90 protein-coding genes and 1 pseudogene (1 of these 91 running past the window's edge) are annotated in these 105,289 nt (G+C 64.3%); 42 read left to right on the forward strand and 49 right to left on the reverse strand.

The window, feature by feature from the left end; genetic code table 11:
- The 7 genes from A39O_RS0100710 to A39O_RS0100740 form a co-directional block, all read right to left on the reverse strand.
- Positions 1 to 827, reverse strand: partial view of an oligosaccharide flippase family protein gene (locus A39O_RS0100710; protein ID WP_083924379.1) — the 5' portion only. Its footprint begins 553 nt before the window's first position; only the first 827 of its 1,380 coding nucleotides appear in the window; it begins with the start codon at positions 825 to 827; its stop codon lies beyond the left edge, outside the window.
- Positions 828 to 839: 12 nt separating this feature from the next.
- Complete coding sequence (locus A39O_RS37390; protein ID WP_083924381.1) at positions 840 to 1,997, reverse strand: glycosyltransferase; 1,158 nt, start codon at positions 1,995 to 1,997, stop codon at positions 840 to 842.
- Between the two features lie 8 nt (positions 1,998 to 2,005).
- Complete coding sequence (locus A39O_RS0100720; protein WP_020502795.1) at positions 2,006 to 2,956, reverse strand: glycosyltransferase; 951 nt, start codon at positions 2,954 to 2,956, stop codon at positions 2,006 to 2,008.
- Positions 2,957 to 3,005: 49 nt separating this feature from the next.
- Entirely contained in the window at positions 3,006 to 4,022 is a 1,017-nt protein-coding gene (locus A39O_RS0100725) for a glycosyltransferase family 4 protein (RefSeq protein WP_020502796.1), read from the reverse strand.
- A gap of 229 nt (positions 4,023 to 4,251) precedes the next feature.
- Positions 4,252 to 5,019, reverse strand: coding sequence for a class I SAM-dependent methyltransferase (locus A39O_RS36055; protein ID WP_157639538.1), 768 nt, complete (start codon positions 5,017 to 5,019; stop codon positions 4,252 to 4,254).
- Positions 5,016 to 6,299: a glycosyltransferase family 4 protein gene (locus tag A39O_RS0100735; RefSeq protein WP_020502798.1), complete on the reverse strand. Its 1,284-nt coding sequence runs from the start codon at positions 6,297 to 6,299 to the stop codon at positions 5,016 to 5,018. Before A39O_RS0100735 ends, A39O_RS36055 begins: the two co-directional genes overlap by 4 nt.
- Positions 6,296 to 7,666 carry a glycosyltransferase family 2 protein gene (locus A39O_RS0100740; protein WP_245561678.1) on the reverse strand — a complete coding sequence of 457 codons (1,371 nt, stop codon included), beginning with the start codon at positions 7,664 to 7,666 and terminating at the stop codon, positions 6,296 to 6,298. Before A39O_RS0100740 ends, A39O_RS0100735 begins: the two co-directional genes overlap by 4 nt.
- A gap of 17 nt (positions 7,667 to 7,683) precedes the next feature.
- On the opposite strand from A39O_RS0100740, the gene A39O_RS0100745 reads away from it, so the two are divergent.
- Positions 7,684 to 10,974, forward strand: coding sequence for a DEAD/DEAH box helicase (locus A39O_RS0100745; protein WP_020502800.1), 3,291 nt, complete (start codon positions 7,684 to 7,686; stop codon positions 10,972 to 10,974).
- Positions 10,975 to 11,079: 105 nt separating this feature from the next.
- Positions 11,080 to 13,755, forward strand: a complete 2,676-nt coding sequence (locus A39O_RS0100750; RefSeq protein ID WP_026199065.1) for a cation-translocating P-type ATPase — start codon at positions 11,080 to 11,082, stop codon at positions 13,753 to 13,755.
- Here the strand turns inward: A39O_RS0100750 and A39O_RS0100755 are convergent.
- The 5 genes from A39O_RS0100755 to A39O_RS0100775 form a co-directional block, all read right to left on the reverse strand.
- Positions 13,708 to 15,330, reverse strand: a complete 1,623-nt coding sequence (locus tag A39O_RS0100755; protein ID WP_020502802.1) for a glycosyltransferase family 39 protein — start codon at positions 15,328 to 15,330, stop codon at positions 13,708 to 13,710. The genes A39O_RS0100750 and A39O_RS0100755 overlap by 48 nt on opposite strands.
- 73 nt (positions 15,331 to 15,403) lie before the next feature.
- The gene (locus A39O_RS36060) at positions 15,404 to 16,972 is read right to left on the reverse strand and encodes an OmpA family protein (RefSeq protein ID WP_020502803.1); all 1,569 of its coding nucleotides are present in this window, start codon (positions 16,970 to 16,972) and stop codon (positions 15,404 to 15,406) included.
- A gap of 104 nt (positions 16,973 to 17,076) precedes the next feature.
- Positions 17,077 to 18,453 carry an amino-acid N-acetyltransferase gene (gene argA / locus A39O_RS0100765; RefSeq protein WP_020502804.1) on the reverse strand — a complete coding sequence of 459 codons (1,377 nt, stop codon included), beginning with the start codon at positions 18,451 to 18,453 and terminating at the stop codon, positions 17,077 to 17,079.
- Positions 18,454 to 18,462: 9 nt separating this feature from the next.
- On the reverse strand, positions 18,463 to 19,809 hold the full coding sequence (locus tag A39O_RS0100770) for a sigma-54-dependent transcriptional regulator (protein ID WP_020502805.1): 1,347 nt from the start codon (positions 19,807 to 19,809) through the stop codon (positions 18,463 to 18,465).
- Positions 19,810 to 19,981: 172 nt separating this feature from the next.
- The gene (locus A39O_RS0100775; protein WP_083924386.1) at positions 19,982 to 21,622 is read right to left on the reverse strand and encodes a sensor histidine kinase; all 1,641 of its coding nucleotides are present in this window, start codon (positions 21,620 to 21,622) and stop codon (positions 19,982 to 19,984) included.
- A gap of 235 nt (positions 21,623 to 21,857) precedes the next feature.
- Between A39O_RS0100775 and sucC the strand changes: the two genes are divergently transcribed.
- From sucC to A39O_RS0100790, 3 genes are read left to right on the forward strand one after another with little or no spacing between them, the layout of a single operon-like run.
- Positions 21,858 to 23,027 carry an ADP-forming succinate--CoA ligase subunit beta gene (gene sucC / locus A39O_RS0100780; RefSeq protein ID WP_020502807.1) on the forward strand — a complete coding sequence of 390 codons (1,170 nt, stop codon included), beginning with the start codon at positions 21,858 to 21,860 and terminating at the stop codon, positions 23,025 to 23,027.
- Positions 23,028 to 23,039: 12 nt separating this feature from the next.
- Complete coding sequence (sucD, locus tag A39O_RS0100785; RefSeq protein ID WP_020502808.1) at positions 23,040 to 23,915, forward strand: succinate--CoA ligase subunit alpha; 876 nt, start codon at positions 23,040 to 23,042, stop codon at positions 23,913 to 23,915.
- 40 nt (positions 23,916 to 23,955) lie between these two features.
- The gene (locus A39O_RS0100790; protein WP_026199066.1) at positions 23,956 to 25,578 is read left to right on the forward strand and encodes an NAD+ synthase; all 1,623 of its coding nucleotides are present in this window, start codon (positions 23,956 to 23,958) and stop codon (positions 25,576 to 25,578) included.
- 2 nt (positions 25,579 to 25,580) lie between these two features.
- Here the strand turns inward: A39O_RS0100790 and A39O_RS0100795 are convergent, their stop codons facing one another.
- A complete protein-coding gene (locus tag A39O_RS0100795; RefSeq protein WP_020502810.1) occupies positions 25,581 to 26,891 on the reverse strand; it encodes a cytochrome c family protein in 1,311 nt (436 codons plus the stop codon).
- 297 nt (positions 26,892 to 27,188) lie between these two features.
- Between A39O_RS0100795 and A39O_RS31375 the strand changes: the two genes are divergently transcribed.
- A complete protein-coding gene (locus A39O_RS31375; protein WP_245561680.1) occupies positions 27,189 to 28,595 on the forward strand; it encodes a multiheme c-type cytochrome in 1,407 nt (468 codons plus the stop codon).
- A complete protein-coding gene (locus tag A39O_RS0100805) occupies positions 28,592 to 29,221 on the forward strand; it encodes a cytochrome c3 family protein (protein ID WP_020502812.1) in 630 nt (209 codons plus the stop codon). Before A39O_RS31375 ends, A39O_RS0100805 begins: the two co-directional genes overlap by 4 nt.
- A gap of 16 nt (positions 29,222 to 29,237) precedes the next feature.
- Here A39O_RS0100805 and A39O_RS0100810 read toward each other — a convergent pair whose 3' ends face one another.
- The 3 genes from A39O_RS0100810 to A39O_RS0100820 all read right to left on the reverse strand — a co-directional run bounded on the left by A39O_RS0100810 (position 29,238) and on the right by A39O_RS0100820 (position 31,599).
- Positions 29,238 to 29,459, reverse strand: coding sequence for a hypothetical protein (locus A39O_RS0100810; protein WP_026199067.1), 222 nt, complete (start codon positions 29,457 to 29,459; stop codon positions 29,238 to 29,240).
- A gap of 151 nt (positions 29,460 to 29,610) precedes the next feature.
- Positions 29,611 to 30,189, reverse strand: coding sequence for a DUF3501 family protein (locus A39O_RS0100815; RefSeq protein ID WP_020502814.1), 579 nt, complete (start codon positions 30,187 to 30,189; stop codon positions 29,611 to 29,613).
- Positions 30,190 to 30,258: 69 nt separating this feature from the next.
- Complete coding sequence (locus tag A39O_RS0100820; protein ID WP_020502815.1) at positions 30,259 to 31,599, reverse strand: (Fe-S)-binding protein; 1,341 nt, start codon at positions 31,597 to 31,599, stop codon at positions 30,259 to 30,261.
- Between the two features lie 345 nt (positions 31,600 to 31,944).
- Between A39O_RS0100820 and A39O_RS0100825 the strand changes: the two genes are divergently transcribed.
- From A39O_RS0100825 to A39O_RS40120, 4 genes are all read left to right on the forward strand, one after another.
- A complete protein-coding gene (locus tag A39O_RS0100825) occupies positions 31,945 to 32,721 on the forward strand; it encodes a hypothetical protein (protein ID WP_157639539.1) in 777 nt (258 codons plus the stop codon).
- Between the two features lie 199 nt (positions 32,722 to 32,920).
- A complete protein-coding gene (locus A39O_RS0100835; protein WP_083924388.1) occupies positions 32,921 to 34,807 on the forward strand; it encodes an asparagine synthetase B family protein in 1,887 nt (628 codons plus the stop codon).
- A gap of 76 nt (positions 34,808 to 34,883) precedes the next feature.
- Positions 34,884 to 35,066, forward strand: a complete 183-nt coding sequence (locus A39O_RS42000) for a hypothetical protein (protein WP_211211520.1) — start codon at positions 34,884 to 34,886, stop codon at positions 35,064 to 35,066.
- Positions 35,067 to 35,404: 338 nt separating this feature from the next.
- Entirely contained in the window at positions 35,405 to 36,034 is a 630-nt protein-coding gene (locus A39O_RS40120; RefSeq protein ID WP_169338389.1) for a phosphoenolpyruvate carboxykinase (ATP), read from the forward strand.
- A gap of 88 nt (positions 36,035 to 36,122) precedes the next feature.
- On the opposite strand, the gene A39O_RS36065 is transcribed toward A39O_RS40120, so the two are convergent.
- Positions 36,123 to 36,542: a lasso peptide biosynthesis B2 protein gene (locus A39O_RS36065; protein ID WP_020502820.1), complete on the reverse strand. Its 420-nt coding sequence runs from the start codon at positions 36,540 to 36,542 to the stop codon at positions 36,123 to 36,125.
- A gap of 4 nt (positions 36,543 to 36,546) precedes the next feature.
- The gene (locus tag A39O_RS0100850; protein ID WP_020502821.1) at positions 36,547 to 36,846 is read right to left on the reverse strand and encodes a PqqD family protein; all 300 of its coding nucleotides are present in this window, start codon (positions 36,844 to 36,846) and stop codon (positions 36,547 to 36,549) included.
- Between the two features lie 60 nt (positions 36,847 to 36,906).
- On the opposite strand from A39O_RS0100850, the gene A39O_RS0100855 reads away from it, so the two are divergent.
- Positions 36,907 to 37,986, forward strand: coding sequence for a nucleotidyltransferase family protein (locus A39O_RS0100855; protein WP_083924389.1), 1,080 nt, complete (start codon positions 36,907 to 36,909; stop codon positions 37,984 to 37,986).
- Here the strand turns inward: A39O_RS0100855 and A39O_RS0100860 are convergent.
- From A39O_RS0100860 to pap, 3 genes are all read right to left on the reverse strand, one after another.
- Positions 37,983 to 39,332 (reverse strand): paraquat-inducible protein A, encoded by a 1,350-nt coding sequence (locus A39O_RS0100860; protein ID WP_020502823.1) that lies wholly within the window; start codon positions 39,330 to 39,332, stop codon positions 37,983 to 37,985. The genes A39O_RS0100855 and A39O_RS0100860 overlap by 4 nt on opposite strands.
- Positions 39,333 to 39,406: 74 nt before the next feature.
- A complete protein-coding gene (locus tag A39O_RS0100865) occupies positions 39,407 to 39,949 on the reverse strand; it encodes a hypothetical protein (RefSeq protein ID WP_020502824.1) in 543 nt (180 codons plus the stop codon).
- 75 nt (positions 39,950 to 40,024) lie between these two features.
- Positions 40,025 to 41,734, reverse strand: coding sequence for a polyphosphate:AMP phosphotransferase (gene pap, locus A39O_RS0100870; protein WP_020502825.1), 1,710 nt, complete (start codon positions 41,732 to 41,734; stop codon positions 40,025 to 40,027).
- Positions 41,735 to 41,912: 178 nt separating this feature from the next.
- Between pap and queF the strand changes: the two genes are divergently transcribed.
- The 5 genes from queF (at position 41,913) to A39O_RS31385 (ending at position 45,282) form a co-directional block, all read left to right on the forward strand.
- Positions 41,913 to 42,305 (forward strand): preQ(1) synthase, encoded by a 393-nt coding sequence (queF, locus tag A39O_RS0100875; RefSeq protein WP_020502826.1) that lies wholly within the window; start codon positions 41,913 to 41,915, stop codon positions 42,303 to 42,305.
- A gap of 94 nt (positions 42,306 to 42,399) precedes the next feature.
- Entirely contained in the window at positions 42,400 to 43,107 is a 708-nt protein-coding gene (gene trmB / locus A39O_RS0100880) for a tRNA (guanosine(46)-N7)-methyltransferase TrmB (RefSeq protein WP_020502827.1), read from the forward strand.
- Entirely contained in the window at positions 43,107 to 43,745 is a 639-nt protein-coding gene (locus A39O_RS0100885) for an ABC transporter ATP-binding protein (RefSeq protein ID WP_020502828.1), read from the forward strand. The genes trmB and A39O_RS0100885 overlap by 1 nt, the downstream gene beginning before the upstream one ends.
- A 7-nt stretch (positions 43,746 to 43,752) precedes the next feature.
- Entirely contained in the window at positions 43,753 to 44,562 is an 810-nt protein-coding gene (locus A39O_RS0100890; protein ID WP_020502829.1) for an ABC transporter permease, read from the forward strand.
- A gap of 111 nt (positions 44,563 to 44,673) precedes the next feature.
- A complete protein-coding gene (locus A39O_RS31385; protein WP_020502830.1) occupies positions 44,674 to 45,282 on the forward strand; it encodes a hypothetical protein in 609 nt (202 codons plus the stop codon).
- A 153-nt stretch (positions 45,283 to 45,435) separates the two neighbouring features.
- Here A39O_RS31385 and A39O_RS43345 read toward each other — a convergent pair whose 3' ends face one another.
- Positions 45,436 to 45,633: a Sec-independent protein translocase subunit TatA/TatB gene (locus A39O_RS43345; RefSeq protein ID WP_040526788.1), complete on the reverse strand. Its 198-nt coding sequence runs from the start codon at positions 45,631 to 45,633 to the stop codon at positions 45,436 to 45,438.
- 169 nt (positions 45,634 to 45,802) lie between these two features.
- Here A39O_RS43345 and trkA point away from each other — a divergent pair, with 169 nt between their 5' ends.
- The 5 genes from trkA to rpmE all read left to right on the forward strand — a co-directional run bounded on the left by trkA (position 45,803) and on the right by rpmE (position 51,309).
- Positions 45,803 to 47,206 carry a Trk system potassium transporter TrkA gene (gene trkA / locus A39O_RS0100905; RefSeq protein WP_020502832.1) on the forward strand — a complete coding sequence of 468 codons (1,404 nt, stop codon included), beginning with the start codon at positions 45,803 to 45,805 and terminating at the stop codon, positions 47,204 to 47,206.
- The gene (locus A39O_RS0100910) at positions 47,206 to 48,660 is read left to right on the forward strand and encodes a TrkH family potassium uptake protein (RefSeq protein WP_020502833.1); all 1,455 of its coding nucleotides are present in this window, start codon (positions 47,206 to 47,208) and stop codon (positions 48,658 to 48,660) included. Before trkA ends, A39O_RS0100910 begins: the two co-directional genes overlap by 1 nt.
- Positions 48,661 to 48,673: 13 nt before the next feature.
- Positions 48,674 to 49,759 carry a TRAP transporter substrate-binding protein gene (locus tag A39O_RS0100915; protein WP_020502834.1) on the forward strand — a complete coding sequence of 362 codons (1,086 nt, stop codon included), beginning with the start codon at positions 48,674 to 48,676 and terminating at the stop codon, positions 49,757 to 49,759.
- The gene (gene hemW / locus A39O_RS0100920) at positions 49,756 to 50,946 is read left to right on the forward strand and encodes a radical SAM family heme chaperone HemW (RefSeq protein ID WP_020502835.1); all 1,191 of its coding nucleotides are present in this window, start codon (positions 49,756 to 49,758) and stop codon (positions 50,944 to 50,946) included. The genes A39O_RS0100915 and hemW overlap by 4 nt, the downstream gene beginning before the upstream one ends.
- A gap of 162 nt (positions 50,947 to 51,108) precedes the next feature.
- Positions 51,109 to 51,309: a 50S ribosomal protein L31 gene (gene rpmE / locus A39O_RS0100925; protein WP_020502836.1), complete on the forward strand. Its 201-nt coding sequence runs from the start codon at positions 51,109 to 51,111 to the stop codon at positions 51,307 to 51,309.
- 217 nt (positions 51,310 to 51,526) lie between these two features.
- On the opposite strand, the gene A39O_RS0100930 is transcribed toward rpmE, so the two are convergent.
- Complete coding sequence (locus A39O_RS0100930) at positions 51,527 to 52,513, reverse strand: malate dehydrogenase (RefSeq protein WP_026199071.1); 987 nt, start codon at positions 52,511 to 52,513, stop codon at positions 51,527 to 51,529.
- Positions 52,514 to 52,585: 72 nt separating this feature from the next.
- Complete coding sequence (locus A39O_RS31395; RefSeq protein ID WP_020502838.1) at positions 52,586 to 53,200, reverse strand: hypothetical protein; 615 nt, start codon at positions 53,198 to 53,200, stop codon at positions 52,586 to 52,588.
- Positions 53,201 to 53,412: 212 nt separating this feature from the next.
- Between A39O_RS31395 and A39O_RS0100940 the strand changes: the two genes are divergently transcribed.
- The 7 genes from A39O_RS0100940 (at position 53,413) to aroB (ending at position 60,706) form a co-directional block, all read left to right on the forward strand.
- Positions 53,413 to 54,486, forward strand: coding sequence for a pilus assembly protein PilM (locus tag A39O_RS0100940; RefSeq protein WP_020502839.1), 1,074 nt, complete (start codon positions 53,413 to 53,415; stop codon positions 54,484 to 54,486).
- Entirely contained in the window at positions 54,486 to 55,061 is a 576-nt protein-coding gene (locus tag A39O_RS31400) for a PilN domain-containing protein (protein ID WP_020502840.1), read from the forward strand. The genes A39O_RS0100940 and A39O_RS31400 overlap by 1 nt, the downstream gene beginning before the upstream one ends.
- 81 nt (positions 55,062 to 55,142) lie before the next feature.
- Positions 55,143 to 55,748, forward strand: coding sequence for a type IV pilus inner membrane component PilO (locus A39O_RS0100950; protein WP_020502841.1), 606 nt, complete (start codon positions 55,143 to 55,145; stop codon positions 55,746 to 55,748).
- Positions 55,749 to 55,783: 35 nt separating this feature from the next.
- Complete coding sequence (locus A39O_RS0100955; protein WP_040526739.1) at positions 55,784 to 56,350, forward strand: pilus assembly protein PilP; 567 nt, start codon at positions 55,784 to 55,786, stop codon at positions 56,348 to 56,350.
- Between the two features lie 20 nt (positions 56,351 to 56,370).
- On the forward strand, positions 56,371 to 58,638 hold the full coding sequence (gene pilQ / locus A39O_RS0100960; protein WP_026199073.1) for a type IV pilus secretin PilQ: 2,268 nt from the start codon (positions 56,371 to 56,373) through the stop codon (positions 58,636 to 58,638).
- A 246-nt stretch (positions 58,639 to 58,884) separates the two neighbouring features.
- A complete protein-coding gene (aroK, locus tag A39O_RS0100965; RefSeq protein WP_026199074.1) occupies positions 58,885 to 59,409 on the forward strand; it encodes a shikimate kinase AroK in 525 nt (174 codons plus the stop codon).
- A 193-nt stretch (positions 59,410 to 59,602) separates the two neighbouring features.
- Positions 59,603 to 60,706 carry a 3-dehydroquinate synthase gene (gene aroB, locus A39O_RS0100970; protein ID WP_020502845.1) on the forward strand — a complete coding sequence of 368 codons (1,104 nt, stop codon included), beginning with the start codon at positions 59,603 to 59,605 and terminating at the stop codon, positions 60,704 to 60,706.
- Positions 60,707 to 60,781: 75 nt separating this feature from the next.
- Here the strand turns inward: aroB and A39O_RS0100975 are convergent, their stop codons facing one another.
- The 6 genes from A39O_RS0100975 to A39O_RS0101000 form a co-directional block, all read right to left on the reverse strand.
- Entirely contained in the window at positions 60,782 to 62,662 is a 1,881-nt protein-coding gene (locus tag A39O_RS0100975) for a polysaccharide biosynthesis protein (protein ID WP_040526799.1), read from the reverse strand.
- Between the two features lie 52 nt (positions 62,663 to 62,714).
- On the reverse strand, positions 62,715 to 63,668 hold the full coding sequence (locus A39O_RS31405) for an NAD-dependent epimerase/dehydratase family protein (RefSeq protein ID WP_245561688.1): 954 nt from the start codon (positions 63,666 to 63,668) through the stop codon (positions 62,715 to 62,717).
- Positions 63,669 to 63,729: 61 nt separating this feature from the next.
- The gene (locus tag A39O_RS31410; RefSeq protein ID WP_211211522.1) at positions 63,730 to 64,164 is read right to left on the reverse strand and encodes a GtrA family protein; all 435 of its coding nucleotides are present in this window, start codon (positions 64,162 to 64,164) and stop codon (positions 63,730 to 63,732) included.
- Positions 64,151 to 65,146, reverse strand: a complete 996-nt coding sequence (locus A39O_RS0100990; RefSeq protein WP_020502849.1) for a glycosyltransferase family 2 protein — start codon at positions 65,144 to 65,146, stop codon at positions 64,151 to 64,153. The genes A39O_RS31410 and A39O_RS0100990 overlap by 14 nt, the downstream gene beginning before the upstream one ends.
- A gap of 180 nt (positions 65,147 to 65,326) precedes the next feature.
- Positions 65,327 to 67,513 (reverse strand): hypothetical protein, encoded by a 2,187-nt coding sequence (locus A39O_RS0100995; protein WP_157639543.1) that lies wholly within the window; start codon positions 67,511 to 67,513, stop codon positions 65,327 to 65,329.
- Between the two features lie 108 nt (positions 67,514 to 67,621).
- Positions 67,622 to 68,437 (reverse strand): class I SAM-dependent methyltransferase, encoded by an 816-nt coding sequence (locus A39O_RS0101000; protein WP_157639544.1) that lies wholly within the window; start codon positions 68,435 to 68,437, stop codon positions 67,622 to 67,624.
- Positions 68,438 to 68,956: 519 nt separating this feature from the next.
- Here A39O_RS0101000 and A39O_RS0101005 point away from each other — a divergent pair.
- Both A39O_RS0101005 and asnB (A39O_RS31415) read left to right on the forward strand, forming a co-directional pair.
- Entirely contained in the window at positions 68,957 to 70,786 is a 1,830-nt protein-coding gene (locus tag A39O_RS0101005) for a glycosyltransferase (RefSeq protein WP_020502852.1), read from the forward strand.
- 116 nt (positions 70,787 to 70,902) lie between these two features.
- Positions 70,903 to 72,744: an asparagine synthase (glutamine-hydrolyzing) gene (gene asnB / locus A39O_RS31415; protein ID WP_083924396.1), complete on the forward strand. Its 1,842-nt coding sequence runs from the start codon at positions 70,903 to 70,905 to the stop codon at positions 72,742 to 72,744.
- Between the two features lie 139 nt (positions 72,745 to 72,883).
- On the opposite strand, the gene A39O_RS0101015 is transcribed toward asnB (A39O_RS31415), so the two are convergent.
- From A39O_RS0101015 to A39O_RS0101095, 17 genes and pseudogenes are all read right to left on the reverse strand, one after another.
- Complete coding sequence (locus A39O_RS0101015) at positions 72,884 to 73,612, reverse strand: M48 family metallopeptidase (protein ID WP_020502854.1); 729 nt, start codon at positions 73,610 to 73,612, stop codon at positions 72,884 to 72,886.
- Positions 73,602 to 74,627: a hypothetical protein gene (locus A39O_RS31420; RefSeq protein WP_020502855.1), complete on the reverse strand. Its 1,026-nt coding sequence runs from the start codon at positions 74,625 to 74,627 to the stop codon at positions 73,602 to 73,604. The genes A39O_RS0101015 and A39O_RS31420 overlap by 11 nt, the downstream gene beginning before the upstream one ends.
- Before the next feature lie 150 nt (positions 74,628 to 74,777).
- Positions 74,778 to 75,125 carry a nucleotidyltransferase domain-containing protein gene (locus A39O_RS0101025; RefSeq protein ID WP_020502856.1) on the reverse strand — a complete coding sequence of 116 codons (348 nt, stop codon included), beginning with the start codon at positions 75,123 to 75,125 and terminating at the stop codon, positions 74,778 to 74,780.
- Between the two features lie 134 nt (positions 75,126 to 75,259).
- Entirely contained in the window at positions 75,260 to 75,421 is a 162-nt protein-coding gene (locus tag A39O_RS31425) for a hypothetical protein (RefSeq protein ID WP_020502857.1), read from the reverse strand.
- Between the two features lie 89 nt (positions 75,422 to 75,510).
- Positions 75,511 to 75,885 (reverse strand): hypothetical protein, encoded by a 375-nt coding sequence (locus A39O_RS0101035; RefSeq protein WP_020502858.1) that lies wholly within the window; start codon positions 75,883 to 75,885, stop codon positions 75,511 to 75,513.
- A 162-nt stretch (positions 75,886 to 76,047) separates the two neighbouring features.
- Positions 76,048 to 76,281 carry a hypothetical protein gene (locus tag A39O_RS31430; RefSeq protein ID WP_020502859.1) on the reverse strand — a complete coding sequence of 78 codons (234 nt, stop codon included), beginning with the start codon at positions 76,279 to 76,281 and terminating at the stop codon, positions 76,048 to 76,050.
- Positions 76,278 to 76,865, reverse strand: coding sequence for a zeta toxin family protein (locus tag A39O_RS0101045; RefSeq protein ID WP_020502860.1), 588 nt, complete (start codon positions 76,863 to 76,865; stop codon positions 76,278 to 76,280). The genes A39O_RS31430 and A39O_RS0101045 overlap by 4 nt, the downstream gene beginning before the upstream one ends.
- Positions 76,862 to 77,281: pseudogene (locus A39O_RS40125) on the reverse strand (hypothetical protein); the annotation flags it as partial. The pseudogene A39O_RS40125 and the gene A39O_RS0101045, both read right to left, overlap by 4 nt.
- A 144-nt stretch (positions 77,282 to 77,425) precedes the next feature.
- Positions 77,426 to 77,761, reverse strand: a complete 336-nt coding sequence (locus tag A39O_RS42005; protein ID WP_020502862.1) for a hypothetical protein — start codon at positions 77,759 to 77,761, stop codon at positions 77,426 to 77,428.
- A gap of 530 nt (positions 77,762 to 78,291) precedes the next feature.
- Complete coding sequence (locus tag A39O_RS0101060) at positions 78,292 to 79,455, reverse strand: Fic family protein (protein WP_020502863.1); 1,164 nt, start codon at positions 79,453 to 79,455, stop codon at positions 78,292 to 78,294.
- A 75-nt stretch (positions 79,456 to 79,530) separates the two neighbouring features.
- Entirely contained in the window at positions 79,531 to 81,918 is a 2,388-nt protein-coding gene (locus A39O_RS0101065; protein WP_020502864.1) for a type I restriction-modification system subunit M, read from the reverse strand.
- 81 nt (positions 81,919 to 81,999) lie between these two features.
- A complete protein-coding gene (locus tag A39O_RS0101070; RefSeq protein ID WP_020502865.1) occupies positions 82,000 to 82,812 on the reverse strand; it encodes a class I SAM-dependent methyltransferase in 813 nt (270 codons plus the stop codon).
- A 65-nt stretch (positions 82,813 to 82,877) separates the two neighbouring features.
- Positions 82,878 to 83,876, reverse strand: coding sequence for a lysylphosphatidylglycerol synthase domain-containing protein (locus A39O_RS0101075; RefSeq protein ID WP_020502866.1), 999 nt, complete (start codon positions 83,874 to 83,876; stop codon positions 82,878 to 82,880).
- Positions 83,873 to 84,745 (reverse strand): glycosyltransferase family 2 protein, encoded by an 873-nt coding sequence (locus tag A39O_RS0101080; RefSeq protein ID WP_020502867.1) that lies wholly within the window; start codon positions 84,743 to 84,745, stop codon positions 83,873 to 83,875. The genes A39O_RS0101075 and A39O_RS0101080 overlap by 4 nt, the downstream gene beginning before the upstream one ends.
- Before the next feature lie 53 nt (positions 84,746 to 84,798).
- A complete protein-coding gene (gene asnB, locus A39O_RS0101085) occupies positions 84,799 to 86,691 on the reverse strand; it encodes an asparagine synthase (glutamine-hydrolyzing) (RefSeq protein WP_020502868.1) in 1,893 nt (630 codons plus the stop codon).
- A 6-nt stretch (positions 86,692 to 86,697) separates the two neighbouring features.
- A complete protein-coding gene (locus A39O_RS0101090; RefSeq protein WP_157639546.1) occupies positions 86,698 to 88,710 on the reverse strand; it encodes a hypothetical protein in 2,013 nt (670 codons plus the stop codon).
- A 14-nt stretch (positions 88,711 to 88,724) separates the two neighbouring features.
- On the reverse strand, positions 88,725 to 90,731 hold the full coding sequence (locus tag A39O_RS0101095; RefSeq protein WP_020502870.1) for a hypothetical protein: 2,007 nt from the start codon (positions 90,729 to 90,731) through the stop codon (positions 88,725 to 88,727).
- Positions 90,732 to 91,476: 745 nt separating this feature from the next.
- Between A39O_RS0101095 and A39O_RS0101105 the strand changes: the two genes are divergently transcribed.
- The 7 genes from A39O_RS0101105 to A39O_RS0101135 all read left to right on the forward strand — a co-directional run bounded on the left by A39O_RS0101105 (position 91,477) and on the right by A39O_RS0101135 (position 95,607).
- Positions 91,477 to 91,749: a hypothetical protein gene (locus tag A39O_RS0101105; protein ID WP_083924399.1), complete on the forward strand. Its 273-nt coding sequence runs from the start codon at positions 91,477 to 91,479 to the stop codon at positions 91,747 to 91,749.
- A 162-nt stretch (positions 91,750 to 91,911) separates the two neighbouring features.
- Entirely contained in the window at positions 91,912 to 92,310 is a 399-nt protein-coding gene (locus A39O_RS0101110; RefSeq protein WP_020502873.1) for a hypothetical protein, read from the forward strand.
- Positions 92,307 to 92,987: an SH3 domain-containing protein gene (locus A39O_RS40135; protein WP_020502874.1), complete on the forward strand. Its 681-nt coding sequence runs from the start codon at positions 92,307 to 92,309 to the stop codon at positions 92,985 to 92,987. Before A39O_RS0101110 ends, A39O_RS40135 begins: the two co-directional genes overlap by 4 nt.
- Positions 92,988 to 93,171: 184 nt before the next feature.
- Positions 93,172 to 93,846, forward strand: a complete 675-nt coding sequence (locus A39O_RS40140) for a hypothetical protein (RefSeq protein WP_020502875.1) — start codon at positions 93,172 to 93,174, stop codon at positions 93,844 to 93,846.
- Between the two features lie 86 nt (positions 93,847 to 93,932).
- On the forward strand, positions 93,933 to 94,490 hold the full coding sequence (locus tag A39O_RS40145; protein WP_157639547.1) for a histidine phosphatase family protein: 558 nt from the start codon (positions 93,933 to 93,935) through the stop codon (positions 94,488 to 94,490).
- A gap of 9 nt (positions 94,491 to 94,499) precedes the next feature.
- Positions 94,500 to 94,907 carry a hypothetical protein gene (locus tag A39O_RS0101130; RefSeq protein WP_020502877.1) on the forward strand — a complete coding sequence of 136 codons (408 nt, stop codon included), beginning with the start codon at positions 94,500 to 94,502 and terminating at the stop codon, positions 94,905 to 94,907.
- Positions 94,908 to 95,079: 172 nt separating this feature from the next.
- The gene (locus A39O_RS0101135) at positions 95,080 to 95,607 is read left to right on the forward strand and encodes a reverse transcriptase family protein (RefSeq protein WP_020502878.1); all 528 of its coding nucleotides are present in this window, start codon (positions 95,080 to 95,082) and stop codon (positions 95,605 to 95,607) included.
- Between the two features lie 121 nt (positions 95,608 to 95,728).
- Here the strand turns inward: A39O_RS0101135 and A39O_RS36070 are convergent, their stop codons facing one another.
- The gene (locus A39O_RS36070) at positions 95,729 to 97,915 is read right to left on the reverse strand and encodes an SUMF1/EgtB/PvdO family nonheme iron enzyme (protein ID WP_020502879.1); all 2,187 of its coding nucleotides are present in this window, start codon (positions 97,913 to 97,915) and stop codon (positions 95,729 to 95,731) included.
- A gap of 860 nt (positions 97,916 to 98,775) precedes the next feature.
- On the opposite strand from A39O_RS36070, the gene A39O_RS43075 reads away from it, so the two are divergent.
- Together A39O_RS43075 and A39O_RS0101155 are read left to right on the forward strand one after the other, a co-directional pair.
- The gene (locus A39O_RS43075; RefSeq protein ID WP_020502881.1) at positions 98,776 to 99,720 is read left to right on the forward strand and encodes a Uma2 family endonuclease; all 945 of its coding nucleotides are present in this window, start codon (positions 98,776 to 98,778) and stop codon (positions 99,718 to 99,720) included.
- 256 nt (positions 99,721 to 99,976) lie between these two features.
- Complete coding sequence (locus A39O_RS0101155) at positions 99,977 to 100,924, forward strand: Uma2 family endonuclease (protein ID WP_020502882.1); 948 nt, start codon at positions 99,977 to 99,979, stop codon at positions 100,922 to 100,924.
- Between the two features lie 486 nt (positions 100,925 to 101,410).
- On the opposite strand, the gene A39O_RS31460 is transcribed toward A39O_RS0101155, so the two are convergent.
- Positions 101,411 to 103,444, reverse strand: a complete 2,034-nt coding sequence (locus A39O_RS31460; protein ID WP_020502883.1) for a sigma-54-dependent Fis family transcriptional regulator — start codon at positions 103,442 to 103,444, stop codon at positions 101,411 to 101,413.
- 296 nt (positions 103,445 to 103,740) lie between these two features.
- Here A39O_RS31460 and A39O_RS31465 point away from each other — a divergent pair, with 296 nt between their 5' ends.
- Positions 103,741 to 103,962: a hypothetical protein gene (locus A39O_RS31465; RefSeq protein ID WP_020502884.1), complete on the forward strand. Its 222-nt coding sequence runs from the start codon at positions 103,741 to 103,743 to the stop codon at positions 103,960 to 103,962.
- Positions 103,952 to 104,134 (forward strand): PIN domain-containing protein, encoded by a 183-nt coding sequence (locus A39O_RS0101170; RefSeq protein WP_020502885.1) that lies wholly within the window; start codon positions 103,952 to 103,954, stop codon positions 104,132 to 104,134. Before A39O_RS31465 ends, A39O_RS0101170 begins: the two co-directional genes overlap by 11 nt.
- Positions 104,135 to 105,289: the final 1,155 nt, after the last annotated feature.

Below are 105,289 nucleotides of genomic sequence, written 5' to 3' on the forward strand. Positions count from 1 at the left end.
GCATTGGCAAGCCAGGTTACCGGCGCAACCATGGCTGCCGCCAGGCAGGCGGGAAGTGCAAAACGCCACAGAATATCCGCCTCTGCCGCAAGGGACGTGAAACTGCGGCGGATACCAAACCGCCGACATTCCCTTACCACTGCAACTTCCATCATAACGCAACTCATCCCCGCGGCAAGCCCCGCACCCGCCACCGCCCCCGCGACCCCGTGAAGCCACGCACCAAGCAGCGTGAGCGTCGCACTGAACGCGCCGCAGGCGATGTTCAGAGAAGCGGCTGTCCGGAAGGCTTCAAGCCCTGCGAGCGCGCCTGATTGGACGCCGATAAGGCTGTTGAAGAAAAGCAATACGGTGCCAATCTGAAGGGTTCTTGCCAACGCCGGGGCAGCGAGTACCTGTTCGGCCAGAGCCGGCGCGGCAGCCAAGGTGCCGGCCGTGACGAGCGTCGCCAGCGCAAGGGATGCGGCATAGGCCAGTCCAAGTACGCTTCCGGCGCGGGCCGGGTCGGACTGACGCAGATCCGCGAGGTACTTGGTGACTGTTGTGCCGAGGCCGAGGCCGGCCAGGACCCCGAGCATGCCAAGGGTGCTGTTGACAACGCCAAGCGCGCCATATCCGTCAGCACCAAGGCAACGTGCCGCCAGAATTCCTCCAATTAGCATAAGACCTTGGACGCCTGCGGTCCCCGCGGCCGACCAGCAGGCTCCAGTCAGCAGACGCCGACGAAGAGAGCCAACAGATCCGAACTGCAGGAAAGGGCCACGGGGTACCAGTCGCGCCCATGCGTGGACGGGAGATTCCGCTTCGCAACGATTAATAGCAATCACCGTTTAGGCCGATCACGCGTGCAAGCCCTTGACCAACGGTGAGCAGGTTTGGCTTCCTTCCTCATCATGAGAAACGGAGATCGGTCGCAGGCGGCGGTAGGCAGCCAGCGTTTCGGCCGCGGCATGGTCCCAGGTGAATTCGCTTTTCAAACGTGCGCCAAGGTCGGAACGCGGCGGCGCATCCCACGCGGATAGTACAGAAGACCGAATCGAATCAGCGTCTCCAGGGTCACAGCACCAGACTGCGCTGCCGAAATACTCACCAATAGGGCCATGGCAGCTAACAACACAGTTCGCGCCACAGACTGCAGCTTCCATTGTCGCGAGTCCAGGGCTTTCACGAAAACTGGGGAGTACGTGAACCTTCGCGTTGCGATAGATCGCGGGAAGCTCATCGTGCGGTCTGTGTTCTACAAACCAGGTATTCCCTCTTATCCTGGCAGCGCGGCGGCACGCATCGAGATACCTTGCGCAAGTCGGCTGGCCGACCAGCACAAGCGGAATCTCGGGGTGATTGGTCAGTGCCTGGATCAAACGCAACTGATTCTTGACCGGCTCTACTCGTCCAACCTGCAACACGTACGGCTCGGCAGGTATGCCTGCCGGTCGTATGGCACTATGCTGATGACGTTCCGTTGCAGACCTTTCAATACCGTTACGCACGACAGTCGCCTTACAGCGAATGCTCGGAACATTGAAAAAATTAACGATGCTCTCAAGCTCCGCGTACGAATTTGGAAGCAGAGCATCCGCTAGCGTCAGCATCTCACGGGCCGCGGAGTTACGGCGTCGCGCCCGTGAAGTATGAGGCGCAATCAGGCCGGCGAGCCTGGGGAACACGGACGCCAAGATACGGCCGGGCCAATGTGCACCGTACCGAATGACATGAGGGTCGCATTGCGCCGGACGTGAATCCCAGAATATGGGTGACAAGACCAGCGGGAGGCCGGCTGAGACGGCGTTTGCGCATTGTCTTACGCTATAGACGCTGGTCTGAATGTTAAAAACGTGAATAATGTCGTAGCCACTGATGTCAGGGGCAAGTTCGAGAGATACATCCACAGCTAATTCGCGACGGAGCAGGGCCGCCCGCGTATGCTCCATCTGGATGGTATCGCCGCCTGGGCGGAGAAAGGTATCCGGACGGTTTTGGAAGAGCACTTTCAACATGCGGGATTTCACCGGTTGGTTGGGCTCGCTGATGAAAGCGATGCAGTGGACCTGTTATCATGCGGCGCGGCACTTTCAAGGGGCGTGTTGACGGCCCGTCCGGTCCATGCCAACAGCAGCGCCCGTATCGGTGTGCGGCGACGATACCGCAGGCTGCGCACCATCGCCCGAGCCGTCAGATAGAGCGCACGACCGGCCGTGAACAAGATTCTGGTCACGCGATGGTCGGCCAGTTTTCCCGCCAGGAGCACATGTCCGCGCGCCACCTGGTATTCGTAGAACAGGCCGCCGTGGCGCGATGAACCTGATCCCTCGTGGATGACGAGCAAATGTTCCACGCAGACAATGGCGCGGCCGGTGCGGACCGCTCGGGCGGTCAGGTCGATATCCTCACCGTACATGAAAAAATCCTCGTCGAAGAGCGCTCCGTTGTGAGCGAGTGCGGCATCGACAAGGAGGCAGCAGCCGCTCAGATAAGAAAACGAGCCGGGCCACGGCACGCGGGATACATGGCCAAGGAAAGGCTGGTACCAGTAGTAGCCGACGTCGTCATCGCCCCACCGGATGCGTGGGGAAACAAGTGCGGCGTCCGGATGAGTGGCAGCCGCAAGCAGGAGTCCGGCAACCAGTCCGGGCGTTGCCTCGGCGTCATTGTTGATCAACAGATAGTAATCGTGGCCTCCGGTGCTCTCCTGGTCATCCCGGATGACTTGATTGATGGCTTTGCCGAAACCGAGATTAGTGTCGTTGAACCGGGTTCTAATGATGAAGCGGCAGCGTCTGTCGTTCAAGGACGAGAGGATTGCTTCGAGTCTGTGCCGTTCATCCTGGTCGGCGGAGTTATCGACCAGGACGAGGGTATCGATGGCCTGGCCGGATAAGGACGCCAGACAGCGCTCGGTCTTATCGGCGCCGAAATAGTTGATGACGATCGCACATAAAAGACCGGACGCCCCCATGATGAGAGGCTGATGCCGCGGGTCGTATGGAGTGCATGGGCTCAAGGCGTTAACCGGCGGCCCCATGGGCGAAGCGTAAGAGGGTGACATATTCGTCCACCATGCGGCGGATGCTAAAACGTGCCACCGCCGCTTGTCGGGCCGCGTGGCCCATACGAACGAGAGCATCGGGTTGCGCCGCTAACTCACGGATGGCGGACGCAAAGGCCGCCGGATCGTCTTGTGAGCAAAGCCGGCCGGTCACGCCATCGTCGATGACCTCGGGTAGTGCTGAGGTTCGGGTTGCAACGACGGGGGTGGCGCAAGCCATCGCTTCAATCGCCACTAAACCTAACCCTTCAAGCCGGGTGGGGAACAGCAGCAGATCTGCCCGACGATAAGCCTCCCTGATTGACAACTGGTCCAGACGCCCGAGAACGCGGGCATTCGGGATAGCTGCCAGGCCGGCGGTGGTGCGCAGACCGACAGTATAATCGAGATCAAAACCGGCACCAAGTTCCCGCATAATGGGTGCAATAAGGTCAACCCCTTTTCGTCGGGTGAGATTCCCGACAAAGAGCAGTCGCACTGGCCGGTTGCCAAGCCGGTCGTGACCTGCGGGGGGCGGGGTAAAAAAGTCCGTGTCGATACCGTTAATAATGACCTGTGGCCTGGACCCATGCAAGACACGATGATGCGCGTTTGCCGTATACTCACTGACTGCGACCTGTACGTCGGAAGCACGCATGCTTGCCTTCTCGAAATGGCGCACCAGTGTCTCGTGGAAGATCGCCTGCGCGAAGCTGCGATAAGATCGCAATGCCGGGTCTAAGACGAACAGGTGCTCGACGGTGATCAGGGGCACTGGCGGGCGATGAAAAGCAAAGCCATTCCAGGTGTTGGCAATAATGCAATCGGTTCGGGACGGTGGCGTGACGCTTTTCAGTGCCCAGGGAACATACTGCCAGTGGTGTTTGAAGGCTTGCTCGATCGCTTCATGTCCGGCGGTTGTTAACCCGTCGGCGAGGGTGTGGGTAAAGACGTCGCTTCCACTTCCGCCCTGAGTATAAGGAAGCCACACTTTCATGGTGTGACTCGGATTTCCGGTCCGTTTGGTGATCCAGAAGATGGACGACACCGAGGGCTCATACCACGAAGGTTCGTGTTGACCGGGGTGGCCTTGATCATCGTTCCGGCCGTAGGGTGGACAAGCGCTAGCGCAGTCCACCGAATCCCGTGCCGCCGCTGGTGGACTGCGCTGCGCTTGTCCACCCTACGATGTCCGGTGGCCGGAACCGTGATCAAGGCCACCGGGGTCATGAGGCGCTCGTGCGAGCAGATGGCGCTCGCGGTTCAGGATGCGTCATCAGAAAGGTCATGGTGGGATAGGTTGGACTGCAGGTCTTGAGGACGACGTCGGGCAGACGCCGGACCACGTCGGACACCAACCAAGGTTTTTCGATTTGTACCATCAGTCGCAATGCCGGCGCGGCAACATCCTGAAAGCGAAGACCAGCACGACGAATCAACGAACGAATACGACGCGGCCCCGGCGGGTCGCAGTCATAGCAGGGTCCGCGACGGCGGGCACGAAGATAGGGGCTGCGCAGAAAGTGCGGCAACCAACTCAGAAACCAGAGGCCGAAATGCGGCTCGCGCAGTGCCCAGCGATTCGGAACCGCAAGGTAAGCAAGGCCGTCCGGGCGCAAGACGCGTGCGATTTCCGTGAGATGCGCGAGTTGTTCGGTGAGGCCGCCGACATGCTCCAGCACGTGGTTGGATACCACGACGTCGAATGATCGGGCCGCAAACGGGAGCTGCACTCCGGTGACCGGGATGAATTGGTATCCATCACACATGACGCGTTGGTCGACGCGGTCCACGGCGATCACCTGGCCTTGACTCCCGACCCGTTCGGCAAGCGCCGTCGTGATAACGGCCGAACCGGCGCCAACTTCAAGTACGGTCAGACCACGTAACGACCGATTCAGCTCCAGAATGCGGACGATCTTCTCAGCCTTGCGACGGCGATGCGCAATATCCAGATAGGCATGGGTTTGCCGTGAAGGCGCTGCGTTGATCATGACGGCCGGCACTGCGTAACAGCCGTGAGCGACGCAAACAGATCGGAGAAAGCCGCAGCGCTGGTTTTTCGGGAGAAATTGCGGATGACATGCGCGCGGGCGCGACTGGTCAGGGCCGGTGCCAGTGCAGCGTCGGACTGCAAGCGGCAAATGGCGTCGGCGATTTGCTCGGGTGAACGCTCATCGACCAACAGCCCCGTCTGCTCATGGATCACCGCGTCCGGAACCCCGCCAAGGCGCGTGGCAATGACGGGCACACCTGTGCTCATCGCCTCGATCAGCGTCAACCCCTGGGCCTCGACCCAGCCGTTGGCAGCGCGCCGTGATGGCCCGATGAACGCGTCGGCAGCCGCGAGATAGGCCGGGACCGTGTCGGATGCGATCCAGCCGGTGAAGGTCAGACGGTCACGGATGCCGAGTGCGGCGGCACAGTGCTCCAGGTCGCCTCGATCCTGGCCGTCGCCGACGATGAGCGCGGTGGTATCAGGTAACCGATTGTGCAGAAGTGCGACGGCGCGCAGCAGATCCTCAACGCCCTTCTCATTGACGAGACGCCCTAAGAACACCAGCAGAGGTCCCTGCCCACGGCGATGACGTTGGCGGATCTCGACCGCGGCCTGATGCTGCGACTCATTCAATGGGTCCGTGGCGACTCCCATCGGGATGCGGTGGGGCCGTTTGAGTGCGGGCACGAGATCCAGCACGGCACGTTCAGTGCAGGAGCTATTGACGGTCACCGCTGATGCGTTCTTGAGAGCGGCGCGCTTGGCCGCGGCCATCAAGTGTCCCCGCAACCCGAAGATGTCGCCTCCATGTACCGTGACGACCCATGGCGTCCGCCTCACCCGCTGTGCCAGCATTGCGGTGAACCCCTGAGGTAAGATCCAATGGGCATGGATGACGTCATAGCGCTGTGCCAGCAAGCGCCTCGCGACGGCGACTGTTTCAGCACCCACGAGGGCCGGAAGCTTGAGTCTGTTCAGCGGATGCTTGCGAAGATTGATCAGCGCACCCCCTTGGTAGCAGACGGTCTGCGCAGACTCGGGTAGCAGATAACGGAAACGGATGACCGGCAGACCGCCAAGCAACTCACGCCGCGCGGCCCCTGGCGCGTGGGGCGCCAGGACGTCGACGTCCCACCCGAGTGTCTGAAGGTCCTGGGCGAGATGCAATACGAAGGGCGTCGTACTGTCGCCCTCCCATCGCGGGAAATTCGAGGTGATGCAAAGAATACGGCCAAGCCGTGTCCCCGGCGCTTGCATCATGCGGTCGCCGGTCACGCGCGTCCGCCACGGGGATGCGGCCCCGGCGGGTGAGGCGTCTCGGATCGCTCCGGCCGCTGCTCGATCGCACCAGGTGGCGCGAGCGACGCTGCTGACTGATGGCCCCGGCCATGGCAGGCCTCGGTGCCGCGACCTGCGGCAAGCTCCATCCGCCTGACGCGCTCCAGTGTCATTTCCAGCAATTGCCGGTTGAATCCGATGAGATCGGCAACCAGACCGATCAGATAGGCGATGAATCCCATCATCAGAAAGACGGCACCGAAGATCAGGGATTGAATATGTCCGTCGCCGACCCCGGTCATGTAGTAATAAAAGAACCGCAGAACCGGGAGCAGTCCGAGCACGGTCAGGAGGGTCCCGATCATGAAAAAGACCCACAACGGTTGATACATCGCGTACATCCGCACCATGGTCCCCAGTGAACATTGCACGAAGTGTCGAATGTTCTTGAAGAGACGCGAGTCGCGGGTTTTCGGGTTCGTGCGGACCGGCACCGAGGTGACTGCCAGGTGGCGCTTACCGGCCTGAATCACCGTCTCGATCGTATAGCTGAAGGACGACACGACGTTGAGGCGGATGGCCGCCTCGCGGGAGAATGCACGAAAACCACTGACGGTATCGGGGACCCAAATCCCGGCGAGTTTCCGCACCACGCCGCTGCCGAACCACTGAAGGAACTTCTTGGCGGCCGAAAAATGGGCGATTTTGTCGGTCTCGCGGTCACCGATCACGATATCCGCCTCGCCATCGAGGATCGGTCGCACGAGCTTCGGGATGTCGCGACCGTCGTACTGGTTATCGCCGTCGGTGTTGACGATGATATCGGCGCCAAGTTCCAGGCAGGCTTCCAGACCATTGCGAAAACTACGCGCAAGCCCCTGGTTGCGCTTGTTGCGTACGATGTGGTGGACGCCGAGCGCCCGCGCGACCGCGAGCGTCTGGTCCGAACTGCCGTCGTCAATGATCAGGATCTCGATGACGTCGATGCCGGAAATCGCACCTGGGATCGCCCCGATCGTTTTCGCAAGAGTCAATTCTTCATTGTAGCAAGGAATCTGGACGATCAGCTTCACAGAGTCGCTCCCGCGGAACGGGGTCCGCCGTGATCGGATTATACAGAAGCTTGCCGACAGCGGTTTGGCGACGGAGCTGGTGCGGGGGTGGCGGGTCCGGGCGGTCCGGCGGAAACCTGGCTTGCGACAGCCAAATCGAGCGGCTGGAGGCGTCGGCGAACGCAAGTCCGATCGGCCGCCGCGGACTTTCAGGCCACGAGCCAGGCCATCGACCCGATCATTTCGTGCCATTGCTCCCATAACCATGGGCAACGGCCCCCATACCGGCGACAATAGACGGCTGTTCCGCAACTGCCTGGTCCAACACCATGCCACGCCCCCTGAGTCGTGACGACATCCGCCACGCGATCGACCTGAGTTCCTTCAACCGGGGCCTCGCCTACTATCAGCAAGGAATGGTGATCGAACTGGAGGAGGAGCGGCGGGACGACTCCGGGATCAGCCTGCGGGCACGGGTCCGCGGCAGTGCCGGCCGTATCTACCGGCAGTCCATTTTTATCCCGGCGGACCCCGCCAAGCGCGACATCACCGGTTCCTGCGGCTGCCCGATCGGCTACAACTGTAAGCATGTGGCGGCGGCCTGTCTGGCCTTCGAGGAACGGGAGCGCCAATCGCAGCCGAGCGACGGTTCGGCCGGCACCGAGTTCATGAAACGCTGGCTGAACCGCGTGGTGTTGGCCGGCCAGGATAAAGCAGCCGACACGGCGGGGGAGCGGCTGGTCTATGTGCTCCAGCAAAACCCGGCCGACGTCCACGCCGCCGCGGCGGAGCTGCGGGTCGCCAAGCCCCTGCTGCGCGGCACCGGGCTCTCCAAAGGGCGACAGGTCAATCCGTTCAACCTGCTGCACGGCTACTCCGCACCCACCTATCTGCTCAGCGCGGACCAAGACATTCTGGCGATCCTGCGCGCGCTGGCCGGCGGTCAATGGGTCACCAGCGTAGCGCTCGCCGGCCAGACCGGCTATTTGGCACTGTTGCGCATGATCGGAACCGGGCGCTGCTACTGGCAGGGCATCGAGGCGGCGCCCTTGAGTCTGGGTGAGACACGCTCCCTGGATCTCAGTTGGCGGGAAAACAAGGACGGATCACTCGACCTGAAGGTCGAGGTGACCCCGTCGGCCCGCCTGCTGCTGGTCGATCCTCCCATGTACCTGGACCCCGCCAAGCACCAGGCCGGCCCGCTGGACACCCAGGGGCTGCGCACGGCCCAAGTGCGCGAACTGCTGGCCGCGCCGCGGCTGCGCGCCAACGAGGCCGAGACGCTGTCACGGACGCTGGTGCTGGAATTCCCCCAGTTACCGCTGCCGGTCCCCCGCCCGGTGCCGGTCAAGGAGGTCACCGCGGCTGTCGTCGTTCCCTGGCTGACGCTGCGCTGTGAATCCTTGTCCGGAACCGACACTCATCTGCTGAGCCTGGATTTCGACTACGACGGTTACCAGGTCCCTGGTCTTCCCGCGCTGCCGTACACCGTCCTGCCCGACGGCTCCGGGACCGTCCGCATCCACCGCGACCTGGTGGCTGAACAGTGGGCCTTGGACACCCTGGCGGCGCACGGCTTTATCCCGATCGCCGTCACCGGCACCGCCGCGGGCAGCCATCGGGTCGTCCCGGCGACCGCCAATCCGCTGGAACGGGCAGGGCGCTGGTCGGCCCTGCTGCGCGACGGTATCCCCGCACTGGAAGCGGCCGGCTGGCGGGTGGAACGCGAGGACGCCTTCCGGCTGCAATTCGAGTCCGCGGACTGGGATCTGGAACTCGAAGACCCGGCGGAAGGGGGCGGCAACGACTGGTTCGGCCTGCGCTTCGACCTGGATCTCGGCGGGCGCCGCTTGCCCCTGCTGCCCATCATCGCGCCCTTGCTGGAGTTGGGGATGGGCAGTGAAATCCCCGCCATCATCACCCTGCCGCTCGACCCGACGGGCACCGACCCGGACGCCGCGCATCGCTATATCGATCTGCCGGGAGCGCGGCTCTTGCCGTTCATCGAGATCCTGCGCGATCTGTTCGACCGGGCCGCGCCCGGGGCGGACGGCCGGCTGCGGGTATCGCGCTTCGATGCTGCCGCCCTGGCCGACCTTGAAGCCCAGGGTTATGCGATCCGCGGGGCCGAGCGGCTGCGTGAACTGGCGCGGCGACTGACGGCATTCGCCGGGATCGAGCCGGTCGAACCGCCGACCGGGCTCACGGTCGAATTGCGCGGGTATCAACGACGCGGGCTCGATTGGCTCCAGTTCCTGCGCGCCTGGGGCCTGGCCGGCATCCTGGCCGACGACATGGGTCTCGGCAAGACCGTCCAGGCCCTTGCCCACCTGCTGCTGGAGAAGGAGTCCGGACGGCTGGAGCGCCCCGCCCTGGTGGTCGCCCCCACCAGCCTGATGGGCAACTGGCGGCGCGAGGCGGCGCGTTTTACCCCGGGCCTGCGCACTTTGGTTCTGCACGGGGCCGACCGTCACGTCCATTTCGATGCCATCCCGGATCACGATCTGATCCTGACGACTTACCCGCTGTTGTCCCGTGACCAGGAGCGGCTCCAGGAGCAGTCATTCCACTCACTGATCCTGGACGAGGCCCAGTCGGTCAAGAACCCCAAATCGCAGGCTGCGGCCGTGGTCCGGGCACTCAATGCCGATCACCGGTTGTGCCTCACCGGCACCCCGATGGAAAACCATTTGGGCGAACTCTGGACTCAATTCGACTTTCTCATGCCCGGGTTCCTCGGTGACCAAGCCAATTTCAAGCGTCACTGGCGCACGCCGATCGAGCAGCATCGGGACCGGGACCGCCAGGACCGTCTCGCGCGCCGCGTCGCCCCCTTCATGCTGCGCCGCCGCAAGCAGGATGTCGCGGCCGAGTTGCCGCCCAAGACTGAGATCATCAAGAGTGTGACCCTGGGCGAAGCGCAGGCCGCGCTCTACGAGAGCATCCGGCTGTCGATGGAAAAACGGGTGCGCGACGCCATCGCCGCCCAGGGCCTGGCGCGCAGCCATATCACCATTCTCGATGCCTTGCTGAAACTGCGTCAGACCTGCTGCGACCCGCGCCTGCTCAAGCTCCCGGCCGCCGCTCGGGTCAAGGAATCGGCCAAACTGGAGCTGCTGATGGATCTGGTACCGGAGCAACTGGATGAGGGCCGGCGCATCCTGCTGTTTTCCCAGTTCACGTCCATGCTCGCACTGATCGAGGCCGAACTGGATCAGCGCGGCATCACCAGCGCCAAGCTCACCGGTCAGACCCGCAAGCGCGACGAGGCCATCGACACCTTCCGTTCGGGTGAGGCCAACCTGTTTCTCATCAGCCTCAAGGCCGGCGGGGTCGGCTTGAACCTCACGGAAGCCGATACCGTGATCCTCTACGACCCCTGGTGGAATCCGGCGGTCGAGGCGCAGGCGGCGGACCGCGCCCACCGCATCGGTCAGGACAAGCCGGTCTTCGTTTACAAGCTGGTGACCGAGCAGACGGTCGAGGAGCGCATCCTGACCATGCAGGAGCGCAAGCGGGCGCTGGCCGCCGGGGTCTATCAGGAGAGCGAGGGCGAACCGGAGCCGCGCCTGAGCGGGCAGGACTTGCAGGAACTATTCGCGCCGTTCGGCGAGCGCTGAGCCGATCAGCGGCCTGGTACAGGTCGCGCTCAGGGAACCACCGCCCCGAGTCCGGGTTCCAATGGAGTCGCTCGCCCTCGCCGGCCGACTCAATAAGGACTCACAGTGAACACGCTCCCCGCCACAGTTCCCCCACGCGTCTGGTATGCCGAAACGCCTGAACGCGTCGCGGCTGATCTACAGGTTGACATGAGCGTCGGCCTGTCCACTGCCGCCGCCGAAGCCGGGCTCGGGGTCCATGGCCCCAACCGCATCAGCGGTCGGCCGCCGCGCCCGGCATGGAAGAAGTTTCTCGACCAGTTCCGTAACGTGCTGGTCCTGGTGCTGATCGGCGCCGCACTGCTGGCGGGCGTCGTGGGTGACCTCAAAGATGCGATCGTCATTGCCGTGGTGGTGCTGTTGAACGCCACACTGGGGTTTTTTCAGGAGCACCGCGCCGAGGCGGCCTTGTCCGCCTTGAAAAAGATGCTCGCTCCCGTTGCCCGGGTGCGGCGCGACGGGCATCCGGCGGAGATTCCCGCGGAAGCGCTGGTGCCGGGAGACATCCTGCTGCTCGAAGCGGGTGATCGCATCCCGGCCGATGCGCGGGTGATGCGTGCCCATGCGGCCGAGGTTGCGGAAGCGGCGCTCACGGGAGAGTCACAGGCCGTTGCAAAAACCCCCGCGGCGATTCCCGGTACACCCCCGCTGGCCGAGCAGCACAACATGGTCTTCATGAACACCGTGGTCACCCGCGGCCGCATTGAGGCCATCGTCTGCGCCACCGGGATGCGCACCGAAATGGGCAAGCTCGCGAGCTTGCTGGCCGAGACCCCCGAGTCGGCCACCCCCTTGCAGGTGCAGTTGGATGCGCTCGGCACCCGGTTGGCCGCCATCGCCGGGTTGGTCGTGTGCTTGATCTTCGCCATTGGCATCCTGCGCGGCGATGCGCTGATCGACACCGTGCTGACCGCCATTGCGCTGGCCGTGGCGGCGATCCCCGAAGGTCTGCCGGCAGTCGTCACGGTGACGCTGGCGCTGGGCATGCACCGCATGGCCAAACGTCATGCCATCGTCAAGAAACTGGCGGCGGTGGAAACCCTTGGCTGTACCACGGTCATCTGCTCGGACAAGACCGGGACTCTCACCCTGAATCAGATGACCGCGCGTCGCGCCTGGTTTCTCGGCCGCCGCTTTGCCGTCACGGGCGACGGCTACGCGGGTGCCGGCACCATCATGCCGGAGGATGATGCGCCGCCGCCGGACTGGCTGCCCTTGCTGGCCTGCGCCGCACTGTGCACGGATGCCCGGATCCGTGACGGCGAACTGATCGGCGACCCGACTGAAGGCGCCCTGTTGGCCTTGGCCGCGCGCGGCGGGGTGGACGCGCCGACCCTGGCCGGGCAGCAACCGCGGATTGCCGAAATCCCGTTCGACTCCACGCATAAATTCATGGCGACCTTCCATCATGACGGCGCCCTGGTGCGGATGTGGGTCAAGGGCGCGCCTGATGTCTTGCTGACGCGCGCGTGTGCTCACTTGACGGCTGCCGGCGAAGTCGCACTCGACACGGCCGCCCGGGAGGACTTCGCCGCGCACAATACGGCCTTCGCGCAGGACGCGCTGCGCGTGCTCATGCTGGCCGGCCGCACCATCCCGGCGGAGGATTTCGACCCGGCGGGCGATTTGATGGTCTGGGCCGACGGGCTGACCCTCCTCGGTCTGGTCGGCATCATCGATCCGCCGCGTCCGGAGGCGCGCGACGCCATCCGCATCTGCCAACACGCCGGCGTGGCGGTGAAAATGATCACCGGTGATCACCGGGCGACGGCAGCCGCCATCGCCCGTGACCTCGGGTTGACGGGCGAGGTCCGCGAAGGCCGCGAAATCGAGGGTCTGACCCAGCCGGCGCTCGCCACCTTGGTGGAAGGCAGCGCGGTCTTCGCGCGTGTCTCGCCCGAGCACAAACTGCATATCGTCGAGGCGCTGAAGGCGCGGGGCCATGTCGTCGCGATGACCGGCGACGGCGTGAATGACGCCCCGGCGCTCAAGACCGCCGACATCGGTGTGGCGATGGGCATCACCGGTACCGAAGTGTCCAAAGAAGCGGCAACACTGGTCCTCACCGACGACAACTTCGCGACCATCGTGGGCGCCGTCAAGGAGGGGCGCACCATCTACGACAACATCGTCAAGTTCGTGCGGTTCCAGTTGTCCACCAATATCGGGGCCATCCTGACCGTCGTCGGTGCGCCGCTCTTCGGGATGCCGACCCCCTTTACCGCGATCCAGATTCTGTGGGTGAACATCATCATGGATGGTCCGCCCGCCATGACGTTGGGCGTGGAACCGCCGCGGCCCGGCATCATGGACGCGCCGCCCCGACCTGCGGACGGCCCCATCCTGACGCGGGATCGCCTCTGGCGTCTTGGCCTGTATGGCCTGACGATGGCGGCCGGAACACTGGCCGCCTACGCCTGGGGCGAGCATCACGGCGGTCACGACTATGCGGTCACGCTGGCCTTCACCACCTTTGTGCTATTCCAATTCTTCAATATTTTCAACGCGCGTGCCGAGCATGAAAGCGCCTTTAACCGGCACTTCCTGAGCAACGGCAAACTGTGGTCGGCACTGTTCTGCGTGGTTGCTTTGCAGATCCTGGTGGTGCACTGGGGCCCGGCGCAGGCCATTTTTGACACGGTGGATTTGAGCCTCGCCGATTGGGGTCTCGCGACCCTGGTGGCCGCCGGCGTCTTAGTGCTGGAAGAAATTCGAAAGCTGTTCAGTCGGTGGGGGCGCTGAACCGTCCGGTCGATCCGGTCGATCCGGTCGATAGTGATGCAGGAACCAGGTATGCAGCGGGCGCGCGCAAGGGGGCGCGGCGGTCTCGACCAGACCCTGGTCGGCGCAGTCGAAGAAGGTGCGCATGGTGTCGCTGGTGAAGTTCCCGACCGCCGGCGGCTGCGGGTGCTGGGTGATGATCCAGAAGGCCTCACGCTGGGCGTTTGGCTCGACGCGGGGCGCGATCTGCCCCACCAGGTATTCGGACGGGCGCGTAAGTCCCGGCCATTGGCCGGCGGCGAGTTCGGGTTGGTAGAAACGCAGCATGGCCGTGAGCTGGTAACGGTCGGCATAGACCGGCCCGGGCAGCCCGGCGGCCACGGCGGCCAATGCCGCAAACCCGTGGGTCTCGCGCAGGATGCGGTTCTGGCTGTCCGGCAGCGGCAGGGCGGCGGTGGCGGCATGATAGACGTAGAGGGTCACCAGCAGCAGGTTGGCCGCGGCAGCGCCCAGTACCCAACGGCGCAGACCGCGCAACGGCCGCGCCAGCAGGGCCGGGGCCGCGAGCAGGTACATGGCCGGCCAGTTCGCCTCCACCTCGCTGCCGAGGGAGACCAAGGCGAAGAACCCGAGCGGAAACCAGGCGGCGGTCTGCAGCAAAGGCCTGGCATGGGTCGCCGGGACGGGGCCGGGATCGGCGGTCGCAGAGCGGCGAAAGAAGCGGGGGATTGCGGCCAGCAGCGGCAGCGCGATCAGTCCCCAGAGTGCCAGTTGTCCGGCGACGAACGCACCGAGATTGGCGGCACGCTCCGCCAGTGTCACCGGCCCCGAGTGCGTAATGGCCTTCGCCGCGGCTCCGTTGGCCGGGGTGAGTGCACCGGCATCCAGAGCGAATCCATGGCCGAACTGGAAGCGCAAGGCCAGCCAGTCGTGACCGGCGTTCCACCATAGATTGGGGCTGAACACCAGCACGGCGAGCAGCGCTCCGAGATAGGGCCAGGGCGTGCGCAGGGCGCGCGGGTCGGTGCGCAGGATGGCCCAGAGTAAGATGGGCCCGATCAGCATCATGGTGTACTTGCCGAGCAAACCCAGACCGACGGCGATGCCGACCGTGAGCCAACGGCGCCGATCGCCGGCCAGCGCCCGCTCGGCCTCGTGCAGGGCCAGCGCCCAGGCGAGCATGAGCGCGGCATCCGGCGTCGTGAGGATGCCGCCCGCCAGCGCGGGCAGGCTGGCGAACAGGAGCGCCAGGGCGAGCGTGAGATCGTCGCGTCGCAGCAACCCGCTGTTGGCATAGAGCCGGGCCAGCACGATCAGGCTCAGGGTGCCGGCCGCCAATCCCCCGAGCCGGGCGGCCAGGGCGGAACCCGGCACGAACCAGGTGCCGATCCCCAGCAGGGCCACCCCGGGCGGATGATCGAAATAGCCCCAGGAAAGGGTGCGGGCCCAATCGAAATAGTAGGCCTCGTCCTGGGTCACCGGCAGCAGGGCCGCCGCGCCAAACCGCCAGGCCGTCATCGCGATGATCAGCCCCAGGATCAGCAGCCAGGGTGACTGGACGGGTTCAGCGCGGCTGGGTGGGTGTTGCGTGGTCATCCTGAGGAGCGGTTCGCTAACAATTTAGATCAGTCCGTTAGGGAGTGCCTGTAGCATCGTTGTCGTTGTCGCTTTAGGGCTCGATCACCAGCACCTCGACCCGGCGGTTCTTGAGGCGGCCGGCCGGGGTCGCGTTGTCACCTACCGGCCGCGCCTCGCCCAGCCCCTCGGCCGTCAACCGCTCCGGGGCCACCCCACGCTCGATCAGACCCTGCTTGACTGCCTCGGCCCGTGCCTTGGACAGCGCCAGGTTGATCGCCTCGGATCCCGAGGAGTCCGTATGCCCATCGATGATGACCGTCAACTGGGGGTATTGCTGGAGCAGTGCGGCGATCTGATCCAGGCTGGGGATGGCACCTTTGGGCAGCGTCGAGGCCCCGCTGGCGAAAAGCAGTTCCTGTTCCGCAAGGCTGATCAGCATGCCGCGCTCGGTCTTCTGGGCATGCAGCTCGGCATAGCGCTCGAACAGGCCGCGGGTGTGGGTCAGCGCCTGATCTTTCGCTTGCAGTTGGGCGGCCTGTGCCTCCTCGAACTCTTTGCGCAAGGCCGCCAGGGACTGCTCGGCGCGGGCGCGTTCAGTTTTCAGTTCCTCTTCCAGTGCGTGCTTCTCCTGCGTCGCCGCCGCCACCGCGGCACTGCATTGCGCACGCACATCCTCCAGGGTGCGGTTCACCTCGGCGAGCTCGGCGACGCGTTGCGCCTGCGTCTGTTCGAGCGCCGCGCGCGTGCCGCGTTCGCTCTGCACTTCCTCGGTGAGGGCGAAGACCTTGCCGCGTAACTCGCTCGCCGCCGCCTCGTGTGACGTCGTGGTCGTCGTCAGCGTCTGGGCGTGCTCCTCGGCGCGACCCTCGGCTGCCGCCAGCCGCGTGGTGAGGTCTTCGACGTTGCGCTCGGCGTTGGCCAACTGGTCGGCCAGTGCCGTGCGCGCTGCCGCGGCCTCTTGCCCGGCCTGCTCCAGGGTGGCGCGCAGTTCGGTCAGTTGTTGCTCCAGCCCGGCGATCAGGGCGGCGCGGTCGGGGTCGCTGCCCTCGAGCGCCGAGCGGTAGAATCGCACCCGTTCATTGACCTTGGACTCCAGTGCCGTGCATTGCGCGGTATTTTTCGCTTCGGCCGCGGCACCCATTTGACGCAGGCGGGTGACCTCGGCCTCCAACTCCTTGACGCGCGCCTTGGCCGCCTGGTCTTCGCTTTCCAGAGAGGCCCAGGCCGCGTGGGCCGCATCCAGTTTGTTGACCACCGCTTTGCTGGCCTGTGTGTACTGGACGCTGAGATCCCGAATCTGATCGTTCAGTTCCTGCTCACGGGCGGCTGCTTGCGCAATTTCCTGCCGATGCCGCTCGACCTGCGCGGTGACCGTCTCGTGCTGCGCCACCAGTGCCTGGTGCTCACCCTGGACCGCCTCGAGACGGGCCTTGAGGTCATCATTCTGCGCCTTCAGCGTCTGTTCGGTCACCGCGGCGGCCTGGAGTTGCTGCTCCGCGGCGGACTGGCGCTGCGACGCTTGGGCGAGCTCCGCGCGCTGTGCGGCGATGTTCTGGCGTAACCCGCCGGTGTACCAGTGGTAAAGCCCGTAGACCCCGATCAGGGCCGCAAGCAAGACCCAGGTCAACAGCTTGTAGAGCGAGGAACGGGACTCGGACATCAGGGACTCCGGGAGGTGATGGGGTCAGGCCGCTTCTTAGCGGTGCGGCGCACAGGATACCTGAACCGCGGCCGGGATCGGCAGCGGGATCATTGCCGATACGCTCAAACCGTCAGGTCTTTGATGAACACCTGAGAGTTACGCCGCAGGTTGTAGAGCGCCTGTTTTTCAGTCGGCAGAGCTTCCAGGGACGCCGGGACGAAGCCGCGCTCCTGGAACCAATGCGCCGTCTGGGTGGTGAGGACGAAGAGCCGGGTGAACCCACGGGTCCGGGCGATGGCTTCCATGTGCTCCAGCAGTTTGTCGCCGCGTCCGTGGTTGCGATAGTCCTGATGGACAGCCACGCTGGCGAGTTCGGCCATGCGCTGCGCCGGATAGGGGTGCAGCGCCGCGCAGGCAATGACCAGACCGTCGCGCTCCATCAGGTAAAACCGGTCGATCTCGGTTTCCAGACGCTCCCGCGAGCGGGGAACCAGCACGCCGCGCTCCTCCAGCGGCCGCAAGAGTTCGAGGACCCCGGTCACATCCTCGCTGCGCGCTGGCCGCAGCCCCTCGTAAGGTTGTCCGGTGATCAGGGTGCCGCTGCCGTCGCGGGTATAGAGCTCGCGCAGCAGGGCGTCGTCGCGGCGCCGGTCGATCAGATGCGCGCGGGCGACCCCATGGATACAGGCGTCCGCCCCGGCCCGCAATGCCTGGGCCAAGTCCTCGGGAAGTTCGGGGGCCGCGGCGAGCAAGGTTTCCACCTCGCCGCTCAAAACGTTGGAGAGGAGGGCGCCGGTGGCGTCACAAACCCCCGGTTCCTCGATCAAGAAGATCAGCTTATCGGCCTTCAGCGCAATTGCGGCCGAGCGCGCGACATCGGCGGCACTGAGGTTGAAGACCTCGCCGGTCGGCGAGTAGCCCAGCGGCGGCATCAGCACCACCGCCCCGGCATCCAAGCGCTGGATCAGTGACTGGCGGTCCACCCGCCGTACCACACCGGTGTGTTCGTAGTCGATGCCGTCCAGGACACCGATCGGCTTGGCGGTCACAAAGTTGCCGGAGGCTACCGGGATGCGCACCCCGGCCATGGGCGAGTTGGCGAGTCCCATGGAGAGCAGGGCCTCGACCTCCACGCGCGCCACCCCGGCCGCTTCCTTGACGCAGGCCAGCGCGGTATCGTCGGTGATGCGCAGTCCGTTGACATAGCGCAATTCAATCTGCTGCTCCCGCAGCCGTTCCTCGATCTGCGGACGCGCACCATGAACCAGCACCAGGCGCACCCCCAAACCGTGGAGCAGCGCGATGTCATGGACCAGGTCGGGGAAGCGCGGGTCGGCGACCGCCTCCCCGCCGAAGGCGATCACGAAGGTACGCCCACGGTGGGCATGGATATAGGGCGTGGCCTGGCGCACCCAGGCGACGAAAGGGTCGCGCTCGGGGTGCGGCCCGCCGGCCGTGGCAGGTGGCGGCGTCGCGCGCCGCCGGGTGCGATCGGTCACGACGGCTCCTTACTCGATGCCGAGTTTGGCGAGGCGGTAGCGCAGTGAGCGCAGGGTCATGCCAAGCTTCTTGGCGGCGGCGGTGCGGTTCCAGCGTGTTTCATCGAGTGCCTTGAGGATCGCCTGGCGCTCGATCTCGCCCAGGTAATTTTCGAGGGGGACGGCGGAGTCCGGACCCGTGTCGCCCGCGGCTGCCGCCTCGGTCTGCGGCAAATAGAGATCATGAGCACCAATGATGGCACCGTCACAGAGCGCGGTGGCACGCTCAAGCACATTCTCCAGTTCGCGCACATTCCCCGGGAAGGGGTGCTGCGCGAGTGCCTCCAGCGCCTCGTCCGCGAGCTTCATCGGGCCGCGCTCGGTATGTTCCCGGGCGATCCGGTCGAAAATGCGCGCGGCCAGCAGTGGGATATCCTGGGGGTGCTCACGCAACGACGGCATCCGCAACTCGATGACGTTGATACGGTAGAACAGGTCCTGGCGGAACCGCCCATGCTCGACCTCTTCCGTGAGGTCGCGGTGGCTGGCGCTGATGATCCGCGCGTCCACCGGCACCTCCTGTTGGGCGCCGACCGGCCGGACGCGCTTTTCCTGAATCGCCCGCAACAACTTGACTTGGGCAGGCAGCGGCAGGTCGGCGACTTCATCGAGGAACAGGGTGCCGCCCTCGGCCGCCTGGAACAGGCCCTCCTTATCCGCCACGGCGCCGGTGAAACTGCCCTTCTTGTGGCCGAAGAGCTCGCTCTCCACCAGTTCTTGGGGAATGGCACCGCAGTTGACCGCGACGAAATCCCCCTCGCAGCGCGGCCCCTGGGCATGAATCAGCCGGGCCGCCAACTCCTTGCCGGTACCGCTTTCACCGGTGATGAACACCGGCGCCTGGTTGCGGGCGAGCTTGGCGATCAGTCGGCGGATCTCCTCGATCTTCGCCGAGTCCCCGAGCAGGCGCCCCCCGGCGACGTTGACTTCGCCACCGGCTCCACTCTGCGAGCGCAGCTTCAGCGCCGAGCCGACCAGGCGGCGCAACAGTTGAAGATCGACCGGTTTGGGCACGAAGTCGAAGGCTCCAGCCTTCATCGCGGCCACCGCGGACTCCATGTTTCCATGCGCGGTGATCATTGCAACCGGCAGGTCGGGACAGTGCTCGACGATGTAGCGGACCAAATCGATCCCGCTCCCGTCAGGCAGGTTCATGTCCGTGAGGCACAGGTCGAAACGCCCCATGTCGAGGTGGCGCCTGGCCTCGTCGACCGTCATCGCGGTGGTCGCCTGCACATCCATGCGCCCGAGCGTGATCTTGAGCAGATCGAGGATATCGGCTTCGTCATCGACGACGAGTGCGTGCGCCTTGTTCATACCGGCTCGCTTCCAGTTCTGGTGTGGTTCTGATCATCCGCCGATCGATCCGCGAGGCGTTTCCGCGGTTGATAGCGGGCCGCGCCGCGGGTGTGCAGACCCCGACAATGTTACACCGCCGCGCCGAGCACCGCGTCGCGTCCCGGCTGGAAGCAACGCATGGCTCATAAACTCAGGCGAACACGAGCCGGAAGCAACTGCCCCTGGGGTGCCGGCGTTCATACTGAAGCCGGATGCCGTTGGTTTCCGCCAGTTCGCGGGCAATGTAGAGTCCGAGACCGGTGCCGCTGGCCTTGGTGGTGAAAAATGGGTTGAAGATATCGCGGGCGGACGCCTCGTCGATGCCGGGGCCATCGTCGGTCACCTCCACCAGGGCGCGCACTGACGCCTGGCCACGCCCGACCCGTACGAGAATCTGCGCGGGCTGATCCGGTTGCCCGCCGTGCAGCAGGGCGTTCTCGCACAGGTTCGCGATGATCTGATGCAGATGCCGCGGATCGACCTCGACCGCAATGGGCGGTGACTCGAACTCCAGCAGGAAACGGGCCTCAGGTAGACCGTGGGATTCCCGGAATTCGTCGCAGAAGGCTTCAAGCCAGGCGACCAGTTCGGTCACCTGCAATTCCACCTGATTGCGGCGCGACAGTTGCAGCACGCTACGGATAATCTCATCGATCCGCCCGCTGTTGCGACGGATGATATCGAGCAGGTGGTGGTCGTCCGGCGACAGACCTCGGGCCTCCGCCAGCAGTTGACCGGCGTGGGAGATCGCGCTCAGGGGGTTGCGAATATTGTGCGCGATGCTGGCGGTCAGGGTTCCCAGCGATGCCAGCTTGATCTGCTGGGCCTCCTTTACCAATTCCTGCTGGTCTCGCAGATAGAGCAGCACGCCGGCGGCGCGGTAGTCGCCGAGCAGTTGGCGCGTGGGCTTGATGTCCCGATCGCCGACCCGAATGAGCCCACCCTGGGGCGCGGTCGGACGCACCCGCTCCGCCAGCCAGACATCCAGCTCCGGGCAGACCGCCTTCAGCGTGGTCCCGGCCTGCTCTCCAGCGACATTGATCAGATCGCGGGCCGACTGGTTCATCAGCCGCACCCGCCGCTCCCCGTCCACCACCATCACCCCGGTGCCCATATCCTGGATGATGAAGGCGTTGAGTTTGGAGAGGTCATCGATGTCGACTTTGCGGCGGGCGACCAGCTCCTCCATCGTACGGACGCGGCGATAGAGCACATGGGCCAGCAAGGCCAAGGCAAAGAACACGACGCCGAGCAGCCCGGCCTGGGTGAAGTCCGCGGCTACCGCATCGCCCTGCAGTGACACGTAAGTCTGTTCGGTGATGACCGCCAGCGTTGCAAAGGCGGCGTACAGGAGTGCCAGCCGACCCTCCATCATCAGCGCGGCGGCGGCCACGGCCACCGCCAGCAGAACGCCGAGACCGCTGCCGACGCCGCCGCCCGCGTGCATCACCAGGGTGAACACGACGAGGTCGACAAAGATCGCCACATAGACCTGATTTTCACGGCTGGGCCACCGGGCGTAGAGGGAAAGCCCGCTGGCGAGGACCAGGAGAGCGTAGACGACCAGCACCCGCCACGCCAAGGCCGCATCGACCCGCGTGATCAGCGGATCATCCACCGCGGGGGAGAACACCAGGACCAGCCCCACCACCATCAGCAGACGGAACAGAAACAGCCAGCGCAGCGACTCCCAGGTGGGGAAGCGCGCGAGCACCTTGCCACCAGGCCGCGGAGCGGGAAGTGCCGTCTCGACGCTCGGTGTGCCTGAAACCGGACTCTTATCACTGGGCATGGCATCTACTCTCGCAGCAATGGACGACCCGTGTCGGGGCTTGGCGAGTCCCATGCAACGGGACAACGCAACGCGGAACCTGCGTCGATCGCCGTGCGTCTCATCAGCGCATCCGACCCGTAACGCGCGGGGCCGGATCTGCGCGGAAGCTGCTTCTTTGGCAGCTTGTCGGGAATTCGATCAGAATAGGGCGAATCCGACCATCAGGTCGCCAGGATTGCCCGCTCGAGTCTCCATGAACCTGCACGAATACCAATCCAAACACCTGTTCCATAAATACCACATTCCAGTCCCGCGTGGTGTGACCGTGTCGACGTCGGCGGACGCCGCGGCGGCGTGCCGTACGCTGGGCGGCACGCGCTGGGTGATCAAAGCCCAGATCCATGCCGGTGGACGCGGCAAGGCCGGCGGGGTCGTGCTGGTGGACAGCCCCGAACAGGCCGCGGTCGAGGCGCAGCGGTTGCTCGGCAGCCGCCTGGTCACCCGCCAGAGCGGCCCCGCGGGGCTGCCCATCGGCAGCCTGCTGATCGAAGAACCCACGGTCATCGCACGCGAGATCTACCTGAGCGCACTGATGGATCGCGCCTCCGCGGCGGTCCTGTTCATAGCATCCCAGGCGGGCGGCATGGATATCGAGGCCGTGGCGGCGCAGACCCCCGAGCGGATTCTGTCGATTCGCATCCATCCGGCCGCCGGTCTGCAACCCTTCCAGGTGCGCCGGCTCGGCTTCGGACTGGGCCTGAACAGCGCGCAACTCCAGGCGCTGAGCGGCCTGATGGGCGGTCTGTACCGATTGTTCATGGACTGTGATGCGGGTTTGGTGGAGATCAATCCACTGGTGATCACGGCCGCCGGCGACCTGATCGCGCTGGACGCCAAGATCAACCTGGACGACAACGCCCTGGCCCGCCAGCCGAACCTGGAAGCCTTGCGTGATCATAGCCAGGAGGATCCCCGCGAAGCCCAGGCGAAGGCGCACGAACTGAGCTACATCAGCCTCGACGGCAACATCGGCTGCATGGTCAACGGCGCCGGTCTGGCGATGGCAACCATGGATTTAGTGCAGTTGCACGGCGGGGCACCGGCCAATTTCCTGGATGTCGGCGGCGGGGCCACGGCGGCGCGGGTCGCGGAGGCCTTCAAACTCATCCTGTCCGACCCCAGGGTAAAGGCGGTGCTGGTGAATATCTTCGGCGGGATCGTCCGCTGCGATCTGATCGCCGAAGGTATCATCCAGGCGGTGCGCGAGGTCGGGGTCGGGGTCCCGGTGGTGGTGCGTCTCGAGGGGACCAATGCGCCCCAGGGCCTGGCACTGCTGGCGCAGAGCGGGCTGGCGGTGATCACCGCGGCCAACCTGAGTGAGGCGGCGGACAAGGTGGTCGCGGCCGCGGCCCCGGCTGGTTGAGAGACTGAAACTATGAGCGTTCTGATCGACAAAGAGACCCGGGTCATCTGCCAGGGTTTCACCGGCCAGCAGGGCACCTTCCATAGCGCCCAGGCGATCGCCTACGGCACCAACCTGGTCGGGGGCGTGACTCCCGGCAAAGGCGGGCAGCGTCACCTGGACCGGCCGGTCTTCGATACCGTCCACGATGCGGTCAGCGCGACCGGGGCGGACGCCACCATGATCTATGTCCCGGCTGCCTATGCGGCGGACGCCATCCTGGAGGCCGCGGATGCCGGGATCAGGGTCATCGTCTGTATCACCGAGGGCATCCCGGTCTTGGATATGCTGCGGGTCAAGGCCGCGCTGGCGGGCCACCCGGCGATCCTGATCGGCCCCAATTGTCCGGGCGTCATCACCCCGGGCGAGTGCAAGATCGGCATCATGCCGGGCCATATCCACACTCCCGGCCGGGTCGGCATCATTTCGCGTTCGGGTACCCTGACCTACGAGGCCGTGTTCCAGGTCACCAATGCCGGTTTAGGCCAAAGCACCTGTATCGGCATCGGCGGCGATCCCATCCAGGGACTGGACTTCGTCGCCTGCCTGTCCTTGTTCGAGGCCGATCCCGGCACCGACGGCGTCATCCTGGTCGGCGAGATCGGCGGCGGGGCAGAGGAGGCAGCGGCCCGGTATATCCAGGCGCACATGACCAAGCCGGTGGTCGCCTATATTGCCGGAGTCACGGCCCCGGCCGGGAAACGGATGGGGCACGCGGGTGCCATCGTGACCGGCGGCAAAGGGACCGCGGAAGACAAGTTCACCGCCCTGGAAGCGGCCGGGGTGACGACCGTGCGTTCACCCGCCCAAATGGGCGTGCGCATGTCGCAACTGCTCGGGAGTGCATAGGGTGGATCAGCGTAGCGCGGCCGCGAACCGGGGGTCCAAGGTGGCTTGTCGTCTCCAGATCGCACAATTGAACCTCCTGGTTGGTGACGTGCCGGGCAATGCGCAGCGCGTCATCACCACCGCGCGGGAGGCGCTGGCCGCCGGCGCGGATTTGGTGGTCTTTCCGGAGCTGACGCTGACCGGCTACCCGCCGGAGGACTTACTGCTGCGCCCGGAACTGCTCGAGCGGGTCGATGCCGCCCTGGTTCAAGTCTGTGCCGAGACCCGCGGCATCACCCTGGTGCTGGGTTATCCGCGTGCCGCGCCCGACGGCTTGCTCAACGCCGCCGGAGTGATCCGTGACGGCGCTCTGGTGACCGAGTATGCCAAACAGGAATTGCCCAATTACAGCGTCTTCGACGAGAAGCGCTATTTCCAGCCCGGCGCGTCGGCGGTGGTCTTTGAGCACCGCGGGTTGCGCATGGGCCTGAGCGTCTGCGAGGACATCTGGCGCAAGGCACCGACGGCGGCGGCCGCCGCGGCCGGGGCCCAGGTGCTGATCAACATCAATGCCTCACCCTTCCATGCGGGCAAGCAGGCCGAGCGCGAGGCCCTGGTCGCCCGCCGCGCCGGCACCCACGGATTGACCATCCTCTACGCCAATCTGGTCGGCGGCCAGGATGAGCTGGTGTTCGACGGGGGCTCATTTGTGGTCGATCGGGAGGGTCGGGTCCAGGCCCGGTCACCCCAGTTTCAGGAGCATGCACTCCTGGTCGACCTGGCCGCGGACGGCACGCCCTGTGAGAGTGGCGCACCCCGGCATGGCGCGGTCGCTGCTGGGTCGGCGCAAGACGAGGCGGCGATCTACAGTGCCCTGGTGCTCGGCGTGCGCGACTATGTGCGAAAGAACGGTTTCAGCGGCGCTGTACTCGGCCTCTCCGGCGGGGTCGACTCGGCCCTGACCCTGGCCATCGCGGTCGACGCCCTGGGGGCCGATCAGGTGGAAGCGGTGCTGATGCCGTCGCGCTACACCGCGGACATGAGCAATGAGGACGCGCTGGAGCAGGCCCGCCGGCTGGGAGTCCGAACCCATACGATCCCCATCGAGCCGGCCTTTGACAGCTTTCTCGCCATGCTCAAACCCGCCTTCGGTGATCGCGCGCCCGACGTCACGGAAGAGAATATCCAGGCCCGCTGTCGCGGTGTCATCCTCATGGCGCTCAGCAACAAACACGGCCGCATCCTGCTCACCACCGGCAACAAGAGCGAAATGTCGGTCGGCTATGCCACCCTCTATGGCGACATGGCCGGCGGTTTCGCACCCATCAAGGACGTGCCCAAGATCCTGGTCTATCGTCTCGCCCACTACCGCAACGGGCTGGCCCCGATCATCCCGGAGCGGGTGCTGACCCGCGCGCCATCGGCCGAATTGCGCCCGGATCAGACCGATCAGGACAGCCTGCCGCCCTACGAAATCCTGGACCCGATTCTGCGGCTCTATATCGAGGAAGACCAAAGCGTGGATGCCATCGTCGCCCAAGGCTTCGCCGCGTCTGAAGTGCGCCGGGTCGTACGCCTGGTGGACCGCAATGAATACAAGCGCCGTCAGGCCCCGCCGGGGGTGCGGATTTCCCGACGGGCCTTTGGCCGCGATCGGCGTTACCCGATCACCAGCGGGTTCTGATCTCAGCGGGCGGCCACCGCGCTCTCGGCGACGCCGATCAAGACCGGGGACCGCACCTCGTCCGGCAGATTGGTGAACTTCTCGGCCAGGGCCGGCCACAGCAGATTGTAGTAAAGCTCGCCGCGCACCAACACCACGCCCTTGGCCGGAATCTGATAGCTCAGCTCACGTACCTCATGCGGCTTGAGGCGGGTGTCGTCACCGGCCTTGGTCGCGGTCGGGGGCGGCGCCGGCATGCCCTTGTCGTCGACCATGTTATAAGAGAAATAGGCTTTTGGATCATCCTTGGATGGATGGCCCTCGGCGTTCTGCCAGACCAGTTCCCCGGCCGCATCATAGGCGGCAAGCTTCAGGTACAGATTGCGAAACGGCGCGCCGGTGGGCATGGAATGCGGCTGCAGGTTCTGCAACCGGACCTTGGTCTTGACCTTGCCGTCCGCCGCGTCGGTGGTGAGGGTGAACACGACACTGCGCTTGAGCATGCCGCCATTGTGACCGCCGCCCATGGTGTGGTCCGAGATGCCGCCCGCGACCGGCATATGGCAGGATTGGCATACGGCCTTCGAGGCACCCTCCAGATACTCGTTGCCGGTCTGACAGAGCGGGACGCCCTGAGGATTGTTGCGCTGGTCGTGGCAGCCCATGCAGGCATCGGAGGTCTTGAATTGAATCGCGTTGGCCTCGAGCGGCAGGGCCGGCACCGGTTGACCGCGGAACTCGACCGGCTCGCCCAGGTGTGGGTTGGGTTTCTGATCGGTACCGTCGCCCACGGCTCCGCCGAACAGGTCGCCGGCGGCGCTGAGTTTTTGCAGCCCGCGCGGGAAGCCGGCGGGGCCTTGGAGCGTATCGCTCAGCGTGTAGGCGGCAAGCCCCAGACGCAGCTTGCCGTCCTCGCCTTTGACGCCCTTGAAGCCCGCGATGGTGTGGCAGGCCACACAGTTCACCCCCTCGCTATAGGCCGGCATGGCATCGAGCTTGGTGGTCTTGTCGCGGGCGGCATTGGGGGCATGACAGGAGAGACAAACCGGAAACGTCTTCGTCTTCTGGTGAACCTGCCCCTCGGCCTGGGGATCGCCGACCTCTTGGCGGTAAAAAGTCCCGTGGATCGGGTCGCTGAGGGCCGTACTCTTGGCATGCATCGATCCCTGCCATTGACGGTAGATCTCCTGATGGCAATCCTTGCAGATTTCCGCCGAGACCTGGTGCATCGGGGGTTGCGGGTCGGCCGCGGAGAGTGCGGCAGGGCCGCCGATGCAGGCCAGGGCCAGCAGCAGCGTCCGGGACAAGTCGCGATTGGCGCCGAAAATACGCATCGGGTGTCACTCCTCTGGGTCGTTAGGTCTGCATCAGCCCCTTGTCACCAGCGGGGTGCTGCGGGGATGATTCAGCGCGGTTCTTGTTGGCCGCGGATGTTGGCAATGGAAAAGCCCCTGGTCAACAGAAAAAATGCGCCGGGCCGCAGGATCGGCGACGCACCGGCGGGATCTGTTCAGCGAGGCCTGACGGCAAAAAGAGTAACTAAGAAAATAATGAATCTACGAATTGTTTATCGATTGATTCACTCTGTTCCACACTACGGCATTGCATTTTCAGTACTGATGGCGTTGTCGTTGAGTCCCGCAGACGCGGCTAAGGTCGCCCTCGATCCAGGGCAATGGGGACATCCGGCGGGTGAGGCCTGTGTGAGTTGTCATCTCAAGGCGTCGAGCGGCCTGGCGGCGCAGTGGCAAGCGAGCGCCCATCAGCGGGCCGGCGTGAATTGCATGGATTGCCATCAGGCGACCGCGGCGGATGCGGACGCCCGCGAGCACGAGGGTCAAGTGATCGCCACCATCGTCTCACCCAAGGACTGCGGGCGCTGCCATACCCAGGAATTCGTGGAACAACAAGGCTCGGTCCACGCGGAAGCCTATGCCATCATCAAGGATCGGGTGCCCGCCCTGGCGCAGAACCTGACCGGCGCGGCGGTCCAGGCGGCGGGCTGCGATCAGTGCCACGGCTCGTTGGTCAAGGTGCGCGGCGACGGTAGCCTGGATCCGGCGACCTGGCCCAACTCGGGGATCGGACGTGTCAACCCCGATGGATCCAAGGGCTCCTGCTCGGCCTGTCACGGCCGGCACCTGTTCTCCAAGGCTCAGGCGCGCGAACCGGAGGCCTGCGTACGCTGCCACGCGGGTCCGGATTCGCCGGACAAAGAGATCTTCGAAGCCTCGAAGCACGGGATGCTCTATGCATCCCAACGCGACCGCATGAATCTGGACGCAGCGCAGTGGGTCGCCGGCCGCGACTATACGGCCGCCCCCACCTGCGTCACCTGCCACATGGGCGCCGCCGGCAAGCTCCCCGCCACCCATGACGTCGGTCTGCGCAATGCCTGGAGCCTCAACAGCCCGGTTTCGCAACGGCAACTGCTCGTCGTGCTGGAGGATGGCGGCAAGCTCGAGTTACCGGCGAGCGCACCGGTCCCTAAGCGCGGGGCCGAGATCACCAAGGCCGACGGCACGCTCGGCAAGGTCAAGTCGGTGGGGACGCCGGAGCGCCGCCGTCAGGCGATGTCCATGGTCTGCCAGGAATGCCATGGCAAACCCTTCACCGACGCCTTCATGAAGCAGTTCGACGCCGTGGTGGACCTGTTCAACGGCAAGTTCGCGGAGCCCGCGCGGGCGATCATGGCCGGACTCTACGCCCAGGGTCGGCTGACCCCGCTGCCCTTCGACGAGCCGATCGAATTCACCTATTGGGAACTCTGGCACGACGAGGGCGCCCGCGCCCGTCACGGCGCGGCCATGGCCAGCCCGAACCATACCTGGTGGGAGGGGATGTATCTGGTCGGACGCAACTTCTACAGTCGGTTCCTGCCGCAGGCGCGGGCCGCGGCCGGTGACCGGTCAGCCGCGTTGGTGGATGCGCAACTGACCGGCGACCATCATCAGTGGCTGACCGATCCAGCCGCAGGCAATCCCATCCTCGGGATCGACATCCCCCTTGGGACCGACGCAGTGGAGGCGCCGCGATGAGCCGGCTGGGTGTACCGCTCTTCATCACCCGACACGTTCTGATCGCCCTGGTGGTGGGTGGCATCGGCGGTCTGACCTTTGCGGGATTTCTGCTCGAGTTCGATCGCTTCACCAGCCGCAATGCCTTTTGTACCGCGTGCCACTCCATGACCTACGCCGAGACCGCCTACCAGCGCTCGTCACACTACAACTCGGCCTCTGGGGTTCGTGCCACCTGTGGCGATTGCCATGTCTCACCCGGCATGTTGGCAGCCACCTGGGATCACCTGATCGGCGGTAAGGATTTACTCAAACAGTGGTTTGGGCCAGACTATGACGATCCGGTAGTCAACGCCCTGCTGTTACCGGAGGCTGCCTTCGCCGCGCGCGCCTGGTTCCGCGACCGTGACTCGGCCACCTGCAAGCGCTGTCATACCATGGAGGCAATCCAAGGCAAACGCGCCGATACCGCGGCGATCCATCGGGAAGAGACCGCGGGCAAGACCTGCATCGACTGCCACTACAACCTGGTTCACCGACCGGTCCCCGACCAAAGCACCTTCAAGCGTGACGCCTGGAATCGCATGATCGAGGAGGAGTTTGGTCTGGCTCCCGGCATGGCCGGCCAGATGATGGCGGACGACTGATCGGTGGAGGCGCGGTTTAATGCAGACACTCGGTCAGGCGTCGGGCGTTGCCCGGCCAGAGTGCGATCAGCACGGCAACCACCAGGGTGACGGCCGCCCCCAGCACCAGCAGCAGCGCGAGTTGGCTGGCGGGCACGGCCCACCCGGTGAACTCGGCGAAGGCGAGCATCAGAGAACCCGCCAGAAACAGGCCGGCGGACAGCATCACGGCCGACCGCATCGTCGTACAAGTCGTCACGTTACATCTCCGTGTGAAGGTATTTTAGCTAATACTAATACAATTACGGAAAAATGGAAGGCACGAAGCGACGAAAGGGCCTTTTGGCGGTACCGGACGTTGGTGCTGCGTTGCTGGGCAACACCGCGGAAGTCGGCGGCTGACCCCGCAGTCAGGCCAAATCCGCGGCCAACGCCTGCCGCACGGCCGCAACCGCCTGAACTTGGAAGCTGTAATCCGGATGGTCGATCCCGAGGGCCAGTTCCGCTCCGGCCTTCATGGCCGCCGCCATCGGCGCCGTGAGTTCGAAACGCAGGAAATGGACAGCGGAGGTCTTGGTCGCGTCGTCCCGCTCCAAGTCCTCATCGGCAATGCCGTGGACGCGTTCGCCGCCGTTCACCTTGACCCAGACCCGATTCTCGATTCCGCGCAGACGGGCCAGCGCCGTGTGTCGCTCGCTCGCGTCCTCATACTCGATCATGAAGGTCGCCTTCCAGTTGCTCCCGTCCGGAATCAGCGGGTTGTAGGCGTCCAACTCGTCCTGGATGCCGGCGGCCTCAAAGATGCGCTCGGCTCGCAACATCTCCTGGATCTGGTACTGGACGGTCAGCCGATCTTCGAAATACAAGGTCGCGTGGGCGCCGATCGCCACTTGACGATGCTTCTTATGGGCCATCACCCGGGTGCGGAAGTCCGGACGGATGCGGGCGTAGTGTTCGAGGCTGTAGAGGTCGTCGCGCTGAAGCGGCATGTGCGTCTCCGATTGCGGTGACGGCGGTCCCGGCCCGGCGCAGGCGCGGCCGGCTGACCGCCGCTGATTTCAGATACCGTAGGCCAGGCGCAGCAGGCGCAGCGGATGCTGCTGCTGCCCGTCGCGGCCGAGCGCATGGGCGATGTGTGCGCCAGCCATCGGGCAGTCGCTGCCGAAATGATCGGGAGCCGCCTTGTCCACGCGGTTCGCCACGGGTTTCACGATCTTCATCGCGGCCGCGTAGCTCTCCTTCTTCACTGCATAGGTCCCGTCGTGCCCGGAACAGCGCTCGATGATCTCCACGGTTGTCTCCGGTATCAGGGCCAGCACCTCGCGGGTTTTCTGTCCGATGTTCTGCACCCGTTGATGGCAGGACGCCTGATAGACGACGCTCCCCAAGGGGTGCGTGAAATCCAGATTCATCTTGCCGTGCTTATGCCGGAGCATCAGATACTCGAAGGGGTCATACATGGCCTCCTTGACCGCTTGGATATCCGGGTCGTCCGGGAACATCAGCGGGAGTTCCTGTTTGAACATGAGCACACAGGATGGCACCATCGCCACGATGTCCCAACCCGCATCCACCAGCCCTTTGAGCACCGGGATGTTGAACTCCTTGGCGGTCTTGACCGCTTCCAGATCGCCTAATTCCAGCTTGGGCATGCCGCAGCAGCGCTCCTGCCGTGCCAAGGTGACCGGGATGCCGTTGTGCTCGAAGACCGCGATCAGATCCTCGTTCACCTCGGGCTCGTTATAGTTGCCGTAACAGGTCACGAACAGCGCCACCTTGCCGGTGGTCGCGCCCACCGGTTCGCCCGCCGCGTCGCGCCCGATCCGCGACCGTTCCGCTTTCCGTAGCGTCTCGCTATGGTACTCCGGCACCCGCGCATCTTGGTGGACCTCCAGTACCGCCTCCAGCGCCTTGCGGGCCAGTTGGTTCCTGTTGGCGGCATTCACCATCCCGCTGATCACCGGAATGCCGGCGAGCGTCCCCACGCGGTCCGTACCGGTCAGCACACGGTCGCGGAATTTCACGTTACCGTGTTTGAACTTGAAGGCCTTGGCTCGTAACATCAAGTGAGGGAAATCCAGGTTCCACGCGTGCGGCGGCACGTACGGACACTTGGTCATATAGCAGAGATCGCAGAGATAGCAGTGGTCCACCACCTTCCAGTAATCCTGCTTGGCGACTCCGTCGACCTCCAGCGACGCCGAGGAGTCGACCAGATCGAAGAGTGTAGGAAATGACTGACAGAGACTCACGCAGCGTCGACAGCCGTGGCAAATATCGAACACGCGCTCCAGTTCCCCGAATAAAGGCGAAGGATCGTAGAACATGGGATGCTGCCAGTCGAGGGGCTGCCGTGTCGGAGCCTCAAGACTGCCTTCGCGGGGGATCTGGGCGGACATGGTTGCGGTCTCCTCATCGCTGCCGGGTGTTCACTGCCCGAGGTTCGAGCCTTGACAGAGTGCGCGAGATGCATCGACTTTCACAATGGATTGTGCGGATCGAATCGATTGAGACAACCCATCGCGATGCGTGTCGGCACGCCGATCCTTTGACACGGCTAGCCCATGAGTCCAACCGTCAGTTTTTTTTACACATCCATCATGGCAGCGTCCGATGTTTTTGAAAATTTTATTATAAAACAATAGAGTATGAGAAGATATAGATAGGGCTCGATTTTTGCTTATAACCTGGGGGACGCCTCGGTGAGGCTCGTTCGACCGTCGGCATTGTTTGGATATCAAGAAATGCGTACGTTGAAAAAGTTCGTAGTACTACTAATCCTGGCTGCCTTCGCGCTGCCGGCGTCTGCTGTCATTGTGCTGAACCCCACCGCGCCGCCTTTGGCGATCACGCCCTTTACACCGAACTTCTATCCAAATCCTCCCAGCAACGACCCCCTCCCGATCGGCAATAGTGCCTTCGCGTCCTCGTTGTTCGCCGGACAGGGCTGGCGCTACACCACCGAGAAGGATCCCCAAACACTCGCCCCTTGGGAGTTACCCGATGGCACCCCAACCGCGCTGACCGATCTCGCCCTTCTAGGTCAGTTTGGTGTGACGCCGCCGGGATCCCCCGCCGTGGATGAAACGAAGCTCCAAAATGTGGTCTCATTCGATCCGGGGGCGGGTTTTTTGGACCGGTTTGGCGGTATGGTTGACAACAGTTACCAAGGTGTGACTTCGATCCTCTTTCTGGAGAACCTCAACGCGTTCTCCCTTCAGGTGCTGGACGCTGGAATCAATGAGTCACAAGTCGATGCCGGCCCGCTTCATTTTGCTTTTTACGGGCGACAGGGGAACTTGCTTCAAGAGTTCGATATGACGGCAAGCAATGGCACGCTCAATTTCCTGTCAACCGATATCGACATCGCGGGCGTACAGATCTGGCATCAGGATCCGCGCGGGCTGGAATTCCGTACACTGCAGTTCGGCGTCGTAGCGACTCCAGAAACACTGGGCTTGATCTTGCTGGGCTTGGCCGCTTTAAGGCTGGCATCGCGAGCGTCACCCACCGAACCGTAACGCGGCGCAAGGGTTTCAGTTGTTGGTACCGTTCATCGCGTCAAGCCTTGGCCTTGATTATCGCTTATCCGCCCCTGACGGCCCCCCGGTCTAGGTTTCTTGATCAAGGGTCCGGTCGCCCCCGCAGGGCAACCTGCGCGGATTCTGATTGTGCCGGGCCGTTTCATTTCGTGTTCGCGCCCCGCCCTGAGAAGCGGCCGTGACCGGACTGGCGGGAGTCTTTTTCCGCGATGGCCGCTGTGCCAGCCCGGCGGAACTAAAAGGGCCACTCGCGGCCGTTGTTGCACGCGGCCTTGATCCCCCGACGATTCAGGTCGACGGTCCATGCGGAGTCGGTATTGCCAGTCGGCCGACCACTCCAGAGGAAGCCCAGTTTCCTCAGCCGGCAATCGACCGCCAATCGGGCGTTCTCGTCGTGCTGGACGGGCGACTGGATGATCCAGAGCGACTCACCGGATACCACTGCGAGGCACCCGGCAATAAGATCGACCATTCGGATGCACAGCGCGTACTCCGCGCGTATCTTCATTTGGGAGCAGCATTCGCGGCTAGGCTGATCGGTGATTACGCGCTGGCCATCTGGGACCCACGCTGCCAGCAACTTATCTGCGTGCGGGACGCGTTGGGCATCCGGCCGCTCTACTACGCAATCAGTCGTGATCGTTTTGTCTTCGGGTCCAATGTGCGGTCGGTCCTGTCGTGGCCAGGCGTTCCCAATACCCCTAATCTAGGGATGTTGGGAGAATACCTGGCGTTCGCTTTTTGTAGTCGTGACGAAACCCTTTACACGGCGGTGCGTCGTCTGCCGCCCGCACATTTGCTCATCATAACTCGATCGCAGGTTTCGATTACGCGTTACTGGGATATCGATCCTCACTACCGGATTCGTTACCGCGATCCCGACGATTACACGCAACACTTCCAAACGTTGTTCCGGCAGGCCGTGTCGGATCGGCTGCGCGGAGTCGGTCCGGTTGGTGTCTCCCTCAGCGGCGGATTGGATTCATCAGCCGTTGCTGGTGTGGCTCAACAGGTCTTGGATGCCGATGAGCCGGGCACGCGGTTGCGCGCTTACTCGATGACCTATCCCGGTGAGGATTGTGATGAAACCCCGTTCATTGCGGCCGTCGCGGAGCGTTGGCGTCTGTCCTCAAGATGCTTCCCTTGGACGTGTTTCGCATCGTATCCGTGGGCTGACCAGGCCGCCGCCTACCGTGACATTCCCGAGTATCCGTCGGACACGCGAACGACTCCCCTATATCAGGGGGCGAGCGCCGATGGGGTAAGCGTACTACTGACTGGAGAAGGCGGAGATTACTGGCAAAGCGGTAGCAGCTTACCCCACAGCCACCTGTTGGAAGCGCTGGACTTGACCGGACTGATCCGCGAGTTGCGATGCGAGGCCGGGTACACGGGGTATTTGAACGCCCTGCGTTTGCTCGCCGGCGGTTTCCTGTGGAGGGTGACCCCCGGTCAGCTAAGGCAATGGCTCGAATCCAGGCGTCGTCGTACCCCATCGACATCCGTCCTGTCGCCAAGATTCATTGAGGACATCGGCCTGGAGCACAGGCTCCATTGCGGTGACTGCGCCGGGCGGTTCTCGGACGCATCCCAGTGGCAGATCGCGAAGTTCGGGCTCAGCGGTATCGTCTCGCACTTCTACGAGATGATTGAACGGAGTGCCGCGTATCATGGCATGGAGCTTCGACACCCGTTCCTGGACCGGCGGCTGATCGAATTTTCTGTTGCGATCCCCGACCACATCCGCCGTCGTGGCTGCATCAACCGCCACCTGCTGCGTCAAGCGATGGCTGATGTGTATCCGGCGGCAGTGCGTGAGCGGCGGGACAAGGCCAGCTTCGGTATTGTATCGGCGCGGGCGCTGATGATGAAACAAGTACAGCAGGTGTTGCAGTCACCCAGCCTCCTCGAACGGCCCTGGATCGCGCCAGACCGCTATCGCAGACTCCTGCGCGAAACGTTCTCTGAAGGGGCGCCCGCCACGCTCTTACCGCCGCGATTGAGGCACTCTTTGTGGATACTGTTCGCAGTCGAAATCTGGTATCGGGAGGTCTTCGGGACTTGAGCGAATCGCCGCGAGCCCGTCGAACAACGCTGTGGTAAACTTGAGGGTATGGGAAATGTCGTCAAGAGGCAGCTGCATGACCAGCGATCCTGAAACCCCGGCCGAGCAACGTCCGCTCCGCGCAGATCGCCCCGAGGCCGCTCGTCTACCCTACGACCCGGCGCGTCTTGTCCATCTGGGCTCATTCAGAGAACTGACCAAGGGGGGTGGACTGACTGGTGACGACATTGGCGCACCCTTCGGGACCCGGCCCGGATAGCAGCCGAGATCTCGCAGTTCTTGTACTTCGGAATCTTCGATTCGATCATCCGGTGTAATCGGGCACTCCCGGAGCTTGCCCAAGCGCCGCCGGACAGTTCACCCAGCCAGCCGCTGAACATCTGGTTTCGTACCCCCAGATTACTGCCCGCGGCCACTCCCGGCATCAGACTTCAAGCGTGGCTGGATGGCACGGATCGCGTCGCTCAAGGTCAGCGTGGTGACCTCACCCTGATCCGGGTGCGGGGCTTGGCTGATTTCCTGGTGCGGCCGGCCGCGTGCTCGGTTGAATGTCGGTCGTGCCCGCAAGCGCCAGCGTCTTCCGTCAGGCACTTTCTCTTGAACCAGGTACTACCGCGCATGATCAGCGTGCGTGATCCGCTGGTCATTCACGCCAGTGCCGTGGCGACGGATCACGGGGCGCTCGCCCTCATCGGTCCGGCCGGGTGCGGGAAATCCACCCTTGCCGCAAGCTTCGTGCTGAGCGGCGCTGATACACTCATCGCTGATGACAGCATCCTCGTGCGTCTTGCCGGACCTTCCCCCTGTCTGGTCGGCGCTTACACCCGCTCCCGGCTGCGGCCTGATTCATTCGGCGCCCTGGGGTTCGATGCACAATCCATTCACGGCGGTATACCTGTCGGGGGAAAGCACGTCCTGGAGTTCGCGCCCGGCCAACGCGTGCCAAGCGCACCGATGGCGATTCGTGGGCTCTTTCTGCTGCATCAGGCGCCGTCGGACCAGCAGTCCATTGAGGTGTGGCACTTGACGGGGACTGCCGCTGTCATCGCGCTGATTAAGAATAGTTTCCTCTTAGCGCCCAGCGATCATGACCTACTGCGGCGCCAGTTCGAAGCGGCCACTGCACTGATTCGAACCGGATGCCCCTGCTACGCTTTGACTTATCCAAAACGTTTTGCTGACCTGCCGCACGTGCGCGATCGAATACTCACCGTACTCGGGCATTAGGCGATTTGCGGAAGAGAACAGCCATCGAGGACTTTAGGCGATTTCCGTCAATCGCCTTAGGTCCAGCAGGATCTGTGGTCTTGATTCGTCAAGGATCCGCACCTGTCGATGGCCCAAGTGGCGGGAATCGGCGCGCGATGTCGAGGTCGTCGTTCAGCACTTGGCCGTCATACTCCACCCAGGCGTGGGCCGACAGTCTGGAGCGCACCTGGCGCGCACCCACGCGAACCTGGCTCACGATCGCCTCATCGCGTAGCAGGGACCACAGCGTCAGGGAGCGCGTCAGGCAGGCCGGCTTTCGAGGGCTCAAGCGGGAGGCACCTGCTACGGCCCAGACCCAGTCTGCGACCCGCGCCGTGTCGGCAGCAGAATTGGAATCCGCCGACGCGAGCAGGCTGCGTTCAATGAGCCAGTGCTCCGTGGCGCTGAAGCCGCACCAGCGCAGACGCAGCCCCACCATAGTCAGCCGCAGCATGGCGCGAGGCAGCATCCAAAGGCGCAGACGCATCGCGTTAATCCGCGTCATCCCCATCGGGAGACAGCACCTGGATTAGCCCGGAAGAATGCAAGGCATCGACCAGGTTGAGGAGGTCTCGTTCGAGCGGCTCCGGCTCCACGGCGTACTCGCCGAGGATCAAAGCGTGAATGCCGCGTAGCGTCAGGCCCGCCTGGAGACGCTGCCAGACGAGCGTGCCCAGCGGGTTGAGCCCAAAGTAGGATTCGGTACCAAGATGCAGTAGAACGCTCTCACCTTGCACCTGTTGGTCGAGGACATCGGGGGCGATACGAATCGGTGAATCCAGCGTCGTCATCAACTGACTCCGGAACTGAACATTAGACCAAGCGGCAACCTGGCCGCGGATAGATTACGCATGACAGTCAACTCGGTTTCACCTCACCCATCTAGTCAATACCAGAAGTCGTTGCTCGCACCCTGTCGCGGTGCTGTCGATTTGCCGCAACTCAGGAGCGCGGTGCACGATAACTCGGAACGCTTGCATAAGCAGTTGAGCCTGGATGGGCTTACTCCACTTTGGTCAGCATGGATCGAGCAAAATGACCTGAGCGGCAGTTTACCCTCGGCATTTCGCTCCCGGCTGAGGCGTGACCGGCAGGATGCCGCAGGACGCTATCTGCTACAACGTCAAATGGCGGCTAAAGTCTGCAAGTGTCTCACCGCACACGGTATTCCACACGCAGTCTTCAAGGGGGTGGCGGTGCGCGAACGCCTCTATGCCGACCCTTGTCTGCGACCAGCCGACGATGTGGATCTGCTGATTCCATCGATATGCCGCGATGCCGCGATCAGCGCCCTGATCGAGGATGGCTTCAGGCTCGTCAGCGATCGGCGTACCGTCAGTCACCAAGTCAGCCTGAAAAGCGCCCTTGGGGTGGTGGACTTGCATTGGGCCTTATTTCGCCCCGGACGCAGTCGCCTCGAGCTGGCGCCCTTGTTGCTGCAAACAGCCCATCCACGCGGGATGTTCTCCGTCCTCAGCAGCGATGCCGACCTGTTGGTGATGCTCGTCCATCCCGCCTTTACCAAGTACGTCAACGGCCGCACATCCAGGTTAATCCGCGTGGTCGATCTTGACCGTACGCTACGCATGACCCGGCCAGATTGGAATTGGATCCTACCGCTGATCGGTGCCGCGGGTCTGCGCACCGCTGCCTGGGCGGTGCTCCACTGGCAGCGCTCGTTGATGGACACACCCGTTGATCCGACCGTGCTGCGCTTCTTGGAGCCGGGCAGGCGTCAGCGCCGCTACCTGGCATCCTGGATCGATCACCGCCTGACCGCCCGGCTCGACATGGTTCCCGGCCTGGTCCAGTGGGCCTTTACCCTGGCACTGCACGAGCGACCCGCCGATGTACTGCGCGTCGTCATCCAGCTCGGCAAGGCCCGCCTGGAGGCCGGCAGTATTCTGAAACATCTGCAGCAGATCGCCTAAGTCGAATGCCCTTCGCCGATCCGGTTCTCGATCATGGTCGACAGCAGCAGGCTGGCCAACACGAAGCCCAGAAACAGGAAGAAACCGGGGGCCAGGGCGGTGCCGTTGGTGGTCAGCACCTCCAGCGCCGCGTTGGCCCGACGCAAACTGCCGAGCTGACTGTCCGCCAGACCATTGAAACCGATATAGGCCATGAAAATGGCGATCACCATGACGTCGGCCATCGACCATTTTCCCGACTTGAGCGCAAAAAAGCGCACTGGTCCGGACTGTCGCAGGCCCCGATAATCATAATAATACAGGTAGGTCGCGAGCACCTTGAGGGCCGGAAAGATGACGCTGAACGCGACCAGCAGCACCGCCACCAGAATCATGTCCGCGGCCTCGGTGCGCATCAGGATCGAGACCACATCGAAGACGCTCTTGGTCTGAAAATACAGCACCTGGTTGGTAAAGATCACCGGTTCCCCCAGCACCTGGAGGCTGAGCTGCGCAATGCGCGCCTCGATCTCGATCATGGGCGTCAGGATGCCCCCGGCGAGCAGGATCAGGGTCGCTCCAGTGAGCAGAAAGAGCCGGAATTGATCGAAGCGCGGCGGCGCCGCAACCGCACCGGCCTCGTTCGTCCCTCCCTCCCGATGTCCTCCCGAGCTCAAGCAGACCGCGAACAGCAGGCCAACCAGGGCGAAGACCCCGAGCAGTTGTTGCAGGACCGGTAGTCGGGCCGACTCGATTCGAGCGCCGAGTTCCCGGTCGCAAGCCGGGACATCCATGCACCCGTGGGCCGTCAACAGCGCCTGGAGTCGGGACCGGTCGGTCTTGGCGAAGGTGGTATCTGCCGCGTTCTGCAGGAAGGCCACGAGTTGGGCCTTGATCTCCCGTTTTGCCTCGGGCTTGGAGAGTTCCTCCACCACCAGATCCGCGTACTGCGGCACCTTGCGGCGCAGGTCGTCGAAATCGATCAGCAAGTCCTGCACGCCCTGCTGCAAGACCCCCTTGAGCTGATCGACCCAGGAGCCGCCGGTCGCCTGGAGATTGCGTCGCCGCAGATAACGTTCCACTTCAACCAGCAAGGTGCTCAGCACCTGCTCCACTGCCCGCTTGACCTGCGGCCGGTTCTCGTCGGTCAGCTCGAAGGCATTGATCCGGTTTTCCACCACCGTGGACAAGCGGATCACCCATTGATCCGCATCCAGCAGACCGTAGCGCACATTGTTGATCTCACCCAGGTCGCTCTTGAGCGCCTTGACCCGGTTCAGATCGGCGATCAGGTGCACCGCAAGCGCGAGCGCCCCGAAAAACACCAGCAGAGCGAGGGCGCGGCGGACGATGAGGGCAGTGGACATCCTGATGCTCCAACGGGACAAGACAGTGCATTGTAGCCCCGAAGCGTGTGGGAATTCATAGGCCGCGACGCGTCTCAAGCCGTCTGCGGGGGCCGCGGTCCGCTGAAGAGCAGCAGCCCGCAAGCGACCAGCACCAGGCCGAAACGCACCGTCTCGGCAATGAAATAGGCGCCGTGAACCCGCGCAAAGGTGTCAAGCATCGGCGGCGGCGGGTCGCGGGGGAGAAAGTCCAGTGCACGGCCGAGGTCGACGACCCGCGGTTCCAAGGCCAGATGAATGATGATCCCCAAGCCCAATCCGAGCGCGAGCAGGGCGAGGGGGAGCCGGCGGGCGCGACCGGCCAGCGCGAGCGCCAGGGCGATGACGCCGAGGACGATCTGCGTGCGATTCCAGGCGTGAAAAAAGACCCGGTTGAGTTCGGAGGCCTGGACCCACTGCACACTGGCCTTCTTGGCGACCGCATCCCGCGGGTCGAAGCCCGCCGCCTGGGCGAGCTTGGGGTTACGGTCGAACAGGTCCGTCAATCCTGCGAAGTTGTAGTAAACCACTGCGGTCATGAGCACGGAACCACCGAGCCAGCAGCCGAGGACGAAGGCGAGTAGTGAGTGCAGTTTCATGGGCTTGGGTTTTCGTCATGGGTCAGCGTTCACTCCGGCATCCGGCCGAGATAACGGCGCAACTTCCGCGAGCAATCAGCCGCTACTTTTCGGCTCTTTCGGCTCCTTCGCCGCTTTCACCGCCTTGTCCGCCTTCGCGTCCTTATCCGTCTTCGCGTCCTTATCCGTCTTCGCAACCTTATCCGCCTTCGCAGCCTTCTCCCCTCCGTTCGGCTTCGCGGTCGGCGCCGCACTGTCGATCGGCTCACGCGGTTGCTTGTCGCCGCACGGCACATAGCGGGTGGTCGCGCCGGCTCCGGCGGCGAGCGCCTCCTTCAGGGCCGCACAGATGGTGCGCATCACCTTGACCCGCGCATAATGTTTGTCGTTCCCCTCGACCAGGGTCCAGTGCGCATGCTCGGTGCTGGTGCGCGCGACCATCTCGTTGACCGCATCCTTGTAGAGTGGCCATTTTTCCCGGTTGCGCCAGTCCTCGGCCGTAATCTTGTAGCGCTTGTAGGCGACCTGTTCACGGTCCTGGAAGCGCCGCAGTTGCTCGTCCTGGTCGATGTGCACCCAGAATTTGAGCAGGATGATGCCGCTGCCGACCAGTTGTTCCTCGAACCCGTTGATTTCCGAATAGGCGCGCCGCCACTCCGCGTCGCTCGCGAAGCCCTCCACCCGCTCTACCAGAACGCGTCCGTACCAGGAACGGTCATAGAGCGTGATATATCCGGCGCGCGGCACATGACGCCAGAAGCGCCACAGATAGTGGTGCGCCTTTTCCTCATCGGTCGGGGCCGCGACCGGGATGGTCCGGTAGAGCCGGGCGTCGATCGTGCTGGTGATACGCCGGATGGTCCCGCCCTTGCCGCCTGCGTCGACGCCTTCGAACACCAGCACAGTGGAGCGTTTAGCATTGTAGGCGTGCCAGGCGAGTTCGTTGATCTCCACCTGGAGATCCTTCATCTGCGCCTTGTACTTCTCATCGGACAGCGACTTGGTGAGATCCAGTTGATCCAGCACGGTGGTGCGGGCGTGCGGACCGCTCGGGAGTTCCGGACCGCCCGCGTTGGGGGTCAGATCCTCCGGACCCGGGTCGCTCAGGCGGGTACGGATCGCGTGCAGCAGGGTCTTGCCGACCGTGAGATCGCGGTAGCGCGGATCCTCGGCCTCCACCAGATACCAGGGCGAGATCCCCCGGTCGGTATGCAGGATGACCCGCTCGGCGACCTGCTCGAAGGCCTGGTAATGTTCGGAGAACTTCGCCTTTTGAGGCATCATCTTCCAACGGCTGCGATCGTCGCGCGACAGCGCCTGCAGACGCACTTTCTGGTCCTGCTCGGACATGTGGAACCAGAACTTGACGATCAGCGCCCCGTCCTGGATCAGCATCCGCTCGTAGTCGACGATGCGGTTCAGCTCCGCGTCCAGCTCCGCGTCGGTGCAGTGCCCCTGGAAGTGATACTCGATGGGGGTCATGTACCAGCCGCCGAACAGGATGGTGATCTCGCCGCGCGGCGGCAGGGTGCGCCAGAAGCGCCAGTAGCGGGGGCGGGCGCGTTCCTCGTCGGTCTCGTCCCAGAAGGCATGCGTGCGGACGCCGCGGGTGTCCAGCCATTCGTTGAGCCGGTTGACCACCTCGCCCTTGCCCGCCGCTTCCACGCCGGAGATGAGGATGATCACCGGGATGTCGGTCTGGCGCAGCTCGCGCTGGACCGCCAGCAGTTGGGTGCGCAACGCCTCCTGCTGCTCCTTGAAGTCGTCTTTGCTGACGGAACGTCCGACCTTGGTGGCTTCGAACATAGCTTTGCTCTCTTCAGGCTATCGGCAGAGGCCGTGGATCAGGGATTGAATCGGCGGCGGCCGGGATGGTTGCGACCGCACCGCGATGATAGCCGGGTACACTACCCTATTGCGTGCCGTTCGTGGTGAACCGCGCGTCTTTTTCCCGGCCACACCCTGGCAACCCGGAGACCGCCCAATGCCCAGTGCCCCGAGTAAATCCCTGGAGACCTTCGAAAACCCGCAGCCGGAGCGCGATTATACAATTCGCATCCGGGTTCCCGAGTTCACCTGCCTTTGCCCCAAGACCGGTCAGCCGGATTTCGCGGAACTCACGCTGGAGTACGTCCCCGATCGGCTATGCGTGGAACTCAAGGCGCTCAAGCTCTATGTCTGGTCCTACCGCGACGAGGGCGCCTTCCATGAGGCCGTGACCAACCGCATCCTCACCGATCTGGTCACGGTCACCGCGCCGCGCTTCATGCGGTTGAGTGCGGATTTCAACGTCCGCGGCGGGGTGTACACCACGGTGGTGGCCGAGCACCGCGCCCCCGGTTGGTCGGCGCCGCCGCCGGTCCAGCTTCCCGGCTGAACCCGGCGATTGCGGACCGTGGTATAAAGGCCGCTTGCCGATCGACCCCGCGCGCCTCCCGAGTCTTATTTCCGTGCGATCCGTCCCGCCGTTGATGCCATCCGCTGTACCGGACGCTGCCGAGCGGCGCCGTCCGCTGCGCAGTTTCGTCCTGCGTCAGGGTCGGCTGACCGCTGCCCAGGAACGCGCCTTCGCCCAGCTTTGGCCGCGCTACGGCTTGGCCTGGTCGCCCGGCACCCCGCTGGACCTGTCCGACTGCTTCGACGGCGACCGGCCCGTGGTCCTGGAGATCGGTTTCGGCAACGGCGAGACCTTGGCGGCCATGGCCGCGGCCGTGCCGGCATGGCACTGGCTGGGGGTGGAGGTCCACGCGCCTGGGGTCGGGCACCTGCTGCTCGAGTGCGAGCGGCTGGGGCTGACCAACCTGCGGGTGATTCGCCACGATGCGATGGAGTTGCTCGCCCACGCCATCGCGCCGGGGTCGCTGGCGCGGGTTCAGCTCTTTTTTCCGGACCCCTGGCCCAAGACCCGCCACCATAAACGCCGGATCGTCAACCCCGCCTTTCGCGACCTGTTGGGTCGGGCACTGCGCTCCGGCGGCGTCTTTCACGCGGCCACCGACTGGGAGCCCTACGCTGTGCAGATGCTTGAAGTGCTGGAGGCGGCGGGGTCGCCATTGCGCAACACCGCGGGCCCGGGCGGTTTCGCCGACCGCCCGGACACCCGTCCCTTGACCCGTTTCGAACGGCGCGGCGAGCGTCTCGGTCATCAGGTCCGCGACCTGGTGTTCGCGCGTCGCTGATGGGCCTCCTGCGACTCGAGGCGCTGCGGCCGCGGGTGCTCGCCCCGGTGAGCCTGTGCGTGGACAGTGGCGAACTGGTGTTCGTCTCCGGCCCCTCGGGCTCCGGCAAGAGCCTGTTGCTGCGCGCCGTGGCCGACCTGGACCCCCATCCCGGCGAGGTCTGGCTGGGCGCGGAGGCGCGCTCCGCCATGCCCCCCGCCCGCTGGCGTCGCCGGGTCGGCCTGCTCCCGGCCGAGGCGTTCTGGTGGACCGATACGGTGGGCGATCATTTCCCGCAAGCGGCCGCCGTTGCAGGCGCGTCGGGGACGCCGCCGCCATCCGCTCTGCCCGCTCTGCTGAGCGCCTTGGGGTTCGAACCGGACGTCCTCGACTGGTCGGTCGGCCGGCTCTCCACCGGCGAGCGCCAACGCCTGGCCTTGGCGCGGCTGCTGGCCCAGGACCCGGAGGCCCTGTTGCTCGACGAGGCCACCGCCAACCTGGACCCGAGCAATCGCGAGCGGGTGGAGCATCTGGTGGCGGACTATCGCGCCAGCCGCGGCGCGGCGGTGCTCTGGGTCAGCCACGACCCTGAGCAGCGCGTTCGCCTGGGCGGACGCCAGTTCGGCATCCATGACGGGCGCCTGGCCGCCATCACCTGAGCATGCCATGAGTCTCGTCTTGCTGACTCCCCTCGATCTGGCCTTCGCCGCGCTGCTGGTGCTGCTGTTGGCCTTCATGTCGTGGCGGCTGCACCTGGGGGTGGAGCGGCGCCTGCTGATCGCCGCCGTGCGCAGCACGGTGCAGTTGCTGCTGGTCGGCCTGGTGCTCAAGGCCCTGTTCGCTCAGACCAATCCCTGGCTGATCGGGCTCATGGCGCTGTTCATGCTGACGGTCGCCGGATTCGAGGTCCTGCAACGCCAGAAACGGCGCTTCTGCGGCCCCTGGGGCTACGGGATCGGCGCGCTGTCCATGTTCATCTCTTCTTTCAGTGTGCTGCTGTTGACCTTGACGGTGATCATCCGGGTCGAGCCCTGGTACCAGCCCCAGTATCTGATTCCGCTGCTCGGCATGTTGCTCGGCAACACCATGAGCGGTGCCGCCATCGCGCTCGACACCTTGACCCGCGGGGCCTGGGACGCCCGTGGGCGCATCGAGGCGCGCCTTCTGTCCGGCGGCACCTGGAACGACGCCATCGCCGACATCCGCCGCGACTCACTGCGGGCCGGTCTGATTCCCATCGTCAACGCCATGGCTACCGCCGGCCTGGTCAGCCTGCCGGGGATGATGACCGGTCAGATTCTAGCCGGCAGTCCGCCGATGGAGGCCGCCAAGTACCAACTCCTGATGATGTTCCTGATCTCCGCCGGGACTGGTCTCGGGTCCATGGCGGCGGTCTGGATCGGCTCGCGCCGACTTTTCGACGAGCGCGAGCGCCTGCGGCTGGACCGACTGCGCCCCGCGGAGAGCAAGCACTGAATCAAGCACGGAATCCCTCAACACGGGGAGGCGAATCGCATTTCGCGAGCTATAATTGCAGGGATCGAACCGCCAACGCCTTCACGCCACACACGAGGTCGCTATCCGCCTATGAACCGCAATCAGGTTCTCGTCAGGACTGCCAAGGGCCAGGATGAAGTTTTGACCAAGGCATACCATCTTCCGCCGGAATTGCGTCACCTGCTCATCCGGGTGGACGAGGATTGTTCGGTGGCTGAGACGCTGGACCAGTTCGCCGGGAGTGCGGACAAGACCGCATCGCAACTCGAGACCCTGGTTGCCGAGGGATTCCTCGCCCCGCAGGAGTCCATGCCTGAAATGGACGGACTCAACGTCGATCAATGGGAATTGCTTGCGGCCGGCCTGCTTGACCCGCGGGATCTCCAGCCGGAAGGGGAAGCCATCCCCGAATGCGCCTTCAACCTGGAGAAAGCGAAGGATTACGCTCGCCTCATCCTGCTCGAATCCTTGTGCCCGGTCGATGCTTACCATGTCGAGCGCATTGATGCGGCCAAAACCGTCGGCGAACTGCGTGTCGAACTCGATGACCTGCGGGAACTGCTCCCCAGACTCTTGCCGAAGCGCCAGGCCCGGCAGGTCTGGGAGCAACTCGAGCCGCTCATGCTGCCCCTGGGCGCCGATCCGGCCTGGCATTCGCCTCCGCCGAACCTGCTGGAGCGCTGGGCTCTGCGACCCTGAGGCCAAGCTCCTCTGCGCGGAACAGCCTGAAATCCAAGGCCGCGGCTTGTCATTCGGCACAGCGGCCCGGTGGATCGCTTGGTCGCTTCGCATCGATCAGCGTCGAACGCGGCAACCGGACGGCGGGGTGGGTTTCACACCCGCCCCGATGACTCAACGGTCTTGAGTCTGATCCTTGACGGGACCTTCATCGTTGTCGTCACCCCGCCCGCCCGCCAGTGAGCGGCGCAAGTCATGCAGCGCGGTACCCAGGTCTGAGGCGATTCGGGGTAACTTCTTGGACCCGAACAGGAGCAGCAGAACAACCAGGACAAGGAGCAATTCGCCGAAACTGATTCCGGAAAAACCCATCATTTCAACTCCCAAGTAGACAACTGTTATCACGACGCCGAAGCCGGACAACATGACCAGCGGTTGGTCATGCGACAGCCATCGCCCGAAATCCGTGCAGTCGTTGGCCCGGCACCATACAACGCTGTAGCATGTCGGCGCATCGCACTTTTCGTCCCCGAACCCCACTATGAAGATTGTCATCCTCGGCGCCGGTCAGGTCGGTTCATCGGTGGCCGAAAGTCTGGTCTCCGAGGCCAACGAAATCACCATCGTCGACGCCGATATGTCGCGCCTGGCGCGTTTGCAGGAACGCCTCGACCTGCGTACGGTGGCCGGCAACGCGGCCCTGCCCTCGGTCCTGGAGCGGGCCGGACTGGCGGATGCGGACCTGCTGATCGCCGTCACGCAAAGCGACCAGACCAACCTCTGCGCCTGCCGCACCGCCGCCACCCTGTTTCGCACGCCGACCAAAATCGCCCGTCTGCGCTCATCGGACTATACCCGCTATCCGCAGCTTCTGGAGGCGAAGAACTTCGCGGTGGACTTCAGCATCTGCCCTGAGCAGATCGTCACCGACTATATCGTCAAGCTGATGGAGTTCCCCGAGGCGCTCCAGGTGCTGGAGTTCGCCGACGGGCTGGTGGGTCTGGTCGCCGTGCGCGCCATCCCCGGCGGCTCGCTGGTCGGCCGCCCGGTGTCCGACCTGCGCGAACACATTCCCCATGTGGACGTGCGCATCGCCGCGATTTACCGCCGCGATCAGGCCATCGTTCCGGACGGCGACACCCTGATCGAGGCCGGCGACGAGGTCTTCTTCCTGGCCGCTACCCGCGACAGCCGCCAGATCATCGGTGAACTACGGCGGCGCGACCGGCCGACCCGGCGCATCCTGATCGCCGGAGGCGGAAACATCGGCGAACGCGTGGCCCTGGCCTCGGAGGCGCGCTATCAGGTCAAAGTGATCGAGGTCAACGAGGCGCGCGCCCAGTATCTGGGCAGTACCCTGAAACATTCACTGGTGCTGGCGGGCGATGCCGCGGATGAGAACCTGCTGGCCGCCGAGGGCATCGAGGACATGGATCTGTTCCTCGCCCTGACCAACGACGACGAGAACAACATCATGTCCGCCCTGCTCGCCAAGCGGCTTGGCGCGCGCCGGGTGTTGGCGCTGATCAACCGCCGCATCTATGCCGATCTGTTGCAAGCGGACCGCATCGATATCGCCATTTCACCCGCCCAAATCTCCATCGGCTCACTGCTGGCGCATGTCCGCCGCGGCGACGTGGCGGCGGTGCACAGTCTGCGCCGCGGCGCGGCTGAGGCGCTGGAGCTGGTGGTGCATGGCGACGTCGCCACCTGCAAGGTGGTCGGGCGGCGGATCGAGCAATTGGATCTGCCCCACGGGGTGACCGTGGGTGCCATCGTCCGCGGGCCTGAGCCGGGACCGGGGGAGTCCGACCGCCGTCAGGTTCTGATCGCTCATCACGACACCATGATCGAGTCCGGCGACCATGTGATCCTGTTCCTGATCAGCAAAGAACTGGTGCCCAAGGTAGAACGCTATTTCCAGGTCGGACTGGGCTTCTTCTGATGCGCTCCCTGCTGTCCGTTACTAATGTTCTAGGGCGTCTGCTGCTGGTCGTCAGCCTGACCTATCTACTGCCCATCGCCTGCGCACTGATTTACGCGGATGGAACCCTGCTGACCTTCGTATTCAGCATGGCCGCATGCATCCTGACCGGCCTGCTGCTGATAGCGGTCACCCGGCGGCACCGCGTCGATCTCAAAGCGCGCGACGGGTTCATCCTGGTCGCCATGGCCTGGACACTGACTGCCGCCGTCGCGACCATACCCTTGATAATACACTCCCAGCTCTCGTTTACCGACGCCTTCTTCGAGACCATGTCGGGGCTCACCACGACCGGGGCAACGGTGATGGCGACGCTGGACATCACCGCACCATCGATCAACCTGTGGCGTCATGCCCTGTGCTGGTTGGGGGGAATGGGGATCATCGTCCTAGCGGTCGCCATTTTGCCCCTGTTGGGGGTCGGTGGCATGCAGTTGATGCGCGCGGAGGTCCCGGGCCCGATCAAAGACACTAAGCTGACCGCGCGTGTCGGCGACACCGCGACCATTCTGTGGACTGTCTATCTGGGCATCACGATCGCATGTCTCCTGGCACTCAAATTGGTGGGTATGGATTGGTTCAACGCGATCTGTCACGCTTTTTCGATCTTGAGCCTGGCCGGCTTCTCGACCCGCGACGCGAGTGTCGGTGCTTTCAACTCACCGGCGATCGAAGCAGTGATGATCTTCTTTATGGTCGTGGCTGCCCTCAACTTCGCCACCCATTACACCGTCTGGCGCTCGCGCAGTTTGCGCGCCTATTGGCACGACGCGGAGGCCAAGGGGGTGCTCGGGGTCCTCTTTCTGAGTTGCATCGGCTGCGCCGGATATCTGTGGATGGTCGACACCTACGACAACTATTGGGCAGCTCTGCGCCACGTCAGTTTCAATTTGGTTTCAATCGCCACGGACTGCGGGGTCGTCAGCGTCGACTATGCCCAATGGCCTATTTTCGTTCCCTTCTGGATGCTGTTCTTGTCATCGGTGACCGCCAGCTCCGGATCCACCGGCGGTGGTATCAAGATGATTCGCACCTTGATCCTGATACGTCAGTCTTCGCGCGAGCTTTCCCGCATGATCCACCCTAATTTGGTCGCGCCGATCACCATCGGCGGGATGCTGATCCCAAATAGCGTAGTGTTCGCGGTCCTGGGCTTCATTTTCCTCTATTTCATGAGCATCGTCGTACTGACCTTCCTGCTCATCTTCGGTGGGCTCGACTTCATCTCGGCCTTCACCGCCGTGATCGCCTGCATCAACAACGCCGGTCCCGGTCTCGGCCAGGTCGGTCCGGCCACCAACTACGGCAGCCTGACCGACTATGAGATTTGGGTCCTGAGCTTCACCATGCTGCTTGGGCGGCTTGAAGTCTTCTCGCTGCTGATTCTGTTTACACCCCAGTTCTGGCGGAAATAGGCTTAAGCACAGCATGAGACGGCGGCAGTTCATCAGGGGGGTCGGGGCCGGCTCGCTCGCCCTCGGCGCGGCCGGCGGGGGCCTGGAGACGGCCCAGGCCAAGTCCGGGCACCGGTGGCGGATGGCCACGACTTGGCCAAGAAACTTCCCTGGTCTGGGGACCGGCGCCAACCAACTGGCGGCCCTGATCGGTGCGATGAGCGGCGGGCGGGTTCAGGTAAAGGTCTATGGGGCCGGCGAACTGGTCCCGGCGGCCGAGGTCTTCGCCGCGGTCGGCCGCGGCGCGGTCGAGATGGGGCACGGCTGTGCGTTCTACTGGCCGGGCAAGGGCGCGGCCGTGCCGTTCTTCTCCAGCATCCCCTTCGGCATGACCGCCGCGGAGGTCAACGCCTGGCTCTATCATGGCGGTGGACAGGCGTTGTGGGACGAGGCCTATGCGCCGTTCGGGCTGGTCCCGGCCGCCGCGGGGAATACCGGGGTCAACATGGGCGGCTGGTTCAACAAGGAGATTTGTTCGGCCGCGGACCTGTCGGGCCTCAAGCTCGGCCTGTCGGGTCTGGGCGGCGAGGTCCTCGCGCGCGCCGGTGGGATCCCCATCAAGCTGCCGCCCGATGCCATGCTCACGGCGCTGCAATCCGGGGTCATCGACGGGGCCGAGTGGGTGGGGCCGTACGCGGATCTGGCCCTCGGTCTGTACGCGGCCGCCAAATACTATTACTACCCTGGCTGGCATGAACCGGGCACCGTCGTCGAGGCCCTGATCAACAAACAGGCACTCGACGCGCTGCCCGCGGACCTTCGCGCCATCGTCCTGAACGCTTGTAAAGTGGCTAATCAGGACATGCTGGCCGAATTTACGGCGCGCAATCCGGCTGCCCTGAACACCGTTGTCACCAAGCATCAGGTCGAACTGCGGTGCTTTCCTGATGATGTGATCCGCACGCTGCATACGCATGCGAACGAGGTGATCGCGGGGCTGGCGCAGCAGGACGCGTTCGCGGCCAAGGTCCACGCCTCCTATAAGAAGTACCTCACCCAAGCCAAGGCGTGGAGCGACATCAGCGCGTTCGCCTATCTGCGCGCGCGCGATCAGGCATGACCGCGGGCCGCAGCACAGGCCCGACCGGGGATGCGCCCCGGCTGCTGCAAGCGCCGCCGCTCGGACTCTATGTTCATCTGCCCTGGTGTCTGCGCAAATGTCCCTACTGCGACTTCAACTCACACGCCGTGAGCGACGAGCCGCCTTTCGCCGACTATGTCGCCCGGCTCCTCGCCGATCTGGCGCAGGCGTTGTGCGACCATGCGGCACGGCGCCCGTTGCTGAGCATCTTCATCGGCGGCGGCACCCCCAGTTTGTTTCCGGGGACCGCGATCCAGGCCCTCTTGGATGGCGTGCGTGGGTTGATGGTCCTGACGGCGGATTGCGAGATCACCTTGGAGGCCAATCCAGGCGCCGCGGATGCCGCGCGCTTCGCCGCGTATCGCCGCGCGGGTGTGAACCGGCTCTCGATCGGGGTCCAGAGCCTGGACGGCGCCATGCTGGCCCGACTCGGCCGCATCCATGACCCGGCCGCCGCGCGCGCGGCGGTTGATGCGGCCCGCGCCGCCGGCTTCGACAACCTGAATCTGGATCTGATGTTCGCGCTGCCGGACCAGACTCCGGCCGGGGCGCGAGCGGATCTGGATGCGGTGCTGGCGCTGGATCCGGAGCAGGTGTCCTATTACCAGCTCACACTGGAGCCCAACACCCCCATGCAGGCCGCGCCGCCGGTGCTTCCGGACGCGGATCTGGCCGCTGATCTGGCCGCGGCCGGACGTGAACGGCTGCACGAGGCCGGGTACCGGCACTATGAGGTCTCGGCCCATGCCCGACCGGGGCGGGCCTGTCGGCATAACCTGAACTACTGGCGTTTCGGCGACTATCTCGGGATCGGCGCCGGTGCCCACGGCAAGCTGACCGACGCCGCCGAGGGTCGCATCTGCCGTACCGCCAAGCGCCGCCACCCGCGGGCCTACCTCGCCGCCGCCCCGGATGACCTGATCAGCAGCAGGCGGCAACTCAGTCATGAGGACCGGATCAGCGAGTTCGCGCTCAACGCTTTCCGTCTCACCCAGGGATTCGAACGGGGGTTGTTCGAGTCCACCACCGGGTTGCCCTGGTCGCGGATCGCGTCGGTCGTGGCCGCCGCCGTCGCGGACGGGCTCCTGCGGATGACCGGTGATCGCCTGGAGCCGACCGCGCTCGGCCGGGATTTCGGCGACAATCTGGTGTCACGTTTCCTGTAGGCGTCCAGCGCGATCACCGGATGTAGGGGCGGGTTTGAAACCCGCCCCTACATTTGCGAAACCCACATTTATGAAACCCAAGTTGCGGTCAGCGGCTAACGATGATATCGTGCCGCGTTTCCTAGAGTATAAGTGAGCCCGCACTGGGCGCAAAAGGGCATCATGAAAGAAGGAATCCACCCGAAATACGCCGACGTCAAGGTCGCCTGCAGTTGCGGCAACGAGTTCGCAACCCGCTCCACGCTGGGCAAAGACATGCACGTCGAAGTTTGTTCCGCCTGCCACCCCTTCTATACCGGCAAGCAGAAGATCGTCGATACCGCTGGTCGCGTCGACAAGTTCCGCCGAAAGTACGCGCGCTGATCCTCCCGCGGCGCGCACTCGCGCGCCTCTCAGGCGGCCACTGCGGAAAAATTCATTCGAGATGCTAGTCAATCTGGCATCTCTTGCACTGTGTCCGCTCGATAACATCGCCTCGGGCGCCGATTTCGTTATCCAGAGCGACGGGCCTGCAGAGCCTCTCATGTGCCACCGCGCTTGGGGCTCTCCTTAGCCCCAGCCGATAGGTTGTGGCCCGTCGCTACAGCATATGCTTGATCGCCGCTGCCTCGTCGGTCAGTTCCTTGAGTGTGATATCGATCTTCTCGCGACTGTAGGCGTCGATGTCCAGGCCTTCGATGAGCTTGAAGGATCCGCCCTTGCACTCGCAGGGTTGGCCGAACACGATCCCCGCCGGAATGCCGTAGGCCCCATGCGACGGAATGCCCATGGTGACCCAGCCATCGGCGCCGAGGACCCAATCGTGCACGTGGTCGATGGCGGCATTGGCCGCCGACGCGGCGGAGGACAGGCCGCGCGCTTCGATGATGGCGGCGCCGCGCTTGCCGACGGTCGGCAGGAAGACGTCGTTATACCAGGCCTGATCGTTGATCAGGTCTTTGACGCTCTCGCCGTTGGACGTGGTGAAGCGGTAGTCGGCAAACATCGTCGGGGAATGGTTGCCCCACACCACCAGTTGCTTCAGGGACGACACATCGCGGCCGATCTTGGCGGCGAGCTGCGACAGGGCGCGGTTGTGGTCCAGGCGCAGCATGGCATGGTAGTTGTCGGGGTTGGTGCGGCCGACCTTTTTGGCCGCCGAAGCGGCGATCAATGCATTGGTATTGCAGGGATTGCCGACCACCAGCACCCGCACGTCTTCCTTGGCGTTCTCGGCAATCGCCTTGCCCTGCACGGTGAAAATGGCGCCGTTGGCGCTCAGCAGGTCGGCGCGCTCCATGCCCTTGGTGCGCGGCCGGGCGCCCACCAGCAGGCAGACGTCGGCATCCTTGAAGGCCACATTGGGGTCATCGGTGGCCGTCATGCCGGCCAGCAGCGGGAAGGCGCAGTCGTCCAACTCCATCATCACGCCTTGCGCGGCCTGCTGCGCCTGCGGCAGGTCAAGCAATTGCAGGATGACCGGCTGGTCTTTGCCGAGCATTTCGCCGGAGGCGATGCGAAACAGCAGGCTGTAGGCGATCTGGCCGGCGGCGCCGGAAACGGCAACGCGCATGGGGGCTTTAGACATAGGTCACTCCGGTGGTAATCAGTGTGGTTGAAATGATGCGATGGCGGTTGATCATTGCATCCGAAACTCTATTCATTTTATGAGTTCTGTTAATCTTGTCGATTGGCTTGGCGCGTCGCCGTCGCCTGTGCTGAGCAAGCGCTCCAATTCCGCGATGTCGGCCCCCCGCTCGGGGCGCTCGGTCACCGGGTCGAGCGGCGGGTTGCGTTGCGCGGCGCGCGGCAGCACAATCAGCTCAATCGGCGTGGTTCCGGCTACGAACCGAAACACCGGGTGGGCGCGGCGCTCGCCCCCACCGTAACGAAAAAGATGTTCGTGCTGCTGCCAGGGAATGCGTTGCTCCATGAGCGCGAACACCACGTCTTCCGAACAGTCCGCGTGCAGACAGAGTTGCACCCCAGCGTCCACCTGGCCGGACCCCCGCAACACCGGACCGATGAGGCGCGGACTGAAGGAACGGAAGGTACGCATCGCCTGGAGCGCGTCGGAGCGCAACCGCAGGACATCACGCGCATGAGCATCGCCTTGAAAAAGTCTGCGTTGGGTCAGGAGCGCATTTTGAATCGCCTCCTTGGTCGGCCAACCGCGGCGATCGATCACGCCGGTGCGCTCGGCGGCTTTGCGCCGTGCCCGATCGAAGTCCGACTCCCCCTGTTCGACCATGATGCGGGCGGCCTCGTAGGCCATCCGCTCACGCGACGCTTGCGATCGGTCTCGTCCCGCCATCCCGCACCTCGACTGACTCAGACTGGGCTCGCCGCGCTGCCATTGACCCGAAGGCGCCGACCCGCCGCGCGCGGCGGCGACACCGCGACGGCGCGGTTTGATATATTTCGCAGGAAATCCCGTCATTCTGATGTAGGCTTTACGCGCGCACCGCCAGCTTAACAGAGAATCCCATGTTCGGTCTCCGACCTAAGAGCAAGGCCCTGCTGGGCATCGACATCAGCTCGACCGCGATCAAGCTGATCGAGCTGTCGCACAGCGTCGGGTCGACCACGGCCCTGTATCGCGTCGAGGCCTTCGCCATCGAGCCGCTGCCGAACAACGCGGTGGTGGAAAAGAAGATCGCCGATGCCGACGCGGTCGGTCAGTGCATCCAGCGGGCCGTGATGCGCTCCGGCACCAAGACCAAGCGGGCCGCGGTCGCGGTCTCCGGCTCAGCCGTCATCACCAAGGTGATTTCGATGTCCGCCGCGCTGTCCGACGCGGAGATGGAAACACAAATCCAGTTGGAGGCGGATCAGTACATTCCCTACCCCCTGGAAGAGGTCAATATCGATTTCGACGTCCTGGGACGTTCGCAGGCGAGTGCGGACATGGTCGACGTGCTGCTGGCCGCCTCTCGCCGGGAGAACGTGGACGACCGGGTGAGCGCCCTCGAGACCGCCGGTCTGATTGCCGCTGTCGTCGATGTGGAGGCTTACGCCATCGAGAACGCCTGCGCGCTGATCATGGGCGAACATGGCGACGAGCGCACGGAGCAGACCATCGCCATCGCCGACGTGGGCGCCTCGACCACCACACTGCATGTCCTCCACGATGGGCAAGTCGTCTACACCCGTGAGCAGAATTTCGGCGGTCAGCAGTTGACCGACGAGGTACAGCGCCGCTACGGCCTGCCGCGCGATCAGGCCACCCAGAAGATACTCGACGGCGACGTCGCCGAGAATTACGACACGGAGGTCCTGGGCCCCTTCAAAGAAGCCCTGGCGCAGCAGATCGGTCGGGCGCTCCAGTTCTTCTACTCGGGAACCACCTTCAGTCGGGTCGATCAGATCATCCTGGCCGGCGGGGCTGCCGGTATCCGCAAGATCGATGAGCTGGTCGAGGAGCGCCTGGGCCTCCCGACCATCGTGGCGAACCCTTTCACCCAGATGTCACTCTCGCCTCGGATCAAGGCACAGGAACTCATGCGTGAGGCGCCCGGCATGATGGTTGCGGTTGGTTTGGCCCTGCGAGGATTCGACTGATGGCACGCATCAATCTCCTTCCCTGGCGCGAGGCTGAACGGCGCCGCCGCCGCCGCGACTTCGCGATCGTTGGCGGGGTGAGCCTGGGGCTGGCGCTGGTCGTCGCCGCCGCGGTACATTTTCAGATCGAGGTCTTGATCAGCGTCCAACAAGCGAGAAATCAATTCCTCGACGAACAGATCAGCCAACTCAACCGCCAGATCAAAGAGATTCAGACCTTGGAAGAGACCAAGGCCAATCTCCTGGCGCGCATGAACATCATCCAGCAACTGCAACAGAGCCGCCCGGAGGTCGTCAGACTGTTTGACGAACTGGTCAATGCCATGCCCGAAGGGGTCTTTCTTACGCGGATGGAACAGACCGGCCGTAGTGTCGTGCTCGAGGGCCGGGCGCAGTCGAATGCGCGTGTCTCCGCCTTCATGCGCAGTGTCGAGGGGTCCGCCTGGATCGGTAACCCGCGCCTCCTGCTGATCGAGAACAAGGACAAGACCGGCACCGGACTCAGTCATTTCCGCTTGTCGTTCGACCAGATACAACCGGGCGCCGCGGCCGGCGACGCGGCGAGCCCGACGTGATGTCCTGACTTCGCCGATCCGCCAGTCAAGACGCAACCAGGCAAGACTCAACCGACTCACCAGAATCCCTAGAATCCTTACATGGACCTGCGCGCACTCAACGAACTCGACCTGAACAACATCGGCGAATGGCCGTCGGCGATCAAGGCGCTCGTGATCCTGATCGGCTGTATCGCCATCGGCGGGGCTGTTTACTATCTGGACACGCAGAACCAGCTCCTGCGCCTGGATCAGGAGCGCGCCAAGGAACTGGAGTTGCGTCAGACCTTCGAGACCAAGCAACGCAAGGCCGCCAATCTCGATGCCTACCGGCAGCAGCTCGAAGAGATGAAAGAATCCTTCGGCGCCATGCTGCGCCAACTTCCGGACAAGACCGAGGTTGCCGCGCTGCTGGTCGATGTCTCGCAGACCGGACTGGCCGCGGGGCTGGAGTTCGAGCTGTTTCAACCCGAGGGAGAGCAATCGAAGGACTTCTACGCGGAACTGCCGATCAACATCCGCGTCACCGGCCATTATCACGAGTTCGGCCGCTTCATTAGCGGTCTCGCCGCCCTGCCGCGCATCGTGACCATCCATGACGTGAAGATTTCCAATCCTGGGGGCGAGCGGGGAACGGCGGACGCCAAGCTGTTGCTGCAGGCCCAAGTCAAGACCTATCGGTATCTGGACGAGGCGGCGACCAAATGACAGCGCCTGCGCACTTTCCGCGACGAGTTCTTGCGGTGCTCCCGACCGCGGGCGGCGCCCGCTCTCGCGGGTCCCGGCGTGCCTGGCTTCTGCGGCGACTCATTCCCGTGCTATTGTCGGTGCTGTTCGCGGGCTGCGGCGGGGCGGACAAGAGTGATCTGGAGGACTATGTCCAGAAGGTCAAGGCGCGTGATCCGGGTCCGATCGAGCCGCTCCCGGACATCAAGCAGATCAACACCTTCGTCTATGAGCCCGCCGATCGACGGGACCCCTTCGTGGTGGACGTGCGCGGCGCTGATCAGCCGACCGCCGCGCCCGGAAACAGTCTTGCGCCGGACCCGCTGCGACGCAAGGAGGAACTGGAGGGGTTCGCGCTCGACGCCTTGCGGATGGTCGGCACCTTGGAACAGAACCAGACCCGGTGGGGCCTGATCCGCGGACCGAATGGCATACTGCACCGCGTGCGCGTCGGCAACTACTTGGGGATGAACAATGGTCAGATTATCAACATCAGCGACGAAGCGATCCAATTGACCGAGATCGTGTCGGAAGGCCCCGGCGAATGGCGTGAGCGCCAGGCGACGGTCCAGCTCAGCCAGTAACCCGTGGAGGGCAAGCCGCGATGAACAGCCCAGGTCCCGTGAACGCGTGCCGACGGCCTTGCCATGGACGACCATGCCTGGTCAGTCGGGTCGGATGGCCGACGTGGCTGCTGCTGGTCACGGTGATCCTGATCACCGCGGCTCCGGCACGGGCGGTCGACCTGCGCGCCGTCGAATTTGCCGCACTCCCCGGCAACCGGGTCGAGATCCAACTGGACTTCTCCGGGCCAGTCGCCGCGCCCCAGACCTTCGCGACCGAGAATCCGGCGCGCATCGCGCTCGACTTCGACGGCGTCACCAGTAAACTCGACCGCAAGGCCGTCCCGATCGGTGTCGGCGCAGTGCACAGCCTGGTGGCGGTCGAGGCCAGCAATCGCACGCGCGTCGTGGTCAATCTGAACGACTCGGTGCCCTACGAGGTCAGCGCCAACGGCAATCGGGTCACTCTGAAAATCAACACCCAAGGCGGTGACTTGGCGCCCCCACCGCCGCCGACCGCGGCGGTGTCCGGGGTCCCGAACACGGCTCCGCCGCGACCGGCTGCCGGTTCGCGGCGCACGGCCGCGAGCCCGACGCCGTCACCCGCGCGCTCCGCGGGGGCCGGCGGTGCGGTGCGTGACATCGATTTCCGCCGCGGTGACGGCGGCGAGGGACGGGTGATCATCAAGCTCCCGAGCGCGCAGACGCGGGTGGCGGTGCGTGAACAGGCCAAGCATGTCTTCGTCGACATCTATGACAGCACACTCCCGCAGCGTTTATTCCGGCGTCTGGATGTAACCGACTTTGCGACCCCGGTGGTCGCGGTCGAGGCGAAACCGAACGGTCGCAACGTCTTGATCGATATTCAAACCGGGACCGACTATGACTATCTGGCCTATCAGACCGATGATCTCTTCACCCTGGAGTTCCGCGCCCTGACGCCGGCGGAAAAGGAACAGCTCGAGAAACAGAAAGTGGTCTACACCGGCGACCGGCTGTCGCTGAACTTCCAGGATATCGAGGTGCGCGCCGTCCTGCAGTTGCTGGCCGATTTCACCGGACTCAATCTGGTCGCGAGCGATACAGTACGCGGCAACATCACGCTGCGGCTCAAGAATGTCCCCTGGGACCAGGCGCTGGACATCATCCTCAAGTCCAAGGGGTTGGCCATGCGGCAGACCGGCAACGTGATCATGGTGGCACCGAGCCAGGAATTGGCGGCCCAGGAGAAGCTGGAACTGGAGTCGCAGAAGCAGATCGAGGACCTGGCCCCGTTACGGTCGGAATTTATTCAGGTCAACTACGCCAAGGCGCAGGATCTCGCCACGATGCTCAAATCGGAAAAAGGCAATATGCTCACGCCGGACCGCGGCACGGTGACGGTGGATGTCCGGACCAACACTCTGTTGGTGCAGGATACAACCGCGAAGCTGGAGGATATCCGCAAGATCGTCGGTCGCCTCGATATCCCCGTCCGCCAAGTCATGATCGAATCGCGCATCGTGATCGCCAACAATGATTTCTCCCGTGACTTGGGTGTGCGTTTTGGGTACACGCGCTGGCAGGAAAATGTCAGCGGCCCTCATAAAGGAAAGTTCAATGAGGTTTCCGGCGGCCTCCCCGGCCAATGGCTCGGAACCGCGTCGGTGCACAATGCGCGCGATCCCGCGCTCGCCGGCGTCGGGACCATGGCGAGTCCCGCCGACACCGTCCCGTTGCTGGTCAGTCTGCCCGCCGTCGACCCGTCCGGCGCCATCAATCTGCTGATCGGCAAGGTCGGTTCTTACCTGCTCCAACTGGAGCTCTCGGCCATGCAGCGCGAGGGCCGCGGCGAGATCATTTCCAGCCCCCGGGTCATCACCTCCGATGCCAAGCAGGCAACGATCAAGGTCGGTCAGGAGATTCCCTATCAGGAAAGTGCGGGCGGCGGCGGCGGTGCCACGACCACCTCGTTCAAGGAAGCCTTGCTGCAGCTGGACGTCACGCCGCAGATCACCCCGGACGATCGCATTATCATGGATCTGAAAGTCAACAAAGATAACCCGGACTTTTCGCGCGAGGTGCTCGGTGTACCCCCGATCGATACCCGTTCGGTGGAGACGACGGTCCTGGTCGACAATGGCGAGACCGTGGTCTTGGGCGGGGTTTACGAACGGAACAAGACCTTCAACAAGGAGCAGGTGCCCTGGCTTGGTGATGTCCCGGTACTCGGGCGGCTGTTCAAGCGCGAGGCGCGGCAGGACAACAACACCGAACTGCTGATCTTCGTAACCCCCAAGATCCTGCGGGGAGACATGGTGCGCAATTGACCGCGAAAATCGGCTTGCAAGTGATTGCCGCGGTCGGACGGTAAACACCGCAGTGATCTTTGCAGCCGTCGGGGTCGCGACGCGGAGTCTGGCGTAAATATTGCCTTGACATACGTTCACAACGCTCGCTTCACGGCCGGACGGACGGCGGCAAAGCCTGCGGCGGCCGTGGCGCGGGCGTCCTGAATCGCCCGGCATTGCGCTTAAGCCTTGCCCATCGGGTCAAAATCTGGCATATGTGTAGAGATGATACGAGCGCAGAACATTTTCCTCGTGGGCCCCATGGGGGCCGGCAAAAGTACCGTTGGTCGACAGCTCGCGGAATCCTTGTCTTATACCTTCAAGGACAGCGATCATGAGATCCAGCGACGCACCGGCGTGGACATCTCGACCATCTTCGAATACGAGGGTGAGGAGGGGTTCCGTGCGCGAGAGCGCCAGGTGATCGAGGATCTGGTGGCGGAGGAGCGCATCGTGCTTGCCACCGGCGGCGGTGCCGTGCTCAACGCCGATACCCGGCAGAGCCTGGCCGCTCGCGGCGTGGTGATCTACCTGCACTGCACCCCGGAGCAACAGCACAGCCGGACCTCCCGCGACCGCGGGCGACCGCTGCTGCAAACCGATGATCCACTGGAGCGGCTGCGCGAGCTCATGGAAGAACGCGACCCGCTGTATCGGCAGGTCGCGGATCTCGTCGTCTCCACCGAAAAGCGCGGCACCGCCTCGGTTGTCAAAGAGATCCGCCGCAGGCTCGAATCGGAAGAAACCTAGAGCCGACGGGTGCCCTTCTTTGGTCGCGCGGCCACCCTGTGGGAGCGGCCTCCGGCCGCGATGGGGCCTCGCAGGTTAACCCGCCTCTCACCGTGGCGACCTATCGCGGCCGGAGGCCGCTCCCACGGGGGCTTCCCTCTTGACGTAGCGCATTCAGCCGCCCTGAGTCGGCAGTTACGACAAACGAACCATCATGACCACACTGACCGTCTCGCTCGGCGTTCGCAGCTATCCCATTGACATCGGTACCGGCCTGATCGCCGATCCCGACCGCTACCGCCCGCATATCCCGGGCGGTCAGGTCATGATCGTGACCAACACAACGGTGGCCCCGCTCTATCTGGAGCCCGTGCGCGCCGCCTTGACCGGATTGCGCGTCAGCACTCTGATCCTGCCCGACGGCGAGGTCTACAAGACGCAGGACCAGCTTAACCGCATTTATGACGCTCTGCTGGCCGAGCGCTTCAGTCGCGACTGCACCCTGATTGCTCTGGGCGGCGGGGTGATCGGCGACATGGCCGGCTTCGCTGCCGCCAGCTACCAGCGGGGGGTTGCCTTCATCCAGGTCCCAACCACCCTGCTCGCCCAGGTCGACTCCTCGGTCGGCGGCAAGACCGGCATCAATCACCCACTGGGCAAGAACATGATCGGGGCTTTCCACCAGCCCCGGGCCGTCATCGCGGACACCGCCACGCTGAACACCTTGCCCGACCGCGAACTCTCGGCTGGCCTGGCGGAAGTGATCAAATACGGCCTGATCCGCGACCCCGATTTCTTCGACTGGCTCGACACGCATCTCACGGCACTGCGTGACCGGGATCCGGACACCCTGGTGGAGGCGATTCGCCGCTCCTGCGAGAACAAGGCGCAGGTGGTGGCCGCGGATGAACTGGAGTCCGGTGAGCGCGCGCTCCTGAATCTGGGTCATACCTTCGGGCATGCCATCGAGACCGGCGCCGGTTACGGCAACTGGCTCCACGGCGAGGCGGTCGGCGCCGGCATGTGCATGGCCGCGGACCTGTCCGCACGCCTCGGCTGGCTGAGCGCCGGGGCGCTGCAACGCACGCGCGACCTGATCGGCCGCGCGGGGCTTCCCACCGTGCCGCCGTCCGACCTCTCCGCCGAGCGTTTCCTGGAACTGATGGCCGTGGACAAGAAGGTTCTCGACGGCCGGCTGCGTCTCGTGCTGCTGCGCGCGATCGGCGCCGCGGTCGTCACCGATCAGTTCGATCCGGCCCTGTTGCGGGCAACCCTCGGCGCCGATGGCCCGGTCACCGACCCTGGCAAGACGCGTTGAGCCGCGCCTACTCGGTCTCGGCCATCAACCCGGCCACCGGGCGATTTGCGCGGCCATCGGTCCGCACAGCGGACCCTACAGATCTGCTGTCTCTGTCGGACCCTCAATCGGCGGCTGATCCTGCGGTTGCCAATCGGGCACCACGCGCGCGAGTACACGCAGACAGGGTTCGTCGTCGCGTGTGAAGAGCGCCGCGTGCAGGTCATCCAGTGCCGCCTGCAACATCGACGGGCTGGGATCGGCGTCCTGCCGGACGACATGGATGCGTGGGTGCGGCGTATCGGCAAAGCCCTCCGAGGCGTAGAACAATTCCTCGAACAACTTCTCCCCAGGGCGCAGGCCGATGTACGTGATCGCAATATCGCGGCCCGGTTCGCGGCCCGACAGGCGGATCATCTGTTCGGCCAAATAGCGGATCTTCACCGGCTCACCCATATCCAGTACGAAGATCTCCCCGCCGGCACCAATCACCGCCGCCTGCATGATCAACTGGCAGGCCTCCGGAATCGTCATAAAGAAGCGTTCGATCTCCGGGTGGGTCACGGTGACCGGTCCGCCCCGCTCGATCTGCTGCTGGAACCGGGGGACTACGCTCCCCGCCGAGCCCAGCACATTGCCGAAGCGCACGGTCATGAACCGGCAGGCGGAACGCTGATTCATGTCCCGGCAGATCAGTTCCGCGAACCGCTTGCAGGCCCCCATGACGTTGGACGGGTTCACCGCCTTATCGGTCGAGATCAACACGAAGCGCTCGCAACCCCAGGTATCCGCCGCCGCGGCCATGATCTGCGTGCCGATGACGTTATTGTGCAAGGCCGCCTGGATTTGGTCTTCCAGTAAGGGCACATGCTTGTAGGCCGCCGCATGAAAGACGATGTCCGGGCGCGCCCGCTCGAACACTAACGCGACCGCGGCGGCATTGGTCACGTTGACCAGGTACCGGCTCAGCACCGGCGGATCGGGGCGGTCCAGCAAGTCCATCTCGATGCTGTAGAGGTTGTACTCGCTGTGATCGAGCAAGATCAGCCGCTGCGGATTGCAACGCTTGAGCTGGCGGCACAGTTCCGAGCCGATCGAGCCCCCGGCCCCGCTGACCAGCACGACCCGCCCCGTCAGCCCGGCGTGAATGCCGTCCCAATCCAGGGTCACCGGGTTGCGCCCGAGCAAATCCTCGATCGAGACCGGCCGCAGATGGTTGACCGCCACCTGGCCTGCCATCAGTTCCCGGATCTGCGGCACGGTCCGGAATGGCCGCTCGGCCGCTTCACACAGATCGACCAGACGCCGCATTTCGCGCATCGACGCGCTCGGCGTCGCCAGCAGGATCACGTCGATCCCGTAGAGTTCGACCACCGCCGGAATCTCGCTTGTGGTCCCGCGAATCGGTACCCCATGCACCACGCCACCCAGTCGACGCGGCTTGTCGTCCACGAAGGCCACCGGCACATAGCCGACGTTGCGGTCCCGTAACAGGTCCCGTACCAACATCTCCCCGGCCCGCCCGGCGCCGACGATCAGCACCCGCTTGCCGTCGCTGAAATCCAGGCGCCGATCCTTCAGCCAGCGGTACAGCAGCCGCGGCCCCGCCAGCAACAAGAACTGAAAGATCACGAACAGGACCGGCATCGACCGCGGGACATAGGCCATCCGGTTCAACACGAACAGCAGGAACAGCAGCAGCGTCGTCCCGACCAGCACGGCCAGCGCGATGCGCACCAGATCGTGCATCGACGCGTAGCGCCAAACCCCGCGGTACAAACCAAAGGCCCAGTACACCGGCACCAGGACCAGCACGACCAGCGGCAACATCCGCACCGCCTGGTCGATAAACTCGGGCGGGACCGTGCTGAGATTGAAACGCAGCCAATAGGTCAGTGCCCAGGCCGCCGGGATCATCAGCAAATCATGCAGAAACACCAGCACCCGCGAGCGCGAACGCTGGAACCAATACCGCATCAAGGCGCGGCTCCTGCGCGTGTCGACATCCGGGGAAACGTTTGCCATTTGACTAAGGAGCCGGTCGGGTAGAAGCCACGATCTCAGCCATGCTTTCGCCAAGACCCCGATGGGGCCTGAACCCTAATTCCCGGCAGATTTGACTGCCGTCATAGACCGCCGACCCGATGAGCTTGTCGAGCACATCGGAATCGAATACGAAACGGCTGCCACGCATCCGTCCCAGTACATCCCCGCCTCGCGCGGCCAGACGCAGAAGGCCAGGCGGAAGTGTCCAGCCCGGTACCCGGCGCCCCAGCGACGTCAAAATGAACTCATAGACTTGCCGCGTGCTGTATGGCGTTCCATCAGTGACCACATAGGTCTGGCCCCGTGCACGGGGATCGATGGCACAGCGCAGCGTCGCCGCTACGAGGTCGTCACGATGGACCATGGACCGCGCATTCCCCAAGTCCGGCAGCGGCGGAAACCAACCGGCCCGCACTGCCCGAATGAGCAGTTCAAGATAGCCCTTAGGGTTCGGACCGTAGACCAGGGACGGGCGCAAGACCACCGGGTGCGGTACCGCTCCGCTGGTCAGCACCGCGTCCTCGGCCGCACGTTTCGAGCGTCCATAGGGAGACAAGGCTGCCGGCTCGGAACCAGGGTCGTCGCCGGGGCCGCCGCCTTCGCCGATGGCCTTGACGCTGCTGAAATAGACGAACCCGCGTACTCCCTGAGCGCGTGACGCCGCGAGCAGGTCCAGCGTGCTCCGGCAGTTTGCCAGTCGGTATTCTTCGTCGGCGCCGGGTCCCTGCGCCAATGCATGGGCCTTGCCTGCCAGGTGGAAAACGCAGTCGACATCCGCGAGCGTCTCCAGGGGCACGGGTTCCCGGCCGAGATCAATCAAGATAGACGCATCCCAAGGTCCAGGTACGGGTCGGCGCATGATCGCGCGGACCTGCCAGCCGGCCGCCTTGAGATGCCGGCACAGACTCGGGCCAATAAAACCCGAGGCTCCAGTCACTAAGGCGATGTTCGTCAAGGAACCTCCCAGGCGCAGCAACCGTGGTCGACGATGCAATGATTCAGGCCGATTCCGACCGCTTTCTCACTCCGCCGAAGACCCACAGCCGCATCCCGATGAAGTTGACGATCAGCGCCAGCACGGAGGCCACCGCCAGCGGTACCACGGGGTAATCCCGCAGCATGGGCCAAACCATAATCTGGCCTGCGAATAGGGCCAGATTAACAACCGCGCCACCACTTTGCACGACAAGATAGTGCACCAGCTCGGTTGCGGTCGTGGCCCGGGATCGTACCGCTGCCTTAGCGGTGAACACAAAGGCCCGATTCAGCGACCAGGTCGCCAACACCGCCCCTGCAAACGAAAAGATGCGAGCGACATAAATATTGAGGCCCAAGCCCTGTGCAAGCAGGGTCAAGATCCCGGCATCAATCACAAAACCCGTCGTGCCGACGAGTGTGAAGCGTCCCAAAGCGCGAAACTCAGACCCTGTCAATATGACCTCGCCCTGTGTCGCAGGCGCCTGGATGCGCACCGGACTGCGTATCATACCCGACCGACTTCAACTGCAGGTAGGCCAGTCGCTTCAGTTCCCGTCGACCTTGCGTTACGGTATTCAGGATGAGTCCGCTCGCGAGCGATAATGCCGACAGCACCATCAGTCCAACGACCAGAAATGCGGTCGGAAAACGCGGTACCAAACCGGTTTCCCAATAGGTTTGAAGCAGCGGAACAGCCAGCGTGAGACCGATCGCCGCGAAAACGCCGGCGACCGTGGCGAAGAAGCCAAACGGGCGCTCGGCCTTCAACAGACGCGCGATCGTAAGCAAAATTCGCGTACCGTCTGAAAAGGTATTCAGCTTACTCGTGGAACCGGGCGGACGCTCCTTGTAAGCGGTTTGTACCTCGGCCACCGGAAGATTCAACTCGAGGGCGTGTACTGTCAGTTCGGTCTCGATCTCAAAACCTTGTGCCAGCGCCGGGAAGCTCTTGACGAATCGCCGGCTGAAGACGCGGTAACCAGACAGCATGTCGTTGAAGCGATGTCCGAACATCGCGCCGACCAGTGACGTCAGCATCCAGTTGCCAAAGCGATGTCCGGTGCGATAGGCGTCCCCTGAGGTTGTCGCCCGCGCCGCGTTCACCATGTCCAAACGCTCCTGCAGCAAGCATTCGATCAGTCCAGGCGCGGCGCCGGCGTCATAGGTGTCGTCGCCGTCGACCAAGATATAAACGTCGGCCTCGACGTCCGCAAACATGCGCTGGACGACGTGTCCTTTGCCTTGCAGCGGTTGCCGGCGAACAGCCGCGCCTGCCGACCGGGCCTTCGCCGCACTGTCGTCGGTCGAGTTGTTATCGTAGACGTAAATAATCGCCTGCGGCAGCGCCGCCTGAAAGTCCCGTACTACAGCCGCGATCGTGGTCGCCTCGTTGTAACAAGGAACCAGAACGGCGATCCGTATGTCATCGTTTGCCATTACACTCGTCATCTCTTCAGGTCCAGCCGACGAACTCAGGTTCTTCAGTATTGTATCTGCATAGGATCCAGGATGCTGATTATCCCGTCCAACCATCAACCTGTCGTACCGTGACCCGCCGGCCGCGACGCCTGCCTGACCGGCTTCCGGCCTTGGTCTCAGAAAAGTAAAGCGCTGCGATTATAGCCTGCGAGGCAGTTGACCGCGCCCCCAGTCGACTGCCCGACCGAGTCCGTAAATGACGAGTGCCAAAGTGAAGCTCAAGGTCGATGCCAGCATGACCACATAGAGCGGGAAGGTCACGGTGATATAGCGTTCGATATCAAAGGTGTGAACCAGGGCCACGATCGGTGCGGTCGACAGCCAGAAACCGATGCTGATCAGTGCGGCCTGCGCCGACAGGATCAGCCGCCGGGGCATCGTTCGACGCCCGAAAAAACAGAGCGTTGCCCCGATGAGCGAAAGCGTAGCCAGGTGTATGTGAGCAGTGTTCATACGCTTGGCAAGATCTCGGCACAGCGTGTTCAGAGGAAAGGGATGAGGAAACGCTTGCCCCCGGATGTCGCTGCCCCGTTCATCGATCAACCGCTGGACCAGCGCCAAGTCGGGCGCAAAGGTCCCCGGCGACCACGCGTGTTGGTCGTGACGATAACAGTCGTCCGCTGACCGATCGAGCAGAAAGCGCTTGAACTGTCGCACGACCCGTCGCGCGTACAGCCCAGGCGCATCAGCGATACTTGCTGTCAGCAACTGACGATAGGTGCGCACCACGTCGTCGCTGGTCGGGCCGAAGTAGCGACGCTCCAATGCGATGCGTCGTATTGCGAGCGTATACATGCACCGGTCGCCGTTGAATCCCAGGAGCGGCCAGCTCTCATCCTCTTGTACATCCTTGAGGAACTGTGCCACATCGCGCGCCGCGGTGTCGCCCAGCAGTTGCCGGGCTCGGGAATCCGGAGTCTCCAGCGCCTGGCCTATGATATCCGCATTATTACAAAATACCGTGGTTGGCCCAAACAGTCGAGCGGATGCGTCATGGTATTGCTGCGCCAGATAGCGATCCCCGACGACGACGGCGGCTGGTAAGGCGATCATGGCCCCCCAGGTCGCGATCAACAGGGTTTTTTGAAACCGCATCCGCTGTTGCCACAAGCCCCAGGTAGCCAAGAGCAATGTCAATCCGGCCAGCGCCAACAGCGCGGGCTTCATACCAACGATCGCCGCGGCGCAGAGTCCGGCGCCAAGCGCACACGCTGCCAGGTTTGCGCGTTTCAGTCGACGGTCGAGCATGAGTTTGAGGGAGAGCCACAGGGCCGCGAGTGCCGCAATGGACGATAAGATCTCCGGTGCGACATAGAAAACCGAGGCAAGGTAAAGGGCGGAAAGCGAAAAATAGACGACCACGGCGGCGGCCGCAATCAGATGACTCATCGCGCGATTGAATGCTGTGCGTGAGTGATCGAGTGAGCGGGCCGCGAGCTGTCCCGGCAGCAGGACGATCGCATAGATCAGCGGAGCACCGAGCAGATAGGCGGCAATGTGCAATGCAATGAGGTGATCGAGGGTGCCGCCTGACCAGATCGCTGCAAAGGCAATCGCCGGATAGACAAACGGCCGCACGAGGTGGCCCCAGTCTCCTGCAAACAGCGCCGTCGCTGCCGGTGCCAGGTATGTGGAACTGTCGGGCTGTAAGTCAACCAGCCGCCAGGCGCCCCAGAGCGAATGTGCGACAAGTGCAGTGACCAGCACGGCTGTACCTAGACTGAGCAGGATCAGAAAGTGGAAAAATTGATGTGAGGTGAGGAGGGTCAGCAATTGCCGCCGCTTGTGCAAGACGATCAGGAGTGCGCAGAGTAATGCAAGTCCCTGCAACCAGGGTGCGATATTCTGAGTGATAAGATAGCTGTACGTGTGGACTCCCGACGCGGGTGATATGCCATCGGTCGAGGAGAACAGCAGGAGTCGTTTCCAGTGAGAATACCGGCCACTTCCCAGGCTTCTGATCTCATCATGCGCGGCATGCGCCTTGGGCAGCGGACGCCCGTCTTCAAGAAGCTCCAGCGCTGAGCCGTTCGGCGAATACAAGTCATCGCCACGCGTAGGAGAAAAAAGACTGAACCCCGACTCCTTCGGTAACCGGAGAATATAGGCAAAACCTTGATCATGTGTAATAGCGCTGGGATCTATGGAGGCAGTCTTCTCGGGCGCGGTGAGTTGCAACGCGATTGCCAATAGTACTATCAGTGCCGCTGGCCGGAAGAGTAGCCGGGCCGCTCTTCTCGTAATGAAAACAAGCGAAAAAGAGGTTTGGCCGGCTTGGGTCTCTCTATCGCGGCCGAACAAAGCGGTAAACAGTGTTTTGTTCATCCTGAAATCAATGGGATAGCAGGGCTGGAGATGATGCTGATGTGCGGCGCAAGTCTCTAAGAACTGCTATCAGAGTCTTGGCGCCGCCGGTCGTGACAGCGGTCGCGGTTAGCGGTGCAACAGCAGCACGACAAGTACGATCCTGCTGTAAAGCGAGGCCACCAGCGAAAATTGGATCAAGGGATGGCGGCGACCGCCGATTGTCCATAGATAGGGGGCGAGAATCGTCTCGGTGAAGTGATGACGTGCCGTCCTGACCAGCGACTTGACGGGCACATAGTTGACGCCGGTGCGGCTGTATTGAAGATTGGCATTGGCGACTTCGGCAGCAGTCATTCCGCGTTGGAATTGATTGCGGATACCAAGCATTGCCCACAGGCGGTACCAGGTCGGGCTCGTGATCGCGCCGCCGAGCGGAACGAACGTATGCGGTTCAATCAGGCTGTAACGTGGTGGGAACGTGTGAATCGCTATCCCGCCGGGTTTCAGCACCCGCGCGATTTCTTTTAGCGCGAGATCATGATTCTGTACATGCTCGAAGACGGAGTTCGAAAAAACGAAATCGAAGGTCTGGTCCTCGAAGTCCAGCCGGTAATCCGCTGAATCGACCTGGTAATCGGGTATGTGTGCTGGTCTACCGGTCAAGGAGAAGCGAAAAAAATCCGTATCGGTCGGGTTGCGTCGTTCAACGTAGTCAGCAATATCAAAGCCGTAAGCATCGAACCCGCAATCGCGGTAATCGTAGACGGCGCGCCCGCTGCCGCAGCCGAAATCCAGGACGCATGCGCCGGGGCGCAGGTAGATTCCCGCCGCCGCCAGCATCAGTCGATGGAAATACACCAGGTTGCATCCAACCAGGTGGTCCGGCAGTCGTTCAATCGCCGCTCGCTGAGCACTCAATATTGCGTACTCGATGTTGCGCACTCAAGAAAAATCAACGTGTATCAGTTGTATCCCCGGCCCGCGCGTTCGGGTCGCTGGTCGTGGTGTTGCGCGCATTCGCCAGGTCTGCGCGGCCGTGCACCTGTTGGGGCTCGGAAAGAAGCTAACGCGCATAGCATATCATGATCTCAATCCGGAACTGCTGTCGGCGCTGATGTTACGCCCATGTCGACATCGAGTCCTTGGAACGAGGGCGATCTCGGTAGTACGAGCGCCAACGTGCGTCTGTTAACCGGGGCCAGGCGGATGATCTTGTGGTGCAACGACTTAAGCTCCGAGTTCTGATGTCGACTGCGCGGCGCAACGGTGAGGCGCGTGCGGGCATAGGACAATCAGTGTCTCCTATGATAGCCTGACACTCGGTGGTCAGCGGCTTCGACATCGCACTGGAAATCACGTTCGATGATGCTGTCGGCGGACGTTCGGTCCTCTGTGCTGCATCTGTGGCTTGCTCTCTTTTCTTGTCCAACGCCATCGCCAACAGCGGTTTCAAAGACGGAGATGATCCTGGCAGCGCAATCATTGAGTGTTCGAGCGTCTTCTTGCCAAGCCCGCAATGAAGGGCTGGTCGATCCGCGCGTCGCCGCTGCCCTCGCTTGGTGCGCGGCGCATGGCGAAGGCGACCTGACGCTGGCGATCCCCTTTACTTTGTCGACCGCGCAATTGCAAGCCCTCTTGGCGGAATCCGGCGTTCTCAGCGTTCTCTCGATGCCCCCGGTCGACTCCGGTCTGTCGGCGGAGCGTGTCGGCGCGTTCTTGCCCGCGGAGTTTTCGTGGTGTCTGCCGCCGCGGTTGGCGCGGCGAATCGTCTATATCGGCGGTCGTGACAGCATCACGGCGCGGATGATCCGCACCGCGTTGCGTGGCGGCGTCAGGAGCATGGTGTTCTGGGATCTCGACCGCTGGAGTTCCCGGTCGCTCCTGTTCATGGCGATGTACAAGGTTCTCAGCAAACTCTGGTCGTTGGGCTTGATTGTGCTGTCCCGGGTGGGCGCGGTCATGCCGGGCCGATCGGCCTTGCTGGAAGGGATCGCCCGTTATCGGTTGACGCGGTTGCTGGACTCAACGCATCACTTACTGCCGGCCCCGGATGCGCCCGTCCCTGGCCGTATCATCATGGCATGCCCGACTTTGGTCGCGGGCGGTGCCGAGCGCCAGATTGTGAATACCGTTCTCGGCCTGTGCCGCGGCGGAGATGCGGACGTGACCGTGCTCGTTTCCCACCTGTTTTCGCCGCCTGGGAATGATTTCTTTTTCGAACAACTTGTCACCGCCGGGGCGGACGTCCAGGAAGTGCAGGGGCCGATGAGCAATCTGGACGCCTGGGATCGCCACGAGTCCCAGCCGGTCGCGCGTTTGACGCAACAGCTTCGGCCCCTGCTGCACAGATTTCCGCCCGAGATCGCACAAGAGGTCGCGAACCTCTACATCACTTTCCGTGAACTGCGTCCAGCCGTTGTTCACGCCTGGCTGGACCACAGTTGTGTGTGTGCGGGTCTGGCGGCGCTCATGGCCGGGGTGCCGCGGGTGCTGTTGTCCGGTCGCAATGTCAGTCCGGTCCATTTTCCGTACATCCTGCAGCCATTCATGCGGCCCGCGTACCGGGCCATGGCGACTCGTCCGGAAACGGTCTATGTCAACAACAGTCATGGCGGGGCGGCCGACTATGGGGCCTGGCTTGGGCTCGAAGGTGCCAGGTTCCAGATTATCTACAACGGGCTCGACAGCGATGGGGTGACCCGTGCCGCGCCGGATCGGATCGCCGAGTTCAGGCAGCGCTACGGGATCCCCGAGCAGGCCAGGCTGGTCGGTGGGATGTTCCGCCTCTCGGCAGAGAAGCGCCCCGCACTCTGGGTCGACACCCTGATCCGTCTGACTTCCGAGCGCGACGACATCCGCGGGCTCTTGTTCGGGGCTGGTCCCTTGCAGTCCGACCTGGAGGCCAAGCTCGCCCAGGCCGGCCTCGGGGACCGCGTGCGCCTGGTCCCGCCGACCAAAGAAAGCATCCTGGCATTGTCCGCGTTCGACGTGCTGTTGCTGGCGTCCCGCTGGGAAGGAACGCCCAATGTCGTCATCGAGGCGCAGGCGGTCGGTACACCCGCGGTGGTGTGCGGGGGCGGCGGTGCTCGGGAGGCCCTGCTGCATGGTGTCACCGGTCTGTTTGTCGAGCAGCCGAACACGACGGCGCTTGCCGCCGCACTCCTGTCGCTGTTGGACGACCCGGGCTTGCGGCGGCGGTTCGGCAGCGCCGGTCCCGCGTTCGTGGCGGAACGTTTCGGCCTGGAGCGGATGGTCTCGGCGACTTTGGAGACCTATGGGTTCGCCCGGTGATCCGCGGCTGCCTGATACAGCGGCACCGAAATCCCGCTACCATGCGCGTTTGACGGAAGTCGCCTTACCCGCGGCGACCTGGCGCTCAAGACAACACGTGGAGATGCGGTGACGGCATGTGCGGCATAGCAGGTATTTTGACCGAATCCGGGGGCTTCGATGCCGATGCGTTGCGTCGCATCGTGACCGATGTGCGCGATTCAATGGTGCATCGGGGGCCGGACGCCGCCGGGGTCTGGGTCGACCCGGACGGCGGTTGCGCCTTGGCCCATCGGCGACTGTCCATCATCGACCTTTCCGAGGAGGGGCGTCAGCCGATGGGCAACGCGGACGGATCGGTGCAGGTCACCTTCAACGGCGAGATCTACAATTACGAGGGGTTGCGTGACGACCTGGTCGCTCAGGGTCACTGCTTTCACTCGCATACCGATACCGAGGTCATTCCGCACCTCTTCGAGACCTTCGACCCTGCCCGGGTGACACAGTTTGACGGCATGTTTGCTTTCGGTGTCTGGCATCGCGCGAGCCGCCGCCTGCTGCTGGCCCGTGACCCCTTCGGCAAAAAGCCGCTGTACTATGCCCAGGGGCCGGGCTGGTTCGCCTTCGCTTCCGAGTTGCAGGCGCTCACCCGGATGCCGGGGTTCGACGCGACCATTGATCAGGACGCGTTGGCTTATTATCTGTTGCTCCAGTACATCCCCGCACCCTTCAGCATCTACCGCTCGGTGCGTAAGCTCCTGCCTGGTTCCACCCTGGTGGTGGATACCGACGGCGGGGCCATCCGGGTGCGGGAGCCGCAACGCTACTTCAGTTTCACACCCACCGAGCCGCGGGGTGCGGGCGGTCCGTCCTATGCCGAGCGCGAGGAAGAGCTGCGCTTGCGGGTCCGGGAGGCGGTGCGCAAGCGGCTGATGAGTGACGTGCCGCTGGGCGCCTTCCTCTCCGGCGGCGTCGATTCGGCATTGGTGGCCGCGATGGTCACGCAAGAACTGGGTCGGCCCTTGAGCACCTTCTCCATCGGCTTCGGCGGGACCGCGGAGACCGAGCACCTGTATGCCAGGGAAGTGGCGCAGCATCTCGGGACCGATCACCACGAGGAGATCCTGAGCCCGGATGCATTGCAACTCGTCCACGAGATCGCCAACCGGCTGGACGAACCCAATGGGGATTCCTCCTGTCTGCCGACCTACCTGCTGTCGCGCTTTACCCGCGGGCAGGTCACCGTGGCCCTCTCCGGGGACGGCGGAGACGAACTGTTCGGCGGCTACGGACGCTATCGCGACACCCTGATGGAGCAGGGCAGCCGTGTTCAGCGGTTGGTGCGTGCGGTGCGCACCCGGCGCGGAGCCACCCCGGCGGACGGCTACCTGTCCCCGCGCTGGCTGATCTTTCAGCCGGAGCAGGTCGGCGCACTTACCGGTGGGCTGCCCGCCGCCGTCGCGCACTCCCTGGCGGACTGGCGGGTACTGCTCAATGACCCCGGCCAGCCGCTGATGCATCGGATGCGCGCCCTGGACGCCGAGACCTATTTGCCGGGGGCGGTCCTGCCCAAGGTCGACCGCATGAGCATGCAGGTTTCACTGGAAGTCCGCTGCCCACTGCTCGATCGCGACGTCGCCGCGCTGGCGCAGGGGATGCCGCTGTCCGCCTGCTGGCGGCCGCCGGCCGAAACCAAACGCATCCTCAAGGATCTGGCGATCCGCTACCTGCCGGCGGAGTGGATGCATCGGCGCAAGATGGGATTTGGATTGCCGTCCAGTGCCTGGTCCAAGGAGGCGACGCTGGACCTGGCCCGCGACCTGCTGCTCGCGCCGTCCAGTCGACTCGGTGGCCTGCTCGATGCCGCGGCGCTCAAGGGGTTGGTGGACCATCAGGCCCGACCCGGCTGCTTCTCTGTTTATCAGGTGTGGCCGCTGTTGATTCTGGAACTCTGGCTGCGCCGGGCGATGAGCGGTTAGGCGGTTTCACGTCAGTATCTCGATTGGAACTGCTGTCGGTACCCGACCCTAGCAGCCTGTCGGACTTTAGGCGATTTCCGAATAAGACGCTATCAAGAATCAAGCTCCGTAGGAGCCCGCTTGCGGGCGACGTGACCTGTCAGTCCCGCCACTCCTCATGGGCCAGCGGCAGGCTGTTGAGTAGGTCTCGATAGTGCGGCCATTGCGGCATCAGGCTATCCAGCAGGGCCGTGAATCGCTCATCATGGTGTCGCTCCAGCAGGTGAGTCAGCTCATGGGCCACGATGTACTCGAGGCACTGGACCGGCTTTTTGGCCAGTTCCAGATTGAACCAGACGCGGCGTGTGGCCGGGTTGCAGCCCCCCCAGCGGGTCTTCATCCGCTTGATGCCCCAGTCGGCCACCTGCACCCCCAGGGCCGGCTGCCACGTATCCAGCAGGGGCGGGATCAGCGCCCTGAGTTGCTCGCGGTACCAGCGCAGCAGGATCGCCTCCCGCTGCGCCGCGTCGGTGGCAGGGCGCACGAACAACTCAAGGGCGGCTAGGCCGCGCACCGCCACCCTGGGCTGACCCTCTTGTTCGCAGACCCGCAGTCGATAGCGTCGACCCAGGTACCAATGGCTCTCGCCGCTCACCATCTCGCGCTGGGACTGGCGGGGTTGCTCGGCGAACCTGGCTCGCTGCCGTTTGATCCATCCCAGCTTGTCGATCACGGCCAGTCGCACCGCCTCGTCCCCGAGCACGAGCGGCGCGGCCACGCGCACGCGCCCGAGCGGCGGGTAGACGCCCAGGTGCAGGTTCTTGATGTCTTTGCGCACCACTTCGACCTCGATACCCGAGATCGTCAGGTGCCGGGTCTCAATAGTCACTTTGGTGTTTGGCCAGTTCGAGTAGGCGCGTCGCTTCCGCCTCGATCGCGTAGCTGTCGCGACCGTCGCCATCATCGAGACCGTCCGGGGCCTGCGCCGCCGCATGAGCCTGCTGGAGCGCCGTGCGGATCGCCAAGCGCACCCGCTTGGCCTTCATGGTGCTGTCGCGCCAGCCATCCATGCGGCTGGCCTCGATCGCCGCGTCCACCGCCAAGGTCAGCCCCTCGTTCTGGCCCAGGTTGTTGTAGAGCGCCCGTTGAGCCGCGGTCTTCACGTTCGGAGGATAGCCGCCCGGACCGCCGCCCGGCAGGGTCGCGTCCCTGGTCAGCTTGGCGATTTTTTCCAGGTAGTCCTTGTAGGTCAGCATCCCCTTGCGCCGCTGCTCGATCAGCGCATCCAGCAACTTGGACATCTTCTCGTAGTAGGCCGGGTCGACCGGGGTCTCGTTGACGATGATCCGGCGGACGTTGTTCTCGATGGTCTCCGCCACCGCGCCCTCGCTCTTGCGGAGACCCTTGGGCAGCGCATCCACCGCCTCGGGGCCGCGCTCGACGATCAGGGCGATCAGGCTCAGGTCGTCGAAGTCGGAGATTATCTCGCTCTCCTGCGCGCGGATGTAGGTGTCGATCAGGTGCCGCATGGCCGGCTCGAACGCCTTCAGATCGATGTAGTCGCCACTGTTGCGCTTGACCGTCGCGCTGACCTTGGCGAAATGATCCACCTCATCTTTGATTTGCTCGATCTCATCGATTCTGTAACCGGCCGCGGCGACCTCGTTGGCGATGCTTGCATAACTGCGCAGCAAGGCGCCCACGAACTTGTAGAGCTTCACCCGTTTTGGTTCGTTGTCCTTGAGTTGCCTGGCATTGCCCGACTCCTTGGCGCAGAACCAATGGAAGTAATCCAGTTCTTCGCGCGGTGCCTCCACCGGCTCGCACAGCGCCTTGACCGCCTCGCGGGCCTCTTCCAAGTCCTCGCGCGCCTCGGCCAGCCGATCCTTCAGCAACCCCTGCACGTCGGCCTTGTCATAGGCATCGAAGGCGCCGCTGGTGTAGTCTTCGACCGCCCCTTCCAGACGCTTGAACAGGTCCTTGTAGTCGATGATGTAGCCATAATCCTTGCTGACACCGTCCAGCCGGTTGATTGGCGAGATAGTCGTCCGGCGTCACAGGCGGACCCCTTCTCGATGGATATTCTCGATCAGGGCCGGGTTGCTGAACCGCTCGGGATGCGCCCACTCGTCCTCCCAAAACGGGATGGCCTCGATCACGATGCCCGTATCCAACAGCACGTCGAATGCAATGTCCGCCATCTTCAGAGCCTGATCTACCCGATTCCCCGGAGCGCCATGAAGCACAACCGCGAGATCGACGTCGCTGTCCTCGCGATGGGTCCGGCGTGCACGACTGCCGAAAAGAAAGGCGTCGGTCACGTCAAACTCAGCCGCGATCCGACCAATAAAACAACGCACGGCAAATTCTGCTTCCTTGCTTAAGTTGACGCTGGTAATCATAGTGTGCAACTCTCGCTTATCGGTTATTTCATCACTCACGTCAAGATTCTTGAATCCACTCTTTCCTGAATACCGTAGGCGCCGACGGATCGAGCTTACGCCATTCGCTTAGTGCATCCGGGAGAAACCCCAGTTCATAGGTCATCCAAAGACACCTTGAGGATCGCCTGGCCGTCGTTCAGGCGGGTCTTTGTCAGGGCATTCAGTTCCAAGTCGTCTATGCGTTCCATCGGCGCCTCCCACGCCTTAGCGGGCACGCAGTAAAACGCCGGTTCGTTGCGGTTGAGGATGGCCACCGGAAAACCGTCGTCTTCTCGTTCCCACGCTCCAGCGTGGGAATGCCGTCCGGCCGCTCCAGCGGCCCGCGAAACCACGCGCAGAACCCTCAGGTGCGATGCAAGAAGACATAGCGTGCAAGCGATTTGTAGTGACTTCCGTATTCAACGAGATTCGGGATTCCTGGTCCATCGCCGCGCCGATAGGTCAGGATCACCGAACGCGGTGTCCCCCCGTAGGTCAGGGATGCCTTGCCATCTTTCAGGAAGGTCGCCAAGACGCTGACGAACAGCCGGATATGTGGGCGATTGCGCTGCGGCGAGTCAAGCGTGACGATCTGCCACCCATCGAAGTCCCGCGCCCGGCCATGGCTATCATACAGTCCGATGCCGACGAACCGGTAGACAGTCCCCTTATTCATACCTGGGATACCCTGGCCGATCGGGATTGCCGCCAAATTGCGCAACAGTTCCTCCTCGCTCATCGCGTGCCCCCGTCAGATTGGTTGGACCTTTCGCGCGTAGGCTCCAGCGTGGCAATGTGGCGGCGCTGGCCCAGCGGCCCGAAACGCGACACTGGAGTGATGGGGCTTGCTCCCACGCTGGAGCCTGGAGCCAGATGAACGTTCGTCATTCGCGGCTCCCGACTAATCGCCGACGATCGGCTCGATCAAGTCGCCTAGGGTTCTACCCTTTGCAGCAGTGTCGTGGTGCAGAGCAGGCCAGTCCTTCTCGGATGATTCGTCGCCGAGGATGACTGCCTTGCCGTCGCGCCATACGACCGCATAGTGTCCCAATCGGCGCTTACGGTCCAGTGCCTCAGCGACTGCGGTCCGCAACGAATCGAGGATCTGCTGGTCTTCGTAGGAAACGCCGTTCATCGGTTGGCCTCGCTCAAGAGTCTCTGGAATAGCTCGGGTTCTAGAACGTCTAGAGTCTCGCCCTGCTGAACGAAAACCAGTTGCGGCAACTCGCCACTATTGAGAAAGCAACGGGTATGATCCACTGCGCGAGCGTAGACTTGAAATAAGTTCTGTAGGCTGCGGGGGAATCGGCGCTCGATGGCGACACGGGGAATCGAGTGTCCACCGTGGGCGACGCGCTCGGTGACCCGCAGGATCGACAGCTCGGCCGCCGGCAGCGCCAGGTAAAGCAGTTCCACCCGCCAACCCTCGGATCGGAGGCGCCGAATCAGGCGAAGATAGCCGCGACCGGACAGGGTGGTTTCAAAGGCGAAATCCCGGCGCGCCTGGACATTCTGCTCGATCTCGCTCAGAAATAGACGGCTGGCGGCCACCAGGTGTCGTTCCTGATCCAAGGGCGAAAGACCGAATGCGATCAAGTCGGCATTCACGAATACTTTGCAATGGGCGATCTCCGGCAGGTACTTTAGCGCGAAGGTGGTCTTGCCAGCGCCATTGGGGCCGGCAATAATCCGGCAGACCGGCTGGGTGTCGGTGATCATACCAGGCGAATCCTCCCGGTCAGCAGTTCCTGCATCATGCCCTGTTTGATGTCGCGGGTCTTGTCGCGGCGGGCTTCGAGGGCGGTGATCTCGGCGTCCATGTCGGAGAGGATGGTGGCGATGGCGGTTTGTTCGCTTGGATCGAGGGGTATGGAAATCGCAATATTGAGCGCGCTCGAAGGACTGATTCTTTGATGACTCCCAGTAGTTCCTGATGCAGCTAACTCCATCTCTCCGCAAAAATAAGGCGATGAGCAGAAAGCAGAAAGGAATTTGCGTGACACTGATTCCTTTGGCACGAGAATCAGAAATTCTGTAGATGCAACAGAGTGGTCCGGAACATCGATTGGTGCCCAAACCCTTGGTATCCGGGGGTTGAGCTTCGAAACCAACACTGCTTCCCTTGGAACACGAAACTTGTTGCTGTTCTCTGGCTCCTACGCTGGAGTGTGGGAGCAAGTCGCGACGTTCCAGCGACGCGTATGGGTTCGGGCCGCTGGAGCGGCCAAGACTGCATTCCCACGCGGAGCGTGGGAACGAGAAGCGAAGCTGCGCGTTGGTCAGTTCCATGTGAACCCCATTGCCTTCAGATGGTCATCCACCTGGGCCGCGAGCGTGTCCACCTCTTCGATTAGTTTCGGCAGCGGGGTGGCATAACGCTCGGCCAGTTGCCGAATGCGCCCAGTCAGCGCCTGGCTGACCCGATCCAATTCGCCTTGGACGCTTGCCCCCAAGGCCGCGAGCCATTTGTCTCTGGCTCCCACGCTCCAGCGTGGGAGCAAGTGCCGACGCTCCAGCGTCGTGTAGGGGTTCGGGCCGCTGGAGCGGCCAAGGCTGCATTCCCACGCGGAGCGTGGGAACGAGAGGTGAGGGCGGGCGTTGGTCAGTTCCATCATTGGGGATCACTCCCACCTCAGTTTGCTTGTACCCTGGCCTCAGTTCCGTGCTCATTGTATTGCTTCCCGCAAGGTCTGCCCCGGCTCCAGAAGGCGCAAAAGGTGCGACAGCGTCGCATCTATTGCGGTGTAGGTCTGCGCTCGTTGCTCTAGCCGGGTAGAGTCCGCTGTGCGGACCGAACCCCGCGCGAACCCCACCGGCGAATGGTCCGCGTAGCGGACCCTACCAGGTTCGGGACCTTCGTGGTCACAGTCCCGCGCGCCCTGATGCCGGCGCGGAAACGCGAGAGATATGCAATTGGTGAGAAGGCTTCTGACCAATTTCCTCCTGGCTTCTCTGGCTCCCACGCTCCAGCGTGGGAGCAAGCGCCGACGCTCCAGCGTCGCGTATGGGTTCAGGCCGCAAGAGCAGCCAAGACAGCATTTCCACGCGGAGCGTGGGAATGAGAGGGCGGCGAATTGATACGCAGCGCCCACGTCTCCCAGGGGTAGCGGCTCATTCTCCATTGTCAACTGTCCATTTTCCATTATCACAGCGCCTCCCCCCCTTCGTTGAGTATCTCCAGATAGGCATCGTAGACGAAGACCCGGTTGCGCCGCTGGCCGGTCAGCTCGCGGGCGATACCCAGTTCGACCAGGGCGAGCATGGCCTTGGAGGCGGTGGGAAAGCTGATGTCGGCGGACCGGGCCAGTTGGCCGAGGTTACACAGTGGTCGCTGCCGCAGTGCGTCGAGCACGCGCAGGGTATTGGCCGCGCCGCGCCCGCCGGCCTGGACGCGCCGGGTGTCCTGCTGGAACAGATCGACCAGCCGGCGGGCGGTCTGCACGGCGCTGTTGGCGGTTTGCTCGACACCCTCCAGAAAGAAGTCGATCCAGGCCTCCCAGTCGCCGTCGGTTCGTACCCGCTCCAGCAGGTCGTAATAGACCTGACGGTGCTGCTTGAAATAGAGACTGAGATAGAGCAACGGCTGGGTGAGTGCCCCGCCCTCATGCAGGACCATCGCGATCAGCAGTCGCCCAACGCGGCCGTTGCCGTCGAGAAACGGGTGGATGGTCTCGAACTGGACATGCACCAAGGCCGCCTTGAGGATCACGGGAAGCGAAGTGGACGCGTCGTGGATAAATGCCTCCAACGCGCCCATGCAGGGCTCCACCTCTTGGGTGGGCGGTGGGACGAAGTGGGCGTTTCCGGGTCTGGTGCCGCCGATCCAGTTCTGGGTGCGGCGAAACTCGCCGGGGGCCTGGTCACTGCCCCGTCCGCGCGCCATGAGGCGGGCATGCATCTCGCGCAGGAGCCGATTGCAGAGCGGGAGACCCTCGCGACGGCGCGCCATGCCGTGTTCCAATGCGGCAACATAGTTGGAGACTTCCACCACGTCGTCGAAGGGGACCCCGGGTTGCTCATCGAGTTCAAAGAGCAGCAGATCGGAAAGGGATGACTGGGTTCCCTCGATCTGGGAGGACAGCACCGCCTCCCTGCGCACATAGGCGTACAAGAAGCGCTGCGGATCGGGTAGCAGCAGGCCGATGCTGTCGAGGCGCCCCAATGCCAGGGTGGCCCGCTCCAGGTCCGCTTGGCGACTGCCGCTCAGGTCGAGCGGCGGCGTCGGGGGCAGGGGCGCAGGGACGAAGGCGCGCACGGTCTCCCCGCCAGCCAGACTGGCCACATAGCGACCGGTGGCGTTGCGGTGCATGACGCAGTTCCCTTTAATAAGGCGCGACGCTGTTAAAGAAATCGAAGAATACTTTAATAAGGTGCCGACAACCAGTCACTTCCAAGCGAATCCCATCGTCTTCAGATGCTCATCGACCCGGGCGGCGAGTGTTTCGACCTCCTCGGCCAGCCTCGGCAGCGGTGTAGCATAACGCTCGGCCAGTTGCCGGATGCGCCCGGTCAGCGCCTGGCTGACCCGATCCAATTCGCCTTGGACGCTTGCCCCCAAGGCCGCGAGCCATTTGTCCTCGACCACCAGGGTCTTGATCTCGTCCTGCGTGAGTTTCTGGTAGCGGGCGGCCACCTTGGCGTCGAGTGCCTTCTGGGCATCCTTGACCTTCTTGCCGGCGGCGCTCTCCTTCTCGATCAGTGCGTTGTAGGCGGCCAGCATCCGGCGCTCGGGGGCGGCGTCCTTGTCCGGCCTGATCTCGGCCAGCCGCGCCTTGACGCTCGCGCGGGTGAGTTTGCCCTTGTCGTTCTTGGCCTCCGCCAGCAGGCCGTCCTCGCCGCCGTGCTCCTCGTCCATCTCTTCCATCTCGCGGCCGACGGCATCGCGCTCGGCTTCGAGTTGGGCGATGGCGGCGGCATCGGCGGCGAAATAGCGGGCGATCATCAGGTCGGGCGGTATCAGGTCGGTATTGGGCTTGCCATCGGTGAGCGCCTGCCAGCCGTCGCCGACCAGCATCCAGGCGTCGTCCTGCATGGTCTCGATCCAATAGTCGAGCAGGTGTTGATAGCAGTCGTAGGGGTCAATGAGCTGGGCGGCGCGGAAGGTCTCCAGCAGGCTTTCCGAAAGGCCGTCGATCAACCGCTTGGGCGCGTCGCCGATGCGGATGCCGGTAAGATTGGGCAGGTTGGCGGCCTTCCACTGGGCAAAGAGCGCCGTGACCCGGGCATTGAAGGCGGTGAACTCAGGGTGGCCAAAGATCGCCGCCTTGACCTGGCCGGCATCCACTCTGGGCTGGCTATAGCCGGGGCGGTCGGTCTCCTCGAACAGCTCGCGGCGCAGACTGGGGAAGACCGCCCAATAGGCGGCCAGTCCGTCGATGTCGCGGTTGGGGATGCCGCCCTTGAGATGGGCCTCAATGTCGCGCAAGTCCTCGGGCTCGCTGCCGTCGATATAGCGCGGCAGGTTCAGGTTGAAGTCGTTGGACTCGATCTCGGCGAGCGGCGCCATGCGCGAATAGCCGGGGCACTCTACCTGGCGGGTGAAGGTGTCGACGATCTTGTGGATGTCCTGGGCGCGCAGGCGGTTCTTGTTGCCGTCCTTGATGAATCCGCGGCTGGCATCGACCATGAAGATGCCGCGCCGCCCGGCCGCACCGCCCTTGTCCACCACCAGGATGCAGGCGGGGATGGAGGTGCCGTAGAAGAGGTTCGCCGGCAGGCCGATGATGCCCTTGATGTAGCCCTGGCGGACGAGGCGTTGGCGGATGGCGGCCTCCGCACCCCCACGGAAGAGCACGCCGTGGGGGTGGATGACGGCGCCCTGGCCGCTGCCCTTGAGGCTCGCGAGGATGTGCAGCAGGAAGGCGTAGTCGCCGTTCTTGGCGGGCGGGATGCCGAGGCGAAAGCGCCCGTAGGGGTCGTTCGCCGGGTCCAGACCGCTGGTCCAGTTCTTGTTGGAGAAGGGGAAGTTGGCGACCACGAAGTCGAAGGTCTTGAGGCTGCCGTCGGCGTTCTTGAAGTGCGGGCTGGACAGCGAGTTGGCCTGCCAGATTTCCGCCTCAGGCGCATCGTGCAGCACCATGTTCATGCGCGCCAGCGCGGACGTGGCGTTGTCCATCTCCTGCCCGTAGAGGGTCAGATCCAGGCCGGTGCGGTTCCTGGCCTCATCGTGGGCCTTGAGCAGCAGTGAACCGGAGCCGCAGGTGGGGTCATAGATGGTCTGGGCGCCGCTGGTGGCCCGACCCAGGTCGATGACCATGGACATGACGCGCGAGACCTCGGCCGGGGTGTAGAACTGGCCCTTGCTCTTGCCGGACTCGGTGGCGAAGTGACGCATCAGATATTCGTAGGCGTCACCGAGCAGGTCGTCGCCCTCGGCGCGGTTGCTGCCGAAGTCCAGCCCCTCGAAGATGGCCACCAGCTTGGTGAGCCGGTCCACCATCTCTTTGCCCTTGCCGAGCTTGTCCTCGTCATTGAAGTCGGCGACGTTGATCGCGCCCTTGAGGCTATCGTTGGCGTCGGCCAGGCGCCCGATGATCTTGTTGATCGTGTCGCCGATCTCCTTGTCGCCCTTGGCGATGACCATGTCGGCGAAGCCGCCGCCATGGGGGACCTCGATCAGTGCATCGGGGTCGTTGGCGTACTTGTCCGAGACATATTTGACGAACAGCAGGACCAGGACATAGTCCTTGTATTGGCTGGCGTCCATGCCGCCGCGCAGTTCGTCGCAGGAGCGCCAGAGGGAGGAATAGAGTGCGGACTTCTTGAAGGCCATGGGCTCGTTTCTTATTGGACGTGCTGCCCGACTGCCTCAGCGGGGTGGAAGTCATCGCACACCGGGATGAACGGATCTGCCTCAGTTGCTCTCAGGCTTGGTACCAACCAGGCTCCAACTATAGCCATGACGATGGCGTTGGCCGATGTCGACAAAGCCGGCATCCGCCATGAGGGCGTGGGCTTCCTCGCGGGTGTAATACTTGGCATAGGCCGGATTGAGCTGATCGAAGATGGTCAGCCGGCGCTTGTCGCCGCCCAGCTTTCCCAGGTGATCGCGCATGTAGGCGCGCATGGGGAGCGGCAGGAATCCGCACAGCCATATGTAACCGGCCAGCGGGATGTCCAGCGCGCGCACCAGCCAGACCAGAACCCGATCCGGCAGCCGCTTGGTCAGTGCCCGCAGCGGCTGCACCAGGGTGAGATAGAGTTCGTTGCCCTCGCGGCCGTAGATCCAGACGAACAGTTTCCCGCCCGGACGCAGGGCGGCATAGGCGGCCTGGACAACGGGTTCAGGCCGCGGAATATGGTGCAGGACTCCGAAGGTGACCACCAGGTCGAAGGGGCCGAGCGTGGCGATGCCCTCGCCGGGCAACTGATGGCAGGTGACGCGCGCGGTGTCACCGGCAAAGCGGTTGGCGAGGACCTCGAAGGCCCTTGATGGTTCGATGGCGGTGACGTGCGCGGCACCGGCGGCGAGCAGCATGGCGACGATCCGACCGGTGCCGCTGCCGATATCGGCGACGCGCCGGCCCTCCACATCGGTCGCGCTCAACAACGGCGCGACGATGTCCTCGAACAGTTCTTTGGACCCGTAATAGCCCGAGTTGTCGGTGAATCGGACCCATTGGTCCCCGAAATCGGCGATGGTCTGCTCGGTCTCTCGCTGAGTCATGTGTTTTTCATTCCAGGTTCTTGGTCAGTCCCGCACCGCCTTGGGCGGTGCGGGAATCGTATGGATCAGGCGCGCCGCGTCACGCGTCCCGCGTCGCCCCAGAGTTCGATCACCGCCCCTTGCATGGCCCCGAACAGGCGCCCGCAATAGGCGACCGAAGTCAGCAGCACCGCGACCCCCGGGGTCAGTCCGATCAGTGCCAGGGTGCCGACCCCTGCCACCTCGCCCAGGGTGACGCCGAGCAGTGACACCGGGATCGCCATCCCCAGCAGCGACGCCGACAGGGCAAAGCTGACCGGCGCCCAGTCGACCCGGATCCCGGAACCGGCGGCGAAGGCGAACACCGAGGCGCACACCAGCGCCAGGGCCGCCAGCGAATACAGGGTGGGCAGCGCCAGGCGCGGCCAGATCGGACCCAAGGCGCTCAGGAGGCCCCACACCTGGCGCCGCAGCGACCCATGGGCCATGGCGGCGGCCCCCAGGAGCAGTGCGGTCAGGACCGCCGCCAGGACCCAGGTCAGATCGATTTCAGCCCAGACCGCGGCCGGCAACACCACGCCGGCCAGCGCGGCCAGGGCCAGCAAGGCGGCCAACAGGCCCAGCACGCGGTCCAGCAGGAGCGCGATGACGACCTGTTTGACCGAAGCCGCCGCGTCGATGCGGCGGACGGCGAGGAACCGCGTGATCTCGTACCCGACGGACATAGGCACGAAAAAGAAATAGAAGAGCGAGCGCAGATGGATCGTCAAGGCTTGACGCGCGGTGATGGTGATCCCACAGGCCGCCAGGGTGCCCTGCAACCGCAGGGCTGCCGCGAAGAGTGCGGCCTGGTAGAGCACCAGGGTGAGGATCAGCGCCGTTGATGACAGCGACAGCCGCTCCGCCGGGAGACCCTCGCCGGCCCAGACCATCAGGAACCCGAGCCCCACCAGCACCAGCCCCATCTTGAGCAGGACGAGCCCCCGTGCCGGCGGTTGGCCCTGACGCGTCAGCGCCGCTGCCGCCGGGGCCTCGAATACGGCAAGCGGATCGGGCGCGGCCGGCGGCGTTACCGGGACTGTCACTCAGCGCCCGTCCTGACCAGGATCTGGCGCAACAGATCCGCCAGCAGGCCCAGGGCAAACACCGCGATCGACATCAGCAGCCCGCCGATGCCGAGCAGGTAGGGGGCGTGCAGTCCGGTGATGGCCGCGGCCAGGAAACCGCCGATGGCCAGTGCGATGGTGATCAGGGTGAGGAGCAGAAAGAGCTTCAGCGGATTGTAATAGATGATGGCCTGGATGATGTATTGCAATGTGAGCAATGAGTCCTTGAGCAGCTTGACCTTGGTCTTGCCGACCCGTTCGTGATAAGGGATCGGCAAATAGGTGACGAAGCGGCCGGTCAGCATATAGGCCAGGGTCAGCGAGGTGGTGAAGCTGAAGGTATTGCACAGATGGGGCAAGTAGCCGGAGATGGTCGCGCGGCTGAAGACCCGCAAGCCCGAGTTGGCATCCGGGATGCTGCGGCCGGCGCTGAACTCCACCAGGAACTTGAGGATATCGCGCAGCGGACCCTTGAAGACGCTGCCCGTGTAATGGTGGCCGGTGCGTGCGCCGACCACCATGTCGAACCCCTTGCGGAACTCGGCCACCAGTTCCGGGATCGACTGCGCCGGGTAGGTGAGGTCCGCGTCGATGATGACGATGGTGTCGTGGCGCGCCGCCCGGATGCCTGATTTGAGCGCCTGACCATACCCGACGTTATGCGGGTGACGGACGACGGTGGCGCCCGCCTCGGCCGCGATCCGGGCAGTGGCGTCGCTGGAGCCGTCATCGACCACCAGGATCTCGGCGCCGGCCTCGGGGCTGTGGGCGAGGACCTGTTGCAGCGAGTCGATGGTTCCGGCGATGCCGCCGGCCTCGTTCAGGGCAGGAATAACGATGCTGATCATAGTCTAAGAGTAACACAATTCATGGATTGACCGAAGCGCCGATGCACCGGTATTCAAGGCTGATCCAGCCACAACGCCAGACAGACGAGTCCAAAGATCTTCAGTCCATGATCCCGTCGCGCGGCCAGGTGCTCGCGCCACAGGGTGTCGATCGCCGCGGGGCGAATCCACTCATGCAGTTTGGGCGAGGCCAGCGCGTCCTGGGCGAAGGCGCGCAGCGAGCCGCTGAACCAGTGCGAGACCGGGGCATTGAACCCCTGCTTGCGGCCGTCGAGCACCCAGTCCGGCAGGCGCCCGCGCAGGCTCTCCCGCAGCAGGTATTTCTTGCGCAGGCCCTTGAGCTTCCAATCGGCGGGTAGGGCCGCCGCGAACTCGACCAGGCGGTGATCGAGCAGCGGCGCACGGGCCTCCAGTGAGTGCGCCATGGTCGAACGATCGACCTTGACCAGGATGTCGTCGGCCAGCCAGGTCTTGACATCGACATAACCCGCCTGATCGATGTAGTGGCAGCCCTGGACCGCCGCGAAGTGCGGCGCGAATTCCGCAAAGGGGTCGGCCTCAGCGGTGGTGATCGCCGCGCGCCACCAGGGCTGCATCAGGTCGCGTTGCGCCTCGGGGGACAGGATATTGCGCCAGGAAGCATGGGCCCGCGGGAAGTCCAGATGGAGTTCCGCGAGGAAATGACGGACCTTATAGTCCAGACTGACTTTGGAGAAACTCACCGGCAGCACGGCATCCGCCGCCCGGAAGCTCGCCCGCGCCAGCCCCCGCGGCAGCCACGACAGCGCCCGATGGAGCCGGTCGGCGGTGTAGGTCTCGTACCCGGCGAAGCACTCGTCGGCACCATCCCCGGACAGGCTGACGGTCACGTATTCTCGGGCGAAGGCCGCCAGCAGAAAGGTCGGCACGGCGGAGGTGTCCGCCAGCGGCTCGTCGGCGGCCCAAACCATGGCCTGAACCGTGCGTTCAGGGTCCGGCGTGGCCACCCGATCCTTGTGGTCCAGACCGAGCAGGTTCGCCACCGCGCGGGCGGTATCGACCTCGTCGAAGCTGGGGATGCCGAAACCCATGCTGAAGGTGTGCACCTGGGAGGCGGGCAGGGCCTGCGCCATGGCGGCGGCCACCGCGGATGAATCGACCCCGCCGCTCAGGAAGGCGCCCAGTGGGACATCACTGACCAGCCGCAGGCGCACCGCGTCATCGATCAGGGCCAACAACTCCTCGGCGGCCTCGTCCTGGGAGCCGAAACGGCGCTTGTTGCGGTACACCGCCGCCAGGTCCCAGTAGGACCGCGGCGTCAGTGGCCGGCCCTCTTCGCAAATCATAAAGTGTCCGGGCGGCAGCCGTTTGAGCCCCTGTCGCAGGCTATGGTCCCCCAGGGTGTAGTTGAGCATCAGATAGTGGGCGAGACCAACCGGATCGACCGCGCCGAGCGCGGCCGGATGCGCCCGCAAGGCGCGCGGTTCGGAGGCGAACACCAGTCCGCCCGCGGGCAGTTCGCAGTAGAAGAGCGGCTTCTCACCAACCCGGTCGCGGGCCAGAAAGAGTCGGCGGCGCGGGGCGTCCCACAGCGCGAAGGCAAACATGCCGTTGAAGCGCTCCAGGCAGCCCTCGCCCCAGGCTTTGTAGGCTTCGAGGATGACCTCGGTGTCGCCCTGCGTCTGAAAGGCGGCGCCGGCCTGTTCCAATTCCCGGCGAATCTCCCGGAAGTTGTAGATCTCGCCGTTGTAGGCGATGACCAGCGACCCGGAGCGATCATAGAGCGGCTGATTATTGGCCTGGGACACGTCGATGACCGACAGCCGCCGGTGGCCCAGCGCCAGCGGCCCCAGGGCCGCCACGCCGGCCGCGTCCGGCCCCCGATGCGCCAGGCGGTCGGTCATGGCCCGCACGATCTGCGTATCCGCCGCGGTGTCCCAAGTGAGCAGTCCGGCAATGCCGCACATCGTTGGTCAATCCTCGCGCCCGCGGCGCGGCAAGGCCCCGGATCGACGTCGGCGCCGGGCCTGGTCGATCAGGGCGGAGATCGCAATGGCGTTACTCAGCCACAGCAAGAGGTCCAGTGGCGCCAGGTAGCGCGGCAGCACGACGGTCACCAAGGTGAGTGCCAGGGCGTAGGCGGCGAACCCGATCCAGAGGCTGAGCAGCAAGGCCGTGAAGTCCGCGCGTCGACAGGCCCGCAGCGCGGTGAACGCGAGCAGCCAGGCGGCGAGCAGCAGGGGAACCCGGATTCCTTGCGCCAGCGGGAGCAACAGATCGAGCAGTCGGGTGGCCGGCAGGTTCGCCAGATTGAGGTACCGGGTCGCGGACTCCGGATGCTCCGCGCCGGTGCCTTGCAGGACCCGCAGGGCATCCGCTTCCGGAGGAAAAACGACCCTGATGCTGTCCGCCGACATGCGCAGCAAGGTCTCGAATTGTCCGTTTCCAAAGCCGACGCCCGCGACGGGCCCGAACACCGCCTTATTCAGTTCCCGGCCCCATTGGCGCAGGGCATCGCCATCGAGCGACCGCGCGAAGACCAAAAAACCTGTGTTCATCAGCACGTCCGGATCGCTGGACCACAGGTCCGGCTCCGCCGCGATGGCCCGGCGCGTGCCCAGCCAGGGGTTGGGGGTCTGCGCCATGAGGACGAGCGCCTGGGCGGTCGGCACGTCCGGGGCGGCCCCCGCCAACCGTTCGAGCCAGGCCGCGCGCGCCTCCTGGGGCACCAACTGATAGGTATCGACGATCCGATAGACTCCCGGCCGACCGATGGTCGAGAGGCAACGGTTCTCGATCAGGTGGCAGGCCGAGCCGGTCAGGCCCTTGGCGGTCACCAGGGCGAGGAGTACCACCGCGATCACCCCGCCCACGGGCCGCCAGGCGCTGCGCGACCAGCGCTGCTCCGACCAGAGCGCGGCGATCAGGACGTAGGCGAGCGGAATCGCGGCAAACACGATGGAGGCGTGGCGGGTCAATAGGCCCCCCAGGAGTCCGACGAAGAGCGCGGCACCGACCGCCGTGTTCATTCCATCCCGCCGCAGTCGCAGCACGGCGCCGAGCAGGATGCACAGGAACGACAGATCGAGCGCCTCGGTCATCAGCCCCTGAGCGTACAGTTGGAGTGCGGTGCCGAGACAGGCGAGCACGGAGACGATGACGATCTGCCGGCGTGCGCGAAAGGCGGATGCCAGGTAGATGAGCGCACCGATCGCCGCTAGGTGCTGCACGGCCGTCGCGAATGAAAGCACCGCCCGCGATTCCGCGAACCAGGTGGTGGCGAAGGCCATGAAGGTCGGGTAGAGGATGGGATGGTGCGGGAACAGATTCCAGGGCCAGAGCAGCCAGATCACACTGTCGGAACCGTTCCAGATCGGCGGCAGGGCGAGCCACGCGAAGACCCCCACGGCCGCGGGAAAGGCGCCCGCGGCAGCATAGTCCCAGCGGCGCCGCCACAGGTGCGCGGCGCGGCGCCGGACCGCGGCGAGTAAGCAGGTGCGCTGCCGCCAGGCGAGCAGACCCAGGCCGAGCAGCACGCCGCCGCTGCCGATGGCCAGGGTCCAGTCGATGATCGCGGGGGCGAGTCGCGCCGTGGCGGTGACCGTATAGACCCGCCCGTTGGTGCGCGGGTCCGAGTGATCGGGCGTGCTGAACAGCAGAGAGCGCTGCCAGTGCGAGAAGCCGCCCCCGCCGTCGCGAATGTCCGCGTGTTGCGCCTGCGGGGGACCCAATGGCCGGCCGTCCTCGTGCAGGCGCAGATCGGAGCGCGCGAGCCGGTCGGCCTGATCGCCGGGCAGGACCCAGGGCCACCCCGGTCGGCCCTTGAGCTGCACGACAAACGACTGCCCGACCGCCGGTTCCACTTCGCCTGGAGCGAGATCGAAGCGGACCCTTCGATCGAGCGTGCCCAATCCGTAGGCAACGAACAGCAAGACCACCCCAAGCGCGAGTGCGGAGCCCGCCCATGGAATCGCTGGTCTGGCCATGTCCGGACCCGGTCTCACGCGGTTCTGGTCCGCGCCAGCAGCGCGACCAGACAGACCCCGTTCGACACCCAGACCAGGGTGTCGATGGGCGAGAGATAGCGGGGCAGGACCACCGTGATGAAGGTGAGCGCCAGGGCATAGGCCAGGGCGCCCAGCCAGAGGGCCGCGGCCAGGGCGCCGATCCGCGCATCGCGGGTCAGCACGGCGGCGGCCAGGGCCAGCGCCAGGGAGGCGGCCAGGAACAGGAGCCGCTGCAGCGGGATCAGCGGCAGCAGGATGTCCAGGAACCGGGTCAGCGGATGGGCGGCCAGCGCGCGGTAATCGGCGGCCGTCTCCACGTGCTCGGCCCCGGTCCCGGCCGTGGCGGTGCGATTGCGCGGATCGGCCGGAAAGACCGCTTCGATCGACACGGCCGAGCCACCCAGCAGACAGCTGATCTGCCCAGGGCAATAGCTCGATGAGCCGATGCCGACGATGGCGCGTCCCAGTTCCTGGCCCATCTGACGCCAGGCATAGGGATCGAGCGCGTAGGCGAAGGCCCGGTAGCCCGCATTCATAATGGCATCCGGGTGTTGCCCATAGAGCGCGGGCGTCGCGGCGATTGCGTCCCGCGGTCCGGTCCAGGGGTTCGGCGTCTGCGCCAGCAGCGGCAGCGCCTCCTGCACCGCCGGGTCCGCGGCGCGGGCGCCGATGGCCGCCAGCCAGGCCGGCCGGGCCGCGGGCGGCACCAATTCATACGCGGCCTGGATGCGATAGACACCGACCCGGCCGATGATGGACGTCTCCTGGGCGTCGAGCAGCAGTGAAACATAACGGTTGACGGCACTGTTGGCGACGCCGACCGCAACCACCAGGGCGACCGCCTGGGCGATGACCAGCAGGCCGGCGGCCTTGCCGCGCGACAGGATCGCCAGGATGAGCAGATAAGCGACCGGGAGCACACCCAGAATGAGCAGCGCGTGGCGGCTGAGACTCGCCGCCAGGAGCGCGAGACCCAGTGCCGCGGCCACGCCCGCGGTCAGGCCGTCCCGGTGCAGCCGCAGCAGGGCGCCGAGCAAGAGCAGCGTCAGCGGTGTGGCCAACCCCTCGGTGAAAAATCCATGGGCGAACAGGTTCAGCCCGCCGCCGACACAGGCCAGGGCCGACACCAGCAGGATCTGCCAGCCGACCCGGTAGGCGGAGGCCAGATAGGCGATTGCCAGGATATAGGCCAGGTGCTGTATCCATTGGGTGACGCGCAGGATCTGCGGCGCACCCTCGAACAACGTGTTGACGGCCGCCATGAACAGCGGGTAGGCCGGCGGATGATGCGGGATCCAGTTCAACTGCCAGAGCAGCCAGATGGTGCTGTCCGAGCCGTTCCAGAGCGGCGGAATCAGCCACAGGGCCGCCAGCGAGACCGCGGTCGGGATCAGTCCGGCCAGCAGGTAATCCCGGTAGCGGCGGCGCAGGTGCCGGGCACCCGCGGCGATCGCCCGAGCGGCGGCCCGGCGCTGTTTCCAGAGCGCGGCACCGAGCGCGGCCAGGAGCAGCAGACCACCGATGTCCGCCAGTTGGCGCAGGATGCGATAGGAGACGCCGGCCTTGAAGCGGATCTCGTAGCCGCGGCCATTGGTGCGCGGGTCCGTGTGATCGGGCGTACTGAAGATCAACAGCCTGGCCCAGTGCAGATAGCCGCCCCCGCCGTCCCGATGGACCTGATCATAGGGCGCGTGCGGCGGTCCGAGGCTGCGCCCGTCCTCGAACAACAGCAATTCGGAGCGATAGAGATTGAACGGGTTATCGCTGCGCGCCTGCCAGGGCCAGGGGAGACGGCGTTTGAGGTCGACCTGAAAGGCTTGGCCTTCGAGCGGCAGGATCTGCTCGGCAGCGAGCGTCAACTGCATCGGTCGTTCGATCGAACGCAGGGCAAAGGCCAACACCATCAGCAGCAACCCGGCGGCACCGAGGGCGATGATCCAGCCCCAACGCGGTGCGCGAGTCGGGTCCTGGCGGGTCGGCAGCGGCGGCGGGCTGGGCATGGCTTGAATCGCTGAGCAGGGCAGGAAGGCGTTGGGCAATCGGCCGCGCAGCGCGGCACGAACTAGCCCGCGAGTGTACAGGCAGTTGCCGCGGCGGGCCAACAAGGTCGACCTGAGCCGACCTGAGAGACCCTACGGCGGCCTCCTTCCTGACCGTCGTTCCGGCCGCAAGAACACCGGAGGCCGAAGGCTCTTGCCGGTCGAGGTCGCTGCCGTGCGGCCCCGGTTCGGCTAAACCGCACCCGGCGCGGTAGGGGATGTTCTCGGATGAGATCCGCGATGGGCCTTGGATTCAGAGGATATTTCGCGCTGCCCTGGCCTTCGCGGTCGGGTATGACGAGGGTGCGCTGTTTCTGTTCAAAGATGTCTATCCCTATCTGAAGGGCAAAGGAATCAATTGGTTCGGTCTTGCTTTTTGCTTGACACGAGGAAAGAGGAAAGACCTGACCCTGCTTGTCCGTAGTTCCGCTTACAGGGCGGTCAGTCGATACCCGGACAGTCACGCCGGCGTGCGGATCCTATGATTCGCTAATGGACTCGACAGACCGCTCAGACCGCTCGATGGAATCCGACCCGCGCTCAGGATCAGGTCGGGCTGCACCGGACTCCGGGCCCATGGCCGAGGTGCCGGACCGCGGCGGCTATTACCTCAAACGGGAGCGCATCGTTTCAGCATAACGGACCCGTACTCAGCCAGCCTCTGTCGCAGACGACAGGTAGGCTTCACACACCGAGGGGACAAGCAATGGCCGAAGACACATCAGCCGGTAATTCAGTCTCAAGCGCTGCCGAAGACTCAGGGTTTTTCCAAGAAGACAATGGCACCTGGTCATCCATGCGGCTCATGTGCTTCGTATCCCTGTTAGCCGCGATTGCTTTCGGCCTGCTGACGTTAGCATTGAGTTGGCATAGCAAACCTGATACGGCAAATGGAATCTATCTTACCTTGGGCTTTCTGCTCGGCGCCTTTGCACCTAAGGCCGTGCAGAAATTCGCTGAACAGAAGGGCGTTAAGTGACGATAGACACGATTTATAGACACGATCTGATTATCGTTTGGGAGCCGGGGATGTCGGGGTTCCTTCGTCACGCCAACCTACGGCCCTCTTACACTGGCGGCGGCGAGCGCCGTACACCGCTGCCGGTGTCATCACCCAGCCACCACAGGGGAACTGACGACGATGAACGATGCCAGCGGTGAACGCATATACGAGGATGGCGATCAGGGCGACGAACCCCTCGCTGAAGATGATTGCGCAGTGGTCGATGGCGACCTTGAAGAAGCTGACGAGACCGATAGTGGCGCGGACCGGGACCTCATGGCCGCGCGGGCTACCCCCGCTAGCCTGGGGTCCGCGGATATCCCTGGCGCTTGGGTCATTCGCGATGACGATGATACCGGCGGCGAGCCCGTCACTTCGTGTGACGCTGAGGATGAGGACGCACCGGGCGGCTTGGCCCTTGTCCGCGCCGCGGGGGGATTTGCGGACCTGCCCGGGCCCCAGGTCTACGACGATGGCGAGATCGGGGCAGAAGACATGACCACCTGTACCGCGTATGACGAGGAGGCACCCCAATGAGTACCCAAGGTAAAGACAAATGGCGCGTCGCGACAAGTCTGCTGACCCTGCGCAACCAAATCAATAGCCTGTATCCGGCGAGAAAAAAGGCGAGCGATGGCACCATCGGTGACTCTCGCCATTGCGGTGGATCTGGAACATCCGACCACTGTGCGCGCGACCTCGGGGGCAGCGTGAAGGTCGTCACCGCCATGGATATCACCCATGATCCCGCCTCCGGGTGCGACGCCGGGCGCATCGTCAGCGCCCTCGTTGCGAGTCGCGATGAACGGATCAAATACATCATCTGGAACAAGCGGATACTGAGTTCAGAGGTCTCCGCGTGGACCTGGCGCAGCTACAACGGCAGCAACCCGCATTCCAAGCATTTTCACCTGTCGGTCGTGCCGAAGATGTCGTTGTTCGACTCGACCGCACCCTGGCAGCTCAGCCCGGCATCGACCTCCACGACGATCTCGCGACCCGTCCCCTCCGGCAACCGCTACAAGGTCATCGCCCGTTCCGGCCTGCGGCTGCGTGAAGGGGCGGGCACCCAATTCGACGCGATCGGTCGCCTCAGCCCCGGACAGGTGGTGGTCGTCACCGCCACCGAGGGTGATTGGTATGAGATCGATGCAGAAGGCGACGGCTTCCGCGACGGGTTCTGTTATGGGGCCTTCCTTGTCCAGGTGTCCTGATCGGCAAGTTCCCGGCGCCGCGCCTTGCACTCGATGCCGGCGGCGCCGACGGGTGCTGCCGGTAGATCGGGCGGTACGTGCGGGACTGCTTGGGTGTGGCGCGTGGCTCGGACTGGCCGTGGCTGCCGCCGCGCCGGGGTCTGGTCCTCGGGAAGCGTACAAGTCAGGGATTCAAGATGCCTGTGTGACGGAGCCCGATGAGGAGGTCGGCGGATTGATTCCGATCGCGCGCGCGACGCCTGGGCTCGTCTGGAGCGACCAGGGCGAGTTGCTGGTCGTCACCTGGAAGAACCCGAACATCTATAAGACCGACTTGGCAGACCGGCATGAAACACCTCTGGACACCGACAACCTCCTATGGGTGACCCCGGCGCCCCAGGTCCAGCACTATTGCCAGGCGGTGCTCGGGGCGGACCCTCAACTCGGTGATGACGGGCTCGCGCTGCGGCTCGCCCAGTATCTGGGTCTGCCCCCATACCGCACCTACGGGCTCTTTGTCGAGCTATGGGTCAAGCCGCAGGATCTGTTTCGCGCCTGTGTGGACCCGGAGACGAGCGACGATCGCTGCTCCCTGGTACCCGGCACGATGCCCGCAACCGTCACGAACATCGTGGATTATCCGACCTTTTACGAGGGGCTGCGCAAAGCCAGTTGCAAAGGTCGCTTCCCCCGACCCTGGACTGGGCTCGGCTACACGTATCAATGGGGGAATGTCACGACCGAGGTCGGCGCCTCCGAGCTGGTGCTGGTGCCCGGAGCGCATTACCGGGTCGCGGGCTCGTGTGCATCGCGCGATTACTGCTCACCCGCAAGAGACGGCGGGGCGCAGGTCGCGGCGATCACGGGTTGCCCGCAGTGAGGCCCCACCCAATGGCACGGGTCGGATCGGATGGGGTTACCCGCAGCGCGTTTGAGACCTTGGTCAATAAGAATCGGCGGTGCCTGATGCAAGACATCCTGCGTTTGACCCTGATACTCCTGGCGGCGTTCCTGACCTTGGCCGCATCTGCTGGAACGAACGCGGCCAGTTGCCCGCGGTGGCCGGAGACCATCTACCTGCTGCGCCACGCCGAAAAGCGCGACCAGACCGACGACAGTCCCCTGAGTTCCGCCGGCTGGCAGCGCGCGGGCGGCTTGCCGCGGGCACTCTCGCGGGTTCAGGTCGGCGCCATCCTGGTGAGTGACAAGCAGCGTACCCGGCAAACCGCAATGGCTCTGGAGGCCGATACCGGCATGACGCCCAGGGCATTTGCTCAGAGCGAACTGAAGGAATTGATTGAAGCCGTTTGCGCGGCGGGCCAGAGCAAGGGCAAAGCCGTCGTGGTCGTGGGTCACACCACAACCGTTCCCGAGGTGATGAAGTCTCTCGGCTTGAAACCGCTCACCCCGGAATTCGGCGACCTGTACGTGGTGAATACTGCCACCTGGAGCGTCGAACAACGACGCTACGGAGACTGCAGCGAGGGCGATTCGCAACTTTCAAAGGTCAATAACCATGAGTGAGGCAATACGATGACAAGCGAGCTGAACGGAAATTGGACCCACCGCAGCTTCCGCAATGTAGATACTGCGGGCGACCCGGTCCTGGCCGTGCCCTGGGCGCCCGACGGCGCCTTGGCGGTCACGACCGACGCAACCGGTTCGGTCAGTGGCCAACTGACATTCCCCTTGGCTCAGAAGGTCTTGTCGGTGACCGGTCAGATCCACGGCCCGGTGGCGGCCGGTGTCGCTGCCCCATGGCCGATGCCGGCCTCGGTGGACCTGCACGCGGTAACCGTGGGCGGTACGGCGGAATACCGTTTGCGTGGCTGGTTCATACCGAACACGAAATCCATTGTCGAAACTGTGATGGCGGTGAAAAATGACCTCGCCGGCGCGCCTGACGGCACCCTGGGCCCCTGGGTGCTGGTGGAAGACTAACCCGTCTTCGACTGTTCGCGCCCATGTTTTGCATAAGCCATTGTTTAGCTTAGACCATAGGGTCAAAGGTCGGCACTATAAAGCGATTAGTGTATGCTGGCTTGGAGCGCGGCGGTGACCCTCGGTGGCGGTTGCGCGAACGCTATAGACCGGAGGCGGAGGCTTCAGCCGGATGCCTAGCGTTCCCCCCGGTTCTTATGAGCGACTCGCCAGCTTCCCTACGCTCTGGACCGCCTGGCACGCCTATTGGCGTGGCAAACGCCGCCGCCCGGCGGTGGCCGCGTTCGATCTGGATGCGGACTTGGGCGTCCTCGCCCTACAGCGCGACCTGGCGGCGCGGACCTTCACCCCCTCTGCCTACAGAATCACCCTGGTCGCCGATCCCAAGGTGCGCATCGTCGCCGCCCCGGCCGGACGCGACCGGGTGCTCCAGCGCGCCCTGCTCGACAGCATCGGGCCGACCTACGAGCGCGACTTCATCGACCAGAGTTTCGCGGTCCGCAGCGGGCGCGGGGCGCACCGGGCGGCGCTTGCCTATCTGGGCTTTCGCATCAGCCGTGCAGGCATTGGTCCGGGACGTTGCGCCGACTGCGCCGCCGGTTGCGCCGGGCCGACGACCTGGACCCGGCGCATCTGGCGCGCAGTCTGCCGGCGTTTCGGGGGATGTGGGGCGCGCTGGGCGGGTGACAACGGTGTTTGACAGTGTCATTGACACTGACAACGACAATGACAATCACACTGACAAATTGTCAGTCAGTGTCAAACGCGAACGGACCGCTGCGCGGTCCGTTGAAGAAAGAAAGGGTCAAAGGGTCAAAGGGTCAAGGCTGGCGGCGCGCGGCCAGGACGCAGCGGAACCCGATGACCCAGTTCCGGTCCTCGGGGTCGACCCAGATCCGGTCCGACGAGCGCAGGTACCTGGCCTCGCGGTCGAAGGCACCGCCGCGCACCACGCGCGGCGACCCGCTGTCCCGCTGGTCCTCATAGTAGAAGTCGTCGCACCACTCCCAGCAATTGCCCGCCATGTCTTCCAGGCCAAGCGGCGCCTGCGCCGAACGGGGGAAGAGCCCGACCGGGGAGGTGACCCCGAGACCCGTCTCGTGGCTGTTGCAGATGCCGTCCTCCCACGGGTCGCCCCAGGGGTATTCGTACCCCTGCGGGCCGCGGGCGGCGGCCTCCCATTCGCGCTCGGTCGGCAGGCGCCCCCCGGCCCAGCGGCAGCAGGCTTGGGCCTCCCAAAAGGAGACGCCGATCACTGGCTGGTTGGGGGCGTTCCAGCGCCGTTCCTGCCAGGCATCCGGTTCGGTGACACCCGTCTGTTGCAGCCAGGCCCAACCCGCGTCGGACCACCATTTCCGGTTGGTATAACCGGCGTCGTCCATGAAGGCGCGGTACTGGCTGTTGGTTACCGGGTAACGCGAGAGCAGGAAGGGTGCCTCGATTGGGAACTTCTCGTTCTGGTCGCCGTAGACATAGACGCCAGCCGGAACCTCGACGTAGGCCCTGGGTTCGCGCAGGTCGGCGATGCGCGGATCGACGAGCCGACCCAGGCAGAGCCCCAGGGTCTGGCGCGCCTTGACCTCGACCGCGTCGGCGATGGCATCCAGACAGGTCCGGCGGAACCCGTCGGCAAAATCGTCGGGGATCGCGTACTCCTTGGCCAGGCACAGCTCCAGGGCCTCGGCCACGAAGACGGCCGGGGCCGGGTTGTCCTTGGTCTGAGCCCGGTCGAGCCCGGCGGCGAGCCCGGTCAGCAGGTCCAGGCCCCACTGGGCGTTGCGCAAGCCGAAGACCCGCGCGGCGAACAGAAACAGGAGCGTCGGACGCCACTCCGGGACGGTCCAGCGGTTGCGGAAGACCAACTCCAGGGCGGCGCGATCCGCGCTGGTGCAACTGATCCGCTCGGCGGCCAGAAACTCCTGGAAGCTCAGGTGATAGAACGCGGCGCGACCATTGGGCCGGGGCAGCAGCAGGCCGGAGCGGGTCAGCAGCTCCTCGCGCTGGACGGCGGGTTCGACTCGACCTTGCTCGTAGGCCGGATTGAGCTGGGCGAAGCAGCGCAATAACCGCTCCAGTTCCAGGTCGCCGGTCTCGGCGCTCGGGGTTGGGCGGTCCTCGTCCAGCCCCTCGCCGGTGTGCATGCCATGGGCGATGGCTTCCAGCCGGGCCTTGACCGGCTCGCGTTGGCGCGCATCGCCGGGGTAGCGGTTATAGAGCACGTTGTCGACGATCTTCTGGTAGAGGTGGTAGCGGTCCTCGGGCAGCCGCCGGCCGTTGCCGTAGATGACGCACAGTGCCGTCAGCAGCAGGGGGTTCTCGGCGAGCGGGGCCAGGTCGTCGCGGTCGTGGATGGTTGCGATCAGGCCGGCGGCCAGCGCGGACTTGTCGAGGGTGTGGAACCAGCGGGTGACGAACAAGTCCTGCAAGGGCTCGGGCAGGGGCTCCAGGGGCGCCTGCGGCAGGCCGAGTAGGTCGACGCCGCCGTAGGTGCGGCGCAGCCAGGCGAGGTAGTCGGGGGGGATGGCCGGCTTCGGCGCCTGGGCGGGAAAAACTCCGTCTTTACCGCTTTGGTAAAGCAAGAACGTCGCTTCTCCTTTGGGGCAGCCCGGTTGGTTGAAGTCTATTTGCCAAGCGCCTTTGTTCCAGAGCCGGAATAGCACCCGCACCCGTTTGGGGTCAGGCCAGAGTTCGATCCACTGGAAGGCGTTGGGGTGGCGGCTCCCGTCGTAGACGCAGCCGGCGGCCAGTTCCAGGCAGGCGCGGGCCGGGTCGGGCGGCCGGATGAAGGCGGCCTCACCCTCATGCAGGTGGCCACGCAGCACGAGATCGCAATGCAGGTGGATGGACTGGCGCGACTCGTGGGTGTCGAATTCGGCCAGGTAGTCCCAGGGGTGGTGCAGCAGGGCGAGACGCCAGTCGGCGCCTTCGCCGTCCGGGTGCAGAACGGTCTGGTGGACCTGGTAGCGCCCGAGCAACAGGCGCCCGCGGTCGGTGTCGCCGCAGGCCATCCAGGCGGAATCCAGGCGTATTCCTCCGCCTTACCGGAAAAGGCCAGGTCGCCGGTGATCGCCACCAGGTCAGGTTGAAGCCCGTGCCGGACCTCCTCGTCGATAAACTGCGCCAAGGCGCGGAGGACGGGGTCCGAGTCCCATGACTTGCCGGTGCGAAAATGGATGTCGGACAGATGCAGGAGGCGAATCGGTTGATCCATGGCGGTACCCGAGGTCCGGTGCATTAAACCGCGTCCAGCGCGAAATACGTAATTTTCATTGTGTGTTCGGCCTTGGGGGTTTAATCAACCTCGGTGGAGACGCGGTTTAAAATTGATGTTCTTCAAAACTTTAAACCGCGCCAACTCCATCAATCGCCGAGTCTGCCGGGGCCGAGCCAATCCAAAAACATTGCATACCGCGCTGGGCGCGGTTTAACAGCCTGGCGATGTTGCACGAAGCGTAACCGCTGGTCCAGATCCCCGGCAATGGCCGCGGCGCGGCGGCTGGCGTCCATGCGCGCGAGTGGGAGAACCTGACCGATACGGATGCCGCGGCGTGTGCATGGCCGGACCGTCACCGGCGACGCCAGCAATTCCAAATTTGGGTGGCCGCCGCCAACAGCGTGTCGGCAGCGAGGCCGATGGTGGATGCGCTGCGCTTATCCACCCTACGAAACCGGCTCCGTTGTAGGGTGGATAAGGCGCGCCGCTCGGTGTCGGGGACCCGGCACGGCGGTCGCGCGCGCCGCATCCACCAGCGGTCGCGCGGTGCCGCCCAAATTTGGAATTGCTGCCGGCGACGCCCGCCGGTGCCGATCCCGCCCGCTTCGTGCTAGGCTTGATTCCTGCAATTCCAAGACCGGACGCCTGTCGCCCATGTCCCCCAGCGCTGCCACTGAACTCGCACACGCGCCCCAGGTCCCGGCCCCGCCGCCCCGGCCGCTGCCCGCGGCGCGCTCCGCGGACGGTCTCCTGGTCTCGGAGGCGGTCTACTGGACTGAGTATTACCTGGAGTCGGACCACCATTACGAGTGGAACAACGGCCGCCTGGAGGAGAAACCGGTGTCCGATTACGAGACCTTTCTGGTTTATGCCTGGTTTTCCGAGCTGGTGCGGCACTTCCTGCGCACCCACCCCTGCGCGCAGATGGTCGGCCTGGAAATGGGTTTCCGGCTGCCGCTGCCGAGCGGCACCGTCATCCGTAAGCCCGATTTCGGCGTGGTTCGCAACGACAATCCCCAGCCGCTGCTGCCCTTGGATTGCTCCTACCACGGGGTTTTCGACCTCTGTATCGAGGCCCTGTCCGACCAGGAGCGCAGCGGCATCGTGCGCGACACCGTGACCAAGAAGGCCGAATACGCTGCCGGGGGCGTGCCCGAGTATTACATCCTGCATCAGAATCCCGCCCACCAGGCGTTCTACACCCGCACCGCCGCCGGGTTCTATACACCTATCGAACCACAGGCCGGGGTGATCTGCTCGCGGGTGCTGCCGGGGCTGCAATTCCGCCCGACCGACCTGGCGCGCCGACCGGAGCTGGAGGCGCTGCGTGACGATCCGGTCTATGCCGGCTTCGTCCTCCCCGGCTGGCGCGCGGATCGGGAGCGTGCTGAGGCTGCGGCGTGGCAAGCCGATGCCGAGGCGCGGCGGGCCGATGCCGAGACGCGGCGGGCCGATGCCGAGGCCCAGGCCAAACGCGAGGCGGTGGACCGAGCCGACGCAGAGGCGCGGCGGGCCGACGCGGAGGCCCAGGCACGGCAGCGCCTGGAGGACGACCTGGCGGCCCTGCGGGCACGCCTTGATGAGGGTCGGATGCGGTGAGGGACGGACGGGTGATGCGGTTCGAGTACTCACCGCATCCTACGCGCTGGACCCGGCGCATCCGGCGCGCAGTCTGCCGGCATTGCGGGGGATGTGTGGGGAGTCCATCCGGGCGCAGTCGGCCGTCCACCTAGGCGGTCAGGCAGGGTCACCGACTGGCCCTGCTGGGCGTCCTGGCCGAGTAGGTCGACGCCGATCCCGCCCGCTTCGTGCTAGGCTTGAATCCTGCAATTCCAAGACCGGACGCCTGCCGCCCATGTCCCCCAACGCTGCCACTGACCTCGCACACGCGCCCCAGGTCCCGGCCCTGCCGCCCCGGCCGCTGCCCGCGGCGCGCTCCGCGGACGGTCTCCTGGTCTCGGAGGCGGTCTATTGGACCACGTATTACCTGGAGTCGGACCACCATTACGAGTGGAATAACGGCCGCCTGGAGGAGAAACCGGTGTCCGATTACGAGACCTTCCTGGTCTATGCCTGGTTCAGCGAACTGGTGCGGCACTTCCTGCGCACCCACCCCTGTGCGCAACTGGTCGGCCTGGAGATGGGCTTCCGACTGCCGCTGCCGAGCGGCACGGTCATCCGCAAGCCGGATTTCGGCGTGGTGCGCAACGACAATCCCCAGCCGCTGCTGCCCTTGGATTGCTCCTACCGCGGGGTCTTCGACCTCTGTATCGAGGCCCTGTCCGACCAGGAGCGTAGCGGCATCGAGCGTGATACTGTCATCAAGAAGGCCGAATACGCTGCCGGGGGCGTGCCCGAGTATTACATCCTGCACAAGCATCCCGACCATCAGGCGTTCTACACCCGCACCGCCGCCGGGCTCTATACCCCCATCGCACCGCAGGCCGGGGTGATCTGCTCGCGGGTGCTGCCGGGGCTGCAATTCCGCCCGACCGACCTGGCGCGCCGACCGGAGCTGGAGACGTTGCGCGACGATCCGGTTTATGCCGGTTTCGTCCTGCCCGGCTGGCGCGCGGATCGGGAGCAGGCGGCGACCGAAGCGCGGCGGGCCGATGCCGAGGCGCAGGCCAAACGCGAGGCCGTGAACCGGGCCGATGCCGAGGCGCAGCGGGCCGATGCCGAGGCCCAGGCCAGACGCGAAGCCGTGGACCGGGCCGATGCCGAAGCCCAGACCCGACAGCGCCTGGAGCACGAACTGGCGACTCTGCGGGCACGCCTCGCGCAGGGTCAGTCCGACGGCTGAGCCGCGCCAAGCCGCCAAGTCGTGCCATGCTGTTCCCGATGTCCAGCCGGTTATATAGCGTTCGGTCATGATTACGATAGGGGTTCGTGGGGCGCCATTCCTCGCCAAGCGGCGGCAGCGTCGTCACGTCGACTGCCTGCGGTACGACATCGCGGCCTTGATCCCGGTTCCGGCCAGCTTTCGCCGTAGCTCAGGGGCGGAAACGTCATCCACAGATGTCACAGATGTTCACAGATAAAAACAGATGTTTTTTCCTCATCTGTGAACATCTGTGACATCTGTGGATCAATCCGAGTGGTCGCTTTGGCCGCAACGGCGATTATGGCCCGTGCGCCAGAGCCGCCTGCTCAGCCTTGGGATAGAGATGAAACACCGAACGCCGATACTCCGCGGCAGCGACCGCCCGAGCGCTCCTATGTCCGCCGGGTGGGCGGATCACTGGTCGCTGTCGGACACTACCTGGAGGAATGAGGCCGGTGCTATAGGTCAGCTTGGCGCGAGCCCGTAGCGGTCGATCTTCCGGTAAAGGGTGTTGCGGCTCATGTTCAGCGTCTCGGCGGTGCGCGAGATGTTCCAGCCGTGCCGGTCGAGACAGTCGCGGATCAACTGGATCTCCGCCGCCTTGAGCGGGCCCTCGGCGCCCGCCGGCAGCGTCTGCGGATCGGCGATCACCGCTGGTGCCGGCGCGGCGGTACGCGGTAAGCGCGGCAGATTGAGATGGTCGACCTCGATGATGCCCTGTTCGCAGAGCGCCACCGCGGTGCGGATGACGTTGCGCAGTTGGCGGATGTTGCCGGGCCACTCGAAGGCCAGCAGCGCCGCCATGGCCGCCGGGGTCACGCGCAGTTCGGCGCCGGTGTCGTTCTGCGCCTCCAGCACCCGCAGCACGAGTTCTTCCAGATCGCCGCGCAGACGCAGCGGGGTCAGATGCAGCGTGATGCCGTTGAGCCGGTAATACAGGTCCTCCCGAAAGCCCCCATCCACCACCAACTGGGCCAGGTCGCGGTGACTGGCGGCCAGGATGTTGATTTCGACCTGCACCGGCCGCTCGGCTCCCAGCGGAATGACTTCCTGCGTCTCCAGGACGCGCAGCAGGCGCGACTGCATGGCCGGCGGCATGTCCCCGATCTCGTCCAGGAACAGGGTGCCGCCGCTCGCCTCCACGATCTTGCCGCGCCGACCCTCCCGGCTGGCCCCGGTGAAAGCCCCGTGCTGGTAACCGAAGAGCTCGCTCTCGATCAGTGCCTCCGGGATCGCGGCACAGTTCAACGCGACGAAGGGCCGGTCGCGCCGCTCACTGGCGCGGTGCAACGCCTGAGAGAACAGCTCCTTGCCGGTCCCGGTCTCCCCATGAAGCAGGATGGGAATGCGCTTGTTCATCACCCGCCGCGCGCGCGCCGCGGCCTGCTGCATGCCGGGGTCACTTCCCGCCAGGGTCTCCAGGGTGCACAGGTCGGCACGGCAGGGGTTCGGCCCGATGGTCTTTGCCGCCACGGCGGCGGGAACCCGCGGATCGGCACGGCGCTGGGGTTTGCGGTACTGGTAAACGAAGCCGAACAGGCGTTGGCCGCGGGCCTGATCGTGCAACGCGCGGATCGTCCCCCCCTTGCTCGGCACGCCAAGCAGGAGCGGTTCGAGGTCGCCGGACAGGATCTCCGCCAATGCGCGCCCGCGCAGCGCCGCCCGGTCGCCGACCCCCAGAAGCCCAGGCGCGGCTCCATTGACCGCCAACACCCGGTTGTCTTCTCCAAGCGCGATCAGGCACTCCTGAGGCAGGCCGATGCCCTCCGGCCGGTCGTGCAGGCGCAGCACCCGGCGGTCGCGATACTGCCGCAGGAAATGCTGATTCTCCAGAATGGTGGCGGACTTGCAGACCAGCGCCCGCGCCAGTGCCTGACCGGAACGAGAGTCCTCGGCCGCACAGCAGGAGGCGTCCAGGACGCCCAGCAGGCGGCCGTCCGGGTCACGGATGGGCGCCGCGGAGCAGGTGAGGTCGATGTTCTGGCGCAGAAAGTGATCCTCGCGGTGGACCGTCACCGGCCGGCCCTCCACGATGCAGGTGCCGATGCCGTTGGTGCCGAAACGCGCCTCCCCCCAGTCCGCGCCGGTCCACAGGCCGACCGCCCGCAGTTCCCGCTCCAGGGTACGGTCGGCGAGATGCCGCAGGATCACCCCCTCCGCATCGGTGAGGATGACGGCGTACCCGGAGCCGGCGAACGACTCCAGCAGGATACGCAGTTCCGACTCCGCCAGGCGCACCAGCGCGGCCAGCGGCTCGGCCCGCTCACGCAGCAGGACGCTATCCAGCACCTGGACCTCGCGTGGACGCAAGGGGTCCAGATCGGGCTGGGCCAGGCAGCGCTGCCAGGATTGCAGGATCGTCGGCGAGAGGTCCAGGCCCCCGCTGGCGCCGCGGTCATCCGGCTCGGTCAAGCCCCCCGCCGCGCCGGGCGGCTGGCCGAAGGCGGCGGCAGCCGAAAGCTTGTGGGCGTGCCGTTCGGAAAGGGTCGATGTCACCATGGTGTCCTCTGCGCCCAGTGGTTGGGAGCGGGTCGCGGGGCTTGGCCCAAACCCGCGTAGGGGTTGGTGCCTGATGGCCCTTTTGTTGTTGTCCGGCTTGTCGCGCACACGCGGGGCGCGGCGGGGTCTGATCGTCGAAGTCTAGTGGTTGCCGACAGTGAGTACAAATGATCAGTATTGATAGGGTGCCGACTGCGCGGGACGACAGCATTTGAAGTTGCTGCTCTTCCAGTGGGCATCCTGGGACCTTATGTGATACTGCCGTCGTCGTCCCATTCCATCCCCGGAGTCCGCTTATGAACGCCGTCGATCTGATCGCCCATGAAGCGACCGCACTGCCCGCGGCCCTGCAGGCCGAGGTCCTGGACTTCATCGGCTATCTCAAGACGCGCCACCCCCAAGCCCCCGCGGTTGCCGCCGACAACGCCAAGCTGGCCGAGTTGATCGCCTTTTTTTCGCCCTACCGCAAGGACTTCGGCAGCTTCGTCTTCGATCGGGACGAAGCCAATGCCCGGTAGTTTCACCGACTCCAACGTCGTTCTTTACAGTCTGAGCTACGATAGCCTGATCGTCGCCGCGGCCCAAGAAGCCGGCTGCGCCACTGTCTATTCCGAGGACTTGCAGCACGGGCAGGTCGTCGGCCCCGGGCTGACCGTCGTCAACCCGTTTCTCGCATCAGTCGTTCCGTAAACCACCGCTTGAACTTGCGGCCTTGATCGTAATCCCGGCCAGCGGCGTGCGGGCCATGGTCATCGTTTCGGCTGTAGGGTGGACAAGCGGTAGCGCAGTCCACCGAATCCCGCGCCGCCGCTGGTGGACTGCGCTGCGCTTGTCCACCCTACGGGGCCGCGTGGCCGGAACCATGATCAAGGCCTGATCAGGCATTGATCATCGTTCCGGCCGGTCGCGGACGGTCCGCACAGCGGACCCTACGGTAACACCATGACCTGTAGGGTCCGCTGTGCGGACCGACGACCGCGCAGATCCCGCGATGGCCGGGTTTATGACCAAGCCCACGACGACGATCTTCGTCATCTCAGTCATTTCCAGCAGTCTGGGGGCCGGCGCCCAACGCCTCGGCGGCGGCCGTCACCGATTGCGAGGTCTTCGAGGTCTTCGAGGTCTTGGACGGAATTCAGTCTAGTTCCCTAGTGGCCCGTTCCAGTCTAGTTCATTAGCGGCCCGCGCCAGCCTAGCTCACGAGCGACCCGTGCCGGTCGCGTACCCCAAGTCTAGTCCGGATGCAGGGTCGGGTGGCAAGCGCCCGGCGGAGGTTTGCCTGGAATCTAGCGTCTTGTATCCGGTATTTGCGGAAACCATGATCCAGATCACAAAACGCCCCTTGCAAGACAGCAGCGAGACGCAGAAAGTACACATCGAAGGGCGATGGGCTGTGCCTGGACCGGCAGCCGATGTGCGACACCGAGCGGCTGTGGGGGCCTCGGCAGGGCGCGGGTGGGGCACGTGCGGTGAGGCGAGGTGCCTGGGCGGTCGGCGGGATTCAGTCTAGAACCCGAGTGGCCCGTGGCGGGCTAGCAGGTCGCCGGCCCGTGCCAACCTAGAACACGTTGAACTAATCCGCTCCGCGGGGCCTACCGCGCCCATCCCATAGCGCCATTGAATCGCGAACAACGCGCGGATATCCCCAGCCGCCCCGCGGTTGACCTCCAGCCCCGCCCCGGCTCCCATCGTCCACACTTTTAACGGCCCGATCCGGGTCGTTAACAGAGCACTGGACGATGACTCCCTTACGTGAGCAGATGATCACCGCCATGCAGATGCATGGCTTCTCGCCGCGCACCCACGAAAGTTACCTGGCCGCGGTCCGAGACTTGGCGAAGTTCA

It is taken from the genome of Lamprocystis purpurea DSM 4197 (genome assembly GCF_000379525.1).
Taxonomy (GTDB): domain Bacteria; phylum Pseudomonadota; class Gammaproteobacteria; order Chromatiales; family Chromatiaceae; genus Thiodictyon; species Thiodictyon purpureum.

Coding starts and splice junctions, on each gene's coding strand:
- A39O_RS37390 (WP_083924381.1), bottom strand. CDS start 1,997: ATGTTGAAAGTGCTCTTCCAAAACCGTCCGGATACCTTTCTCCGCCCA.
- A39O_RS0100720 (WP_020502795.1), bottom strand. CDS start 2,956: ATGGGGGCGTCCGGTCTTTTATGTGCGATCGTCATCAACTATTTCGGC.
- A39O_RS0100725 (WP_020502796.1), bottom strand. CDS start 4,022: ATGAAAGTGTGGCTTCCTTATACTCAGGGCGGAAGTGGAAGCGACGTC.
- A39O_RS36055 (WP_157639538.1), bottom strand. CDS start 5,019: ATGATCAACGCAGCGCCTTCACGGCAAACCCATGCCTATCTGGATATT.
- A39O_RS0100745 (WP_020502800.1), top strand. CDS start 7,684: ATGCCACGCCCCCTGAGTCGTGACGACATCCGCCACGCGATCGACCTG.
- A39O_RS0100755 (WP_020502802.1), bottom strand. CDS start 15,330: ATGACCACGCAACACCCACCCAGCCGCGCTGAACCCGTCCAGTCACCC.
- A39O_RS36060 (WP_020502803.1), bottom strand. CDS start 16,972: ATGTCCGAGTCCCGTTCCTCGCTCTACAAGCTGTTGACCTGGGTCTTG.
- A39O_RS0100770 (WP_020502805.1), bottom strand. CDS start 19,809: ATGAACAAGGCGCACGCACTCGTCGTCGATGACGAAGCCGATATCCTC.
- A39O_RS0100775 (WP_083924386.1), bottom strand. CDS start 21,622: ATGCCCAGTGATAAGAGTCCGGTTTCAGGCACACCGAGCGTCGAGACG.
- sucC (WP_020502807.1), top strand. CDS start 21,858: ATGAACCTGCACGAATACCAATCCAAACACCTGTTCCATAAATACCAC.
- sucD (WP_020502808.1), top strand. CDS start 23,040: ATGAGCGTTCTGATCGACAAAGAGACCCGGGTCATCTGCCAGGGTTTC.
- A39O_RS0100795 (WP_020502810.1), bottom strand. CDS start 26,891: ATGCGTATTTTCGGCGCCAATCGCGACTTGTCCCGGACGCTGCTGCTG.
- A39O_RS0100805 (WP_020502812.1), top strand. CDS start 28,592: ATGAGCCGGCTGGGTGTACCGCTCTTCATCACCCGACACGTTCTGATC.
- A39O_RS0100815 (WP_020502814.1), bottom strand. CDS start 30,189: ATGCCGCTTCAGCGCGACGACCTCTACAGCCTCGAACACTACGCCCGC.
- A39O_RS0100820 (WP_020502815.1), bottom strand. CDS start 31,599: ATGTCCGCCCAGATCCCCCGCGAAGGCAGTCTTGAGGCTCCGACACGG.
- A39O_RS0100825 (WP_157639539.1), top strand. CDS start 31,945: ATGCGTACGTTGAAAAAGTTCGTAGTACTACTAATCCTGGCTGCCTTC.
- A39O_RS42000 (WP_211211520.1), top strand. CDS start 34,884: ATGACCAGCGATCCTGAAACCCCGGCCGAGCAACGTCCGCTCCGCGCA.
- A39O_RS36065 (WP_020502820.1), bottom strand. CDS start 36,542: ATGCGTCTGCGCCTTTGGATGCTGCCTCGCGCCATGCTGCGGCTGACT.
- A39O_RS0100850 (WP_020502821.1), bottom strand. CDS start 36,846: ATGACGACGCTGGATTCACCGATTCGTATCGCCCCCGATGTCCTCGAC.
- A39O_RS0100855 (WP_083924389.1), top strand. CDS start 36,907: ATGACAGTCAACTCGGTTTCACCTCACCCATCTAGTCAATACCAGAAG.
- A39O_RS0100860 (WP_020502823.1), bottom strand. CDS start 39,332: ATGTCCACTGCCCTCATCGTCCGCCGCGCCCTCGCTCTGCTGGTGTTT.
- A39O_RS0100865 (WP_020502824.1), bottom strand. CDS start 39,949: ATGAAACTGCACTCACTACTCGCCTTCGTCCTCGGCTGCTGGCTCGGT.
- pap (WP_020502825.1), bottom strand. CDS start 41,734: ATGTTCGAAGCCACCAAGGTCGGACGTTCCGTCAGCAAAGACGACTTC.
- queF (WP_020502826.1), top strand. CDS start 41,913: ATGCCCAGTGCCCCGAGTAAATCCCTGGAGACCTTCGAAAACCCGCAG.
- trmB (WP_020502827.1), top strand. CDS start 42,400: ATGCCATCCGCTGTACCGGACGCTGCCGAGCGGCGCCGTCCGCTGCGC.
- A39O_RS0100885 (WP_020502828.1), top strand. CDS start 43,107: ATGGGCCTCCTGCGACTCGAGGCGCTGCGGCCGCGGGTGCTCGCCCCG.
- A39O_RS0100890 (WP_020502829.1), top strand. CDS start 43,753: ATGAGTCTCGTCTTGCTGACTCCCCTCGATCTGGCCTTCGCCGCGCTG.
- A39O_RS31385 (WP_020502830.1), top strand. CDS start 44,674: ATGAACCGCAATCAGGTTCTCGTCAGGACTGCCAAGGGCCAGGATGAA.
- A39O_RS43345 (WP_040526788.1), bottom strand. CDS start 45,633: ATGGGTTTTTCCGGAATCAGTTTCGGCGAATTGCTCCTTGTCCTGGTT.
- trkA (WP_020502832.1), top strand. CDS start 45,803: ATGAAGATTGTCATCCTCGGCGCCGGTCAGGTCGGTTCATCGGTGGCC.
- A39O_RS0100910 (WP_020502833.1), top strand. CDS start 47,206: ATGCGCTCCCTGCTGTCCGTTACTAATGTTCTAGGGCGTCTGCTGCTG.
- A39O_RS0100915 (WP_020502834.1), top strand. CDS start 48,674: ATGAGACGGCGGCAGTTCATCAGGGGGGTCGGGGCCGGCTCGCTCGCC.
- hemW (WP_020502835.1), top strand. CDS start 49,756: ATGACCGCGGGCCGCAGCACAGGCCCGACCGGGGATGCGCCCCGGCTG.
- rpmE (WP_020502836.1), top strand. CDS start 51,109: ATGAAAGAAGGAATCCACCCGAAATACGCCGACGTCAAGGTCGCCTGC.
- A39O_RS0100930 (WP_026199071.1), bottom strand. CDS start 52,513: ATGTCTAAAGCCCCCATGCGCGTTGCCGTTTCCGGCGCCGCCGGCCAG.
- A39O_RS31395 (WP_020502838.1), bottom strand. CDS start 53,200: ATGGCCTACGAGGCCGCCCGCATCATGGTCGAACAGGGGGAGTCGGAC.
- A39O_RS0100940 (WP_020502839.1), top strand. CDS start 53,413: ATGTTCGGTCTCCGACCTAAGAGCAAGGCCCTGCTGGGCATCGACATC.
- A39O_RS31400 (WP_020502840.1), top strand. CDS start 54,486: ATGGCACGCATCAATCTCCTTCCCTGGCGCGAGGCTGAACGGCGCCGC.
- A39O_RS0100950 (WP_020502841.1), top strand. CDS start 55,143: ATGGACCTGCGCGCACTCAACGAACTCGACCTGAACAACATCGGCGAA.
- pilQ (WP_026199073.1), top strand. CDS start 56,371: ATGAACAGCCCAGGTCCCGTGAACGCGTGCCGACGGCCTTGCCATGGA.
- aroK (WP_026199074.1), top strand. CDS start 58,885: ATGATACGAGCGCAGAACATTTTCCTCGTGGGCCCCATGGGGGCCGGC.
- aroB (WP_020502845.1), top strand. CDS start 59,603: ATGACCACACTGACCGTCTCGCTCGGCGTTCGCAGCTATCCCATTGAC.
- A39O_RS0100975 (WP_040526799.1), bottom strand. CDS start 62,662: ATGCGGTATTGGTTCCAGCGTTCGCGCTCGCGGGTGCTGGTGTTTCTG.
- A39O_RS0100990 (WP_020502849.1), bottom strand. CDS start 65,146: ATGGCAAACGATGACATACGGATCGCCGTTCTGGTTCCTTGTTACAAC.
- A39O_RS0100995 (WP_157639543.1), bottom strand. CDS start 67,513: ATGAACAAAACACTGTTTACCGCTTTGTTCGGCCGCGATAGAGAGACC.
- A39O_RS0101005 (WP_020502852.1), top strand. CDS start 68,957: ATGATCCTGGCAGCGCAATCATTGAGTGTTCGAGCGTCTTCTTGCCAA.
- asnB (WP_083924396.1), top strand. CDS start 70,903: ATGTGCGGCATAGCAGGTATTTTGACCGAATCCGGGGGCTTCGATGCC.
- A39O_RS0101025 (WP_020502856.1), bottom strand. CDS start 75,125: ATGATTACCAGCGTCAACTTAAGCAAGGAAGCAGAATTTGCCGTGCGT.
- A39O_RS0101035 (WP_020502858.1), bottom strand. CDS start 75,885: ATGAGCGAGGAGGAACTGTTGCGCAATTTGGCGGCAATCCCGATCGGC.
- A39O_RS31430 (WP_020502859.1), bottom strand. CDS start 76,281: ATGAACGGCGTTTCCTACGAAGACCAGCAGATCCTCGATTCGTTGCGG.
- A39O_RS0101045 (WP_020502860.1), bottom strand. CDS start 76,865: ATGATCACCGACACCCAGCCGGTCTGCCGGATTATTGCCGGCCCCAAT.
- A39O_RS42005 (WP_020502862.1), bottom strand. CDS start 77,761: ATGATGGAACTGACCAACGCCCGCCCTCACCTCTCGTTCCCACGCTCC.
- A39O_RS0101060 (WP_020502863.1), bottom strand. CDS start 79,455: ATGCACCGCAACGCCACCGGTCGCTATGTGGCCAGTCTGGCTGGCGGG.
- A39O_RS0101065 (WP_020502864.1), bottom strand. CDS start 81,918: ATGGCCTTCAAGAAGTCCGCACTCTATTCCTCCCTCTGGCGCTCCTGC.
- A39O_RS0101070 (WP_020502865.1), bottom strand. CDS start 82,812: ATGACTCAGCGAGAGACCGAGCAGACCATCGCCGATTTCGGGGACCAA.
- A39O_RS0101080 (WP_020502867.1), bottom strand. CDS start 84,745: ATGATCAGCATCGTTATTCCTGCCCTGAACGAGGCCGGCGGCATCGCC.
- asnB (WP_020502868.1), bottom strand. CDS start 86,691: ATGTGCGGCATTGCCGGACTGCTCACTTGGGACACCGCGGCGGATACG.
- A39O_RS0101090 (WP_157639546.1), bottom strand. CDS start 88,710: ATGGCCAGACCAGCGATTCCATGGGCGGGCTCCGCACTCGCGCTTGGG.
- A39O_RS0101095 (WP_020502870.1), bottom strand. CDS start 90,731: ATGCCCAGCCCGCCGCCGCTGCCGACCCGCCAGGACCCGACTCGCGCA.
- A39O_RS0101105 (WP_083924399.1), top strand. CDS start 91,477: ATGGCCGAAGACACATCAGCCGGTAATTCAGTCTCAAGCGCTGCCGAA.
- A39O_RS0101110 (WP_020502873.1), top strand. CDS start 91,912: ATGAACGATGCCAGCGGTGAACGCATATACGAGGATGGCGATCAGGGC.
- A39O_RS40135 (WP_020502874.1), top strand. CDS start 92,307: ATGAGTACCCAAGGTAAAGACAAATGGCGCGTCGCGACAAGTCTGCTG.
- A39O_RS40145 (WP_157639547.1), top strand. CDS start 93,933: ATGCAAGACATCCTGCGTTTGACCCTGATACTCCTGGCGGCGTTCCTG.
- A39O_RS0101130 (WP_020502877.1), top strand. CDS start 94,500: ATGACAAGCGAGCTGAACGGAAATTGGACCCACCGCAGCTTCCGCAAT.
- A39O_RS0101135 (WP_020502878.1), top strand. CDS start 95,080: ATGCCTAGCGTTCCCCCCGGTTCTTATGAGCGACTCGCCAGCTTCCCT.
- A39O_RS36070 (WP_020502879.1), bottom strand. CDS start 97,915: ATGGCCTGCGGCGACACCGACCGCGGGCGCCTGTTGCTCGGGCGCTAC.
- A39O_RS43075 (WP_020502881.1), top strand. CDS start 98,776: ATGTCCCCCAGCGCTGCCACTGAACTCGCACACGCGCCCCAGGTCCCG.
- A39O_RS0101155 (WP_020502882.1), top strand. CDS start 99,977: ATGTCCCCCAACGCTGCCACTGACCTCGCACACGCGCCCCAGGTCCCG.
- A39O_RS31460 (WP_020502883.1), bottom strand. CDS start 103,444: ATGGTGACATCGACCCTTTCCGAACGGCACGCCCACAAGCTTTCGGCT.
- A39O_RS31465 (WP_020502884.1), top strand. CDS start 103,741: ATGAACGCCGTCGATCTGATCGCCCATGAAGCGACCGCACTGCCCGCG.
- A39O_RS0101170 (WP_020502885.1), top strand. CDS start 103,952: ATGCCCGGTAGTTTCACCGACTCCAACGTCGTTCTTTACAGTCTGAGC.